Origin of the sequence: Bradyrhizobium xenonodulans, assembly GCF_027594865.1 — a bacterium.
Taxonomy (GTDB): Bacteria; Pseudomonadota; Alphaproteobacteria; order Rhizobiales; family Xanthobacteraceae; genus Bradyrhizobium; species Bradyrhizobium xenonodulans.
The window spans coordinates 4296913-4411171 of the sequence record NZ_CP089391.1; the positions used below are offsets into that span (position 1 = coordinate 4296913).

The window sequence follows — 114259 nt, forward strand, 5'->3', positions numbered from 1 at the left end:
GCGCCCGCTCAAGTGAGCGGATATTGGCGCGGGCCAGATGGCTATACGCCGGGATGTAACGGTTGGTCAGCTCGTCAAGGAGGACGCCGACCTGGCTCGACATCACCATCGACAGGATCGAGGTGATGAGCATCAGGACGATCAATCCGAGGGCGATGCCGACGATCTTGCGCCGGATCGACTGGTTGAAAAGCGGCATAGGTGCGGGGCAAAGGGCTGAAATGATGGCTCGGTGGAACTCAATACACCGAATTTGGCCGCGGGAACACGTGCAATTGGCCGTTCGCAGCGTCCTGAACCACGTGCAACCCTTGCGCGAGCCTCATTCGTTAACAAAGGCTGAAGATACTGCCGTTTCCGCCGTTTCGGAAGTTCCCCAGTTCCCATCCGTATTTTGCCGCATTGTTGAACGAGCGTGAGGAATGCGAAACGATGCCGTGGCATCGTTTGGTGTCGTCTTTGATTCTCAAGCCGCAGTCGTCGCGGACCTTGGTTTGTAGTGGTTTCGCAGGGGGGACCATCGAATGAACCAGTGCCTACGCTCGCTCGCGTGTGTCGTTGCCGTGGCCGCTTTGGCCTTGATCTCCACTGAGCTCGCAGCGAAGAGCAGTCACAAATCGTCGGCGTCGAAGAAGACGCATGAGGCGAAAGCCGGCAGCAAGGCCGGCAAGCAGCGACACGCCGCTGCGAAGTCGCGTCATGGCAAGCATGCCGATGCGAAGCGCAAATCAAAGACGGACGACGAGGCCTCGGACAAGCCGGCGCCGCCGCCGCTCACCGGCGACCTCGCCGCGCTGAAGGAAGCCATCGATCTCGCGCGCAAGGGCCGGAACGACGACGCGAGCGCGGCACGCGAGCGCATCACTGACCCCGCCGGACAGAAGCTCGCCGACTGGTTCATGTTGCGCCATTCCGAGAGCACCGCAAATTTCAAGCGCTATGCGGCCTTCGTCGCCGCCAATCCCGGCTGGCCGAGCAGCACCCTGCTCCGCCGCCGCGCCGAGGCGCGGCTGTGGCAGGAGAAGAGCGACGCGGCCACCGTGCACGCATTCACGATGGACCGGCCGATCAGCGCCAAGGGCAGGTTCGCACTGGCCCGCGTGCTGCTGAGCGAAGGCGACAGCGACCGGGCCACGCGTCTCGTCCGCGAGGCCTGGCGCAGGGAGGAATTGTCCGAGCGCAGCGAGGAGGATTCCTACGAGGCGTTCCGCGATCTCCTGACCGCCGAGGACCATCGCGCGCGCATGGACAAGCGCCTCGGCGCCAAGGACTACGCGGGTGCGCGGCGCACGGCCAAACGGCTCGGCAGCGAGGATGCGCTCGCGATCGTCAAGGCCTGCGCGGCGGTCACTGGCAAGGCCAGCAAGGCCAAGGATTATCTCGAGGACGTCTCGACCGAGGCGCGCCGCGACCTCGGCTATGTGCTGTGCCGCGCGCAATGGCACCTCCAGAACGACCGCATCGACGACGCCGCCGAAGTGATCCTCGCCGCCGCGCCGGACATGATGGCCGCGCAGGACACCGACGCCTGGTGGCGCGAGCGCCGTCTGCTGGCGCGAAAGCTGCTCGACCAGGGCAAGTTCAAGACGGCCTACGACGTGGTGCGCACGGCGGCCGTGCCGGCCATGGAGGTCTATCGCGTCGATTACCACTTCATGTGCGGCTGGATCGCGCTGCGCTATCTCGACGATCCCAGGACCGCGATGGTGCATTTCGCGGCGATCGACGAAGGCTCGGCCAATCCGATCGCGCTGTCGCGCGCCCATTACTGGCGCGGCCGCGCCGCCGAAGCCATGGGTGCGACCGCCGACGCACGCATGAGCTACAAGGCCGCAGCGCGCTATCCGACTGCCTATTACGGCCAGCTCGCGCGGGCAAAACTCGGCCTCGACCGCATTGAGCTGCGACCGCCCTCGCCCGTGCTGGCTGCGGCCGACACACCGGATGAGCGCGTGCGCGCTGCCGACATGCTCTACGGCATCGGCGAGCGCGACATGGTGTTCTACTACGCCGAGGATTTCGCCAAAGAGAGCACCGACGCCGCAGCGCTCGAAGCGCTCGGCGAGCTTGCCCGCCGGCGCAACGATGCGCGCGTGATGCTGGAGGTCGGCAAGTCGGCGCTGGCGCGCGGCCTCGCGCTCGACCACTACGCCTTCCCGACCATCGGCATCCCCGAGCACAAGCAGGTTGCGCCCGCGATCGAGACCAGCGTGATCTATTCGGTGGCACGCACCGAAAGCTCGTTCGACCAGCGCGACAAGTCGGCGGCGAATGCGGTCGGCCTGATGCAGGTGACGCCGGAAGCCGGCCGAGATACCGCCAAGCGCTTCGGCCTGACCTATGACTGGGACAAAATGGTCTCCGATCCCGTCTATAACACGCAGATGGGCGCGGCCGAGCTCAGCGCGCTGCTGTCGGAATATCGCGGCAACCAGATCATGACCTTCGCCGGCTACAATGCCGGCCGCGGCCGGGTACGCGAATGGGTGCAGGCGCGCGGCGACCCGCGTGACCCCAAGGTCGATCCGGTCGACTGGGTCGAGCGCATCCCGCTGTCGGAAACGCGCAACTACGTCCAGCGCGTGATGGAGAACGTGCTGGTCTACCGCGCAAGGTTCGAAGACAGCAGCGTGGTGGCAGGCAAGAGCGACGAGCGCGTCGTGACGCAAGGGGTCGGCGCAACCGCGCCCGTGGCAGCCGCAGCACCCGCTCCCTAGTCGACGCCGCCGGGGCTGGACGCGGCGCCTGCGAGGTTACGGTGCTGCGGCTTCCACGCGAGTGCAGTCGCGCAGCTAGGTGTCACCTCCTTCCATCGTGATCAGATCGCGACCGTCCAGATATGCGCTGGTCAAAGCTCTTGCGAAGGTCCAGACGTGTATCGTGCAGCTCCAGCACGAGACGGCACTCAGGACCGCCAACATCTCGATCATGTTGCGAGCGGCGACCTCGACGTTCCCGGCGGCCGCCTCGTTGCGCCCAGGCGTCGACCATTGCATCAACAGCGTCACGAATTCGCCTCGCCGGTAGCAATCGTAGTCACAGTAACAGCGCTGTGTCCGCACATGCCGGACATAGCCGGACCGGATTGACCGCGAGCATGTGCTGCACGTGGCCGCGCGCAACGGGGGCTCGTGATTGACCACCACGAATTTCATGAGGCCGCCTTGACGCGATCTGCCGCGAGTGCCTCGCAGAACAGCGCGTAGCACTGATAGTCGCAGTAAGGTAGACGCGTCGCGATCTCGCGGAGATAGCTGCCCCCGATCGACTCACAGCACTGCATGCACCAGGTCTGTCGGAACGGAGTCCGGCCGTTCACCAGCACGAACGCGAATCTCATGTGGCACCTCCCAAAGCGAAGCAGTAAACGCTGTCCAACGGTGACAGTGCCGGCGGTGGAGCGCAGAGATGATTTCGGCCGTCCGGATTATCCCTGTTTCGCTCCACTTTTTGCGGTGGGATTGGAATGTATCTGCCGTCCTCCCTGCGCCGTGCATAGATCTGGCCGTCGATGTACTTGATATCGGTCGGATAGCAGTCAGAGCTGTTGCAGCAACTGAGGCTCGGATTATCCGGCATGTGCCAGGTCGAATAGAATTTTTCGTGCAACTCCTGGTCCTGAGGTGGGTGCTGGCGATGAACGGCACCGTGTCCCGTCTCCTGCGCCTGGACCGTCGCAGCGGAGCCGAGGAGAACCATCGAGCACAAGAGCTTGCATGGGCGATTCAACGCACGGGCTCCCGGATCAGACTTCTGAACGATGTAGGCTCTTTAATTCAGCCTCATGCGACCTGAGCCCGGAACAACCACCGGCGGTCGCGTTCGCGTCGTGTCCGAAAGCGTTCAAGGCATCTCTTCGAGCAGAGTGCGGTGCGCCATGAATAGTAGCGGATCAGACCAAACTTGCCGCCACACACCGCACAGCCGTTGGCGGAAGAGCAACGTTCGGACTCGGATGGGCCACGCTCAGGAAGTACCGATGTATCGCACATTGTTATCTCCCTCGTTGTGTTGCTGCCGTTCCCGCTCGTTAGTTCCCTTTGAATTCACGCGGATCGTGGCTCGCCGCCATCGCTGCTGCGTGTCGAGAATTGCAGCGGCCTCGACCTTGGTCGTCTGCCTGTCTGTCGGTAAGAGCCCTCGGCCGTAAGCTCCAGGCCTGGTTCTCGTGCGCTCGTCGCGACTGGCTGGTCGACACTCCCGATTGGTCATGAGGCTAGTCCACCGGGTCCGAGGCACACAATTGTACGGAGGTAAATGGCCGACATGATTAGGAATGAAGGAGCTATACCTAGGTTTGTCCGTACTCACTCCCGGAGGCTCCCGCGCCGGCTCTTGTTCAACGAGACAGCGCACGACGCCCCGGCTGCACGGTCGCCGCGAAAATGTTGCCGGCGCGGCGCACTTGATGCGCTGCGATGGCGAGGGCCGCGAGCGTCATTCCAAAGGCGACGTCATGACCGCAATCCGACCTTGGGCGGAATTGCTCCTCGCGCAGCAACGTGCTCTACTCGGGTTCACGCAGAGAGTGCCGGGAGCGTCTGCGATGAAGCCTGGCCGGGCAGCGACGTTCGGGAAGTCAGCCGCGCAATTCCTCGTCGGCTGCGTCAGGCAGACTGTCACCGTTAAGCCGCACGCCGAGCCCGATCGCGGCTTGCTCGAGGCGGTCAAGCAGTGGCAGCAAGTCTTCGAGCACAATCCAGTCATGTACTTCATGGTCGATCCGGCCGGAACCGTGATCAACGTGAACACGTTCGGCGCCGCGCAACTGGGCTATACGGCCGCGGAGTTGATCGGCCGATCCGTGCTGGACGTCTTCTTCGAGGAAGATCGCGACTTCGTCCGCGCGTGTGTCGCGCTGTGCCTGGAGACCGTCGATCAGTCCCACACCTGGGAGATCCGGAAGGTGCGCAAGGACGGCTCGGTGCTATGGGTGCGCGAGAACGCCAAGACCATGCTGCGGGCCGACGGCGGGCCAATCGTGCTGGTCGCCTGCGAGAACATCACCGAGCGCAAGGAAGCGGAGAATGCCCTGCGACAGAGCGAAGCTTATCTCGCCCAGGCGCAGGAGCTGAGCCACACCGGGAGTTTCGGCTGGAGGGCCGCGACCGGCGAGATCACCTGGTCCAAGGAGACCTATCGCATCTTCCAATGCGATGAGGGAACCAAGCCGCAGATCCCGGTCATGCTCCAGCGGATCCATCCGGAGGACCGGCTCGCGGTGCAACGGACCACGGGGCGGGCGGCGCGCGAGGGAAGAGATTACGACCACGAATATCGGCTCCTGATGGCCGACGGCTCCATCAAGTACGTCCGGGCGGTGGCCCGGGCCATGCGAGATTCCGGCGGCCGCGTGGAGTTCGTGGGATCGGTGACCGACATCACGGCGACCAAGGAGGCAGAGCGCCGGCTGCGTGACAGCGAGCAGCGCTTTCGCGACTATGCAGAAACCGCGTCTGACTGGTTCTGGGAGACGGGGCCAGACCACCGCGTCACCTTGGTATCGCAACACTCCGATACCATCACCGTCCCCGCGGGCCTGATTGGCCTCACGCGTTGGGACATTGCTCCGGACGCCGATCTCGAGCCGGAAAAATGGCGACAACATCGAGCAGCGCTCGACGCCCACATCCCGTTCCGCGACCTGGTCTACCGCAGCAAGGACCGCAACGGGACGCCGATCTATGTCCGGACCAGCGGCAAGCCGTTCTTCGATGCCGACGGGAATTTTCTGGGCTACCGTGGCGTCTGCACCGACGTGACCGCAGCCATCCGGGCCGATCAGGCCGAAGATGCGTTGCGCAAGGCCCAAGCCGAACTCGCACATGTGACGCGCGTCACGACGCTGGGCGAGTTGACCGCTTCAATCGCCCATGAAATCAACCAGCCCCTCGCTGCAGTGATCGCAAACGCCGACGCCTGCCTTGCGTGGCTGCAGCGCAGTCCGCCCGATCTCAAGGCCGCGCGCCGCTCCGTGGAATGGATCATCGAGGACGGCAAGCGCGCCAGCGACGTGATCCGTCATGTTCGGGCGCTCGCCAAACGGACCGAAATCGAGATGGCCCCGCTCGACGCCAGCCTGGTGATCCGCGAGGCCGTCGCGCTCGTTCAGCGCGAGATGGCCAGCCACGCCGTGTCAGTGCGATTGGAGCTGTCGCCGGCCCTGCCCAAAATCTATGGCGATCGGATCCAATTGCAGCAGGTGCTGATCAACCTGATCATGAACGGGATCGAGGCCATGGATGGCGTCCATGACCGCCCGCGCGAGCTGACGATCCGCTCTGCAGATGACGGTGAGAGCGCGATCCTGGTGAGCGTCGCCGACTGCGGCGTCGGCATCAGTGAACAGGCGATAGACCGCCTGTTCACGCCGTTCTTTACCACCAAGTCCGCCGGCATGGGCATGGGGCTGTCGATCTGCCGCTCCATTATCGAGACCCATCGCGGACGACTTTCGGCCGCTCCGAACCAGTCGGGCGGCGCGACGTTTCATATCACCCTGCCCCTCCATCGAGAGGAAGCACCGTGACTGAGCGCGTGGAGCCTTCACCGCCACTGGAGAACGGCGACCAGCCGATCGTCTTCATCGTCGACGACGACGCCTCGATGCGCCGTGCGCTCACCAACCTCTTCGAGTCGGTCGGCCTCAGGGTCGAAGCGTTCGGCTCGGCGCTGCAGCTCCTCCAGGCCAAGCCGCCGCAAGTGCCCAGTTGCCTGGTGCTCGACATCCGCCTGCCCGGAGTGAGCGGCCTTGACCTGCAGAACGACCTTGCCAAGGCAAATATCCACACACCTGTCATCTTCATCACCGGTCACGGTGATATCCCCATGACCGTTCGAGCCATGAAAAGCGGCGCGATCGATTTCCTGACCAAGCCGGTTCGCGACCAGGACATCCTGGACGCGGTCCAGGCTGCGATCGAGCGAGACCGCAAGCGCCGCGACCTCAACAAGACCGTCTCGAACGTCAGATCACGCTTCGAGTCCCTCAGCGCGCGGGAGCGGGACGTATTAGCACTGGTGACGTCCGGACTGATGAACAAGCAAGTGGCCGCCCAACTGGGATTGGCGGAAATCACCGTCAAGATCTATCGCGGCCAGATCATGCGCAAAATGGGTGCGAAGTCCCTGGCCGACCTTGTGAGAATGAGTGAGGCGCTCGGGATTCCGCCCAGCCGGTCCGACGTACAAACCTAAGTATGAGTTTCCAATGGTGACTGGCGGGTCCACCTTGCGTGTTCGGCTTGGGCCGTGGCGATAGCAAGCGTAATCCCGGGCAAGGAGCGGACGTCTTGCCAGCCACTTCAGTCATTTCGGTGCTTGATGATGACCCCTACGTGCGGGCCGCCATCAACAATCTCCTGGAATCGCGCGGGTACATCGTCCACACATTCGCCTCCGCCGAAGAATTTTTGAGCTCGACCGATTCCAGCCACACCTCCTGCGTCGTCGCCGACGTGCAGATGCCGTTGAAGACCGGAATCGATCTGTTGACGCAGATGCGCGCGCAGGGTTCGGTTACGCCGTTCATCTTGATCACAGCTTTCCCGGATGAGAGCGTTCGTATGCGTGCGCTCGAAGCCGGGGCAATCTGTTTTCTCGGTAAACCGTTCGTCGCCTCGGATCTGATGCAATGCCTGGACCGGGCGCTAGCAGCAGGCGACAGAACCATGGAGTGATTGCCCAGCGGTCAGCGAACGCTCGCTTCAATCCACCTTGATGTTCGCGGCCTTGATGATCGGCCACCATTTTGCGATCTCGGCCTTCTGCCGCGTGCCGAGTGCTTCGGGGGTGAGCTGATCCTGCGGCGTCATCTCGAGGCCCTGGCCCTCGAGCTGCTTCTTCACGGCGGGATCGTTCAGCGCTTCCACGGCGGCCGCATTGAGCCTGGCGACGATCTCCTTCGGCGTGCCCTTCGGCACCCACATGCCCGACCACAGCGTCATGTTGAAGCCCTTCAGCCCCGCCTCCTCTGCGGTCGGAATATCGGGCGCCGAGGCCAGACGCTTGTCGTCGGTGACGGCATAGGCGCGGATGGTGCCGGCGCGGACCTGGTTGATGGAGTTGGAGGTCTGGTCGACGATGACGTCGATCTGGCCGGCGATGAGATCGTTCAACGCGGGCGCGGTGCCGCGATACGGCACGTATTGCAGCTTGATACCGGAAACGCTTTCGAAATAGACGCCGGCGATGTGGCTGCCGGAGCCTGCACCGGCAGTGCCGGCGGTCGGTGGCGACGGCCGCGACTTCAGCCATTCGATCAGCTCTTTCAGCGAGGTCGCGGGCACCGCGGTCTTGCTGACAACGATCATCGGGTTGCTGGGCAGGAGCACCACCGGCTCCAGATCGGCGACGAGGTCGTATTTGAGCTTGTAGACGGCGCCATTCGCAACGTGGGTGCCGAGATGGCCGAACGAGATGGTGTAGCCATCAGGCGGCGATTGCACCGCGCGGCCGACGCCGATCGAGCCGCCCGCGCCGGTGACGTTCTCGATCACGAGGGGCTGACCGAGCGCGGTCCGCATGCGCTCGGCGAGCACGCGCGCCATCGCATCCGACGGTCCGCCGGCCGCGAAGGGCACGATGATGATGATGGGGTGCGAGGGATAGTCGTCGGCGCGCGCGGCGCCGGCAATAGCGAGAACAGCAATCAGCGCAGCCCAGACGGCCTTCTTCATTGTCTTCTCCCCAACGATGTCATTGTTGTTTTTGTCTCTTCCCGCGTACGGGAAGAGGAATCGTTCGTGAAGAGACGAAATGACGCGCTAGAACTGCGTGTAGTCGATCGGCTTGTGGCGATCGAGCGTGCGGGCGACAGGCGGCAGCGGGTATTTCAGGCCGGTCGCGCAGTTGAACAGCATCACGCGGTCACCCTTCGAGACGCGGCCGTCGGCGAGGCTGTCCTTGTAGGCGGCGTAGGTCGCGGCACCCTCCGGGCACAGCAGCAGCCCCTCCTCGCGCGCGACCTCATTGAGTGCCGCCGAGATCTTGTCGTCGTCGACCGCAATCGCAAATCCCTTGCTCTCGCGCACAGCGCGTAGAATCAGAAAATCGCCGATCGCCTGCGGCACGCGGATGCCGGACGCGATGGTGTGGGCATCCTCCCAGCGCGTCGCGTGCTCGGTGCCGGCGTCATAGGCGCGCACCATCGGCGCGCAGCCGGAGGCCTGCACCGCGACCATGCGCGGGCGCTTCGAGCCGATGAAGCCGATCTTTTCCAGCTCGTCGAACGCCTTCCACATGCCGATCAGGCCGGTGCCACCGCCGGTCGGATAGAAGATCACATCGGGCACGTCCCAGCCTAGCTGCTCGGCAAGCTCGAGGCCCATCGTCTTCTTGCCTTCGATGCGGTACGGCTCCTTCAGCGTCGAGGTGTCGAACCAACCAACCTTGGCCTTGCCCTCGCCGACGATCTTGCCGCAATCATCGATATAACCGTTGACGCGGTAGACGGTCGCGCCTTGGAGCTCGATCTCGCTGACGTTCACCTCGGGCGTGTCGGCCGGGCAGAAGATCGTGGTCTTGATGCCGCACGACGTGGCATAGGCCGCGAGCGCCGCGCCGGCATTGCCGTTGGTCGGCATCGCCATGTGCTTGATGCCGAGCGCCTTGCCCATCGACACCGCCATCACGAGGCCACGCGCCTTGAACGAGCCGGTCGGCAGCCGTCCCTCGTCCTTGACGATGATCTCGCCGCCCCCGAGCTTCTTGCCGAGCTTCGGCAGCCGGATCAGCGGCGTCGTGACTTCGCCGAGCGAGACGATGTCCTGGCATTTGCGCACCGGCAGCAGCTCGCGATAGCGCCACATGTCGCCGGGGCGCTGGGCCAGCGCATCCTTGGTCAGCGCCTTCTTCACGCCGGCGAGGTCGTAGCGCACCAGCAGCGGCTTGCCGGCCTTGGAGAGGTTGTGGATCTGGTCGGCGGCGTAATGATCGCCCTCCATCGCGCATTCGAGATGGGTGACGAAAGTCGGGCGTTCGATGGTCAGGTTGTCGTTGTCGTGCATGGGTTGGTTTCCTTCTTGTTTTGCAAACGGCTTTCTCCGCTCGTCATTGCGAGCGCAGCGAAGCAATCCAGAGTCTTTCCGCAGAGGCAGTCTGGATTGCTTCGCTTCGCTCGCAATGACGGCGGCGGTTAGATATTCAACACCCTTCCATAGGCATCCAGCACGGCTTCCTTCATCATCTCCGACAGGGTCGGATGCGGGAAGACCGTGTGCATCAGCTCTTCTTCCGTCGTCTCCAGATTCATGGCGACGACGTAGCCCTGGATCAGTTCGGTGACCTCTGCGCCGACCATGTGAGCGCCGAGCAGCTGACCGGTCTTCTTGTCGAAGATCACCTTGACCAGGCCCTGGTCCTCGCCGAGCGCGATCGCCTTGCCGTTGCCGACGAAGGGGAAGCGGCCGACGCGGATCTCGCGGCCGCTCTCCTTGGCCTTGGCTTCGGTGAGGCCGACGGAGGCGACCTGCGGCTGGCAATAGGTGCAGCCCGGGATCAGGTTCTTGTCCATGGGATGCGGATGCAGGCCCTTGATCGCCTCGACGCAGATCACGCCTTCATGCTCGGCCTTGTGCGCCAACATGGGCGGGCCGGCGACGTCGCCGATGGCGTAGATGCCGGGAACGTTGGTCTTGCCGTAGCCATCGATCACGATGCAGCCGCGGTCGGTTTTGACCCCGAGCTTTTCGAGGCCGAGATTCTCGATGTTGCCGACGACGCCGACCGCCGAGATCACGCGCTCGAACTCGGTGGTGACGGGCTTGCCCTTGCCGTCGTCGATGGTGGCGACGACGCTATCGGCCTTCTTCTCCAGCTTCGTCACCTTGGTCGAGGACATGATCTTGATGCCCTGCTTCTCCAGCCGCTTCCGAGCGAGGCCGGCGATCTCCGCATCCTCGACGGGGAGGATCTGCGGCAGCACCTCGACCACGGTGACCTCGGAGCCCATGGTGTGGAAGAACGAGGCGAACTCGATGCCGATCGCGCCGGAGCCGACCACCAGCAGCGACTTCGGCATCCGCTCCGGCACCATCGCCTCGAAATAGGTCCAGATCAGCTTCTTGTCGGGCTCGAGCCCCGGCAGCACGCGCGGCCGCGCGCCGGTCGCGACGATGATGTGCTTGGCCTGGTAGCTCCCCTCGCCCAGCGTGCCCTTCGGCGCCTCGACGTCGGACTTCTTCACCGTGACCTTGCCGGGCGCGTCGATCGAGGCGGCGCCCCAGATCACGCTGACCTTGTTCTTCTTCATCAGGAAGCCGACGCCGTCATTCAAGCGCTTGGAAACACCGCGCGAGCGCTGCACCACCGCCTTCGGATCGAACGAGACCTTCTCGGCCGAGAGGCCGTAATCCTTGGCGTGCTGCATGTAATGGTAGATCTCGGCCGAGCGCAGCAGCGCCTTGGTCGGGATGCAGCCCCAGTTCAGGCAGATGCCGCCAAGATAGGATTTCTCGACGATCGCGACCTTGAAGCCGAGCTGGGCGGCGCGGATCGCGGTGACATAGCCGCCGGGACCGGAGCCGATGATGATGATGTCGAAGGATGTGTCGGCCATGGCGGCTCCCGTTCAACTCAAGGGGCGCCGCGGGCGCGGCGCTTGACCAGAAAAGACCTCACCAGCCATTCGAGCATCACCGCCAGGACCATGACGGCCAGCGCGGTGAGCACAATAGGCTGGGCGATGTTCCGTGCCAGCTGCTCACCGGCAAAGAACGCAGAGTGAAGAAAATCGAGCCCAATCGGATTGAGCGCGACGACGGCTCCAAGCAGCAGCGACATCCATGGCCAGCGGGTACGGACATGCAAGATCGCCCCCTCCGCCGCCGCGTCAGACCATCATCATCACAGGGTTTTCGATCAGCTGCTTGAAGGCGCCGATCAGCTCGGCGCCGAGCGCGCCGTCGATGGCGCGGTGATCGCAGGACAAGGTCACGCTCATCATGTTCGCGATCTCGATCTTGCCGCCGCGCACGACGGGCCGCTCCTCGCTGGTGCCGACCGCGAGGATGGTCGCATGCGGCGGGTTGATCACGGCGGTGAAGTGGCTGATGCCGAACATGCCGAGGTTCGAGACAGCCGTCGTGCCGCCCTGGTACTCTTCGGGCTTCAGCTTGCGCGAGCGAGCGCGTGTCGCAAAATCCTTCATCTCGTTGGAGATGGTCGAGAGCGTCTTGGTCTCGGCCTTGCGGATGATCGGCGTGATCAGCCCGCCGGGCATCGCCACGGCAACGCCGACGTCGGAATGATGGTGCTTGACCATGCCGGATTCGGTCCAGCTCACATTGCAGTTCGGGATCTTCTGGAGCGCCACCGCCATCGCCTTGATGACGAAGTCGTTGACCGAGATCTTGTAGAGCGGCTTCTTTTCCTTGTCCTTGGGCGCAGCGGCGTTGATCTCCTCGCGGGCAGCGAGCAGCTTGCCGATGTCGCAGTCGATGGTGAGGTAGAAGTGCGGGACGTTCTGGATCGACGCGGTCAGGCGCTGCGCAATGGTGCGGCGCATGCCGTCATGCGGGACGACCTCGTAGGAGCCTGGCTCGAACAGCGACAGGATCTGCTTGTCCGACATGGTCGGCGCGATCGAGGGTGCACCTGATGGCGCCGCGGCGGGCGCCTTGAGGCCCTTGCCGGACTTGGCCTGCTCGACGTCGCGCGCCACCACGCGGCCGTGCGGGCCGGTGCCTGTCACCATCGACACATCGATGCCGGCGTCCTTGGCCAGACGCCGCGCCAGCGGCGATGAGAACACGCGGCCAGCATGGCCGTTGCCTTGCGCGGCCGGAGCGGCGGCCTGCGGCGCAGGGGCCGCGGCGGGCGACGGGGCGGCCTTGGGCGCGGGCGCCGGTGCAGCAGCGGGAGCTTCAGCAGGCTTCTCGGCTTTCGGCGGTGCGGCCGAAGCGCTGGGCTTGGCGGCCCCCGCGGCCTTCACGTCCTCACCCTCGCCGGCCAGCACCGCGATCACGTCGTTGACCGGCACGTCCTGCGTGCCCTCGGGCACCAGGATCTTGGCGATCGTGCCCTCATCGATGGCCTCGACCTCCATGGTGGCCTTGTCGGTCTCGATCTCGGCGATGACGTCGCCGGATTTGACCTTGTCGCCTTCCTTCTTCAGCCACTTGGCGAGGTTGCCCTTCTCCATCGTTGGCGAAAGAGCGGGCATCAGGATGTTGATGGGCATGCTGACCTCACGAAGAACTTCTCAAAACGTCGTCCCCGGGAGCGAGGACGAACAGACCAGGTTTAGTTGCCGATGTCGCCCTGCCACAGGCGCTCATTGGCAGGATTGGAACGCCAGTTCTTCATCATGGTGATGGAGCGGTCGTCCGCAAGATCGATCCAGGGGATGCCGAACTTGTCGAGGATGTCCTTGGAGCCCTCGAAGGTGACGGATTCCCCGATCACCACGAGCTTGACCTTGAACAAACCGAGCGCGCCGGCACACATCGAGCATGGCGACAGCGTGGTGTACATGACTGTGTCGTGGAACGAGATCGCGCCGGCTTCGCGCAGGCAGCTCATCTCGCCGTGCAGGATCGGATTGTTCTCCTGCACGCGATTGTTGTGGCCGCGGGCGATGATCTTGTCGCCGCGCGTCAGCACCGCACCGATCGGCAGGCCGCCCTGCGCGATCGAGGCTTCGGCCTCGCGGATCGCCTCCAGCATGAAATCGAAATGGTGAGCTTCGACTGCCACGGTCAGTGCCCCTTGCCGCGCGGCGTCGTGGTGCCGGTGTCGGTCGGACGCTCGATCTCCGCCTGGAACATCTCCAGGATCCGATTCAAGGCGTCCTCCTCAGTATATTCGCTCTCGCGCGCATAGGCGCGTGCGGCGTGGCGGGCGAGATCGACCAGCAGCAGGCCCCACATGTCGGGCTCCTCGAAGGCCCGCTGGAACGCCATCGACAGCCCGCCATCCAGCACGAACACGCGCAGGATCTCGACCGCGTCGTCGCGGGTCATGACGTCGGGCGGCAGTGGCTGCTCCTTCGGGCCCGCCATGGTCTACCTGTAGCAGACGGCTTTGGCGGCCTCGACCACTTCAGCCGCCGAGGGCAGCGCGAGCTTCTCCAGGTTGGCGGCATAGGGCATCGGCACATCCTTGCCGGAGACGCGCGCAACCGGCGCGTCCAGATAGTCGAACGCATTCTCCATGATGCGCGCGGCGATCTCGGCGCCGACGCCGCTCTGGGCCCAGCCCTCTTCCACCGTGACGGCACGCCCCGTTTTCTTGACGGAGTTGATAATGGTCTCGGTGTCCATCGGGCGCAGCGTGCGCAGATCGATCACCTCGGCCTCGATGCCCTCCTTGGCGAGCTCGTCGGCCGCCTTCAGCGCATAGGTCATGCCGTTCGACCACGAGATGATGGTGACGTGGGAGCCCGCGCGCACGATGCGCGCCTTGCCGATCGGGATCACGAAATCGTCGAGCTTGGGCACTTGGCCGGTGTGACCGTAGAGCACCTCGTTCTCGAGGAAGATCACCGGATTGGGATCGCGGATCGCGGCCTTGAGCAGGCCCTTGTAATCGGCGGCCGAGAACGGCGCGACGACCTTGAGGCCCGGGACGTTGGAGTACCAGGCCGAATAGTCCTGGCTGTGCTGGGCGGCGACGCGCGCGGCGGCGCCGTTCGGGCCGCGGAATACGATCGAGCAGCCCATCTGGCCGCCGGACATGTAGAGCGTCTTGGCTGCGGAGTTGATGATCTGGTCGATCGCCTGCATGGCGAAGTTGAAGGTCATGAACTCGACGATCGGCTTCAATCCCGTCATCGCAGCGCCGACGCCGATGCCGGCAAAGCCGTGCTCGGTGATCGGGGTGTCGATGACGCGCTTGGCGCCGAATTCCTGCAGCAGGCCCTGGGTCACCTTGTAGGCGCCCTGATATTCGGCGACCTCTTCGCCCATCACGAAGACGTCGGCGTCGCGGCGCATCTCTTCGGCCATGGCGTCGCGCAGGGCCTCGCGGATGGTCTGCGTCACCATCTCGGTGCCGGCAGGTACTTCGGGATCCGGCTCAGCGACGGCCTGCGGTGCCGGCGCGGCCTTGGGCGCGGGTGCTTCAGCCTTTGCAGCGGCAGGCGGAGCGGACTCCGCGGCCTTCTCCTGCTTGGCGGGCGCAGGCACTTTAGCGAGATCAGCCGCGCTCTCGCCATCCGCCAAAATGGTCGCGATCGGCGTGTTCACCGCGACGTCGGCGGTGCCCTCCGGGATCAGGATCTTGCCGAGCGTCCCTTCATCGGTCGCCTCGACCTCCATCGTCGCCTTGTCGGTCTCGATCTCGGCGATGACGTCGCCGGACTTGATCGGCTCGCCCTCTTTTTTCAGCCATTTGGCGAGGTTGCCCTTTTCCATCGTGGGCGACAACGCGGGCATCAGCACTTGAATTGGCATATCGACTCCAAAGAAAGCTTGCGCGCGTTCAGCGGTAAACGTCAGTCCAGAGCTCGGCAGCATCCGGCTCGGGATCGTGCTGGGCAAAGTCGGCAGACGCGTTGACGATGTCGCGCACCTCGGCGTCGATCGCCTTGAGGTCCTGCTCGCTGACCTTGGCCGCGAGCAGGCGGTTGCGCACCTGCTCGATCGGGTCCTGGTCGTGGCGGACCTTCTCGACCTCCTCGCGCGTGCGATATTTTGCAGGGTCGGACATCGAGTGGCCACGATAGCGGTAGGTCTGCATTTCGAGAATGAAGGGGCCCTTGCCGGCGCGGCACCAGGCCGCCGCCTCCTCGGCCGCGGCCTTGACAGCGCGGACGTCCATGCCGTCGACCTGCTTGCCGGGGATGTTGAAGGACGCGCCGCGCTTGGAGAAATCCTGCTGGGCCGACGCGCGCGAGACCGAAGTGCCCATGGCGTAGCGGTTGTTCTCGATGACGAAGATCACCGGCAGCTTCCAGAGCTCCGCCATGTTGAAGCTCTCATAGACCTGGCCCTGGTTTGCCGCACCGTCGCCGAAATAGGTGACGCTGACATTGTCGTTGCCGCGATAGTGATTGGCGAAGGCCAGACCCGTGCCGAGCGAGACCTGGGCGCCGACGATGCCGTGACCGCCGTAAAAGTGCTTCTCCTTGCTGAACATGTGCATGGAGCCGCCCTTGCCCTTGGAATAGCCGCCGCGGCGGCCCGTGAGCTCGGCCATGACGCCGTTGGCGTCCATGCCGGTGGCAAGCATATGGCCGTGATCGCGATAGCCGGTGATGACCTGATCGCCCTCCTTGAGGGCCATCTGCATGCCGACCACCACGGCCTCCTGGCCGATATAGAGATGGCAGAAACCGCCGATCGCACCCATGCCGTAGAGCTGGCCGGCCTTTTCCTCAAACCGCCGGATCAGGAGCATCTCGCGGAGCGCCTTGAGCTCCTGCTCTTTGGTGAATTCCGGGGGCGAGCCGCCGTCGGTCTTGTCCTGTGCAGCGCCTGCGGCGGCTTTCTTGGGTGCGGCCATGGGAATTCCGGGTCAGAGAAAACTTCAGCCCTCTCTAACCCAAGTCAAACGCCGTTGGAAAGCACCGCGGCGGCATGGCACGACTTTCATTATGCCGCACTGCAACGTGGCCGAAACTTTGCAAAACCTTTGGGCTTGATCAGGCAACTTTAGCTCACGCCTCAGTGAAGGAGGCACGAGCAGCCGACGCAAGGAAATTCGGGCCGCTCATCCGCGGGTCCGAGCCCTCGCGCGTGCCCGATTCGCCGCGCCGCCTACCAGCCCAGCTCGCGCAAATACGCTGCACGGGCCGCAACGCCGGTATGCGTGAAATCGGTGAAGACCCCGTCGACGCCGAGACGGAAGAATTTGAGATATTCAAGGCCGGGATCGCCGCGATAATCGGCCGCGAGATATTTCTTCTCGTTGCGGAACGTGAAGACGTGCACGAACAGGCCGAGCTTGTGCGCGTCGGCGATCAGGCTGGTCGCCTCCTGCGTCGAAGCGTCCGGCGTCGATCCCTTGTAGGGTGTGCCGTCGGCGTTGCTGTCCTTCCACGGCGCAATCTTGAGCGGAACGATATAGGCCTTCCACGGACCGATACCGTCGGCATAGGTCTTGATCTCGGCAAGGCCCTCAGGCGTCAGCATCGCATCGTACAGACGCGCATCGCCCGCGGCCGTCCAGTCGAACGGACGCGAATTGGTGATGTTGTCGAGCAGCACCTTGCCGGTCTTGAAGTCGATGCCGTTACCGTCAATGAGCTGGACCTGCCGGGTCTGAAGCCCATGGCTGCGCATATATTTGAGGCTGCCGGGCTCGAAGCTCTGAACCAGGATCGGCGCGTCCTTGGTGTTGAGGCCGTTCTCCCCAATGATCTTGATCAGGGCATCCTCGAGCGGACGGCTGCCGGGCGCGCCGCAGCCGTTCGCGATCGCCTGAGCATTGTTCCAGGTCGGGTTCTTGGTCTCGGGATAGACGAGGATGGAACGTCCGGTCTCCTTGCTCCTGGCCTTGGCGATGTCGATGACGTCCTGGAAACTGATGACCGGGAATTTGCCGTTGAAGACTTTTGGCCGCTCGTTGGCCGCATCATAGGTGGTGCCGCCGATCCAGCTCTTCAGCTCGGCCATGGTGAAATCGGTGACCGACCAGTCATTGGTATGGTCTTCGCCATCCACGATCAGTGACTTCAGCACCGATTTGGGATCGGCCGGATCGGTGAGATCCGTGAGGTAGTCGGCAGGCGTGCCGGTCGCAGACGGGGCCTTGACGCGCACACCTGATACCGTGCGCTTGCGGGCCGCAACGGCCGCATTGGTCTTCGCCACCTCCGTAACATTGGTGTTGTCGCTCAGCCAGGGATTATGACGCACGACCAGAACGCAATCCTTGGTCAGGTGCAAATCCTCTTCGAGCGCGTCGGTTCCCAGCGCAGCGGCGAGGTCATACGAGGCCTCGGTCTCTTCAGCGACCAGTCCCGGCAGGCCGCGATGGCCGAGGATCAGTGGCGGCTTGCCGTCGACGGTCAGGAAGGGTTTTGCGCCTGATGGCGCCGGGCCGGACTGTGCGAAGGCCATCGACAGCGGCAGCAGGGCCACGCCGAACAGCATCGCTCCAATACGCATTGACCGTCCTGAACGACCGTCCCGCATCACCAAGCCTCCGTCTTTGCCTGGCATTGCCGCGAATGCCAGCAGCGCCGACCCCGAATGGGAGCGGCGCTGCCGTCTTGTCGCAAGACTCTGACAGTGGGATGACGGGGCCGGGCGGCGCAGATTTGCGCCGCCCTCTCCTGTCCGATCCTGCCCGATCAGAAGAAGCCGAGCTTCTTGGGGCTGTAGCTGACCAGCAGGTTCTTGGTCTGCTGGTAGTGATCGAGCATCATCTTGTGGGTCTCGCGACCGACGCCCGACTGCTTGTAGCCACCGAACGCAGCATGCGCGGGATAGGCATGGTAGCAGTTGGTCCAGACGCGGCCGGCCTGGATCTCCCGGCCGAAGCGGTAGCAGCGATTGGCATCGCGGCTCCAGACGCCGGCGCCGAGGCCGTAGAGCGTGTCGTTGGCGATCGCAAGCGCCTCCTCGTCGGTCTTGAAGGTCGTGACCGAGACGACGGGGCCGAAGATCTCCTCCTGGAAGATGCGCATCTTGTTGTGGCCCTCGAACACGGTCGGCTGGACGTAGAAGCCGCCGGCGAGATCGCCGGCGAGCTCGGCGCGTCCGCCGCCGGCCAGCACCTTGGCGCCCTCCTGCTTGCCGATGTCGATGTAGGAGAGAATTTTCGCAAGCTGCTCGCCGGAGGCCTGCGCACCGATCATGGTGGCGGCGTCGCGCGGGTCGCCCTGCTTGATCGCGGCGACGCGCTTCAGCGCCCGCTCCATGAAGCGGTCGTAGATGTCGGCGTGGACCAGCGCCCGGCTCGGACAGGTGCAGACCTCGCCCTGGTTCAGCGCGAACATGACGAAGCCTTCGATCGCCTTGTCGAAGAAATCATCGTCCTCGGCCGTGACGTCGTTGAAGAAGATGTTCGGCGACTTGCCGCCGAGCTCCAGCGTCACCGGGATCAGGTTCTGGCTGGCATATTGCATGATCAGCCGGCCCGTTGTGGTCTCGCCGGTGAAGGCGATTTTTGCAATCCGCGGGCTGGAGGCGAGCGGCTTGCCGGCTTCAAGGCCAAAGCCGTTGACGATGTTGAGGACGCCGGGCGGCAGCAGATCGCCGATGATCTCGGCCCAGACCATGATCGAGGCCGGGGTCTGCTCGGCGGGCTTGAGCACCACGCAATTGCCGGCGGCGAGCGCGGGCGCGAGCTTCCAGCACGCCATCAGCAGCGGGAAGTTCCAGGGAATGATCTGGCCGACCACGCCAAGTGGCTCGTGGAAATGATAGGCAATGGTGTCATGGTCGATCTCGCCGATCGAGCCTTCCTGGGCGCGCACCACGCCGGCGAAATAGCGGAAATGATCGATGGCGAGCGGGATGTCGGCGGCGCGGGTCTCGCGGATCGGCTTGCCGTTGTCCCAGGTCTCGGCGATCGCGAGGCGCTCGAGATTCTCTTCCATGCGGTCGGCGATCCGGTTCAGGATCGCGGCGCGCTCGGCGACGCTGGTGCGGCCCCAGGCGGCCTTCGCGGCGTGCGCCGCATCGAGGGCCGCCTCGATGTCCTGCGCGTCGGAGCGCGCAATCTTGCAGACGACCTGGCCGTTCACCGGCGAGGCGTTGTCGAAATACTTGCCGGAGATCGGCGCGACGAACTTGCCGCCGATGAAATTGTCGTAGCGTTCGGCGAAGGGAACTTTGGTGACGCTGAGGAATTCCACCTTGTTCATTGATCACTCCCGATGTTTGCTGTTTGCGCAATTCGTCGCGTGCTCGCGACTTGCGCCAACGATCTCGCGGGAGGTGTTTTCTGTCAGCCCGGGGGAAAGCGATGGTCGGGCGCACCTGTCGCAGTTCTGCGACAGTCGCTCGGGCTACACGCGCAGCTCGAACCGCTTCAGCTTCCGGTGCAGCGTGGCACGGCTGACGCCCAGGGCCTTGGCGGCCGCGGACACATTGCCGCCGGCGCGGAGCAGCGCGCGCTGCAGCACCGCGCGCTGGCCGCCGGCAAGGTGATCACGTGCCGTATCGCCGCCGAGCAGATCCGCCGCGGGGACCGGCCGCAACGCCCTGCCCGGCGCGATCCCAAGTCCCGCCCGGGCGGACCGTGTCGCACCGATCACGAGATCGTCCGCATCGACCGCGACGAGGCCGATGGACTGGCCGTCGGCGCCTTGCGTCAGCACGATGCGGGCATGGGCGAAGGCATGGCGAAACAGATCAGCCTCGATGCGCCTTGCCGCCTCGCCGGCCGCCAGCGCGATCAGGCTGGAGAACGCATCGGTACGGTCGGCACGGCAGGAAGAAACGTCGAGCACGCCGGCAAAGGCCGCCTCATGGTCGTAGATCGGAACGGCGGTGCAGCTCAGAAGCGTGTTGCGGGTGAAGAAATGCTGGTCGCGATCAATTGTCAGCGGCCGCTGCTCGACGACGCAGGTGCCGATGCCGTTGGTTCCTTCATGCTCCTCGCTCCAGAGCGCACCGGTCCACAGGCCCCAGGATTCGAACGTCGCATCGTCCGCCGCCGTGCCGCGGCGGTCGACTGGCACGCCCGCGCCGTCGGCGAGCAGCACGCAGCAGCCGCTCGCGCCGACTGCCTGATAGAGCCGGTCCATGGCGCCTCGCGCGGCAGCAAGCAGCGGCGCGACGCGCTCGCGCGCCTGCCGCAGCTCGGCATCGCTCAGCCGCATCGGCGTGCTGCGGCCGGCAGGATCGAGACGATGCAATCGGGACGAACGGCGCCACGAGGCCACGAGCGCGGAGCGAGCCGCCTGGCCTGACGCAATAGCGGCCTCGACACGGGCCGCGTGATGCCGGGACATTGGCCCATTCATCACTGTTTCCTCCGGGTGGCAGTCTAGAACGTACCGGCGAGGCCCGGTTGATCTGCGTCAAATTCCGGGCGACAGCGACACAAGCCATGAGCCCGCGCCGGCGCTGCCGTCAAGGCGGCCGCCCGGTTCCGCACCTACGACTTTCGGTAGAATTGATACAAGCCATGCCGGATTCCGGCAGCGGCTTTCGATGCCGGTTTCGGATGGAGCGGAAAGCGCTATTTCGCCGGGATCATCCGAACGAGATCGTGCGGATTGACGTAGTCGAGCTGGAAGCGCGCCCGCTCGTCCAGCATGTCGGGATCGATCCGCGACGTCCGCAGCAGCGAGACGCGCTGCTCGCTCCTGGCGCGCTCGCGCTTGAGCTGGGCGAGCTCGCTGGTCAGCGCGATGATCTCCTGGTCGAGTTCCTGGCGGGCGTTGAGGCCGTATTTGCCGGTATAGGCGTTGACGCCGAAATAGCCGACGATGGCGGCCGCCATCGCATAGAGGGCAAGGCCGGTCAGGATCGATTTCAGGCGCGCGCGGGAGACCATCCTGGGAAGATGGGGCAGCTTGGTTAAGGGAGTGCTAATTGCACCCACCAACAGCCGTCATGCCCCAACTTGTCCCGGGCATGACGGAGAGTGGTTGACCTCAGCCGTGGTGCTTCGCGACGTGCGCGGCAAAGGCGTCGATATAGGCCTGCAGCACCGGCTTCAGGGAGTCCTTGGTCAGGGTACCCTCCGCATCGAAGGCGTCGCCGACCGCGTTCAGATAGGCTTCCGGCTGCTGCATGATCGGGCCGGAAATGCCCGGCAGGATGTTCTGGAGCGTCTTGGCGGCGCTGACGCCACCGAGCGGGCCCGGCGAGTTCGAGATGATGCCGACCGGCTTGCCGTTGAACGAGCTCTTGCCGTAGGGCCGCGAGGCGACGTCGATGGCGTTCTTCAGCACGCCCGGGATGGCGCGGTTGTATTCGGGGGTCACGAAGATGACGCCGTCGGACTTCTGGAGCTTGTCGCGGAAGGCCAGCCAGTCCGCGGGCGGCGCGCCCTCGAGGTCCTGGTTGAAGAACGAGATGCCCGCCGGCGTGACGACATCGAGCTTGAGCGAGGCCGGCGCGAGCTTTGCCAGCGCATTGGCGATCTTCAGCGAGAAGCTGTCCTTGCGCAGGCTGCCGGCGATCGTGACGATGTTGTAGGCCATGGGTGTCCTCGAGGGGCTTGAGCGGGAGTGCCGGGCGGCACTTAAGCCATCCGGACTGATGGATGCAAGTGCATGAACCGGCGTGATTTGGAAACGCTGAGTTTCTGAAACCGGTGCCCAAAGCAATCAGGCCGCCAAGCGGCGGCCTGATCCTTCGTGCAAATCTGCAACCCCGATCAGATCGTCGGATTCCATGCCGACGGGATCAGGCGATATTTGGCACCGTCCTTCTCGACATGACCGACCGAGGGGAAGGTGAAATGGAAGCCGATCACGGTCGCCTTCTCGGCTGCGGCCATGTCGTAGAACTTGTGGCGCGTCTGCTGCGCCATCGCGGCATCCGTGTCGAACATGACGTGCCAGTCCGGGTTGCGCAGGAAGAATTCCGGAATGTTGGTGACGTCGGACTGGATCAGGACCTTCGCATCGCCCGAGGCGACCGCGAACGAGGTGTGACCCGGCGTATGGCCCGGGGTTGCGATCGAGGTGATGCCGGGCGCGACCTCCTTGCCCCACTCGTACTTCGTCACCTTGGACTCGAGACCGGCGAAGGTCTTCTTCACGTTGGCGAAGTAGTTCTTCATCATCGGATTGGACTCGGCCTTGGCCGTGTTGTCCTCGCTGGTCCAGAACTCCCAGTCCTTGCCCGGCACCATGATCTCCGCATTCGGGAAGGCGAGCGCGCCGTCGGCGAGACGGATGCCGTTGGTGTGATCGGGGTGCAGATGCGACAGCAGCACGACGTCGATGTTCTTGGGGTCGACGCCGGCGGCCTGGAGGTTTTGCAGCGTGCGGCCGACCGCACCCTTGCTCGCCTCGAAATTCGCAATGCCGTTGCCGGTGTCGATCAGCACCAGCTTGGAGCCGGTGTTGATGAGTTGCGGATTGAACGGCACCGTGACCATGCCCTTCGGCATGTAGGACGCCTCGCCCGCGGCCAGCGCCTCGTCCTTCGGCACGTTGGCGACGAACTTGTCGGGCATCGGGAAGGTGCGTGCCCCGTCATTGATCGACGTGCACTCGTAGCTGCCAACCTTGTAGCGGTAGAAGCCCGGCGCCTGCGTCCCGGCTTGCAGCACGGCAGCCTTGACGGCAGCCGGCCGAAGGCCGGTAGCAGCAGCCGCACCGACGGCAGCGACGCCTGCGAGCAAATGACGACGATTGAGATCGGTCATGGAGAGGTCCCCTTCTGAGCGCTTGCGGTTTTCCGCATTCAATGGCGGCGGAATAATCCCCCGCTTCGCTCAGAAGGCAAGACCTTCCTTCGGTGACCTGCCGCCCCGGATCACGATTATTTATTTGGGTTGATGAGGAATTTTTCGCCGATTGCATGTCTGCGCCAATATCGCCGTGGCGAATGGCCGTACACACGCTTGAAAGCATGCCCGAACGCGCTCTCCGAAGAGTACCCCACTTGCGCGGCGGTCGCCGAAACGGTCGCTCCACGTCGCAGCCAATCGCATGCAAGCCGCATGCGCCATCGAAGCAGGTAGTCGAGTGGCGCCAGCCCCACCAACAGCTTGAACCGCTTCGAAAACGCGGATCGCGACATGGCGGCTGCATCGGCCAATACATCCACGGTCCATGGATGCGCGGCGTCCTCGTGCATCAGCTTGATCGCCTTGCCGATCCTTGGATCGACCAATGCGCTGATCCAGCCAAAGCCTTCGCCGGCGCTCTGATCCAACGCCGCGCGGAGCACCTGGACGAGCAGGACGTCGGCGAGCCTGTCGGTAAGAACGCCCGCTCCGATTCCCGTTCCCCTGATCTCGGTATCGAGAATCTGCAATGTGGACTGAATGATGGATGCCGACGGACTGAGCGACGGTATGAGCAGAAAGCAGGGGAGCGCATCGAGCAGCAATTCGGCGTCTGACGCTTCGAACCCAAAACTGCCCGCAAGCAGAACGGTGTCGCGGCCCTCGTGACGCGCGACATCCGACTGCGTCCAATCGAACGAAGCTATCCCGTCTTCGGGCGCCAGGTCTTCGTCGTTGGCCAGAACATAACCTGGTGCATTCGCCATAAGAAAGCAGTCGCCGGCAGCGAGCCGGTGATGGGCGTCATCGCCGAAGTCGATCCAGCAATCGCCGCGGATGACCGCACCGAACTTCAGGAAGGGCTTTGCGGGGAACCGGTACGACCAATTGCCACCGGCCTCGAACCGCGTGCAACGCGCGGCGCGAACCTCCAGGAGCGAGAAGACTTGAGACAGAGGATCCTGCGCTGGGTCCAAGACTTGATCCGATCACTCGATCCAATCTCGACGATTTTCGAGCGTTTCGAGCATAGATCATCCGCGATCCCAATGCGAATTTCATCTCGTAACGCGCTGAAGGAACATCTATGACGGGTATCGCAGGCAAGGTCATCGCGATTACGGGCGCGAGCAGTGGAATCGGCGAAGCCGCCGCCAGGCTTCTCGCCGAACGAGGCGCTGTCGTGATCCTCGGCGCGAGGCGGTCCGACAGGCTGGAGACGCTGGCCGCGAGCATTGTATCAAAGGGCGGAGAGGCGTCACATCTCGTCACCGACGTTCGGCGGCGCGACAATGTCGTCGCGCTCGTCGATCTCGCAACAGACCGTTACGGAAAACTGGACGTCCTGATCAACAATGCAGGGATCGCTCCAATTTCGCTACTGGACGATCTGAGGGTCGACGACTGGGACGCCATGATCGACGTAAACGTGAAAGGCGTGCTCCACGGAATCGCGGCCGCCCTGCCCGTCTTTCGTCGTCAGGGATTTGGCCATTTCGTCAACACGCTGTCGACCGCGGGCCTCAAGATCGTTCCGACGATGGCTGTCTACGCCGGGTCAAAAAACGCCGTCAGGGCGATTTCCGAAGGGCTGCGCCAGGAATCCGGCTCGTCCTTGCGAGTGACGACCATCTCACCTGGTTATGTCGACACCGAGTTGCCATCCTCGATGACAGATTCCGCGCTACGGGAGCAAGGACAAGCAAGCATGAAGGCGATGGCCATTCCGGCAAGCGCCATCGCGGAAGCGATGGCCTTCGCGATAGCGCAGCCGAATAACGTGGATGTAGGCGAGATCGTTATCCGCCCCACGGCTCAGGCCTGATATCGATCAGGCCTGAGCCGTCGCACCACGTTTACTTATTCGGGTTGATGAGGAATTTTTCGCCGGTGGCGCGTTTGGCATACACCGCGATGTTGGCGGGATCGAGCACCTCGGGAAGCGACACCACCTTGGTGTAGTGGCTGGCGAAGGTGGTCTTCAATTCGTCGACCACGCGCTGGCGCAGCTTGGCCCCGTCGGCTTGCCCGATCTTCATCAGGAACGGAAACAGCAGCCAGCCGCCGACGCCCCAGGCCATGCCGAAGCCGCGCGGCAGCTCGATCGGACGGACATCGAGCCCGCCGTAGACATAGACCTGCTTGTGCACGTTGGACCCGTAGCGGCTGTACTCCTTGGCGGTCTTGTTGATCGCGACTTCCATGCAATTGAGGATGTCGCCGGCGAGCTTGCCGCCGCCGATGGCGTCGAAGGCGATGGTGGCACCGGTCGCGACCAGTGCATCGGTGAGATCGCCGAGAAAGCTCGGCGCGGTGGAGTCGACGACGTATTTAGCGCCGATCTTGTGCAGGATGTCGGCCTGCTCCTTGTTGCGCACGATGTTGACCAGCGGGATGCCGTCCTTGATGCAGATCTTATTCAGCATTTGGCCGAGATTGGACGCGGCCGCGGTGTGCACCAGTGCCTTGTGACCCTCGCGCCGCATCGTCTCGGTCATACCGAGCGCGGTCAGCGGATTGACGAAGCAGGAGGCGCCTTCGGCCGGCGTGGTGCCCTCAGGCAGCGGCAGGCACTCGCGGACTTTCAGTGTGCGGTACTGCGCATACATCGCGCCGCCGATCATCGCGACGGTCTTGCCCATCAGCGCCTTCGCGGCGTCGGACGAGCCGGTCCTGATGACGACGCCTGCGCCTTCGTTGCCGACCGGCATGGATTCGTCGAGCCGGCCTGCCATCGCCCGCATCGCGCCTTCCGGCACCTTCGCGGTGATGACCGGAGCCTCCTTCGTGCCGGATGCCTTCGCCGTGCTCATGTCGGCTGCGCCGATCAGGAGCCCGAGGTCGGACGGATTGATCGGCGCCGCCTCGACGCGAACAACGACCTCGTCCGCGGCGGGCTCGGGGGTCGGCACGTCGAGCAGCGAGATTTCCAGCTCGCCGCTCTTCCTGATCAGCGAACGCAGTTGCAGGCCGGTGTTGCCGTCGCTCATGTCGATCCTCCCGTGTCGTTGTTGAAGCGCTGGCTTATGCCAGCGCCTTCAGTGCCGCCTTGCCGCCGTACAGCGCCTGCTTGCCGAGCTGCTGCTCGATGCGCAGGAGCTGGTTGTATTTGGCGGTGCGATCGGAACGTGCAAGGGAGCCGGTCTTGATCTGACCGCAATTGGTGGCGACCGCGAGGTCGGCGATGGTGGAATCCTCGGTCTCGCCCGAGCGGTGCGACATCACCGAGGTGTAGCCGGCCTTGTGCGCCATCTCGACGGCGGCCAGCGTCTCGGTCAGCGTGCCGATCTGGTTGACCTTGATCAGGATCGAGTTGGCCCGGCCGGTCTTGATGCCGTCGGCAAGGCGCTTGACGTTGGTGACGAAGAGATCGTCGCCGACCAGCTGGCACTTCTTGCCGATGAGATCGGTAAGCTCCTTCCAGCCGTCCATGTCGTCTTCGGACATGCCGTCCTCGATGGTGACGATCGGATAGCGGCCGACGAGGTCGGCGAGATATTTGGCCTGCTCCGAGATCGAGCGGGTCTTGCCCTCGCCTTCATAGACGTACTTGCCGTCCTTGAAGAACTCGGTCGAGGCGCAGTCGAGGCCGATCACGATGTCAGTCCCGGCCTTGTAGCCGGCCTTGCCAATCGCGTTCATGACGAATTCGAGCGCGGCATCCGCCGACGGCAGGTTCGGGGCGAAGCCGCCCTCGTCGCCGACATTGGTGTTGTGGCCGGCCTTCTTCAGCTCCGACTTCAGCGTGTGGAACACCTCCGCGCCGTAGCGCAGGCCCTCGGCAAAGGACGCGGCGCCCACGGGGAGGATCATGAATTCCTGGAAGTCGATCGGATTGTCGGCATGCACGCCGCCATTGATGATGTTCATCATCGGCACCGGCAAGAGGCGCGCCGAGGTGCCGCCGACGTAGCGATAGAGCGGCATGTCGAGCGAGTTCGCGGCCGCCTTGGCGCAGGCCAGCGAGACGCCGAGAATGGCGTTGGCGCCGAGGCGGCTCTTGTTCGGCGTGCCGTCGAGATCGATCATGATCTGGTCGATCTGGGCCTGCTGCTCGACGTCGAGGCCGCTCAGGGCCTCGAAGATCTCGCCATTGACGGCGCCGACCGCCTTGGTGACGCCCTTGCCGAGATAGCGCGCCTTGTCGCCGTCACGCAGTTCCACGGCTTCATGGGCACCGGTCGAGGCGCCTGACGGCACGGCGGCGCGGCCGAGCGCGCCATCTTCCAGCACGACGTCGACCTCGACGGTGGGATTGCCCCGGCTATCGAGAATTTCGCGGCCGATGATGTCGATGATGGCGGTCATGATGTCACTTCCGTTCGTTAGGGCTGATCGGTGCCGCGGGTCTTACACGGGCCGCAAGCAAATGTGAACGCTTGGGCGCCCTGCTTCGACTGACGCGCGAAGGAGCTCGGACTATGCTCGACGTCGCCTGCTCGGCGCGTCCAACCTCAATCTGAAACAGTCGGGGTAACGCCATGAATCGCCGCCAGTTTCTTGCTTCGAGCGCCGCCCTCCTCGCCGTCCGCCCAGGTTTTGCGCAGGAGAACCCGTTCCGGACAAAATATTTCCCCATTAGCGCCGGCATCGGCCTGCACGATCTTGCCCCCGCCCCTGACGGCACGGTCTGGTTCACGGCCCAGGGCAAGGGTCTGCTCGGCAGGCTTGATCCCCGGGATGGCACCTTCAAGACCGTCAGCCTCGGCCAGGGCGCGGCCCCGCACGGCGTGACAATCGGCCCTGACGGCGCGCCCTGGATCACCGAAGGCGGGCAGAACGCGATCGCGCGGGTCGACCCCGGCGATCTCAAGGTCACGCTGTTCCGCCTGCCCGAAAAGTTCGCCTCCGCCAATCTCAATACCGGCGTGTTCGACAAGGCCGGCACCTACTGGTTCACCGGCCAGTCCGGCTATTACGGCCGGCTCGCGCCGAAGTCCGGCGAGCTGAACGTGTTCAAGGCGCCCAAAGGCGTCGGGCCCTACGGCATCACGGTCACGCCCAAAGGCGATATCTGGTACGCCTCGCTCGCCGGCAGCTACATCGCAAGGATTGATCTTGCGACCGGCAATGCCACGGTGGTCGAGCCACCGACCTCGAAGCAGGGATCGCGGCGTGTGTGGTCGGATTCGAAGAACCGGATCTGGGTCAGCGAGTGGAACAGCGGTCACGTCTCCGTGCACGATCCCGCTGGAGGCTCCTGGAAGACCTGGAAGCTGCCGGGCGAGCATCCCCGCCCCTACGCGGTCTATGTCGACGACAAGGACAAGGTCTGGCTGACCGATTTTTCCGCCAACGCCATCGTGCGTTTCGATCCGGCCACGGAAAAGTTCGACGTCTTCGCCAGCGACAAGGCCAATGCCAATGTCCGCCAGCTCGACGGCAGGCCGGGCGAGCTCTGGGGCTGCGAGTCCGGCAACGACCGCATTGTGCTGATCCAGGCAATCGCCGCCGGTTGACGGCAGCGGCTTTTGCGTCCATCCCGACGTCGCGAAAGGACGTTACGATGGCGAAGAAATCCCTCCAGCTCGGCCGCGCGGTCGAATGGCCGCACACAACGGAAAAAGCCCAGCTCGACCGCGTGCCCAATCCGCAAGGGGGCACGGACTATCTGGTGCGCTTCACCGTGCCGGAATTCACCTCACTCTGCCCCGTGACGGGCCAGCCTGATTTCGCGCATCTGATGATCGACTACGCGCCGGGTGCGTGGCTGCTGGAGTCGAAGTCACTCAAGCTCTACATCGCGAGCTTCCGCAATCACGGCGCCTTCCACGAGGACTGCACCGTGATGATCGGCAAGCGCATCGCGAGCGAGATCAAGCCGAAGTTCTTGCGCATCGGCGGCTACTGGTATCCGCGCGGCGGCATCCCGATCGACGTGTTCTGGCAGACCGGCCGCGTGCCGAAGGGCCTGTGGGTGCCGGAGCAAGGCGTCGCGCCGTATCGCGGGCGGGGCTAGCCGGAGACAATGCGAGCCCGCGCCTGGATCAATCCGCACGCGGTGGCCGCTTCTCCAGCAAGGGCTCGCTGACCCCCTCGACGCCGACCAGCCCGAGCACCGTGACGAGTGAGTTCTGCGCTCCCTTCCAGGCGCCGGTCACATCGATCCATTCCGTCAAGGCATGAAAGCCGCCGGTCTTGCCGCCGCCGCCGACGATGATCGCCGGGATTCCAAAGCCCATCGGCACGTTGGCGTCGGTGCTGGCGCCTGTCAGCAGCGTCTTGACGCCGAACGCGGTGTTCGACCGCGTCGCCGCCTGCACGATCACGGACTCCGCCGGCGTGTGCCCTCCCGGTCGATCACCGATCAACGTGACATTAGCCGTCAGACTGGTCACGCCCCAGCGCTTGTTCTCCTCAGCGACGGCTTCGTCGATGGCGTCCTTCACCTTCTTCTCGGTTGCCATCAGCGGCTCCATGGCCTCGGAGCGAATATCGATCGACATGCGTGCATCGGGGGAGATCGTGTTGACCGACGTGCCGCCGGCAACCGTACCGACCGTGAACGTCGTCTTCGGCGACTTGGGAGTCTGTATCTCGGCAATCTTAGCAATCGCCCGGCCGAGGGCGTGAATCGCGCTCGGGACCTGCCCGAACGCATTGTAGCTGTGGCCGCCGGGCCCCTTGAATTCAACGTCGAAACGATGGCTCGCCACGCCCAGCACGAGCACGATTCCGTCACCTGCGGGCTCAAGGCCGACCATGCCGTCGATGTCACGATGGTCGGCAAAAATCCGCTTCATGCCGCGCAGATTGCCCAGCCCCTCCTCGCCGACATTGCCGGCGATCAGAAGATCGCCGACGGTCTGGACATGATTGTCGTTCAGCGCCTTCACCCATTCCAGCAGCACCGAAAGGCCACGGGTGTCATCGGAAATGCCCGGCGCGAACAGCTTGCCATCGCGCTCTTTCACTTTCACGTCGGTGCCGGCGGGAAACACGGTGTCGAGATGCGCTGCAATCAACAGAGTCGGACCATGACCACTGCCCTTTCGACGCCCGACCACGTTGCCTTCGGCATCGATCGCTGCGTCGGTGACGCCGACCTCCTTCAGGCGGGTCAGGAACGCTTCGGCCTTCTTCTGCTCGTGAAACGGAGGCGCCTCGATCTCGGTGAGCATCCTCATGTCCGAGACGGTGCGATCGTGATCGGCCTTCACGGTATCGAGCAGCTTGACGACCACTGGTGCCGCCATGAGTGCAGCATAGGCCTTGTCGATGGCAGGTCTGATCTCGGTCGGAGTCGGCGCTACGGTTTCCTGTTCCTGGGCGCCTGCCGTTCCAGTCGCGGACGGCACGGCGACGAGCAAGGTGAGAGCCGAAACGAGAGCGAAACCACGAGAAAGCATGCTGCACGACCGATGTCAGTGAGATCGATGATCAATCGTATACGGGCTCCGCAGGGACGATCAAGTCAACCAAGCGCGTGACGCCCGTCCCGCGACTTCCGGCCCCCGGGGACCTCAATACGCGCTCAGCAGATCCACCTTTGCATTCGCCAGCACCAGCCGCCGCGCCAGGATGGCGGCAAGGTTGCGCATGATCTTCAGCGACGTCTCGGGATGGAGGCGGCGGTAGTCGGCAAAGCTGTCCAACGGCAGTTCGAGGCAGGTCACCGGCGTATCGGCGAAGACGTCGGCGCTGCGGCTTCCCTCCAGGATCGCCATCTCGCCGAACGCCATACCCGGACCGAGCGAAGCGAGACGCACGCCGCTGCATGCCGCTCTGAAGGAAGAACAGCGAATTGGCAGGCTCGCCGGCGGCGATGATGCGCTGACCGGCGGCGTAATGGCGCGTGGTGGACAGCTTGACGATCGCGGCGATCTCGTCCGCGTCGAGCTCGGACAGCAGCGCCTGCTCGGCGAGATGCGCGCTCTCCTTGACGTCGGTAAAGCCACCGAAACGGTAGATCACCTGGTCCTCGGCCCATTCGATGGCGTCGTCGAGCAGCGCGAAGCGGCGCAGCCGGCGCGGCTCCGCCGTTCGCGCGGAGATCGCCGCCCAGACGACGGATGTCTCCTCGAAGCCCGAGAGAACGGCAGTGACATCGGCATTGCCAAGCGCGGTCAGCGTCTCGCCGAGCAGCTCGGCGCCGGCGGCGGTGATGTCGGGGACGCGGCGGAAATCGACAATGAGCAGCGGCGCGTTCGGCGGCTCATCCGAGAGCCTTCGCGTGACGTAGTCGATGGTGCCGAAATTCATCGCGCCGACCAGCTCGAGCACGCGGATGTCGCGATGGCGCTCGTCGAGGATCTGCTGCTCGTGCGGCTGGCGGCTGCGGCGCGAGGAAATGCCGCGGATGTCGTAATCCGCCATGATGCTCGTGCGGACGTCGGCGTTGCGATTGAGCATGTGCAGGTCGAACCGTGCCGACAGCGCCTCGCACACTTTCAGGCCGCGCACGCTGTTGAAATGATTGTCCAGCAGCGGAGAGAAGGTCCCCAGTCCCAGCTGCGAGGGCAGCGCCGCAACGATGCCGCCGCCGACGCCGCTCTTTGCGGGGATGCCGACGCGATAAGTCCACTCGCCGGCATAGTCGTACATGCCCGAGCTCGTCATCACCGACAGCGTGCGCGCGACGATATGCGGCGTGATCACCTGTACGCCCGTGACCGGATTGATGCCGCGATTGGCAAGCGTTGCCGCCATCACCGCGAGGTCGCGCGCGGTGACGAGGATGGCGCATTGGCGGAAATAGACATCGAGCACGGCGTCGACATCGTCAGGCAGCACCGCGTAATTCCGGAGCAGCCAGGCAATGGCGCGGTTGCGGTTGCCGGTCGCGGTCTCCGAGGCGTGCACGGCCTCGTCGACGCCGAGCTCGCGGCCGGCGAACTGGCCGAGCTTGGCGCGGACACGCTCGAAAGCGCCCTTCCCGTCCACCGCGTAGATCAGGCCCGAGCAGGCGATCGCACCGGCATTGACCATCGGGTTGAAAGGACGATTGTCGTTGGTGAGCCGGATCGAGTTGAAGGCCTCGCCGCTCGGCTCGACCCCGATGGTGGCCGCGACGCGCTCTTCGCCAGCCATCTCAAGTGCCAGCGCGAAGACGAAGGCTTTCGAGACCGACTGGATCGTGAACGGCACGGCACTGTCGCCGACCTCGTAGAGGTGGCCGTCGATGGTGACGAGCGCGATGCCGAAATGATCGGGGTTGGCGCGCTTCAGCTCCGGAATGTAGTCGGCGAGCTCACCGGACTGATCGGCCCGGAATTCCTCGTGACAATCGGTCAGGAAACGCCGCAACGGCGGCTTGGTGGGATATCCGGTCGATCGGGGCGCGCTGGCTGCGCCGGGCAAACGGCTGATCTGGGCGTCCACGATCTCACACCTCGATTCGCTCAAAATCGAAGCAATCCTCGTGCCATGTATACTGAGGATGTGGCTCAGTGACGCGAAAAGCGCCCCGCCGCGGCTGGCTGCGACGGGCCCGCGAACTTGCCGCCTCTCCGGAAGGCCTACGCCACCGCCCTCACCTTGCTGATGAAGTCGTCCACCTCCGACGTCAGCGAGGTCGACTGGCTCGACAGGTTGGCCGCCGCCTTCAGCACGCCGGATGCCGCGCGGCCGGTCTCGCTCGCCGCTGACGACACGGTTGCGATGTTGCGGGTCACGGTCGAGGTCGCTTCCGCCGTGTGCTGCACGGTGTTGGCGATCTCGGCGGTGGCCTTGTTCTGCTCCTCGATCGCAGCGGCGATGACGCGGTTGATGCTCGAGACTTCCTCGATGGTCTTGACGATGCCGTCGATGGCGGAGACCGCCTTCTGTGTCGCGCCCTGGATCTCCGTGATCTGGGCGCTGATCTCCTCCGTGGCCTTCGCGGTCTGCGACGCCAGGTTCTTCACCTCGCTCGCCACGACCGCAAAGCCCCGACCGGATTCGCCGGCACGCGCCGCTTCGATGGTCGCGTTCAGCGCCAGCAGATTGGTCTGGCCGGCGATCGAGGTGATCAGACCGATGACCTCGCCGATGCGGTCGGCGCCGTCGGCGAGCGCACGCATGGTGCTATCGGTTTCCTTGACGGTGACGACCGCGTGCTCGGTGGCGCGGCTCGCCTGCTCGACCTGGCGGTTGATCTCGCGGATCGAGGCGTTGAGCTCCTCCGCCGCAGCCGCCACGGTCTGCACGCCGCCGCCAACCTGGTCGGCAAGCGTCGAGGCCGAGCCGGCCTGGGTCTGGGCTTCGGCGGCCGTGCCCGACATCGAGCGCGCCGTCGTCTCCAGTTCGCCCGAGGCGCCCGACAGCGTCTGCACCATCTGGCCGATCCGGCTTTCGAACTGCCGCACGAGGCCGGACAATTCGGACGCGCGCTTCTCCTTGTCGGCGCGCTCGGCGGCCTGGTCGCCCGACAGGCGCTCGGCGTTGATCATGGCCTCCTTGAACACTTGAAGAGCATCGGCCATGCGGCCGATCTCGTCATTGCGACCGAGGCCCGGCACGTCGCCAGCAAAATCATGCGCGGCGAAACGGGTCATGACACCGGTAATCGCAGTCAGCGGCTGCGTGACGCGGTTGCGCATCAGCATCAGCCCGCCCACCGTCAGCGCCAGCGAAGCCGGCACCAGCAGGCCGAACAGGATCAGGCTGATGCGGGCGCGCGAGGCGCCGTCCTCGGCCTGCGAGATCATGTTGGCAAGCGCGGTCTGCGTGACGATGACGACATTGTTGGCGCCGACAAGCTGGCGATCGCGGTAGTCGATGCCGGCGACGCCGGCGGGCTCGCCGGCCAGCAGCTTGGTCGCAATCGCATTGCGTTCGTCGCTGAGCGCGCCGGAGATTTCCGGCTCGGCGTTGCGGATCGCCTGCAACAATTCCGGCGAGGCCACATTCGGGCCGAGGTCGCGCACCACGCTCCAGGACTGCTGGATGCGGCCGCGCAGATCGGCGAACAGGACACCGTCGGCGGCGATCCAGGTCTTGTTGGCGAGGATCGAAGAGAACTGGACCAGAATGGTCTGGCCGGCATTGGCGCGGGCCTGCCAGGAGGCCTGCTTGGCGATCAGGAGGCGATCGATCACGGGATCGATCAGCGTCATCGCGTTGTCGACATGGGCGGTGACGTCGCCGATCGCGTCCATATAGGCGTCGCTGACCTTGGCCCAGCTCGGCGTCAGGCTGGCTTCGCGCGCACTTTTCTCCTGCTTCAGGGCCGTGATCGCGCGCGGCCGCAGCCCCTCGAGCTGCGCCCAGATGCCGCGGAGCTTGTCGAGCTTCTCGGCAAGACCGGGGGCTTCGACGGAGGCGAGGCTCTGCAAGGCCTGCGCGTAATTCTTCGTCACAGTGGCGCGCTGCCCGGCGAGGCTGCTCATGGTGCTGTCCGGCGCGGGAGCGGCCGACGCCAGATAGCTCAGCGTGTCACCGCGCTCCAGGCGAAAGATCACCAGCGTGTTGGTGAGGTCGCGGCTGGCGACCGCGAGCGAGACGATACGGTTGCTGTCCGAGTAGCGGGTGACCGCGAGCTTCAGTGCATAGGCACAGATGACGACGAGGACGAGACCGAGGGACCCGACCACCGCCCCGAGGATACGGGCGACCGAACGCTGCTTTTGCATCGACTGATCCACAGATGTTGCCGCCCATTCGCGGTTCGCGGGCAATCTACGGAGCGAACGGTGAGATTTGATTTAAGATCGAACGGATTTGGCTACCGTTTTGCCCCGGGAAACTACGGGAATCGGTAGCGCGATACGTCCGTCAGGCCCGCGCATCCGCCGGTGCCCGCGACTTGAGCCACAGGGCGCAGACGAGGCCCAGCGTCATCATGATCGCGGCGCTCGCGAGCAAGGTCGGCACCTTGCCGCCGTGCTGCAGGCAGAGGCCATAGGCGATGGGGCCGACCGTCTGCCCCATGAAGAAGAAGAACGAATGCAGCGACATCGCCGTTGCCCGCGCCCCGACCGAGAGCTCGCTGGCGAACACCTGCAGGCAGCCGTGGATCATGTAGAAGCCCCAGCCCATCGCCAGCATGCTGGCAAATTGCAGCTTCCATTGGGGACCGAAGGCGATCACGCCGAGCTGCAGGCCGACCAGACCCGCGCCCGCGATCATCATGCCCTTGACGCCGAGCCGCGGCAGGAAGCGCGAGACCGTGAAGGTGTAGAACAGTCCGCCGATCGCAAAACCGGCAATGACGATACCCGCGATCGACGGTGACGTTTCACCGAGATCGAACAACAGCGCGGCGATGAAGGGAAACAGGCCGAACACGCAGCAGCCTTCGACGAAGACCGCCGAGTAGCAGTAGCGCGTGTTGGGGTTGGCGAAGATGGTGCGATAGCCCTGCCGCAACGCCTTCAGATCGGTCTTCGGCGGCGCCGTCAGCGCGGCACCGCGAAAGCCCGCCGCCACCGCAACGGCAGCGATCAGGCCGAGCGCACCGAGGATCATCAGCACGCCGCGCCAGCCGATCAGTTCTCCGATGATGCCGGAGGCGGTCGCGCCAAGCAGATTGCCGGTCATCGAGCCCGCCAGCGTGCGCCCGATCGCAACCTGCCGCTTGGCGGGCGCAACGAGGTCGGCGGTGAGACCAAGGGCAACCGGAAACACCCCGCCGGAGGCGATGCCGGCCAGGATGCGGCTCGCGAACAGGCCCGAGAAGGTGGTTGCGACCGCACCGAGAATGCAGGCGACGCCGAGCAGCGCCAGGCACAGCGTCATGAGCCGCGCTTTGCCGAACATGTCGGCGGCCGCTCCGATCACGGGCTGGACCAGTGCGTAGATCAGCGCATAGCCGGCCGCGATGCTGGCCGCCGTCGTGATGCTGATCGAAAAGTCCTCGGCGACGTGCGGCAGGACGGGATCGAGCGCGCGCGTGGACAAGGCCGCCGAGAAGCTCGCGAGCGCGATGATGTTGATCGCGGGTGGAAACTTCTGGTCGGACGACGCCCCGGTCGCAGGCTGGGACATCAGCGCGTTGTGCTTTTCGCCACCGCGTCGAACGCCATCAGCGTGCGGATGAGGCCCTCAAACTCGCGCAGCGGCACCATGTTGGGCCCGTCCGACGGTGCATGGTCAGGGTCGGGATGGGTCTCGATGAAGACGCCGGCGACGCCAACCGCAACAGCCGCGCGTGCGAGCACAGGGACGAACTCGCGCTCGCCGCCCGAGGATGCCCCCTTCCCGCCCGGCTGCTGCACCGAATGGGTCGCATCGAAGATCACGGGCGCGCCGGTGGTGCGCGCGAGGATCGGCAGCGCGCGCATGTCGGAGACCAGCGTGTTGTAACCAAAGGACGCGCCGCGCTCGGTGACGAGCACGTTGGGATTGTTCGCACTCGTGATCTTGGTCACGACATTCGCCATGTCCCAGGGCGCGAGAAACTGCCCCTTCTTGACGTTGACGACCTTGCCGGTCGCGGCTGCCGCCAGCAGCAGATCGGTCTGCCGGCACAGGAAGGCCGGGATCTGCAACACGTCGACCGCCTGCGCCACCTCGGCGCATTGCGCGGCATCGTGCACGTCGGTCAGCACAGGCAGGCCAAGCGAGGCGCGGATCTCGGCGAAGATCGGCAGCGACTGTGCGAGTCCGAGACCGCGCGCTGCGGATGCGCTGGTGCGGTTGGCCTTGTCGAACGAGGTCTTGTAGACGAGACCGATCTTCAGCCGCGCCGCGATCTCCTTCAGCGCGGAGGCCACCTCCAGCGCGTGCTGGCGGCTTTCGAGCTGGCAGGGTCCTGCAATGATAGAGATCGGCAGATCATTGCCGAACTTGACGCTGCCAATGGTGACGACCGGCGCCGCTGATGTCGAAGAGCTCAAGGTAAATCCCTCGTTTCGGCGCGACCATAGCCGCGATGAGGGTCCGATCAACCCTCTTCCGACCAGGCCGCTCGAATATCAGGGTTGCGCCAGGGTTCCCCGTCGCGCCGGAGATCGCTATTTGACCGCTGAGAAGGCGGTCGGCGTCAGGATCTGGCTGACGATGTTGCCGACGATCTGGCCATCGGCTTCGCTCTCGGCACGCGCCTTCATCCAGTCCGGGTCGGTCATGAACGCGCCCCACTTCTTCTCGCGTTCGGCGAGCGAGTCCCAGGCCAGGAAATAGGTCAGTTCCTGGTTGGATTCACCGATCAGCGTGGTGAAGAACCCGGCTTGCTTGATGCCGTGCTTCTCCCAGATCTTCAGCGTGGCGGTCTCGAACCGCTTCAAGAGCGCCGGCAGTCGACCCGGCACGCAACGATAGATGCGCATTTCGTAGATCATTGTTGTTTTCCTCCCTGAGGTCGGGCGGTTATAGCGATCGGCCATGACGCTGTCTTGAGCCCTTCCCGGCCGCCCCTGTGGCGTTTTGCGCATGGCTGGGCGGGCTTCGGAAACGCGCCGCGTCCGGCTCCCGCAATGCTGCCGCAATGATCGGGCCGCTAGAAGGGCTCAGCTGCGGTTCAGGTGCCCGATCATGCGGATTTTACTCGTCGAGGATGAGGCGGAGATGGCGGGGGCGCTGGCCTCGGCGCTGAAGCGCTACGACATGGTGGTGGACCATGCCCCTACTCTTGCCGAGGCGGAGGAGGCCATTTCCGCCGATGTCCATGCCGCCGTCCTGCTCGACCGCCAGCTCCCGGACGGTGACGGCCTCGCTTTGATCCCAAAGCTTCGCGCGCGCGCCGACGGCGTGCCGATCATCGTTCTGACCGCGCGCGGCGAACTCGCCGACCGCATCGCCGGGCTCGACAGCGGCGCCGATGATTATCTGGCCAAGCCGTTCGCAGTCGAGGAGTTGCTCGCGCGTCTGCGTGCGGTGCTGCGACGGCCCGCCGGCTTGTCGCCGGAAATCGTCCGTGCCGGCCGCCTCGCCTTCGACGTCGGTCATCGCGAGGCCAGCATCGACAGCCAGCCGTTCGAGCTGCCGCGGCGCGAGTTGCTGGTGCTCGAAGCCCTGATCCGCCGCATGGGCCGCACCGTGCTGCGCTCGGCGCTGGAAGAGGCCGTCTACAATTTCGACGACGAGATCCAGTCGAACGCGCTCGACACGCACGTCTCGCGGCTGCGCCGCAAGCTCGCCGAGGCGGATGCCGGCGTGGAGATCCACGGCATCCGCGGCGTTGGCTATCTCCTGAAAAAACTACCATGAGCGCGCATAACGATCCCTATTGCCTGCGCTCGCGGCTGAGCTGGCGCCTGCTCTCGCTTCAGGCCGCAATTCTCGTCGCGCTGATTGCGGTCGTCCTCGCCGGGCTCTGCGCATTCGGTTTCACGCTCGCCGAGCGGGACGAGGATCGCGTGATCGAAATCGTGCAGCGCGTGCTCGGGCGGGACGCGCAAGGTGAATTGACATTGCGGCCAACGTCCGAGCTGAAGCAGTTGCGCAGCGAGACACCCGACCTCTGGTTCCTGGTGCGCGACCGACAGGGGCGTTCGCTCAGCGAAGGCACGGTGCCGGCGGAATTCGCCGCGATCGGCGGCGGCCTCGACCAGATCAGCCAGGCGCGGCTCGGCTGGCAGATGTTCGAGGACGATCCGCGCAAGCCGGCGGCGCGGCTGAAGCGGGTCGACACCGACGCCGGCAATGTGCAAATCATCACGGCGACGCAGGGACGATTGACCGGCGCCAAGGCGCTGTTCATGACGTCACTTGCCTTCCTCGGCATCGCCCTGCCCGGCCTGCTGCTGATGGGCACGGCGACCTTCATCGCGACACCGATGATCGTGCAGCGCGCGTTCAGGGGTCTCGACACCACGGCGGACGAGGCGCGCCGCATCGACATCCATCAACGCGGCGCGCGCCTGTCAGTGACGCAGATTCCGCTCGAAGTCGTGCCGCTCGTGACCGCAATCAACGACGCGCTGGCGCGGCTCGACCAGGGCTATGCCCGCCACAAGCGCTTCGTTGCCGACGCCGCACACGAGTTGCGGACGCCGATCGCCATCCTGAACACGCGACTGGAATCGCTTGCCCCGGGTCCGGACAAGACTCGCCTGCTGGAAGATGCAGCACGGCTCGCAACACTGGCCGAGCAATTGCTCGATATCCAGCGGCTCGACCGCTGCGGCCATCCCTTCACGAAGGTCGATCTCGTCGCGGTTGCGCAAGGTGTCGCCGCCGACCTCGCACCGCTGGCGATTGCCGCCGGCTACGAGCTCGCGCTCGATGCGCCGGAGACACCGATCGAGACGATCGGCGATGCGGCGGCCCTGGAACGCGCACTGACCAATCTCGTGCAGAATGCGATCCAGCATGGCCCTCGCCGCGGCACGATCGGCATTCGCGTCAGCAGACCCACGAGCATCGAGGTCACCGATGAAGGCGCCGGCATTCCGGCCGATCAGCGCGAACAGATCTTCGAGCCGTTCTACCGGTTGACGCCGCTCGATCGCGGGGCCGGCCTCGGCCTCAACATGGTGCGTGAGATCGTGCTGCTGCATGGCGGCCAGGTCTCGGTGGCAGACGGGCTGGATGGCGGGGCCTGCTTCAGGATGACGCTGCCGCCGATGCGACAGAGTTGATTCAATCTGCATCCGCCTCTGGCAGCGCAATGCTGTCGCAATGCGCTCCCGCGACACTGCATCCGTCTCACCTCTGAAATTGCGAGGTGCAAACCAAGATGCCGGAGTGCGCATGCCCAACGATTTTCTTTCGTTCTTCCTGTCCTGGATGTCGTCCCCGCGCCAGGTCGGCGCAATCGCCCCATCGGGTGCGGCGCTCGCCGATCTGATCACGCGTGAGATCAGCGCAGCGACAGGTCCGGTCCTCGAGCTCGGTCCCGGTACCGGCGCGTTCACCTACAAGCTCCTCAAACGCGGCGTCCGGCCGCGGGATCTCACGCTGATCGAATACGGCTCCGACTTCATGAAGCTGCTGCAAATGCGATTTCCCGGCGCGCGCGTGCTGTGGATGGATGCGGCGCGGCTGGCGGCCGAGCGTCTCTACGACGGCGCGCCCGTCGGCGCCGTGGTGAGCGGCCTGCCGCTGCTCAACATGTCGACGCGCAAGGTGATCTCGATCGTCGGCGGCGCCTTCAGCCACGTCCGCCCGGGCGGCGCCTTCTACCAATTCACGTATGGGATGAGCTGCCCGGTGCCGCGCCCCGTGCTCGACCGGCTGGGCCTGCGTGCAAAGCTCGTGGACCGCGCCCTGCTGAACGTGCCGCCCGCGGCCGTCTACAAGCTGACGCGGCGGCCGCAGATGAAGCTCATCGCGGGATCGGTTGCGCGGGAGGCTTCAACACCGGTCGCCGCGTAAGCGGATTGCTACACCAGCCGCGATTGCACCATCGCCGCCTGGATGAACGAGGCGAACAGCGGATGCGGCTCGAAGGGCCGCGACTTCAGCTCGGGGTGGAACTGGACGCCGATGAACCAGGGGTGATCCTCGTACTCGACGATCTCCGGCAGCACGCCGTCGGGCGACAGGCCGGAGAATTTCAGCCCGTGCTGCTCGAGGCGGTCCTTGTAGGCGGTGTTGACCTCGTAGCGGTGGCGGTGGCGCTCGGAAATCTCGGTGGCGCCGCCATAGACCTGCGAGACGCGGCTGCCGCGATTGAGCGCCGCGGGATAGGCGCCGAGACGCATCGTGCCGCCGAGGTCGCCGGCCTTGGAGCGCTTCTCGAGCTCGTTGCCGCGCAGCCATTCCGTCATCAAGCCGACCAGCGGCTCCTTGGTCGGGCCGAACTCGGTGGAATTGGCGTCCTCGATGCCGACGAGGTTTCGCGCCGCCTCGATCACCGCCATCTGCATGCCGAAGCAGATGCCGAAATACGGCACGTCGCGCTCGCGCGCGAACTGCGCCGCGCGGATCTTGCCCTCGGCGCCGCGCTGGCCGAAGCCGCCGGGCACCAGGATGCCGTTGACGTGTTCGAGGAACGGCGCCGGATCTTCCTTCTCGAAGATCTCGCTCTCGATCCAGTCGAGATTGACCTTCACCTTGTTGGCGATGCCGCCATGCGAGAGCGCCTCGATCAGCGACTTATACGCATCCTTCATGCCGGTGTACTTGCCGACGATGGCGATGGTGACGTTGCCTTCGGGATTGCGAATGCGCTCGTTGATCTGCTGCCAGCTGCGCAGCTCCGGCGGAATCCGCGCCCCGATGCCGAAGGCGGCGAGCACTTCATCGTCGAGGCCCGCATTGTGATAGGCCTCAGGGACGGCGTAGATGCTGTCGGCGTCGCGCGCCTCGATCACGGCACTTTCGCGCACGTTGCAGAACAGGCCGAGCTTGCGCCGCTCCTCCTTCGGAATCTCGCGATCGGTGCGGCAGAGCAGGATGTCCGGCTGGATGCCGATCGAGCGCAGCTCCTTGACCGAGTGCTGCGTCGGCTTGGTCTTCAATTCGCCGGCGCTCGGAATGTAAGGCAGCAGCGTCAGGTGGATGTAGATGGCGTGATCGCGCGGCAGCTCGTTCTTGAGCTGGCGGATCGCCTCGAAGAACGGCAGGCCCTCGATGTCGCCGACGGTGCCGCCGATCTCGACCAGCACGAAGTCGTAATCGTCATTGCCGTCGAGGACGAATTCCTTGATGGCATTGGTGACGTGCGGAACCACCTGGATGGTCGCGCCGAGATAATCGCCGCGGCGCTCCTTGGAGATGATGTCCTGGTAGATGCGTCCCGTCGTGATGTTGTCGGCCTTGGTCGCTGGCCGGCCCGTGAAGCGCTCATAGTGACCGAGATCGAGATCGGTCTCCGCGCCGTCATCGGTCACGAACACTTCGCCGTGCTGATACGGCGACATCGTTCCGGGATCGAGGTTGAGATAGGGGTCGAGCTTGCGGAGGCGGACCTTGTAGCCCCGGGATTGCAACAGGGCACCCAGTGCCGCTGAAGCCAGACCCTTGCCGAGCGAAGAAACCACGCCGCCGGTGATGAATATGTACCGCGCCATGGGACCTAACCTCTAATCCCTCGAATTCGATTCGCCAAAGCGATTCGTATTCCGCCCCAAAGATTCTGCGGGCCTGTGGGTGAGCCAAAACTAAGAGTGGTGACAGTGCCTTGATGGGGATTGTTGATGCGGGGCGCTAGGAGCCGCCCTGCATGGCCCCCCTGCTTTATTGCGAGCGAGGCACTTGCGGGCCGCTCGGTGCCGGCGCCTGCTGCTGCTCGTCGGCCTTCTTCAGCGAATCCAGGATGCCGCCCGAGGTCGGCGGCGCGATCGGCGATCCGCCAGCCGGCTGGCCCTGCGAGGCTGGCTGTCCAATGATCGACGAGGGCGCGCGGCTGTAGCCGGCGTGCCAGGACAGGAACAGGCTGGTCAGGAAGAACCCGGCGGCGAGGATCGCGGTCGTCCGCGTCAAAAGGTTCGCGGTGCCGCGGCTCGACATGAAGCCCGCGCCTCCGCCCATGCCGAGGCCGCCGCCTTCCGACTTCTGGAGCAGGACGGCGCCGATCATGACGGCGACGATCATGAGGTGGATGACGATGACAACGGTCTGCATAGTGCCCTTCCGTCACAAGCGGGCGGCGCCTGACGGCGGCCGATCGCGCTTCGCGGGTTTTCCTGAAGTTGCGCGGTGTTACACGATCGGACCGGCCATTGCCACCCCCGATCGGCTCCAGACCAACGGTTTGGATTAGCTAGGGACAGCCCTTCGCAATCGCAAGGAAATCGGCCGCCTTCAGGCTGGCGCCACCGACCAGCGCGCCGTTGACGTTCTTGACCGCCATCAGCTCGGCCGCATTCGAGGGCTTGACCGAGCCGCCGTACAGGATGCGCATCCTGGCGCCGTCCGCCTTGAACCGGGAGGTCAAAAGCTCGCGGATAAAGCCATGAATTTGCTCGACATCCTGGGCCGTGGGGGTCAGGCCCGTGCCGATCGCCCAGACCGGCTCATAGGCCACGATCAGGTTGGCGGCGGTCGAGGCGTCCGGGAGCGAGCCGTCGAGCTGGCCACGCAGGATGTCCAGGGTCTGGCCGGCATCGCGCTGGCCTTGCGTCTCACCGATGCAGACGATCGCGATGACCCCGGCGCGCCAGGCGGCCTCGGCCTTCTGCCGGATCAGGGCATCGCCCTCGCCGTGGTCGGCGCGACGCTCGGAATGGCCGACGATGATGGCGGTCGCGCCCGCATCTGCCAGCATTTCGGCGGCGATATCGCCGGTATGGGCGCCGGAGGCCTTGGGATGGCAGTCCTGCGCCCCCACCGCGACCTTCTTGGCGCGCGCCTTGTCCGCAAAGGCCGCGATCAGCGTCGCCGGCGGGCAGACCAGCAGGTCGGCCTTTCCGGCCACATCTGCCGCACCATTGAGCATGGCGTCGAATTCGGCAGTCGAGCCCTTCAGCCCGTTCATTTTCCAATTGCCGGCGATCAGCGGTCGGATGGCGTCGGTCATGTCAATTTCCAGCAAAATGAGGTTTGTGCATGCGCTAGCAGAGCTGTCGCGGCAGTTCCAGAGGGGCTTTTAACCGCAGCCGCGAGCGCCTGCGTGACCTGAGGTTGCGGGGGGAAAGCCGCCACTTTATGATGATTGATCAATTTGGTGACGCGCTTTTGCGGAATCTGCATTAAGACGCGCTCCCGATCCCCTCCTGACCAAACAAGTTGGACCAAATGCTTCGAGGAATGCGCAAGGCCTCATCAAACTGGCTCGGCAAGACCATCATGGCCATCGTGATGGGCGTGTTGATCATCAGTTTCGGCATTTGGGGCATCGCCGACATCTTCAAGGGCTTTGGGCAGTCCACGGTCGCCAAGGTCGGCGGCACCGAGATTTCGCTGAACGAGTTCCGCCAGATCTACACCGACCGCCTCCAGCAGATCGGCCGCCAGTTCGGCCGGCCGCTGACGCCCGACCAGGCCCGTGCCTTCGGTCTCGACCGCCAGGTGCTGCAGCAGACGATCGCGGAGGCCGCGCTCGACGAAGAGGCACGCCGGCTCGGGCTCGGGCAGTCCGACGAACAGATCCGCCAGTTCATCATGAGCGACCCCAACTTCAAGGGTGTCGGCGGCAGCTTCGATGCGAACCGCTTCCAGTCCGTGATCCGCAATTTCGGCTACACCGAGCAGCGCTACGTCTCCGAGCAGCGCAAGGTGTCGCTGCGCCGGCAGATCACCGGCACGATCGGCGCCGGCCTGGAGCCGCCAAAGGCGATGATCGACGTGCTGACGCGCTTTCAGAACGAGCAGCGCGCGCTCGAATTCGTCAAGCTCGACGCCGCGCAGGCAGGCCAGATCGACGCTCCCTCGCCCGAAGCGCTCGCCGCCTATTTCGAGGATCACAAGGTCCAGTTCCGCGCGCCCGAATATCGCAAGATCTCCTTCGTCGTGGTCTCGCCGGAAGAGATCGGCAAATGGTCCGAGGTCTCGGACGAGGACGCCAGGAAGGCGTTCGATCAGCGCAAGGACCGGCTCGGCACCCCGGAGAAGCGACAGATCCGGCAACTCGTGTTTCCCAACGCCACCGAGGCGCAGGCCGCGCGCGAGCGTCTTGCCGGCGGAATGTCGTTCGAGGACCTCGGCAAGGAGCGCGGGCTGAGCGCGTCCGACGTCGACCTCGGGCTCGTGACCAAATCCTCGCTCGATGCCGCGGTCGGAACTGCCGCCTTCGCGCTGCCCGCGGGCGAGATCAGCCAGCCGATCCAGGGCGCTCTCGGCACCTCGATCGTCAAGGTCGACAAGATCGAGCCGGGCAAGGAAGCTGAATACGCCAGCCTTGCCGGCGACATCAAGCGCGAGATCGCCACCGAGCGCGCGCGCGTCAAGGTCGCCGATCTCCGCGACAAGATGGAAGACGAGCGCGGCGGCGGCGCCAGCGTGATCGACGCGGCACAGAAGCTCGGCCTCGCTGCCGTGACCATCGACGCCGTCGACCGCTCCGGCCGCGCTCCGAACGGCCAGCCCGTCTCCAGCGTCCCGCAGGGCCTCGACGTCGTGTCGCAGGCCTTCAACACCGATGTCGGCGTCGACAACGACTCGATCTCGTTCAAGGGCGGCTACGTCTGGTACGACGTGCTCGCCATCACGCCCTCGCGCGACCGCAATCTCGACGAGGTCCGCGACCAAGTCGAGGCGCGCTGGCGCCAGGATCAGATCGCGGCCAAGCTGAAGACCAAGGCGACCGAGATGGTGCAGAAGCTCGAAGCAGGCGGCAAGCTCGCTGACGAGGCCGCCGCGATCAACGCCAAGGTCGAGACCGCGAGCGGCTTCAAGCGCGACGACTCACCCGCCGGCGTGCCCGCCAACGTCGTCTCGGCCACCTTCCGCACCGCCAAGGACGGGGTCGGACAGACCGCCGTCAACGGCGGCAGCGAGGTGATCGTGTTCCGCGTCACCGACATCGTCGAGCCCGCGGCCGACGCCGCGTCCGACGCGGTGAAGAAGCTGAAGGACAGCCTCGACCGCGCGCTGACCGACGAGCAGGTCGCCTCCTATGTCAGCAAGCTTCAAACCGACATCGGGACCACCATTAATCAGGCCGCCTTCGCGCAGGTGACCGGCGCGAACCAGTGAGTTGAAAGCACGCGATGGACGACCTGAAATCGATCATTGGAAAAGTGGCGACCGGCGCCAGCCTGTCGCGTGAGGAAGCTGCTTCCGCCTTCGACGCCATGATGTCCGGCGAGGCCACGCCCTCGCAGATGGGCGGCCTCCTGATGGCGCTGCGGGTCCGCGGCGAGACCGTCGACGAGATCACCGGCGCGGTTGCGGCGATGCGCTCCAAAATGCTCACAGTCGAGGCGCCCGCGGACGCCGTCGACATCGTCGGCACCGGCGGGGACGGCTCCGGCTCGGTTAACGTCTCGACCTGCGCCGCCTTCATCGTTGCAGGCACCGGCCTGCCGGTCGCCAAGCATGGCAACCGCGCGCTGTCGTCGCGCTCGGGCGCGGCCGACGTGCTGGCCTCGCTCGGCGTGAAGATCGATCTGAGGCCCGAGCAGGTCGGCCGCTGCGTGCTCGAATGCGGCATCGGCTTCATGTTCGCCCCTGCGCATCATCCCGCCATGAAGAACGTCGGCCCGACCCGGGTCGAGCTCGCCACGCGCACGATCTTCAACTTGCTCGGCCCCCTGTCCAACCCGGCCGGCGTGAAGCGGCAAATGGTCGGCGTGTTCTCGCGGCAATGGGTGCAGCCGCTGGCGCAGGTGCTGAAGAACCTCGGCTCCGAATCCGCCTGGGTCGTCCACGGCTCCGACGGCCTCGACGAGATCACCCTCACCGGCCCGACCTTCGTCTCGGCACTCCATAATGGCGAGATCCGGAATTTCGAGATCACGCCGGAGGACGCGGGCCTCTCCCGCTGCGAGCCCGGCGCGCTGAAGGGCGGTGACGCCGACGCCAATGCGGTCGCGCTGCAGAGCGTGCTCGGCGGCAAGCCGAGCCCCTATCGCGACGTCGCGCTGATCAATGCCGCCGCCGCGCTGGTCGTGGCCGGACGCGCCAAGGATCTCAAGGAAGGTGTGGCGATCGGCGCAAAATCGCTCGACAGCGGCGCGGCAAGCGCGCGGCTGAAGCACCTGATCGCGGTCTCGAACGGCTGAGCCTGACATGTCGGATATCCTGACCAAGATCGAAGCCTACAAGCGCGAAGAGATCGCCGCCGCGAGGCGCGCGCAGCCGCTGTCGGACGTCGAGGCCAAGGCCAAGGCACAAGCCGCACCGCGCGGCTTCGCGCGCGCGATCAAGACTAAGCACGCCAAGGGCGACTACGCGCTGATCGCCGAGGTCAAGAAAGCCTCGCCGTCGAAAGGGCTGATCCGCGCCGATTTCGATCCGCCGCTGCTCGCCAAGGCCTATGAGGCCGGCGGCGCGGCCTGCCTGTCGGTGCTGACCGACACGCCGTCGTTCCAGGGCCATCTCGACTTCATGGTGGCGGCACGCGCGGCAACCTCGCTGCCGGTGCTGCGCAAGGACTTCATGTTCGACACCTATCAGGTGACCGAAGCGCGCGCGCATGGCGCCGACTGCATCCTGATCATCATGGCCGCGCTCGACGATGCCACCGCCAAAGACCTCGAAGACGCCGCCCTTGCCTACGGCATGGACGTGCTGATCGAGATCCACGACCGCGCCGAGCTCGACCGGGCGCTGAAGCTGCGTTCACCGATGATCGGCGTCAACAACCGCAACTTACGCACCTTCGAGACCACGCTCGCGACCAGCGAGACGCTGGCGCCGCTGATCCCCGCGGACCGGCTGATGGTCGGCGAGAGCGGCATCTTCACGCCCGCCGATCTCGCCCGGCTCGAGCGTGTCGGCATGTCGACCTTTCTGGTCGGCGAGAGCCTGATGCGGCAGGCCGATATTACCGCCGCCACGCGCACCTTGCTCACGCGCGAACCAACGGCCCGCGCCGCGGGCACGCGCTGACATGGCGCGCAAGTCGACGACGCCAAAGCCATCGAAAAAGGCCGGCCCCGCCCTCACCCATATCGGCGCCTCCGGCGAGGCGCGCATGGTCGACGTATCGGAGAAGCCCGCCACCGAACGGCTTGCGGTCGCCGAAGGCCGTGTCATCATGACCAAAGCGACGCTTGATCTGATCGTCTCGGGCAACGCCAAGAAGGGCGACGTGCTCGGCACCGCACGCATCGCCGGCATCATGGCCGCCAAGCGCACCTCGGAGCTGATCCCGCTCTGTCATCCGCTCGCACTGTCGAAGGTCACGGTCGACATCGCGCCCGACGCAAAGCTGCCGGGCTGCCTCGTTCGCGCCAGCGTGAAGGTGACGGGGCCGACCGGCGTCGAAATGGAGGCGCTCACGGCCGTCTCGGTCGCCTGTCTCACCATCTACGACATGATCAAGGCGGTGGAACGCGGCGTGCGCATCGAGGGCATCCATCTCGTCGAGAAACTCGGCGGCAAGTCCGGCCACTATCGGGCCTGAGCGCGCCTCACTTCAGCGAAGAGCTGATCGACCCGAATTTCGCACTGAGCTTGCTGCCCATGCCGTTCACGACGGTGATGATCGCAAGCGCGATGCCCGCTGCGATCAGCCCGTATTCGATTGCGGTTGCGCCGGACTCGTCGGCGAGGAAATTCTTCAAAGCGTTCTTCATGACCAGCGTCCTTTCTGCGTCGTTGCGGAGACGCTCGCAATCCGTGTGCCAATGCGGCTTTGAGGATCACCAACACCTTAGATGGTTAAGCTCTGGTTGATCATCGCGATGGCCGGCAGGAATTGACCGGCATCGCGGCAGCCTGCGGCAATTCCTGCATGCCGCCCGTCCCGGGCGTCGATCGCTTTTGATCATTGGCGTTCATGTTGCATTAACTGCGCTTCCTAACTTTGCTTCCACACCGCTCCCGTAAACCAACGGATGCTTTCGGGGCCAGGAATTGACCCTGACGTGTGTCCGGCAATGAACCAGCATGACGATGAAATTCGGCAGTCGCCTCTTTGACCAGGCCTTCGTGCGCAGCGGACCGGTCCGCTGGCTGGTGGCGGGCGGCACGCTGCTGATCGCCGCGATCGCCATCGGCTCGGTCCTGATGGCGCAGAATTTCCGGGAGCGCGCGCTGCGCAACAGCGGACGCGAGCTGGAAAACACCGTGCTGCTGCTCGCCCATCATTTCGACCAGCAATTGCAGGATTTCGCGGTCATCCAGAAGGATTTCGTCGACTACGCGCGTTCGTCCGGCGTAGCCAGCGCGGAGGATTTCCGCAGGCGCCTCTCCGGCCAGGACATCCACCGGATGCTGCGTTCGAAGATCGAGGCTCTGCCTTACATCGGCGGCGTCAATGTCATCGACGCCGACGGCAATCTGATCAATTCGTCGACGGCCTGGCCTGCGCCGAAAGTGAACGTGGCCGACCGCGCCTATTTTCGCACCTTCAAATACGACCCCTACTCACCAGACGTGCTGATCGAGCCGCTGCACAGCCGGATCTCCGGCGAGTGGACGATCCTGATCGTGCGCAGGATCGTCGGACCGAACGGCGAATTCATGGGCGTGGTCGGACGCGGCATCGAGCCGGCCAATTTCGAGAAATTCTTCGAGACCGTCGTGCTCGGCGAAGGCGCAACGATCTCCATGCTGCATCGCGACGGCACCCTGCTCGCCCGCTATCCCCATTCCAGCGAATTGATGGGCAGGAATTTCAAGACCGGCCCGTTCGCGCATCAGAGGGTCTTCGGGCTCGACCATTTCGCCGGGCGCTTCATCAGTCCGCTCGACGGCGACGACCGGCTGATCTCCTCGCGCGCGCTGCCCCACTTCCCGATCCTGATGATGGCCACTACGACGCGCGCGGCCGCCCTGACCGACTGGCGCGAGCAGATCGGCATGCTGATCTCGGTCGCCGGCGCCTCCGCGCTCGCCATCGCGGGCGTGCTGATCGCGATCGTGCGCAAGCTGCTGGAGCAGCACCGCGCCTCCCGCGAACGGCTGACGCTGGAGAAGCTGCGCCTCGACCGCGCCGTCAACAACATGACGCAAGGCCTTTTGCTGTTCGACGCCGAGCAGCGGCTCGTGGTCTGCAACCAGCGCTACATCGAGATCTACGGACTGTCGGCCGAGGTCGTGAAGCCCGGCTCCAGCTTCCACGACATCATCGCCCATCGCAAGGCGACGGGCTCGTTCACCGGCGACGTCGACAATTACGTGACGCGCGTACTGCACGACATCCATGTGCGCAACTCCATGGTGGTCAGCACCTCTGACGGCCGTTCGATCCAGATTCTCAACGAACCGCTCGCCGACGGCGGCTGGGTTGCGACCCACGAAGACATCACCGAGCGCCGGCGCATCGAGGAGCGCATCACCCATCTCGCCCATTTCGATGCTCTGACCGACCTGCCCAACCGCGCCCTGTTCCACGAGCATCTGCGCGACGCGCTGGCCGCCATCGCCCCCGGGCAGGAGCTCGCGGTGCACTACATCGACATCGACGAATTCAAGGGCGTCAACGACGCGCTCGGCCATCTCGTCGGTGACGAGCTGTTGAAATCGGTAGCGCAGACTCTGCGCCATTGCGCGGGTCCGGCGGACTTCGTGGCGCGGCTCGGCGGCGACGAATTCGCCATCGTGCAGGGCGCGGTGACGTCGCTGGAGCAGGTCAGCGACCTCGTCGCACGGGTGTTCGAGGCCATCCGCACACCGTTCGACTGCATGGGCCATCATCTCACCACCGACGCCAGCATCGGCATTGCGCTGGCGCCGGAACACGGCACGGCGCTCGACCAGATCCTGAAGAACGCGGACATGGCGATGTACGCCGCCAAGGCCGCCGGACGCCGGACCTATCGCTTCTTCGAGCCGGAGATGGATGCCAAGGTGCACGAGCGCAGGCAGCTCGAGATCGACCTGCGCCACGCCATCGCCCATGGTGGGCTCGAAGTCTATTACCAGCCCTGCCTCAGTCTGAAGGACGACCGCATCACCGGCTGCGAGGCGCTGGTGCGCTGGCGCCATTCCGAGCGCGGCATGGTCTCGCCGGCCGAATTCATCCCGATCGCCGAGGACACCGGCCTGATCAACGAGATCGGCGAATGGGTGCTGGCGACCGCCTGCCGGGACGCAGCGAGCTGGCCCGACGACATCCGCCTCGCGGTCAACGTCTCGCCGGTGCAGTTCAAGAGCGGCACGCTGGCACTGAAGATCATGGCCGCGCTCGCCGCATCCAACTTGCCGGCAAGCCGGCTCGAGCTCGAGATCACCGAAGCCGTGCTGATCCGCGACGACGACACGGCATTGGCGATCCTGCACCAGCTCCGCGCCATCGGCGTGCGCATCGCGCTCGACGATTTCGGCACCGGCTACTCGTCGCTGAGCTATCTGCACCGCTTCCCGTTCGACAAGATCAAGATCGACCGCTGCTTCGTCAACGACATCGCTGGCCCCGACGGCTCCGCCAGCATCGTCCAGGCCGTGGTCAATCTGGCAACGGCCCGCCGCATGACCACCACGGCCGAGGGCGTCGAAACCGAGGAGCAGCAGCGCCTGCTCCGCGCGCTCGGCTGCTCCGAGATGCAGGGCTATCTGTTCAGCGCAGCGAAGCCCGCCGACAAGATGCTGGAGCTGTTCGCGCTGCATCGCAGCCGTCTGGCCCGGCGCGAAGGCGCGGAGAGCCTCCGCCGCGAGGCAGGCTAGCTCTTACGGACGGGCCGATCCTTCCGGCTTGACGATAACGACCGGCCCGGATATTTCGATGCTTGCAGCTCCCGAAGCGGCGCTGCCGTAGGCGTTACCGTCATCCAACGCGTCCTTTGTCGAGAGGATCCCGGCTGGGAGTTCTCGATTCACGAGACGCCACGGTCATGCCCTCACTCTCCCTGTTTGCGACTGCTCATCCGTTCAAGACGTCACCTCCGGCGAAGCTGACGCGCGCCGGAATGTTTGCCGTCTTCCCCGGGTTGCCCGCCGCTGGGGTTTCCAAGGTTGCTGTGGCCTCAACTCCATTGAGAGGCGACCATGAAGATGACTGGCAACACGATCCTCGTCACCGGCGCGACCAGCGGCATCGGCCGCGCGCTGGCCGAGGCTTTCCACGATCGCGGCAATCGCGTCATTGTCACGGGGCGGCGGCAGGCCCTGCTCGACCAGATCATTGCTGAACGCCCCGGCCTGATCGGCCTGCCGCTCGACCTCGACGATCCCTTCAGCCTGCTGCGCCTGTCAGCCGAGGTCCGCGCGCGCTTCCGGGGCTCAACGTGCTGGTCGCCAACGCCGGCATCTCGCGTCCGGAGGACATGACCGCGGACGGCTGGGATGCGTCGGATGCAGAAGCCACCGTCGAGACCAATATTCTCGGCGTGCTACGCATGACGGCGGCGTTTCTGCCGGTCCTGAAAGGGCAGCCGAACGCGACGATCATGGCGACCAGCTCGAACCTCGCCTTCGTGCCCCGCGCCGACTTCCCGGCCTACTGTGCCAGCAAGGCGTTCCTGCACTCCTGGCTCCAGGCGCTGCGGCACCAGCTCCGCAAGATCCCCGGTCGAGGTGCTGGAGCTCGCACCGCCCTATGTGCAGACCGCGCTCACCGGCGCACAGCAGGCCAACGACGCGCGCGCCATGCCGCTTGCTGCCTACATCGCGGAGGTCATGCAATTGCTGGAGCTGCGGGTTCATCCCCGCGACGAAGTGCTGGTCGAACGCGACCGCGCCCGGCGCTGGGCCGAGCGCGACGGCCGCTATGAGGCGACGTTCGCGGCGATGAACCCGAGCTGAGACGGCGTCCCAAAACGAAATCGCCCGGGAGCGACGATGCACTCCCGGGCGATCGATATCTCGAAGTCCCAAGGCCCCGAAGTCCCAAGGCTTAGTTCGGCACCGCGGCCTTCGGCGCGGGCTTTGCAGCCACGGCGTTCCCAGTCTGGCCGTGCAGGAAGTCGTAGGCCGTATGCAGGGCCTTGTCGTCCTTCTCTTCGGGCGGAACGTAGGACTGCGATCCGGTCTGCTCGGTGCCGTCGGCGGCCTGCAGATGCCCGCGCATCTGGGATTCCGCCATGGTGTCCATCCGGCCCTTCAGCTCCGGCGGAATGTCCTGGAGGATCTCGATGTCGGGCGCGATGCCCTGGGCCTGGATCGAGCGGCCCGACGGCGTGTAGTAGCGCGCCGTGGTGAGCGCCAGCGCGCCGTTGCCGGCGCCGAGCGGAATGATGGTCTGCACCGAGCCCTTGCCGAACGAGCGCGTACCGATGATGGTCGCGCGCTTGTGGTCGTGCAGTGCGCCGGCCACGATCTCGGAGGCTGAAGCCGACCCGCCGTTGACCAGAACCACCAACGGCTTGCCCTTGGTGAGGTCGCCGCCACGCGCGGTGAAACGCTGGGTCTCTTCCGGATTGCGGCCGCGGGTCGAGACGACCTCGCCGCGCGGAAGGAATGCGCTCGACACGGACACGGCCTGGTCGAGCAGTCCGCCCGGATTGTTGCGCAGGTCCACCACATAGCCGGCGAGCTTCTCCGGCGGAACGTCCTTCGAGATCGAGGCGATCGCCTTCTTCAGGCCGTCGGTGGTCTGCTCGTTGAACGAGGTGACACGGATGTAGCCGATGTCGCCGTTCTCGACGTGGAAGCGCACCGGACGCACATGGATGATCTCGCGCTTGATCGCGACATCGAGCGGGGCGTCGGCGCCCTTGCGCACGATGGTGAGCTTGGTCTGGGTGTCGACCGGGCCCTTCATCTTGTTGACGGCCTGCTCGAGCGTCATGCCCTGCACGGCCTCGCCGTCGATCTTGCTGATGAGGTCGCCGGACATGAGGCCCGCCTTCGAGGCCGGCGTGTCGTCGATCGGCGAGACGACCTTGACCAGGCCCTCCTCCATCGTGACCTCGATGCCGAGGCCGCCGAACTCGCCGGAGGTGGTCTCCTGCATCTCGGTCCAGGCCTTGTCGTTCATGTAGCGCGAATGCGGATCGAGCGAGGTCACCATGCCGGTGATCGCGCCCTCGATCAGCTTGGAATTGTCGGGCTTCTCGACATAGCTCGCCTTCACCCGCTCGAACACTTCGCCGAACAGATTGAGCTTGGAATAGGCATCATCCGCGCTCGCCGCCGCCCGTGCCGCCCAGACTCCGCCGTGCGGACTGGCTACCAGAAGGGTCAGACACGCTCCCGTGAGCGCGCCCAGGGGGAACAGCAGGGTTTTCCGCATGGATAGGCTGGCCTTCTTGCTCGGAGCTTGGCTTTGGGCTTGGGAGGCGCCATGCAAATGGCGATCCAGCCCGCTGTTCACAATACCATTCGGGTTTCTTCAAGGCCGGGACGTCACGCTGGCGGGTTCACCGTAAAAATCCCTTCGTCCGGGCCTAAACTTTTGGCAACGTTCCGAAACCGTTTCGCGCAAAGCGGGAATCGGTCGGCCCGCCCCCTGCCTTGCAGCTATGCGATTTTATGATGGTTTTGGAGGTCCGGACGCGATAGGCGATGGCAATAAGGCTTCAAATTCTCGGGAGGACAACAATGAACGAAGCGCCCCGCATCCAGCCGGAAAGGAACGTTGAACTCGGCGCCAGCACCGAGCCGTTCCAGAATCTGCACGAATTCATCCGGAAAGCGCGCGCCAACCTCAACCAGAACGCCTGGGATTACATTGTCGGTGCCGCCGAGACCGAGACCACGATGCGCCGCAACCGCATGGCGCTGGACGAGATCGCCTTCCGCCCGCGCGTGCTGCGCGACGTCCGCAAGGTCGACGGCTCGGTCGAGCAGTTCGGCCGCAAGATGCGCCTTCCCGTGGTGCTCGCCCCCGTCGGCGCGCTCGAGATCTTCGATCCGGACGGCGCGGCAAGCGTCGCGCGCGCCGCCGGCACCTTCGGTGCGGCGCACATGCTGAGCTCGGTGTCGGAGCCTGGTCTCGAAAAGACCGCCGAGGCCGCCCCCGATGCCATGCGCTTCTACCAGCTCTACGTCCGCGGTGACGACGCCTTCGTCGCCGACGTCGTCGCCAGGAGCGAGAAGAACGCCTATGCCGCGTTCTGCCTGACCGTCGACACCGCCCATTACAGCCGTCGCGAACGTGACATCGCCAAGCGCTACGTTCGCGAAAGCCGCCTGCGCGCCACCGGCGGCGACTACCAGAAGGGCCTGGAGTGGCGGACCGTGCAAATGGTCAAGGACAGGTTCAAGATCCCGCTGATCATCAAGGGCATCGCCACCGCCGAGGACGCGCAGATTGCGATCGATCACGGCGTCGAGTGGATCTATGTCTCCAACCATGGCGGTCGCCAGCTCGATCACGGCCGCGGCGCCATGCACGTGCTGCCCGAGATCGTCGATGCCGTGAAGGGCCGCGCAAAAATCATGGTCGATGGCGGCTTCTGCCGCGGCACCGACATCGTCAAGGCGATCGCCGCGGGCGCGGACATGGTCGGCATCGGCCGGCTGCAATGCTGGGCCCTGGCGGCGGCCGGCGAAGCCGGTGTGACGCGGATGCTGGAGCTGCTCGAGGACGAGGTGCTGCGCTGCCTCGGCCTGTTGGGCGCGACCTCCTTCGCCGAGGTCAACAAGTCCTGCCTGCACCCCGCGACCGCGACCAATGCGCCGAGCGTCTTCAGCGCGTTCCCGCTGTTCGACCACGAGCCATATCGATACTGAGTGAAAGGATGCAGGTGACCTCGCTCTCTCCCGGCAGCGCGGACGCGCTTCTGTTCGATCTCGGGCGCGTGGTGCTCGATATCGATTTCTCCAAGGCGATCGCCTGCTGGGCGGGACATGCCGGCTGCGAACCCGAATCCATCGTCGCGCGCTACGTGCGTGACAGCGAGGCCTATCGGCTGCACGAGGTCGGCAAGCTCAGCGACGAGGATTATTTCGCCTCACTGCGCGCCTCGCTCGGGATCGGTATTTCGGACGCACAGTTCCTGGAGGGCTGGAACGCGATCTTCACGGGCGAGATGCCCGACATCGCCGAGCTGTTGCCGCGCGCGGCAAAGCAGATGCCGCTCTATGCCTTCTCCAACACCAACGGGCCGCATGTGGACTATTTCTCGAAGCAATATGCCGGCCTGCTCGACCATTTCAGCGAGCTGTATCTGTCGTCCAGCATCGGCCTGCGCAAACCCGATGCGGAGGCATTCGACCATGTCGTGGCCGCGATCGGCGTGCCGGCAAACCGCATCGTGTTCTTCGACGATCTCGCCGAGAACGTCGAAGGAGCGCGGTCGCGCGGCCTGACCGCGGTGCACGTGACCTCAGCCCGCGACGTCGGGAACGCCCTGAAGGCGCTCGGAATCTGATCCCTGGCCGGCGATCTGCCAGGCTGCCGGCCGACGACGTCCGGAACTATTTCCCCCGGGGGGAAGCGAGGAACCAAAACCCTCTGTGCATTTTTATAGAAAGTTCCGGGAACGAATGCCCGCCCCAGGACTCATGAGTCCGTTGGGAATTCTACATCGGACTTATCATCGTGTTGGGCAAAACCTACCTCACCAAGCAGGCCTCCCTGCTGATGAAATTCGCCAGAACCACCTCGGATTCTGAGCTTTCTGCCAAGCTGATCAGCAAGGCCGCCGACCTGAAATCCCAGGCCGATCCTATGCCTGACAGGGATCAAGGCCCCGCAGCGCCGGACGTCAGTCCGTACAAGCAGCCGGAGACCTGATCGATGCTGGCCGTGGCTCTCGTCTTTCTCGTCCTCGCCATGGCCATCCTCATACCGGTCTGTCTCGCCTTCCGGATCATGCCGCGGACTTGATGCCCTTCAAGCGTCCGAATGCTCCCAGTCCCGCGCGGGATGCTGGATCGTAAGAATGACGACTTCGCCGGCTTCCTCGTCCATCGTGTAATAGACCAGATAAGGGTATCGCCGCGTCACCAGCTTGCGTACGCCCTCGACCTTCTGCGGTCTCCCAAGCCGTGGGAAGCGAACGAGATTCTGAAGGGATTCAAGGATCGCGGCGCGCACGCGCAATGCGCCTTGCGGGCTGTGCTCTCGAACATAGCCGGCAATACTGATCAGATCTTGCGTCGCGCGCGGTGTGAACCGGAGCTTCATCGCTCGAAGCGGCGGAACGCGGCTTCGACCTCGGCATCGGATGAAAACTGCCGGAGATTAGCTTGCGCGAGCCCCTCAAGGACCGCCGGAAGATGATCGGGATCGATCTCCTCAGGCTCCCCTGCGTTGCCGGTCAAAGCCAGCATCGCGCGCGCGACCTCGTCCTGTCCATCCGCAGGAAGCTGCCGCACGGCTTGCAGAGCTTTTTCGAGCAGTTTTGTCATCGAGGCAAAGATAAGCTCAACGGGTGCCAAAGGGAAGTGTAGCGCGGTAAGCGATTCCCGCCCCGTTTTGCTTCGGCTCCTCCACTCGGCTAGAACTCAACCACGACACCTTCGATTTGTGGGAGTTTCACCCGTGGCCCTCATGCCGGTTTCCGACGCGCTCGCCGCGGTGCTCGCCGGCGCGGAGCCGCTGCCTGAAGAGATGGTAGCTCTCGACCAGGCCTTCCATCGCGTGCTCGCGCGCGACGTCGCGGCGCGGCGCACGCAGCCGCCGCAGGCGATGTCGGCGATGGACGGCTATGCGGTGCGCGCGGCCGACGCTGCAAAGATCGATTCCCAGCTCAACGTGATCGGCGAAGTCGCGGCGGGCCGGCCGTTCGCCGGATCGGTCGGCACCGGCGAAGCGGTGCGGATCTTCACTGGCGGCGTCGTTCCCGATGGCGCCGACGCGGTCGTGATCCAGGAGGACACGGTTGTCGACGCCAAGCGCATCACGATCAAGGAAGCCGCGGTGCCAGGACGGCACATCCGGCCCGCCGGCGTCGACTTCCGCGAGGGCGACGTGCTCCTGCGCAAGGGCAGCCGTCTCACCGAGCGCGACCTCGCCCTCGCCGCGGGCATGAACCACCCGCACCTCGCCGTCCACCGCCTTCCCAAGGTCGCGATCCTCGCCACCGGTGACGAGCTGGTGATGCCGGGCTCGACGCCCGGTCACGGCCAGATCGTCTATTCCAACGGCTACGCCCTGCACGCGCTCGCCCGCAGCGAGGGCGCGGATACCGTCGACCTCGGTATTGCCGCCGACACGCTGGAGGCCACCACGGCCGGCATCCGCCGCGCCCGCGAAAGCGGCGCCGACATCCTGATCACGACCGGCGGCGCCTCGGTCGGCGACCACGATCTGGTGCAGCAGGCGCTGAGGGACGAAGGTATCTCGATGGCGTTCTGGAAGATCGCGATGCGGCCGGGCAAGCCGATGATGAACGGGCAGCTCGGGGCGATGCGCGTGATCGGCCTGCCCGGCAATCCGGTGTCGTCCTACGTGTGCAGTTTCCTGTTTCTCGTCCCGCTGATTCGTGCGCTGTCGGGTCGCTCAGTGATTCATCATCGCCGCGAGCGCGCCGTGCTCGGCCGCGACGTCGGCGCCAATGATCAGCGCGAGGATTATCTGCGGGCGCGCCTGGAGATGCGCGACGACGGCGCGCTGATTGCTGTTCCGGTCAATCACCAGGATTCCTCGCTGCTTGCAAATCTCGCTGCGGCACAGGCACTTCTCGTGCGCGCACCATTCGCACCGAAAGCCGAGGCCGGCACGCCTTGCGAGGTGTTGCGACTGCCCGTCTGAACGCTTCGTTCGCGTGCGTTCCGCGAACTTTGTCGCGTTCACGGTAAATTAAGCAGTTGCGGAACATGTATCGAACATATAGTGTCCGTTCATGATTTGTTTCGAGGATGTAGCGGCTTATCGCTGAATTCATCGTCTCGGAATCGAACGACATCAACCGGGGGATTTTGGTCGAGATGTTAACGCGCAAACAATACGAGCTCCTGCGGTTCATCAGCGAACGGCTGAAGGAAAGCGGCGTGCCGCCCTCCTTCGACGAGATGAAGGACGCGCTCGACCTGCGCTCGAAGTCGGGCATCCATCGCCTGATCACCGCGCTCGAGGAGCGCGGCTTCATTCGCCGCCTGCCCAACCGCGCCCGCGCCATCGAGGTGATCAAGCTGCCCGAGCTTCAGGCGGCCGCCGGCAACCGTCGCGGCTTCACGCCGAGCGTCATCGAGGGCAATCTCGGCAAGGTGCGGACGACCTCCAGCCCGCCCGCCGACGAGGGCGAGCGCCCTGTCGCGGTGCCCGTCATGGGCCGGATTGCGGCCGGCACGCCGATCGAGGCCTTGCAGACCCGCAGCCACACCATCAGCGTCCCGCCCGACATGCTCGGCTCGGGCGAGCATTACGCGCTCGAAGTGCGCGGCGATTCCATGGTGGAGGCCGGCATCCTCGACGGCGACATGGCGCTGATCCAGCGCAACGAGAGCGCCGACACCGGCGACATCGTGGTGGCGCTGATCGACGACGAGGAAGCGACCCTGAAGCGCTTCCGCCGCCGCGGCGCCTCGATCGCGCTCGAGCCCGCCAATGCAGCCTATGAGGTCCGCATCCTGCCGCCCAACCGGGTGAAGATCCAGGGCAAGCTGATCGGGCTGTACCGGAAGTACTGATGGCGAGGGTACCTCGTATTGGAGGTACTTGGTTATCGCAGGTACTTGGTATCGAAGGTACTTGGTATCGAAGGTACTTGGTATCGAAGGTATTTGGTATCGAAGGTATTTGGCGCGATCGACGATCGCCCTCAACGATTGGAGCGGATGATTGTCCGCTCCCGCTGGATAGTCTTTCTGGTTTCGCGCAGATTATCCGGCCGCTCCTCCGGCGCTAGATCCTCGGCACGCCGCACGAAGCAAGCGTTGCTTCGCGGCCTTGACTGACCGAGGAGACGACCATGCGCAACATCATCGTGGGTACAGTCGCGGCGGCGCTGATGGCAGCATCAGCGTCGCAAGCCTTCGCCGCACCATCGCGTCACCATGTCCGCAAGGAGATGGCAGCCAGCGCGGAGGTCCGCAGCGCGCGTCATGCGATCGAGCAACCGTCGCAGCCGGGCTGGCAATACTCCGGTTGGTCGGCACCGGCAGGGCGTTGACACGCGCCACCGAAATGCACGGGCGCAGGCTTTGTTCCTAACGGATTCGGGAAAGATAATGTGATCGCGGCCTGCCGCGGCGAGCCGCAGATTTGCCTACAACCGGGCAGAGCCTTCATACTTTCACTCTGATGGAGGCTTGCGCCTCGGGAAGAGACGCGGGTCGCCATCTCTGCATGAGGAGCACCCGATGTGTGACTACAGCCTGCATGCCGTCGCGTCGCGTCCCGCCGAAGTCGGCGAGACGGTCGTCACGACAACCTTCCGCGGCACCTCGACGCGCGGCTTTGCCTCCGCGGCCGATCCGACCGTCGCGGTCTGTCTGCTGCCGGGAACGGAGCTCGCCTTCGCCGACAACGTCCGCTACGACAATCGCTGGATCTGGACGCGCACCGTCAACTCGCGCGTCGGCAAGTTCGGCAAGATCGATCCCCACATTCCCGATCGCCATCATGACGCGATCGAATTCCCCGACGGCAAATACGTGCTGGTGACGCAGCTCGTTGAAGGCCAGCGCGCGACCGTCCTGCAACTGCCCGTGACTCAGCCGGTTGGCGAGCGCGAGCACAAGCCGGAGATCATCGCCGACAGCCGGCCGACCATCACCCGCCTGCCGATCGGGTGACGCGGCCTTCCCCGCCGCCAGGCTGGGGCCAGGATTGAAATCGCCATCGCCGGCCGAGGCCGGCGAGATGGTTTGGTTGCGTTTCAAAAATCCGATCCGGCGGGTCAACTCGCCATACCTTCCACCGCACGAAGTTTGCGCTGTCCTGCCTGAATTTTGAACGTCCGTTCCACAGCCAGATGGCCGATGCTGTTCCCGGCTTGAGGCGGCGGACACGTTCGATGAAAACCTTCATTCGCGTCGTTGAACTCTGGGTACCCGACCGGACGCGGATGCGGCTGGAATTCGGCGGCGGCCTCTACGGCGACGAGGGCCTCTCCGCCTTCAGGTCCGTCAGCGAAACCTTGCGCTTCGGATATGACGAAGGCCTTCCCGGCAAGGCCTGGGCCAGCGGCCATCCCGTGATCCTCACAAAATTCGCCAACTCCTATTTCAAGCGAACCGACCAGGCCCTCGCGGCCGGCCTGACCTGCGGCGTGGCGGTGCCGGTGTTTGCAGGCGAATTCCTCCAAGCCGTCATGGTGCTGTTCTGCGGTGACGACGAGGCGCATGTCGGCGCGATCGAGCTCTGGCACAACGATGCCGACATCTCCCACGAGATGGGGCTCGTCGACGGTTATTACGGCACTGCCGACATGTTCGAATTCAACTCCCGCCACACCAGATTTCCGCGCGGCTTTGGCCTGCCCGGACGCACCTGGAAGGCCGGCATGCCGCTCATTATCAAGGATTTGCACGACGCCAGGAGCTTCCTGCGCTGGGAGGACGCCGCCAAGGTCGGGATCAATCTCGGCGTCGGCGTGCCCTATCGGACCGGCACCAACCAGACCTTTGTCCTCACATTCCTCTCGGCGCAGGCAACCCCGATTGCGCGACGCTTCGAGATCTGGGTCCCGAACGAGGCCCGTTCGGCATTGATCTTTCGCGCCGGCGATTGCAGCGCGCAGACCGACCTCGCTGCGCTCTACGCAACGAAATCCATCGCCAAAGGCGAAGGCAGCATCGGCGGCGCCTGGGCGACCGGCATGCCCGCGCTCAACGAGGATCTCGCGCATGACGGCTCGATCGCGGGCGCCGAGGCCCGCGCAGCCGGCTTCCGCCGGATGGTGGCCTTGCCGGTCATCGGCAGCACGGCACTCGACGCCATGCTGGTCTGGTATCTGTAGCGCCGCTCAATCCTCGGCTTGCAGGTCCGCCTCGGACGGCGTCGCGTCCCGATTGCGGGACGCGGCCGCCGGCGGCGCAAGGCTCGCCCCGAAATCACTCTCGCGCGCGATGGCCGGCGACCACGGGCGGTCGGTGCCCCTCGGCTTCACCGCCTGCACCGCAAAGCCGTCGCCGCGCTGCGTCAGCGCCAGTGCGCCCTGCCCTGCAAGGCGCTGACGATCGACCACCATCGCCGCGCAATCCGGCGGCGCGGGCCGCGCCGTCACCACCAGCGCGGCCCGGCTGCAATCATCTGCCAATGAATCGATGCGCAACGCCAGCGCGACCAGGCGGCCGTCGGCGAGCGGCGTCACACAGCCGGACTCGTCGCAGGACACACCAGCGCCAAGCGAGGGACTGCCGGCATCGCGCGGATCGGCGTCGGCAGCCAGCCACTCCCTAAGCAGAAAGCTGTCCTTGCCGGCCCTGATCAGATGTAGTTGGCCGTCCCTGCCTCGCACCGCGACGCTCTGGCCGTCACCGGCGATCAGAATGTCGGGCTGACGCGCCGCCAGTCCCCAGAGGATCCCGGCCAGCAGCACCAGCGCGCCGGTCCAGCGCAGCGGCGTGCGCAACAGGCCCATCACGATGATCCCCAGGCTTGCCACGACCAGCGGCGCGATGCCGAAAGCCGGGATGCGGCCGACCGCACCCGGCAGCGATGCCACCCAGCGCGAGACCAGGACCATCCAGTCGATGCCGATCCCCATCAGCCACCAGAACACGCCGTCGAGCCCGAACAGCGCCGCAAGCAATCCCAGCAGCCCGGCCGGCATCACCAGCGCCGAGACCACCGGCATCGCGCCGAGATTGGCAAGCACGCCGTACGGCGTGACGCGGTGGAAGTGGAAGGCGGCATAGGGCGTGGTCGCAAGCCCCGCGATCAGCGAGGCCAGGAACAGCATGGCGATCTCGCGGCCGCCCCACATCGCAATGCGAGCGGTCGCGGAATGGTCGGGCGAGGCGAACAGGTTCGGCATGCCGACCTGCACCAGCGCGACCAGCCCCAGCGTTGCCGCGAACGACATCTGGAAGCTCGGGTGCACCAGCGCTTCCGGCGCGACCGCCAGCACGATCAGCGCCGCCACCGCCAGCGTGCGGAACGTGATGGCGCGGCGATCGACCATCACGGCGATCAGCACCACGGCCGTCATGAAGAACGATCTTTGCGTCGCGACCTCGGCGCCCGACAGCAGCAGGTAGAACGCAGCCGCGACCAGCGCGGCAGCCGCCGACCATTTCTTGATGGCAAAGCCCACCGCCAGTCCCGGGATCAGCGCAAGCAGCGCGCGCACCGCGAAGAAGACGACGCCGGCGACGACGGCCATGTGATAGCCGGAGATCGACAGCACGTGGCCGAGCCCCGAAATGAACATCGCATCGTTGACGGGCGTGGTGATCGCGTCACGCCGGCCGGTCAGCAGCGCGGTTGCGATCGCACGGTTGTCGCCGTCGAGCGTGGCGCGGATGCGCGCATCGATCGCATCGCGCAGGCCCTGCATGAAAGCGGCGTAGCGCAGCCTGATGCCGCCGGTCTCGGGCGGCGCCGACACCGTGATCGCGCCCATTGCGAAACCGGAGGCGCCGATACTCTGGAAGAACATATCACGCGAAAAATCGTAGCTGCCGGGACGGACCGGCGAGATCGGCGGCATCAGCCGCGCCTTCAGCTGCACGAAGCTGCCGACCTCGGGCGCGGTCCCCTTGCGCACCGAGAGGCGCACGCGCTCGAGCTTGACGTCGCTGCGCTGGGCCTCCATCGCGGTGACGCGCAGCACGAAACGGTCGGTGCGCTCGCGGATATCCCGCGCCTCGACGAAACCCGACAGCGACACCGAATAAAGCGGTTTTGCCAAAACGGCGTGCGCGATGCGCGCGGTCTTCCAGGTCGCCACGGCAAAGCCGGCCGCGATCGCCGCGATCATGATGGCCGGCGCAAACAATCGGCTCCGCCGCAACAAGACGGCGCCAAGCATGAGCACGACGGCCGTCGCTGCAACAACCCACAGCACCGGCTCATGATCGGCAGCAAAATAGAGCGCGATGCCGCAGCCAAAGGCGACAGGCACCCACGGCAGCAAACGCCCGGCGCCAGCCTCGGCGCGCAGCCACGCGCGCAGTGTCTCGGCCAGCGATGTCCAGAGGTCGAAGCCGACGGGGACCAGGCCACCCGCGGACGCGGCGCGGCCCACGGGCCAGGTGCCCGCTATCCCCTGGGACCGTACTGGCCGGCCCGGCTCCGCCATTCCCTGCACCCGATGATACGCAACGGATGCCGAAGCTACCGGAACGTGCGGGCGGACGAATAGCGGTACGGATCAGGAACGGAGCGGCGCGCCCCCTACTTTTCCTCTTCCATCGTCACCGCGACATCCGCCTTGGCCGAGAGCCGGACCTTGTTGCCCTCAACATCGGCGACGAGGCCCTTGTCGATGAAGTGGTGGTGCCCCTTGTGGCGGCCCTCGCCGCTGTCCTTCTTGGTCAGCTTGATGCGGTGACCTTCGACCTTGTCGACGGTGCCGATATGGACGCCGTCGGCGCCGATGACTTCCATGTGTTCTGCGATGTTCTGCATGGTGGATCCTCGTTTGGGATCCACGTCAACGCGCCTGCAACCCGTTCGTTTCGCAGCGCCGCTTTAGCGTCTATCGCTCAATCTGACAGACGGGATGAACGGCACACTGCTGGCGGCACCGCCTGAGCATCATCTCTCGCCGCGGGCAGGTGCCGGAACCACCAAATAAACAGGCATGCGGCGGGCAGCTATTTTCGCACGGATTAACATCGAGACACCCCTGTTGGCATTCCTGGAGTGTGCAAGGGAGTGAAGTCCGAGGCATAGCAGTTCCAGCAGGGCTTGATGAGCTCATGGGTCGAGTTGAAACGGGTGCATCGGCAGCGTGACCGACTCCCGACAACGCGAGAAGCAAACAGGCAATCAACAGTGCAATCGCGCGACCGGTCAATATCCTAGGCATGCTCGTGCCTCCGCCCTTGCGTGCTGCAATCCATGGCGGCTCGTGGGGCCGACCGGATACGATCATGCCGCAAACGAACTCGGATGTATGTGAAGAAATTCACAATCTGCAGGTGCGGACGGCGAAGCCCCCACAACACCAGCTCGTCAGATCAGCGGCGCCTTCGCCGAGGCGTGGTGATTGACGATCTTCCACTCGCCGTCCTCGCGGATGATGACCCAGCTCATCTTGACGATGAGATCGGGGCGCTCGCCGGCGAGGTCGAACGAGATGGTGGCGCCCATGTTGATCAGGTCAGGACCTGCCCGCGCCGCGCTCACCTCGGAAAACACTGCGCTCGGCTTGCGCCAGCGCGGCAGGCCGTTGAAATAGTCGGCGACGCCGTCCCTGCCCCGATAGAGTTTTGGGTTGGAGCCGAAGAAGAACGCGTTCTTCGCATAGAGTGACGACAGCGCGGCCGCATCGAGCGTCGCGAAGCCGGCGCACCATTTCGCGATGATGGCGGAAACGATGTCGTCGGCCTCACTGCTCATGCCTGATCCTCAGCCCTTGGCGACTTCCTTCGCGAACGTATCGCGCAGTCCGATGGTGCGCGAAAACACCGGCTTGCCCGGCGTCGAGTCCTTGTCGCGGACGAAATAGCCCTGGCGCTCGAACTGCATCGGCTCGGTCGCATTGCTCTGGGCCACCGACGCCTCGATCCGCGCGTCGGCCAGAATCTCCAGCGAGTTCGGATTGAGATCAGCCGCGAAGTTCGAGGCGTCCGGGCTCGGATTGGCGAACAGCTGGTTGTAGATGCGGATCTCCGCCGGCACAGACGTCGCCGCCGGCAGCCAGTGCATGGTGGCCTTGACCTTGCGGCCGTCGGGCGCGTTGCCGCCCTTGGTTGCGGGGTCGTAGGTGCAGCGCAGCTCCACCACTTCGCCGGCGTCGTTCTTGATCACGCCGGTGCACTTGACGAAATAGGCATAGCGCAGCCGCACCTCGTTGCCCGGCGACAGGCGGAAGAACTTCTTCGGCGGGTTCTCCATGAAGTCGTCCTGCTCGATATAGAGCTCACGGCCGAACGTAATCTTGCGCGTACCGGCGCCGGGATCGTCGGGATGGTTGATGGCCTCGAGCTCCTCGGTCTGGCCTTCCGGGTAGTTCTCGATCACCACCTTCAGCGGCCGCAGCACGCCCATGCGCCGCTGCGACGTACGGTTCAGCTCCTCACGGATGCAGAACTCGAGCATGCCGACATCGACCACGCTGTTGGCCTTGGCAACACCGATGCGCTTGACGAACTCGCGAAGCGCAGCCGGCGGCACGCCGCGGCGGCGCATGCCCGCCATGGTCGGCATGCGCGGATCGTCCCAGCCGGCGACATGCCCCTCGCGCACGAGCTGGGTCAGCACGCGCTTGGACAGCAGCGTGTAGGTCAGGTTCAGCCGCGCGAACTCGTACTGGTGCGGCTTGGACGGCACCGGCAGCTTCTCGATGAACCAGTCGTAGAGCGGCCGGTGGTCCTCGAACTCCAGCGTGCAGATCGAGTGCGTGATGCCTTCAATGGCGTCCGACTGGCCGTGGGCATAATCGTAGCTCGGATAGATGTGCCACTTGGTGCCGGTGCGCGGATGGTGCGCGTGCAGGATGCGGTACAGCACGGGGTCGCGCAGATTGATGTTGCCCGCGCTCATGTCGATCTTGGCCCGCAGCACGCGCGCGCCGTTCGGGAATTCGCCCGCCTTCATCCGGCGGAACAGGTCGAGATTCTCGTCCACCGAGCGGTCGCGGAACGGCGAGTTCTTGCCGGGCTCGGTCAGCGTGCCGCGCGACGTGCGGATCTCCTCCTGGGTCTGGTCGTCGACATAGGCGAGCCCGTCGCGGATCAGCTGCTCCGCCCATTCGTACAGCCGGTCGAAATAGTCCGAGGCGAAGAACAGGTTCTTGCCCCAGTCGAAGCCGAGCCAGCGCACGTCGGCCTGGATGGAATCGATATATTCCTGCTCTTCCTTGACCGGGTTGGTGTCGTCGAAACGCAGATGGCAGCGGCCCGGAAACTCCTGGGCGATCCCGAAATTGAGCGCGATCGACTTGGCGTGACCGATATGCAAATAGCCGTTCGGCTCCGGCGGGAACCGGGTCACGATCTCCTTGTACCTGGCCTGATCGAGGTCGGCCTGGATGATGTCACGAATGAAATCGCGCCCAACCTCAGCAGCCACCGGTTCTGTCATTACGAAAATCCTGTAGGGAAATCAGCGGTCCTTCTGCCAAATTCGGGAGGCTGAGCCAAGCCCGGTTTCACGCCAGTCATAAGCTGTTCAGCAACTATTATAGGTAGATTATCTCGAATTTCGCACTCCGTAGATGGCATATTGGCACATCGCAGGATGCTCCGAGGTTTTCCTTCATGACGATCGTCGCTCGCACCGCCACCCTTCTGGCAATGGCACTCGTCGTGTTTGCATGTGGCCGTGCCAATCCGACCCTCGCTGGGGAGGCCAAGGCGGCCGCCGGCGGCGCGGCCGTCGAGAGTCCCGGCCGGGGTGAACTGACGGGCTTCGTCGCGACGCCGCAAGCCGCGGCTGGCGGCAACCAAGCCTTCCTGATCGCACCCAACGGCTCGTGGTTCCTCGCTACCTCGCCCCGGGCTTCCGGTGCGCGGCTGATCGACATCAGCAATGGCATCACGCTGCGATTTCTCACCAGTCCAGGCTTGCACATAGCCGCCCTGTCAATCTCGCCCGACAGCAAAACTGTCTTCGCGCGGGACTACGACGGGCACGACGTTGCCTGGGACGCCGCGACGGGAGAACCGGCCCCGAGCATACCGACGGCGGATTTTCGCGACATCACAAAGCTTTGGTTTTCCTACGAGGGCAACGATGCCGAGCGTCGCGCTCCGGTCGAACTGCTGACGCGCTATCACCTTCAGGTCCACTTCCCTCAACTGAAACGATTTGACAAGATTACGCTCAATCCAACGAAGGAATACGCGATTGTCGGATACGTCGGCGACGCCGATTGGAAGAGCTTCCAGATTTGGGATCTGAAGAACGAAAAAACCGCGGTGTTCTTCCGGCTTGCGAGCGATCCTTGCGGCTTTGATCCTAGCGCTTTCGACTACGATGGCAGGCATCTCATCTTTGGCAATAGCAGGGGCGAAAGTGAGTCCAACCAGCTGGATTTTGCGATCTTTGAGATCGCCTATTCCGGCCCGGACGAGGGGCCCAAGACGGCCCACGCAACCCAAATCCTGGGCAACAAGTGCAGCGTCCCTCCGAGTTTCGACGGCGGCTCTGAGCAGGAGTTCTCAATTTCGCCGGCAGGCGGATTGATGCTGAGGGGTGGAGGCCTGCCGGGCAGCCCCGAGTGGGCCGCATGGGACCTTCGCAACGGCAAGAAGGTCGCCTCCATTCATCCCGATGGTGAGGGTGTTGTTTCGTCCGACGGCAGCACAATTGTCGTCTTGCACAACCCGAAAGGCTTTGACTCTCACTCAAGTCGAATAACGGTGCAGCGCTACGGAAGGCGGAAGACTTTCAATATCCCACGAAGCCTGCAATCAGATGGATTGCAGGTTGGCATATCGCCGAACGGCCGTTGGATCGCATTGCATCTGGCGGAGACCATCGTTGTTTGGTCCGCAAGAGACGGGAAGGTTGCAAAGAAATATCAGGTGAGCCGTGACCATCCGGCCATTGTCCTGCAGATCACCGACAGGGGTGACGTGTTGCTAGTTGACGAAAGGGATGGCGCTGTTTTCGTGAATGGTCGATGGCGAGCCGTGCGTACGGTGGAGCATGGCCTGATCGTGCCACTCACACCAAATTTCCACGCGCAATGCGGAGTCATGTTCTGCGATCGGGTAATGGCCGACCTTGGGGTGGTCGAGCGCCAGCCTCGCGACGCCCGCGCTCGCGACGTGGCTCGCGCTGACCTGTCGCCGGACGGACGCTACATGATCGTTCGCGCGCGAGACAAAGAGGATAGTCTCACCCACGACGTCATCGACATCGCGGACGGTCATGTCGTCCTCCCCGGAAAGACCGGAAACTTTGTCTCGAACGGTAGATCCCTTATCGTCAGGGAAATCGACGCAGATCGCGTCAATTTCATCAAGTATGACCTGCCAACGGGCAAGCCAGTATGGACTGTAACTCCAAACCGCGCACAAGACGGCTTCTACATGACCTTCCCGGACGGCCGCGTCCGCTTCAGCGCGGGCGCGCACTACGGCGATCTGGTTCTCGTACGCGGATTTGAAGTCAGGCACTTCGGCATCGAGGAGACGAAGCAGTTCGTCGCCCCACCCGATGCGGTCCGGGACCGATGATGCGCCTAGCGGAACAGAAGAGAGCGGCGAACGCTTGAGTATTTCAAGCTTTCGCCACTGGCCGTTCCTGCTATACACCACCGCTTCCAATGCATAGGCCCTGCCAAGAATGACCGATTCCGTCGTCACCCGCTTTGCCCCCTCTCCGACCGGCTTCCTCCATATCGGCGGCGCCCGCACGGCGCTGTTCAACTGGCTCTATGCGAAGAAGCACGGCGGCAAGATGCTGCTCCGGATCGAGGACACCGACCGTGAGCGCTCCACCGAGGCCGCCATCGGCGCCATCCTCGACGGGCTGAAATGGCTGGAGCTCGGCTGGGACGGCGAGGTCATCTACCAGTTCAGCCGCGCCGCCCGCCACCGCGAGGTCGCCGAGCAACTGCTCGCCGACGGCAAGGCCTACCGCTGCTACGCCACCGCCGAGGAGCTCACCGCGATGCGCGAGAAGGCGCGCGCCGAGGGCCGCACTCGTCTCTATGACGGGATGTGGCGCGACCGCGATCCGTCGACAGCGCCCTCCGACGTCAAGCCCACCATCCGGCTCCGCGCGCCGCAGACCGGCGAGACCGTGATCGAGGACCAGGTCCAGGGCCGCGTGGTCTGGCAGAACGAGAACCTCGACGACCTCGTACTTTTGCGCGGCGATGGCAACCCGACCTACATGCTCGCGGTGGTCGTGGACGACCACGACATGGGCGTCACCCATGTCATCCGCGGCGACGACCATTTGATCAACGCCGCGCGCCAGAAGCAGATCTACGATGCGATGGGCTGGGCGCTGCCAAGCATGTCCCACATTCCCCTGATCCACGGCCCGGACGGCTCGAAGCTGTCCAAGCGGCATGGTGCGCTCGGCGTCGATGCCTACCGCGCCATGGGATACCTGCCGGCCGCGCTCCGCAACTACCTCGTCCGCCTCGGCTGGAGCCATGGCGATCAGGAGATTTTTTCGACCGAGGAGATGATCGCGGCGTTCGACCTCGCCAATGTCGGCCGCGCCGCCGCCCGCTTCGATTTCGCCAAGCTGGAAAACCTCAACGGCCACTACATCCGCCACGCCGACGATCAATCACTCGTGAAGATGTTCGAGGACGTGCTGGATCATTTGGTCCCGAGTCGGGACGAGCTTAAGGCCAAGTTGAACGACACCACGCGTGCCCAGCTCCTCAAGGCCATGCCGGCCCTGAAGGAGCGCGCCAAGACGCTGATCGAGCTGATCGACAGCGCCTATTTCATCTTCGCCGACCGGCCGCTGGAGCTCGATCCCAAGGCGCAGGCGCTGCTGACGGGCGAGAACCGCAAGCTGATCGGTCAGCTTCATTCCGCGCTGGAGAAAGTCGAGACGTGGAGCGGCGCCAACACCGAGGCCGCGCTGCGCGCTTTTGCCGAGGAAAATAGTCTCAAGCTCGGCGCGGTCGCCCAGCCTTTACGGGCCGCGCTGACCGGACGGACCACCTCGCCTGGTATATTTGAGGTTTTGGACGTGCTGGGACGCCAGGAAAGTCTGGGCCGTCTCCAGGATCAGGCTACGACGTAAGTCGAGCATGCGCGGCGCCATCTTGCAGCGCACACAGCAATAATATACCCATCTCCCCCGTACCTTCTGGAACATCCGGCCTGCCCCGCGATCTCGTCGGGGCCTTCCGGGTCCGGCCCGTTTCACCATACATCGGGGACCTACGATGGACGCACAAGCAAGCAACAAGACCGCCACTCTGACGGTCGGAAACAAGAATTACGATCTTCCGATCCACAGCGGCAGCGTCGGACCTGATGTCATCGATATCGGCAAGCTCTACGGCCAGTCCGGCCTGTTCACCTACGATCCCGGCTTCACCTCGACCGCGAGCTGCCAGTCCAAGATCACCTATATCGACGGCGACGCCGGCGTGCTGGAATACCGCGGCTATCCGATCGAGCAGCTCGCCGAGAACGGCGACTTCCTCGAGACCTGCTATCTCCTGCTCTACGGGAACCTGCCGACCGCCGTCCAGAAGAAGGATTTCGACGACCGCGTGATCCATCACACGATGGTCCACGAGCAGATGGCCCGCTTCTTCCAGGGCTTCCGCCGCGACGCCCATCCGATGGCGGTGATGGTGGCCTCGGTCGGCGCGCTCGCCGCGTTCTACCACGACTCGACCGACATCAACGATCCGAAGCAGCGCATGATCGCTTCCATGCGCATGATCGCGAAGATCCCGACGTTGGCGGCGATGGCCTACAAGTACACGGTCGGCCAGCCCTTCGTGTATCCGAAGAACTCGCTCTCCTTCGCCGAGAACTTCCTCAACATGTGCTTCGCCGTGCCGTGCGAGGAGTACAAGATCAACCCGGTGCTCGCTGACGCGCTGGACAAGATCTTCATCCTGCACGCCGACCACGAGCAGAACGCCTCGACCTCGACGGTGCGTATCGCCGGCTCCTCCGGCGCCAACCCGTTCGCCTGCATCGCCGCCGGCATCGCCTGCCTGTGGGGCCCGGCGCATGGCGGCGCCAACGAAGCCGCGCTCGCGATGCTCGCCGAGATCGGTTCGGTCGACAAGATTCCGGAATTCATCGCCAAGGTGAAGGACAAGAACAGCGAAGTCCGCCTGATGGGCTTCGGTCACCGTGTCTACAAGAACTACGATCCGCGCGCCAAGATCATGCAGAAGATGTGTCACGCCGTGCTCAAGGAGACCGGCCATGGCGACGATCCGATGCTGAAGGTGGCGCTCGAGCTCGAGAAGATCGCGCTCAGCGACCAGTACTTCATCGACCGCAAACTCTACCCGAACGTCGACTTCTATTCGGGCATCACGCTGAAGGCGATGGGCTTCCCGGTCTCGATGTTCACCGTGCTGTTCGCGGTCGCCCGCACCGTCGGCTGGATCAGCCAGTGGAGCGAGATGATCGAGGATCCGCAGCAGAAGATCGGCCGCCCGCGCCAGCTCTACACCGGCGTTCCCCGCCGCGATTACGTCGCGATCAAGGATCGCAAGTAAGATCGACGGAAGTGTCCAACGGAACGGCGCCATCGCAAGATGGCGCCGTTTTTGTTTGGGCGATGACCTCGACCGCACCCTCTCTTGCTGCCGCGCACAACAACAAGTCGATGCGTCACGCCGGCGACCGCTTGACAGCCGAAATGCTCCGCGCGCATTCTTACTCTAAGTAAGAATGACGACAGGGATGGAAATGCCGGAGCAGCCGAGAAGTCGGCGGCAGACGCGTGCTGCCATTTTGACTCATTTGCTCCAGTCGGGCGGCTCGTTTCGGCCGCCGCTGGCCAAGGCCGTGCGCCTGTCGGAAGCAAGCCTGTCGCGCATCCTGTTTGACTTGAAGGCCGAAGGCCTGATCGAGGAAGTGAGGCGCCCTGCCCCCTATGTGGGCGGCCCGACAGGCCTCGTGTCACTTGATGGCTCGGTGGCGCTCGCGGCGCTCGAGCTGAACAGTCAGTGGCTGACCGTCGGCGTTGGCAGCCTGTCGGGCGAACTGCATTACACCGAGCGCGTGCCGCTGCCGAGAAAGCCGACGATCGAGACAGTCGGCCGCGCGTTTCGCGAGGCGCTGACCTTGCTGCGCGACTGGACGCGCCGCCGTCGCATCGCGCCGGCGCAGATCGGCATCACGATTCCGGGCCTCGGCCGCCTCAGCGTATCAGGCAATCCGATCATTCCCTGCGATCTCGGACATATCAGCGGCATGCTCGGCGAAATGTTTGCGAACGTCCCGGTCGAGTTCACCAATTCGGTAGTGGCGCACGCCACCTTTCACCGCTGCCGCACGGAAAACTATCCGTTCAGCGGTGCGCATCTGTTCGTGTTCGTCGGCCAGGGCGTCGCGGGCACGTGGATGGACGATCCGATCGAGGAAGACACGCTCCAGCCGGTCGAGCTTGGCCACATGGTGTTCGGCACCGACGGACCACGCTGCCGCTGCGGTCATCATGGCTGCGTCGAAGCCTATACGTCGCTTCCGGCCCTTGCCGAGCTCCTCGGCGTGTCCGAAGCCGAGCTGCTCCAGCTCGGCAACGAATGGGTGAGCACGATTCCGATCCCAGCGCGTGTTCGCCAGGAGCTGCGCCGCCGGCTATTCCGGCTTGGCCTTGCGATCGGCAACACGCTGAACGTGAAGCCGTGCAACGGCGTCGCGATCAGCGGCTGGCCGTCGCTGCTCGCGGAAGACGATCGCAAGGCCGTGGTCGAGGGGATCGACGCCTGTCTGCTGGGCGGACGGAAACTGGCGCAGCTGTCCCTCGCCTTCGTGCCGCCCTCGAGCGGCAACGATCCGCAGGCCGCCCTCGCCTTCGCCGCCTTTTGTCTCGCCAGTCGCGGCGGAATGCCCGCGGCGTCGACGGAGGCCGCCTGACATGCCCTGAGCCGCGGCTCAAACGCGCCACGAAAGTTCACACCGGGAGGAACTTGCCATGCCGATCACCACAACAAGGCGTCGTCTGCTCGCTGGATCCGCTGCCGCGCTCGCACTGCCGGCCTTTGCCCGCGCGCAAGGCGCGGTCAAGCCGCGCCTGACGGCGATCTCGCAATGGTCCGCGGGCAGCGACGGTGCCGCCATCACCGCGCTCGGCAAGAAGTTCGAGGAGAAAGGCGGCGTCTGGCAGCACTCGCCCGTCCCCGGATTCACCACGGACATGATGAATAAACTGCGCGCGCAGATCATCGCCGGCGATCCGCCGGCCTGCTCGCAGCTCAAGGGCCCCGAGATTGCTGCCTGGTCGAAGATTGCTCCGACCGTCGATCTCGACGCCGTGGTCGCGGCTGCCGGGTATGAAAAGGTCGTCGCGCCGGACCTTGCAAAATTGCACAAGCCGGCGGGCAAGTGGATCGCACTGCCGCTGCAGATCTACAGCACAAATATGCTGTTTCTCTCCAAGCGCGGAATGGACAAGGCCAAGGCTGACAAGGTCCCCGTCACCTGGGCTGACTTCAATGACCTTGCCGGAAAAATGAAGTCGGCCGGAATGGCGTACCCCATCGCCAACGGCGGCACCCGCGCCGACGACGGGCAGAAATTCGAGGCGTCCCTGGCCGGCATCAGCCCGACGGCATACCGCGCCGCCCTCATGAATCTCGACAAGAAGGCCCTGGAAGGCCCCGAGATCAAGGCAGCTTTCGCACAGACGCGCAAGATCTCCGACTGGTGTGATCCCAATGTCGGCGCCCAACCCTATGCAAACAATTTGAAGCGCTTCGTCGACGGCGACATGGGCATGCTGATCATGGGCGGCTGGGCGCAGGGCGTATTGAAAAACGCCGGCTTCAAGTTTGACGACTACGTCATCGTTCCCGGCCCCAGTGATAACAGCAAGCCGGTGTTCCTGTTGAATGCCGACGCTTTCATCTTCTGGCAGCGCAAGGAGGCCGACCTTCAGGCCGGCCAGATGCTGATGGCGCAGCTCGTGATGGATCCGGCGATCCAGACCATGTACTCGCAAATCACGGGGTCGATCCCCGTGCGCACCGACGTCGATCTGTCCGGTGAAGGCTGGTCGGACGGCCAGCGGCGCACCGCCGCAGCGCTGAAAGACGCTGTCGCCAGCAACCAGGCGGTCCTCAGCCTTGCGCACAACATGGCGCAGGAAAACGGCCTGACCGCAGCGATGATCGACGTCATCACCGAATATGTGAAGAACAAGACGATCAAGCCGGATGAGGCCGTCAGCCGCCTCGCCGACGCCGTCGAGGGCGCACGTTGACCGACGCCGCTTCCACAGCCACGCGGCCCGGCCGACCGGCAATCTCCGGCGTGGTCGGCCGGCTGCCCGAAGTTCTGATGATCTGGGTGCCGCTGCTGTTGTCAGCAGCGCACCTCGTCTCGTTTTCGATCTGGACGATCTGGATTTCGTTTACGCCCTCCACCCTTGTCCCTGTTACGGGCTGGGTGGGCTTGCGCAACTACAATGCTGTCCTCGCGTCGCGGAACTGGCAAATTGCCTTCGACAATCTGCTGCTGTTCGGCGTTGCTTTCGTACTGCTCAGCTTGATCACCGGTCTCCTGCTTGCGATTCTGCTCGATCAGCGCATTCGCGGCGAGAACGTGCTGCGATCCATCTTCCTCTACCCCCTGGCGGTGTCGTTCGTCGTCACCGGCACGGTGTGGAGCTGGCTGCTCAATCCCGGCATCGGGATCGAGAAGCTCGTCCACGATCTCGGCTGGACCTCGTTCAAGTTCGACTGGCTGGTCGATCGCGACATGGCGATCTGGACGATCGTGATCGCCGCGATCTGGCAATCCTCGGGATTTGCCATGGCGCTGTTCCTGGCCGGCCTTCGCTCCGTCGATTCCGAGATCATCAAGGCGGCACAGATCGATGGTGCCGGGCCGATCAGAATCTATCGGCGCGTCATTCTGCCGACGCTTTGGCCGATTACCATCACTGTCGTCGTTGTCCAGTTGCAGTTCGCGATCTCGGCCTTCGACCTCGTCCGCGCACTCACCAATGGCGGGCCGGGAATCGCGACTCAGCTGCCGGCGCTTGTTGTCTATGATTTGATGTTCCAGCGCAGCCAGCTCGGCCGTGGTGCGGCGGCGGCGGTGCTGATGTTGCTCATCCTTCTCGCGGTGCTGCTGCCCTATGCAGCGTGGCGTTACGTCCAGCGACGGCAGGCCGGCCATGCGTGACCGAACCTTCGTACCCGGCCGCGCTCTGATCTACCTCGTCGTGACGTTGTTCGCGGTGGCTTACCTCGCACCGCTGGTCGTCGTCGTCTTGAACTCGCTCCGCTCAAACGAGGAGATCGCACAAGGGTCGATGGTCGGCTGGCCGCAACACTGGGCCTGGGGCAACTACGCCCTGGCCTGGAGCGGTTTCTGCGTCGCCGAGACTTGCGCCGGCATCCGACCCTATATGCTGAACTCCGCGCTCGTCACGATCCCTGCGACGATCTTCTCGACCCTGCTCGGTGCTGTTGCAGGTTACGCCGTGTCACTCTGGCGCTTTCGGGGGGATAACTGGATCTACGGCATCGTCACCCTTGGCCTCTTCCTGCCCCAGCAGATGCGCCTCTTGCCCTGGACCATCGTGCTGCGGGACATCGGGCTCATCAACACTCTGTGGGGCCTCGTGCTGATCCACACGATCCAGGGGCTCTCCTTCACAGTGCTGTTCTGCCGAAACTATTATGCCGCCATTCCCCATGAGCTGATCAGGGCCGCGCGCATCGATGGTGCCGGGTTCTTCCGCATTTTCTGGCGCATCATCCTGCCGCTCTCCTCGCCGATCCTGATCGTCACCGTGATCTGGCAGTTCACCCATATATGGAATGAGTTCCTCTATGGCGTAACATTCACGACCGGCCAACAGCAGCCGGTCACGGCCGCGCTCATCGCGCTGTCTGCCCCGGTCGCAGATATCCCCAAACATGGTGTGCAGAGCGCCGCGGTGATCATCGCAGCCCTGCCCACCTTGCTGATCTACTTCTTCGGCGGCAGGTACTTTGTTCGCGGCCTGACCGCCGGCGCAGTGAAATGATGGATGTGTCATGACAGCACTGAGCATTCGCGCCCTGTCGAAGCGCTACGCCAATCTGGAGGTGCTGAAGGAGATCGATCTCGACATCGAGAGCGGCGAGTTCACCGTGCTGGTCGGTCCGTCCGGCTGCGGCAAGTCCACGCTGCTCAACATCGTCGCCGGGCTCGATCGCGCCAGTGCTGGCACGGTGGAAATCGGCGGGCGCGTCGTCAACGACGTCCCGCCCAAGGACCGCGACATCGCCATGGTGTTCCAGTCCTATGCGCTCTACCCGTCGATGACGGTGCGCCAGAACATCACCTTCGGCATGGAATGCCGCCACGTGCCGAAAGCGGAGCAGGACAAGGCCGTCGCGAATGTGGCGAGGCTGCTCCAGATCGAGCCGCTGCTCGGCCGCAAGCCGTCGCAACTCTCCGGCGGCCAGCGCCAGCGCGTCGCGATGGGCCGTGCCCTCGTCCGCGATCCCCTGCTCTTCCTGTTCGACGAGCCGCTCTCCAATCTGGACGCCAAGCTGCGCGTCGAGATGCGGATGGAGATCAAGCGGCTGCATCAGCGCATCGGCGCCACCATCATTTATGTCACCCACGACCAGATCGAGGCGATGACGATGGCGACCCGGATCGCCGTGATGCATCGCGGCGTGGTGCAGCAATTTGCCGATCCCGACACCGTGTACCGCTATCCCGCCAATCTGTTCGTCGCCCGCTTCATGGGCTCGCCGCCGATGAACACGATGCCGGCGCGGCTGGAGGCCGATGCCGGTGGGCCGTTGGTCGTGATCGGCGCCGGGCGACCGGACGAGGTTCGTCTGCGCCTCCAGGGATATGACGCAGCGGCTGCCTATGTCGGCCGCGAAGTGGTGTTCGGCATCAGGCCGGAATGCATCGCCGAGGGCAGCCGCGCGTTCTCGGGCGAAGCGCCTATCGTCATCGACGCACCGGTGGAGATGGTGGAGCCCACCGGGGCCGAGACCATCGTGCTGCTGCGGCTCGGCGGCGAGTCCGCGCTGGCCCGCATCACGCCGGATATCCGCCCTGCGCCCGGGTCGACCGCCTCCTTCGCGCTCGACACCCGGCGCATTTGCCTGTTCGACCCCGAGACGGAGCGGCTGATCGCATGACGCAGACGACCTATTCCAGCCTGACCGGCCGCGTGGTGTTGATCACCGGTGGCGCCAGCGGCATCGGAGCTGCCTTCGTGCGCGCCTTTGCGGCACAGGGCGCCCGTGTCGCCTTCCTCGATATCGATGCGCAGGCCGGCGAAGCGCTGGCGCGGGAAGCAGCCGGAACGTCCGGTCCTGCGCCGCTGTTCGTGCCCTGCGATCTCCTGGATATTGACGCTCTGCGCGCTGCGATCGCGCAGGTTCGTCAGGCGCTCGGCGATGCCGCGGTCCTCCTCAACAACGCGGCCAATGACCAGCGCCAGGTGCTGGCCGAGGTGACGCCGGCCGAGTTCGATTGGGCGATCGGCGTCAATCTCAAGCATGTCTTCTTCGCAGCCCAGGCGGTGGTCCCGCAGATGCAGGCGCGCGGCGGCGGCTCGATCATCAACATGTCGTCGGTGGCGTGGATGCGCGGCGCGCCGGCACTGCCGGTCTACGCCGCGGCCAAGGCGGCGATCGTCGGCTTCACCAACTCGCTCGCCCGGTCGGTCGGCCCCGACCGCATCCGCGTCAACGCGATCGCTCCGGGCATGGTGATCACCGAGCGGCAGCGCCGGCTGTGGTATCCGGACGAGCAGATCATCGCCGAGATTCGCCGCACGCGCCAAGCCGTCCCCGACGCGGTGACGCCGGATGACATCGCGAACATGGCGCTGTTCCTCGCGTCCGACGAGAGCCAGCGGATCACCAGCCAGTGCCTCCGGGTCGATGGCGGCTTGGGTTAATGCCGTAGGGTGGGCAAAGCGCAGCGTGCCCACGTCTTCCCGCGACTGAAAAGAAATGGTGGGCACGCTTGCGCTTTGCCCACCCTACGAGACTGTCTCTTATCGCTTGCCCTTGCGCATCGTCGTCAGCACGATGTCGGCGGCGAGCACGCTCGGCGGCTTGTTGCCGGTCGACATGATGCTGTCGAGCCGCGCGAACGCCTCGACCTGCCGCTTGCGCAGCGGCGTGTCCATGAGAACGTTCGTCAGTGCCGGCGCCAGCTTCTCCGGCGTGCAGTCCTCCTGCAAATACTCCGGGACGACATCCTCGCCGATCACGAGATTGGCGAGGATCACCGAGGAGACGCGGATCGCGCGGCGCAGGATGAAGGCTTCGATCGCGCCGACGCGATACGCCGTCACCATTGGAATGCCCGACAGCGCGAGCTCCAATGTCACCGTGCCGGATTTTGCCAGCGCCGCACGCGCGATCCGGAACGCGGCGCGCCTTTCGTTTTCGTCGATCACGATCTGCGGCTTGACCGGCCAGCTCGCGATGCCCTGGCGGATGGTGGCTTCGAGATGCGGCATGGTCGGCAGCATCAATTCGAACGCGCGCCCCTCCGCCTGGAGCCGACCGAGCGTCGCGCCGAACACCTCGAGATGATGCCTGATCTCGCTGCGGCGGCTGCCGGGCAGCACCAGCAGAACCGGCGGCTCGGCATCGCGGCGTGCCTGCTCCTCCGGATTTGGCCGCAGCGAGCCCAATTGCTCGACCAGGGGATGGCCGACATAGCTGCATGGCGGCCCGCCGAGCTTGCGGTATTCCTCCGGCTCGAACGGCAACAGGCCGAGCACATGATCGACATAGCCGAGCATGGTCCGCGCCCGGCCCGGCCGCCAGGCCCAGAGCTGCGGCGAGACATAATCGACGACCGGAATCGCGGGATTCTTCGCACGCACGCGGCGGGCCACGCGATGGGTGAAGTCGGGACTGTCGATGATCACGAGCGCGTCGGGCGCGGCCTCGGCCACCGCATCGGCCGTCTCGCGGATCAGCCGCAGGATCTTCGGCAATTGCTGCACCACCGCCGCAAAACCGACGATCGACAGCTCCTCGATCGGAAACAGCGTCTCCAGCCCCTCGCGCGCCATGGTGCGGCCGCCGACGCCGACGAACTGCACGCCGTCGCCGAGCCGCTGACGCAGCACCTTCATCAAGGCGCTGCCGAGCCGGTCGCCGGATTCCTCCGTCGCGACCAGGAAAATCTTGCGCTTGGGATCGCGGGTCTGCATCACGCCGGCAGACCAATGACGAAGAGATACTTTGCGTCGGCAAACGCGATCATCGCCTGCGGCTCGGCGGCGATGGTGTTGCCGGCGATGACGGCGATGCCGGCAAGGCCGGCCTTCGCGACACCTTCGAGGGTGCGCGGGCCGATCGTCGGCAGATCGAATCGCAGATCCTGGCCGCTCTTCGGCGCCTTCACCAGCACGCCGCGCCCGGTGGCGGCACGGATGCGGCCCTCTTCGCGCAGGCGCGCCACGCGTGCGAGCAGCGCATCGGTGCCCTCGATGTCCTCCACCGCCACCACATGGCCGTCGATCACGACCGCCGCCTGGCCGATGTCGAACGGACCGAGCGCAGCCAACACCGCCCGGCCGCGCTCGATGTCGGTCTTGCTGTTGTCGTTCGGCCAGGCGCGGCTGATGCAGCCCTCGGGCATCAGCAGGTCAGGCGCGACATCCTTGATGCCGACCATGCGGAAGCCGTCCTGCTCGAGGATGCGGCCGACGCCGGACAAAAGATGATCGTCGCCGCCGCGAAAGGCGCGGATGACGTTGCCGAGCAGGCGCAACGTCTTGACGTCGAACCGGATCTCGGACAGCGAGGGCCGCACCAATGTGCCGATGAAGATCAGGTCGCGGCAGCCCTCCTCCCGGAACAGCCGCATGGCGCGGCCGAGCTGGCCAACCGAGATCCAGCGATGGCGGAATTTCTCCACCCGCGCCGGATCGCAGGCCCCGCGCAGCGGGAACAGCACCGGCGTGATGCCGCGCGCAACGAGCGAGTCGGCGACCGCGAACGGCATCGCGCCGCCGCCGGCGACCACGCCGACCGGTGATGAAATCTCCGCAGCCGCCGATGTCATGCCCGCGGCCATCCCGACATCACTTCGCGATGGCGGGAAGACAGAGCGGGCGGTGCTTGCCCTTGCCGATGAAGTCGAGGATTTCGGCGATCGCGGGATCTTCGCCCGCAAGCGGCTGGGCTGCAGCGAGCCGCTCGGCGAACATGCCGGGGCCATGGAACAGCTTTTGGTAGAACCCGCGCACGGTCGCGAGCCGTTGCTTGGTGAACTTGCGCCGCTTCATGCCGATGATGTTGAGGCCCTCGAGCACGGCGTATTGGCCGTTGACGAGACCGAACGGAATGATGTCGTCGCGCACGCCGCAGACGCCGCCGACCATCACCTGCGGGCCGATGCGGGTAAACTGGTGCACCGCGGACAGACCGCCGATGAAGACGAAGTCGCCGATCTCCGCGTGACCGCCGAGCGTCGCCGACGTCGCGAAGATCACGTCGCTGCCGACATGGCAGTCATGGCCGACATGGCTGCAGTTCATGAAATAACCGCGGTCGCCGACCGTGGTGATGCCGCCGCCGGCGACGGTCCCGGCATTCATGGTCACGGATTCGCGGATGGTGCAGCCCGAGCCGATCGTGAGCTTCGTCAGCTCACCGCGGTAGCTGAGCGACTGCGGCGGCGTGCCCAGCGAGGCGAAGGGATAGATGGTGCAATTGTCGCCGATCGTGGTCTGCGCCGTGACGTGCACATGTCCGATCAGCTTGCAGTTCGCGCCGATCACGACATGCGGGCCGATGATGCAAAAGGGTCCGATCTCGGTGCCCTCGCCGATCACGGCGCCGTCCTCGACCCGTGCGGTGGGATCAATCTTACTCATCAAGCAATCTGACTCATCAAGAAGGTCTGATTAGGTGTTGAAGTCGCTCGGTTTTCCGCTGGTTAGCGCGACTATGCCCAATCTGTCCAGTGACGTATCATCTCGGCGTGTTTCAGGTGCCGGATAAGCCGGCCTTCCCAACGCGTCAACGCGTTCATGTGGAGCTTGAGGTCATCATGGTCAGGGCCCTGGCAATCCTGCTCGCACAGCTCGCGACCACACCAATCGTGTCCGAGACGGTCGAGACCGGCGAACGTGGCTTGGTCGATCTTCGGACATTCGAATGCCGCGACATCACCCGCAGCACCGTGCTTCAGCGGGTCTGCTACGACCCTGCGCAGCAACACCTCATCGTCGCGGTGAACGGCGCGTATGACCGCTATTGCGGCGTGACGGCGGACACGGTCGAGCGGCTGCTGGGCGCACCGTCGATGGGCCAGTTCTTCAACCAGAACATCAAGCGCGATCTCACAGCCGGCCGTTACGCGTGCCCTACCCGCGTGCTGAGAAGCTGACTTGGCTTAGTCCCGACTTGGCTCAGTCCTTCAGCATGGCGCCGACGTCGGCTTCCGCAACGATCTGGCCGTTGACCTTGGCATCGCCGTGAAACCACCACATCGCCTTGCGGCGTCCGATCGAACGCATGTGATATTCGATGGTATCGCCGGGCAGCACGGGCTTGCGGAACTTGCACTTGTCGATGGTGAGGAAATACACCGCCCGCGGCTTCTCGGTGCCCTCGACCGAGGTGATGCCGATCACGCCTGCGGTCTGCGCCATCGCTTCGATCATCATGACGCCGGGATAGACCGGGCGCTCCGGGAAATGCCCCTGGAAGGCCGGCTCGTTGAAGGTGACGTTCTTGATGCCGATGCCGCTGTAGTCGGCGCGGATGTTGATCACGCGGTCGATCAGTAGCATCGGAAAACGGTGCGGCAGCGTCCGGAGGATCGCATTGATATCGACCAGCTCGAACTTGATTGGTGATTCCGCCGTCATTCCCGTCCCTCGTTCTTCGGATCGGCCTTGCTGTCGCGTACCAGGCGCTCCACCGCGATAATTTCCTTGAACCACTGCTTGGTCGGCTTGGCAAAGAAGCCGCCCCAGCGTCCGTTCGGCGGGATGTCGTCCTTGACGCCGCTCATCGCGGTGACCTGGGCCCCGTCGCCGATCTTGAGATGATTGTTGATGCCAACCTTAGCTCCCAGCGCCACGTTGTCGCCGATCGTCAGGCTGCCCGCGAGCCCGATCTGGGCCGCCAGAAGGCAGTTCCGGCCGATGGTTACATTGTGGCCGATCTGGACCTGATTGTCGATTTTGGTACCCTCCCCGATCACGGTGTCGCGCAGAGATCCGCGATCGATGGTGGTGCCGGCGCCGACTTCCACATTGTTCTGGATCAGCACGCGACCGGTCTGGGGCACCTTCAGATGGCCCTCGGGGCCGAAGAAGATGAAGCCGTAGCCGTCCTGGCCGATCGAGCAGCCGGGATGGATCAGCACGTTGTTGCCGATCAGCGAGCACTGGATTGCCGTGCGGGCGCCGACATTGCAGTCCCGGCCGATCTTGACCCCGGGACCGATGACCGCGCCGGCCCCGATCACGGTGCCGCTGCCGATCTCGACGTCCGGACCGATGACGGTCAGCGGCTCGACGACGACGTCGTCCTCGAGCCGGGCCGAGGAATCGATGATCGCCGACGGCGCAATGCCGTCATTTCCGAACCAGGACTGCGGGCGCAACGCATCGGCGTGCCATTCCCGCGCGAGCCCGACGAAGGCGCGGAACGGCTGCGCCACCCGCAGCACGGCCACATGCGCAGGCACCTGGGCCTCGAAGCGCGGGCTCACCAAGCAGGCCCCCGCCTTGGTCGCCTTGAGCTCGTCGGCATATTTGAGGTTGTCGAAGAACGCCAGATGCATCGGGCCGGCTTCGTCGAGCGAAGCAAGGCCCGTGATGATGTGGCCGCCCCTGGCGGGGTCGACGAGCTGCGCCTTGGTCTGCGCGGCAATGTCCGCCAGCGCCGAGGCTGGCGGCTTTTTGAAGAAGGTCGGCTGCGCCATTCCACCCCGTCGCGGTCCGGCTTCGGCATGAAGCGATCGGGCCGCATCATGCCTCATCTCACGATTGAGCACGATCTTTTTGGAAGAACCGGCCCCAGGGAACTCCCAGGCGGCCGGATCATGCCCTGCTGATCGAATTAGAACGAGGTGCCGCCGCCGAACCGGAATTCCTGCGTGCGGTCATACTTGCCCTTGCTGAGCGGCACGGCGTAGTCGAAGCGCAGCGGACCGAACGGCGACTGCCAGATCAGGCCGACACCGACCGACGAGCGGATCACCTTGCTGTCGTCATAGACGAGACCCGTACAGGTTCCCGTGGATGACGGATTGATGGTCGATGGGATACAGCCCGGCGCGTTGACTTCGTTGGTCACCGTCCAGCTCGTCGGCCCCTTATAGTCATACAGGCCGCCAGCATCGGCATAGACCGCGCCCTTCAGGCCCACTTCCTTCGGCAGGAACCAGAACGGCATCTGCAGTTCGAACGAGGCGCCCCAATACTTGGTGCCGCCGAGCGCGTCCTGCGTACCGAAGGGGTTCAAGTCGCGCGGGCCGATGCCGTTCGGGGCAAAGCCGCGGACGAGGTTCGGGCCCATCTGGAACTGGTCGAGCATCCGCAGGTCCTTGTTGACCTTGGTCAGGATGCCGCCCTGGAGATGGACGAGGCCGACGATGTCGGACACCAGCGGGGCGTAGTACTTTCCGTCCGCCACGGTCTTCAGATAGGAGACGTCGCCGCCGACGCCGGCGAAATCCTGACGGAAGTCGACGAGCAGACCGTCGGTCGGGTTCTTGTTGTTGTCCAGCGTGTTGTAGGTCAGCGTGTAGCCGAGCGCCGAGGTCAGGGTCTTGCCGTTCGCCAGCTCCTTGCGCACCGGCAGCGAGGCTTCGCCATCGTTGTAGCAGCCCAAACCGTTGGTCGAAGCGGCAAGGGGGGTACCAGTTGCGTTGGAGAAGGCCGGGCTCGGGTTGAACGCCGAGGAGAGCGGGTCATTGTTACAGTTCGCCAGGTAGCTCGGCAGCGTGATTTCCTGCTGGTAGACCGAGTAACGCAGCTGGAGCGACAGATCTTCGCGCAAGGAGAAGCCGAGACGCGGCGAGAAGCCGAGCGTCTTGGTGCCGTAGGAGATGTAGCTGTTGGAGAGCTGCTGGCGCTGATAGAGGTCGAGGCCGAGCGCCACGCGGTAGTCGAGCAGATACGGCTCGACGAACGACAGCGAATAGCCGCGCGCATACTGGCCGTAGGTCACCGACGCCTTGGCGAACAGGCCGCGGCCGAGCAGGTTGCGCTCGGAGATCGAGACTTCGGCGAGCGCGCCGTCGGTCGTCGAGTAACCGCCCGAGACCGAGAAGTCGCCGGTCGATTTCTCGTCGAGATCGACGATCAGGACCACGCGGTCGCTGGAGGAGCCCGGCTCCGTCGTGATCTTCACGGTCTTGAAGTAGTCGAGGTTCTTGAGGCGGCGCTCGGCACGGTCAACCAGCGCGCGGTTGTACGCATCACCCTCGGAGATGTCGAACTCGCGCCGGATCACGTAGTCGCGCGTGCGGCTGTTGCCGCGGATATTGATGCGCTCGATATAGGTGCGCGGGCCTTCGTCGATGTTGAACACGACGGAGACGGTGTGCGCCTCGAAGTTGCGATCGCCACCGGGGCGGACCACGGCGAAGGCATAACCGCGGCGCGATGCCTCGATCTGCATTTCCTCGACCGACTTCTCGACCGATTCGACATTATAGAGCGAGCCGACATTGATGCGCGAATAGGCACGCATCGTGGTCGGATCGAAGTTCGGAATGGACGAGCGGAAGTCGACGGTGCTGACGCGGTACTGCGACCCTTCCTCGATCTTGAAGGTGACGTTGAAGCCCTTCTTCTCCGGATCGTATTCGGTGAGCGCCGCGACAACCTGGACGTCGGCAAAGCCGTTCTTGAGGTAGAAGCGGCGGATCAGATCGCGGTCGGCCTCGACGCGGTCGGGATCGTAGATGTCGCCGCTGCCAAGGAAGCTCAGCAGGTTCGATTCGCGCGTCTTGATGACGTCCCGCAGGCGGTAGGACGAGAACGCCACGTTGCCGACGAACTCGATCGACTTGACGCCGGTCTTGGCGCCCTCCTCGACCGTGAAGATGAGGTCAACGCGGTTGTTCGGCTGCTCGATGACTTCAGGCGTGACACGCACGTCGTAGCGGCCGGAGCGGCGGTAGATTTCGGCGATTCGCAGCGTGTCGGACTGCACCATGGCGCGGGAGAAGGTGCCGCGCGCCTTGGACTGGACTTCAGCGGTGAGCTGCTCGTCCTTGATCTTCTTGTTGCCCTCGAAGGCAATGCGACCAATCACCGGGTTTTCCACCACGGAGACGACGATCTGGCCGCCGGCGCCGCGATTGATTCGCACGTCCTGGAACAGGCCGGTCTCGATCAGCGCCTTGAGGCCGTCATCGATGGCGCCCTGATCCAGGCGGCCACCCGGGCCCGGCTTGAAATAGGAGCGGATCGTCTCCACCTCGACGCGGCGATTCCCTTCGACGGAAATCGACTGAACGGTCTGAGCAAGCGCAGACGAAGAGACAAAAACAGCCCCAACCGGGGCAACCACCGGCGCGCCGAACATGATCAGGGTTGCGAGCAAGCCCCCCCGGAGTCGCAGTCCAAACTTCATTGCGCAACGCGCCCTTATCAGTACCAGACCCAACCCCAAAGCCGGTCTGGGAGATTCCCCAAGTTCGAAGCCGCTTGTAGCCAATTTCATCGGTGCCGCAAACGGCAGCAGACACCGTAATTTCAATTTCATTCCAAGACGTTGCTCAACAGCAACGCCACAAAAAAGCCCCTATCAGGAAGCGGCCATCCGCAGGATGTCGTTGTAGGTGGCAAACACCATCAGCATCAGCACCAATCCGAGCCCGATTCGGAACCCCATCTCCTGGGTCCGTTCCGACAAGGGCCGGCCACGGACCACCTCGGCCGCGTAGAACATAAGGTGGCCGCCATCGAGCAGCGGGATCGGGAACAGGTTCAGCAGGCCGATCGACACCGACAGCACCGCACACAGATTGATCACGAACTGGAACCCGGCGCTGGCCGCCTGCCCCGACATCTTCGCGATGCCGAGAACGCCGCTGACCTCGTTGGGATTGCCGTTTCCGACGAACAGCGAGCCCAGGAACTTGAAGGTGCTGGTGATGATGAACCAGACCTGCTCGACCCCGATCTTGAGCGCTTCGCCGACGCCGACCGGCGCAGTCGAGGCCTCACCCGCCGGCGATTTGTGCTCGACCCCGAGCACACCGAGGCGATGGCTATTGCCGAACGGATCCTTGCGCTCCAGCAGCGCCGGCGTTGCGGTCAGGGAGACGATGGCTCCGTCGCGCTTGACCTGGAAGGCAAGCGCCGAACCCGCGTTCATCGCAACGATTCGCTGCATGTCGGCAAAACTCTCGATCGGCTTGCCGTCGATCTGCACGACCACGTCGCCGATCTTGAAGCCGGCCGCGGCCGCAGCGCCGTCGGCGACGACACCGTCGACACGCGCGATCGTGCTCGGCTTGCCGTAATACAGCGCCATGCCGGCGAAGATCAGCGCGCCCAGGATGAAATTGGCGATCGGGCCGGCCGCGACGATGGCGGCGCGCGGGCCGACCTTCTTGTGGTGGAAGCTGCCGGCACGTTCCTCGGCGGTCATGGCCGCCAGCGCCTCTGCCGACGGGGTCGAGGCCTCGCTCTCGTCGCCGAAGAACTTGACGTAGCCGCCGAGCGGAATCGCCGAGATCTTCCAGCGGGTGCCATGACGGTCGTTGAAACCGACCAGCTCAGGTCCGAAGCCGAGGGAAAAGGTTAAGACGCGAACGCCTGCCCAGCGTGCGACCAGAAAATGGCCGAGCTCATGGAAGAACACGACGATCGTCAGGACGAACAGGAAGGGAACCGCATAACCGAGGAGCCCATGGCTCAACGTATTGAAACTATGGACGAAAAAGTCGATCATCGAATTCCCTCATCCAGCGCCGCAAGGCCCTGGCCCGAACCATCTAGGATGCCTTTAAGGCAATTTGAGGCAATAGGGCGGCAGCCCTATTTCGCGCAACATGGTCAACAGAGATTGCATCGTCGGCTGACGTCAGCGGAGCCTGGTTCCCGGTGCGGATCCAGTCGTCCAGCGTCGCCTCGACCAGCCGGGCGATCGCGCCGAACCGGATCTTGCCGGCGATGAAGGCGGCGACCGCGACCTCATTAGCGGCGTTGTAGACGGTGGTCGCCCCCTTCCCGGTCCGGAGCGCATCGAAAGCCAGCCGAAGTCCGGGGAAGCGCTCGAAATCCGGCGCCTCGAAGGTGAGCTGGCCGATCTTGGCGAGATCCAGCTTGGCCGCCGGCCCCTTGATGCGATCGGGCCAGCCGAGGCAGTGCGCGATCGGCGTGCGCATGTCGGGGGCGCCGAGCTGGGCCACCACCGAGCAGTCCGAGAACTCGACCATGCCGTGGATGATCGACTGCGGATGCACCAGGACGTCGATCTCGTCGGGCGCAAGCGCAAACAGATAGGACGCCTCGATCACCTCGAGGCCCTTGTTCATCATCGAGGCGGAATCGATCGTGATCTTCTGGCCCATGCTCCAGTTCGGATGCTTCAGGGCTTGTTCGAGCGTGGCCTGCTCGATGTCGGCCGGCTTCCATGTCCGGAACGGGCCGCCCGAGGCGGTGATGATGACGCGGACGAGCTCGTCGCGATTGCCCGATGCCAGCGCCTGAAACAGCGCGTTGTGCTCGGAATCGGCCGGCAAAATACAGGCGCCCGCCTTCGCCGCGCGCTGCATGAAGAAATCGCCGGCGCAGACGAGACATTCCTTGTTGGCCAGCGCGACATGTGCGCCGCGATCGACGGCCGCCAATGCCGGCTTCAGTCCGGCGGCGCCGCTCACGGCGGCCATCACCCAATCGGCCGGACGCGCGCCGGCTTCGATCACCGCGCTTTCGCCGGCGCCGCATTCGGTGCTCGTGCCCGCCAGAGCGGCCTTGAGCTCGGCAAGCTTGGATGTGTCGGCGATCGCGACGAAGCGCGCGGAAAATTCCTTGGCGAGCTTGGCCAGCGCTTCGACATTGCCGTTCGCCGTCAGGGCCTCGACGCGGTAGCGCTCGGGCGAGGCGCGCAGCAGATCCATCGTGCTGTCGCCGATCGAGCCGGTGGCGCCGAGAACCGTGACGCTGCGGACGGTCGACGCCGCAGCCTTGTTGTTACGCAATGGAACCGCGCTCATGTCCTCACCAAACCATAAGACCGCTTCCGGCGCTATGCACACCATGGCGGAGAAAGCCGATAATCCATGCCATCAGGATGGCCGCGACAAAACCGTCCAGACGGTCCAGTAGCCCGCCATGGCCGGGAATTAAGTGACTGGAATCCTTGACACCGAAGCGCCGCTTCACCGCGGATTCGAAGAGATCCCCGAGTTGCGACACCACCGACAGGATCGCGCTGACGAGCAGAAGTGGAACCGCCTTCCCGATTCCGCAAGCGGCAAAGCCCGCGGCCACTACAAGGCTTGCCGCAAAACCGCCGAGCGCTCCGGACCAGGTCTTCTTCGGGCTCACGCGCGGCCACAGCTTCGGTCCGCCGATGCTGCGTCCGGCAAAATAGCCGCCGATATCGGTCGCCCATACCACCAGCAGCACGAACATCAGGGCGGAGAAACCGTTGACGAGATCCTTCCGCACCAGGATCGAGGCCAGCAGCGCCGCCGACGCATAGGCAAAGCCGGTTGCTGCCCAGACGAACTTGCCGCGCGCGATCACCGTCACGATCGCGCCGCCGATGAGGCCGGTGACGACGGAGGTCTTGAGTGCGCCGAAAGCGACGGAGGCGCCCATCGCGGCGATGACGACCGTCCCTGCCCCGGCCAGCGCGGCCGAGCCTGCGCCCACCACCATCAGCCATTCCGCGAACAGCCCGATCGACACCAGGGTGACGAGAAGCGCCCACAGCCAGCCGCCGGCGTAAGCGATCGCAATGGTCAGCGGCGCCAGCACCAGCGCTGCGAGGACTCGCATCACCAGATTGCTCGGGGCTGGCTTGGTGCCCGCCGATGTGGCGTCGGGTTCGCTCACGAGGCGGTTTTCGCGACCAGGCCGCCGAAACGGCGCTCGCGCCTGGCAAATTCGGCGATCGCGCCTTCCAGCGCCGCCTTGTCGAAATCGGGCCAGTGGATCGGCACGAAGACGAGCTCGCTATAGGCGGCCTGCCACATCAGGAAGTTGGAGAGCCGCTGCTCGCCGCTGGTGCGGATGATGAGATCGGGATCTGGAATGTCGGGCGCATCGAGATGCGCGCCGAGCGTCTCGGCATCGATCGTATCAGGATCGCGCTTGCCGTCGGCGACTTCCCGCGCGAGCTTCTGCGCGGCTTTCGCGATCTCCTGCCGCGATCCGTAATTGAAGGCGACCACCAGCGTCAGGCGCGTGTTGTCGCGCGTCAGTTCCTCGGCCTCGTTGAGGAGCGCGCAGATGTCGCCCTCGAGCCCGTCGCGCTTGCCGATGATGCGAACCTTGACGCCGTCGCGATGCAGGCTCGCCAGATCGTTGCGGATGAAGCGGCGGAGCAGACCGAAGAGATCGCCGATCTCGCTCGCCGGGCGCGACCAATTCTCCGAAGAGAAGGAGAAGATGGTGAGATAGCGGATGCCGAGCTCGTGCGAGGCACGCACCACGCGGCGCAAGGCTTCGACGCCGCGGCGATGCCCCTCCGCACGCGGCAGACCGCGCGCGGCCGCCCAGCGCCCGTTGCCATCCATGATGATGGCGACATGCGCAGGCGCGTCGGACCGATCGGGTCCTTCCGTTGCTGGCGCGGCTGCGTTGGACATGAAGGCGATGCCTTAAACGGTGAGGATTTCTTTTTCCTTGGCGGCCAGCAACTGGTCGATCTCGGAGATGGTGCCGTCGGTCGCCTTCTGCACCTCGTCGGCGTGACGCTTCTGATCGTCCTCCGACATCTCGTGATTCTTCTCGAGCTTCTTGAGAACGTCGAGGCCGTCGCGGCGGACGTGGCGCGCAGCGACCTTGGCGGCTTCGGCGTATTTGTGCGCGACCTTCACCAGCTCCTTGCGGCGCTCCTCGTTGAGCTCGGGAATGCGAAGGCGCAGCACCTGGCCTTCGGTCGCGGGCGACAGGCCGAGATTGGAATCGACGATCGCCTTCTCCACCGCCTTGACCATCGACTTGTCCCATACCTGCACCGAGATCAGGCGCGGCTCCGGCACGCTGACGGTGGCGAGCTGGTTGAGCGGCATGTGGCTGCCGTAAGCTTCGACCTGCACCGGGTCGAGCATCGAGGCCGAGGCGCGGCCGGTGCGCAGGCCGCCAAGCTCGTGCTTGAGCGAGGCGACGGCGCCCTGCATGCGGCGCTTGACTTCGTTGAGGTCGAAATTACCCGTGGACATCACGTTTCTCCTTCAAAATCCCGGCGACCTCTCCGCGCCCCTCCGTCGGGGCACGCCAGATGAGCCGTCAGCCGGCGACGATGGTTCCGTGGCCGACGCCGCGCAGCATGGCGCCGATCGACCCCGGCTCCGCGATCGAGAATACGATGATAGGCAGCGACGTCTCGCGGGCAAGCGCGAAGGCGGTCGCATCCATCACCTTGTAGCCGCCCTCGATCGCTTGGGAATGCGTCAGGCGGTCGAACCGCGTGGCGGTCGGATCCTTCTTCGGGTCGGCCGAGTAGACGCCGTCGACATTGGTCGCCTTCAGCACGACCTGGGCGCCGATCTCGGCGGCGCGTAGCACTGCGGTCGTGTCGGTGGTGAAGAACGGATTGCCGGTTCCGCCGCCGAGCAGCACGATCCGGCCTTCGGCGAGGTATTTGTGCGCCGCGGTACGGGTGAACAGCTCGGAAATCTCAGGCATGACGAAGGCCGACAGCGTGCGCGCCGGCGTGCCCTTGCGCTCGATCGCCGATTCGAGCGCGAGGCAGTTCATCATGGTGGCAAGCATGCCCATGGTGTCGCCGGTCGTGCGGGAGACGCCGCGCGAGGACACCTCGACGCCGCGCACCATGTTGCCGCCGCCGATCACGACCGCCACCTCGCATCCGAGCTGGCGAGCCGCGATCAGATCGTCCGCAACCCGGTCGACGGTCGGCTGGTCGATGCCAAATCCCTGCTGTCCCGCGAGATATTCGCCTGACAGCTTGATCACGACGCGACGATAGACCGGATCAGTCATGAGCACCTTCCTTGTCCGGGCGCCGCTTCCGGCGGCACGCCGGAAGGAACGTTCCGGCGCTTACTTCTTGCCGCTGGCCGCTGCGACCTCGGCCGCGAAGTCGCTTTCCTGCTTCTCGATTCCCTCACCGAGAGCATAGCGCACGAAGCCCGCGATCTTCACCGCGCCGCCGACCTTGCCTTCGGCTTCCTTCACCGCCTGCGCCACCGACTTGCCGGTATCGTGGATGAAGGCCTGCTCGAGCAGGCAGACTTCCTTGTAGTAGGTCTTGAGGCCGGACTCGACGATCTTTTCGATCACGTTCTCGGGCTTGCCCTGCTGGCGATATTTGTCGGCGAGCACGTCCTTCTCGCGCTTGACCACCGCCGGATCGAGGCCGGACGGATCGAGCGCGAGCGGGTTGGCGGCCGCGACATGCATCGCGATCTGGCGGCCGAGGGTCGCGAGTTCGTCGGCCTTGCCCGGCGATTCCAGCGCGACGATCACGCCCATCTTGCCGGCACCCTCGACGACGGCGCCGTGGACGTAGCTCGACACCACGCCCTGGCTCACTTCGAGCGAAGCTGCGCGGCGCAGCGTCATGTTCTCGCCGATGGTGGCGATCGCATCATTGATTGCGGCTTCGACCGTGACGTCGCCGACCTTGGCGGCCTTGATCTTCTCGACATCGGCGCCGACGTCGAATGCGACCTGGGCGACCATCTTGACGAGGCCCTGGAACTGGCCGTTGCGCGCGACGAAGTCGGTCTCGGAGTTGACCTCGACCACGACGCCCTTGGTGCCCTTGGTGAGCGCGCCGATCAGGCCTTCCGCGGCGACGCGGCCGGACTTCTTGGCGGCCTTCGACAGGCCCTTCTTGCGCAGCCAGTCCTGCGCCGCTTCCATGTCGCCGCCGGTCTCGGTGAGCGCGGCCTTGCAGTCCATCATGCCCGCGCCGGTCGACTCGCGCAGGTCCTTGACCATCGCAGCTGTGATCGTTGCCATCGTTGAAAATCCTTCTTGCCTGCCGGTTCGCCGCGGCGTGGCATCACATAGCCCTCGCCGCGGTCCATCTCAGGAATTTCGCGTCAACTGAAATGGTGGCCGGACTTATATCCGGCCAACCCATCGCTCTTTTTGACTATTCCGCTTCCGCGGTCAGCGCCTTGGCCTTGGCCACCCAGGCATCCGCGCGGCTGGGCAGACCGACTTCTTCGCCGATCGTGTGCGCGGTGTCGTGGTCGAGCTCGGCGAGCTGCCAGAAGTGGAAGATGCCGAGGTCGTTGAACTTCTTCTCGATCGCACCCGACACGCCCGGGAGCTTCTTGAGGTCGTCGGCGGTGCCGCGGGGACCTGCAAGGCCCTGGAAGCCGCTCGAGGACGCCGCCGGCAGTTCTTCGGCGAGCGGACGAGCCGAGGCGCCGACGTCGATGCCGGAATCGCCCTGGGCGCGCGAGATGCCATCGATCGCCGCACGCGCGATCAAGTCGCAATACAGCGCGATCGCGCGGCCGGCGTCGTCATTGCCCGGGACCACATAGGTGATGCCCTTCGGATCCGAATTGGTGTCGACGATCGCGGCAACCGGGATGTTGAGCCGCTGGGCTTCCTGGATCGCGATGTCTTCCTTGTTGGTGTCGATCACGAAGATCAGGTCGGGCAGACCGCCCATGTCCTTGATGCCGCCGAGCGAACGGTCGAGCTTGTCGCGCTCGCGCTGCAGCGTCAGGCGCTCCTTCTTGGTGTAGGAGCTGGCGTCGCCGCCGGAGAGCACGTCGTCGAGATGGCGCAGGCGCTTGATCGAAGCCGAGATCGTCTTCCAGTTGGTCAGCGTGCCGCCGAGCCAGCGCGAGTTGACGAAGTACTGCGCACAGCGCTTGGCAGCGTCCGCGACGCCGTCCTGCGCCTGGCGCTTGGTGCCGACGAACAGGATGCGGCCGCCCTTGGCGACGGTGTCGCTGACCGCCTGCAACGCGTTGTGCAGCAGCGGCACGGTCTGGGCGAGATCGACGATGTGGATGTTGTTGCGGGCGCCGAAAATGAACGGAGCCATTTTCGGATTCCAGCGGTGAGACTGGTGACCAAAGTGCACGCCAGCTTCGAGCAGCTGACGCATAGTGAAATCGGGCAGTGCCATCGTTCTAATTCTCCGGTTGGTTCCTCCGGAAGCGTGTGAGCAAAACGGAGCGTTGTCGCCCCGGCTGCCACCGGACGGCCTTGAGAGCCATGCTTCCGTGTGAGATGGCGCGGTGTATAGCGCGATTTCGGCCAGAAGCAAGGAAATAAGGGCCTTTCGGGGGCGGTTTTCGCCCGCGCGAGGCCCCTTTCCGTAAAGACCCCGCTACGTCCCTAGCATCTCGGCTGGTTCGGTGGGCACTTCTTGGCCGCCGGCGGTGGCGCCGCAGGGCGCGGCGGCGGTGCCGCCGGACGCGGCGGGGGCGGTGGTGCAACCGCCATCCTGGGCGGCGGTGGGGGCGCCGGCCGGGCGACCGGCGGCGGCGCGGGCCGCGCCATCGGCGGAGGTGCCGGCCGCGCCATCGGCGGGGCCGGCCGCGCGACGGCAACCGGAGGAGCCGCGCGGACCGGCGGAGGCGCGGCATGCGGCGGCGGTGCTGGCGTGCGACGGCCGCGGGCGGCGGAGGCGTCGGCCTCGCCACGGCCTGGGGCCGTGTCGGCGGCGGTGCCGACGGCCGGCCGACCTGCGTCGGGGCGGCCGAAGGCGCATTCTGCGGCCTGACCGGCTCGCGCGCGGCCGAGGGCGGCGGCGTAACCGGCCGTCCCGCGACGCCGGGAGGCGCTCCGGGCGCGCCCGCAGCAGGCGGCGAGCTGGCCGGCTCGCGGGTTGCGGACTTGGCGCGATCGGAAGGTCCGGCCCCGGGCGGGGTCTGAGCCACCGGCGGCTTCGGCGGTTGGCCGGGCACCGCAGCCGGATTTGTCGCGGTCGGCGCGGCGGTCGCCGGAGCGGCAGCCGTTGGCGCGCCGGGACGACCGGGCAGTGTTGTGCCAGGAGCAGCGGTGGTCGGCGTCCCCGGATGCGTCGGCGGGGTCGCGCCGGGTGCAGTTGCCGTCGGTGGCAAAGGCCTGCCGCCCGGCAGAGTCCCCGCCCCGGCTGGCGGCGTCGGCGGGCCGCCATGGGCGCCGGGAACCGGCAGTGTATTGGCCTGGGGCAGCCGGGCCGTTGGCGCAGCGGATGGCGCGGCGGTCGGCGCGACATTGGCGGGCGTCCCCGGCGGCACGCCGGGCCTCGCCGTCGGCTGAATCGTCGCGCTCGGCGGCATCGGCGCCTTGCCCTGCTGGATCAGGGCGGCGCGCTGCGCGACCGCCTGCGGCACGGCGGGGCCCACCTGATTGGCACGGCCGGACACTGCCGGGGCGAGATTACCAGGTCCAGCTCCCGGCCCTGCGGGCCCTGCCCCCGCCGGCGGCGGGGCCGGCGGGCGGTTGATCACGGTGTTGATGACCGTGGTGTTGTGGATGTTCTGGTAGATGATGTTGTTCGGCGGCGGGGCGACATAGACCGGCGGCCTGACGAACACCGGGATCGGCACGAACACCGGCTGCGGCAGCACGAACAGGCCGACCACGGGCAGCGGCGGCGGCAGCACGACGAAGTCGGGCGGCGGCGGCGGCAGATAATAGACCGGCGGCGGCGGTGGCGGCGCGAAGCCAAAATCAGGGTCGCTGAAATACAGCACGGGACGGTCGACATAGACCACCTCCTCCGGCGGCGGCGGCGGCACGTCGTAGTCGATCATCGCAAAGCTCGGCGGCGGCTCGGCCGGCGCGGTGAGGATGGCGAGACGACGGCGCGCATCGCCCGCGTGCGGGCCGCGCGGATAACGCCGCAGATACGACCAGTAGGCTTCCGGCGTGTCGTTGCGATAAGTCCGCCGCCAGGTGATCGCTTCGCGGCGCGCCGCGACGATCGCCATCACGCGCTTGGAGAGCGGATCACCGGGATAAGCGGCGAGAAATTCCTCGTAGGCCGGCAGCGTGTCGCGTTCGAGCGCAGCCGCATAGGCGTCCTGCACGCCGAGATCGCGGATCGGCTTGTTGCGGATCGCGGCAACCTGGTCGGGTGCGGACTCCGGCGGCGGCGCATCGGGGCCGCGCTCGAAGAATGAGAATGGCGCCGATATCTTCTGCTCGTTCCAGGGCACCTGCGCGCCCTTCGAGGCCTCGTTGACGCGCAGGCGAACGCGGTCGAACACCTCGGGCAGCGGCAGGCCGCCGGTGCGGATCATCTCGGCCAGCGACTGCGCGTAGATGCCGTACGGCCCCGGCTCTTCCGGCGCCACCGTGCCCGGCGCGGCGTTGAAGGCGATCAGCATGTTCGGGTCGGGCTCGACCAGCGCCAGTCCGCTCGCGATCGGCTGGCCACCCTCGATGAAGGGCTGCGCGCGGGCCGCGTCGAGCACCACGATGTTGGCCTTGAGCGGAATGGACGCGAGCTGGCGGACGTAGTCGCTGATGCGCAGGCCTTCGGTCGGAATGTCGGTGTCGCGGGTGATGTTGGAATCGACCGGGATGAAATAGTTCTCGCCGGCAAGCTGCACGCCGTAGCCGGCAAGATAGATCATCGCGACGGTGCCGGGCCCCGAGGCCTGCGCCTTCTGGATGAAATCGCGAAAGCTCTTGCGCAGCGTGTCGCCGTCGAGATCGCGCGCGCCGACGACGTCGAAGCCCGCCGCCTGCAGCGTCTGTGCGATCAGACCGGCATCGTTCGCAGTCGTCGCCAGCGGCGACTTGGCGTAGGCGCCGTTGCCGACCACGAGCGCGATGCGCTTTTCCTGCTGCTGGGCGCGCGCGGCATCCGGCGCGCCCGCGGCAAGGAGTAGGAAGGGCAGGAGAAAACAGAGGAAGGCCTTGTTGGTCCCACGCATGGCTTGCTTGCTTGCTCTTGTTGTTGAGGTGCTGGCGCGCATCAGACGCGCGGCCAGCTGAATGGCGATTGAACGAAACACTTTGTCACGAAAGGCTCGGATTGAGGCGGCGGCGTGGCGCCCCCGCCTCATATCAGACCTCTGCGTCAGGCCCGCGTAAGCCTTACGACCGCACTGCGGCGCGCGCCCCTCGGCTCATTCAGCCCTGCGCGATCAGATCGACCGTTCCCGTGGTGAGCCGGTAGATGCCGCCGACGACCTTCAGCTTGCCCTGCTCCACGGCCGCATTGAGGATCGGCGCGGCCGTTTTCAGCTTGGCGATGTTGTCGACCACGTTCTGCCGGATCGCCTTGTTGAGCACGTCCCCACCCTGCTGCATCGCAGCCTTGGCGGCGGGTGCGATCGCATCGACCAGCGAAGGGATATGTCCCGGCGGCGGCTTGTCGTCCTTGATCGCCTTCAGCGTCGCATCGACCGCGCCGCACGCATCATGGCCGAGCACGAGGATCAGCGGCGCACCGAGCACCGCGACCGCATATTCCATGCTGGCGATGGTCTCGGTGCCGGCGAAATTTCCGGCGACGCGGCAGACGAAGAGATCACCGCGGCCGGTGTCGAAGGCATATTCCGGTGCGATGCGTGAATCGGCGCAGCTCAGTACGGCCGCGAACGGGTTCTGCCCGCCGGCCAGCGCCTCGCGCTCATGCTTGAAATCATGACGCCGCGACACGCCCGAGACGTAGCGCGAATTGCCCTCCATCAATCGCTTCAACGACGCGTCGGGCGACAGCACGTTCTGCGGCTTCGGCGGCGGCTTGGTTTCCTTTGCCAAGGCACCATTGGCGAAAGCACCGCCGGCGAAGGCCATGCCAAGAGCGGCGGCGCCAAAAAGCATCGCGGACCGTCGCGACGGCGCGATGTCTTGATGCAGAGATTCATGATGCAGAGATTCAGAGCACTTGTCGCACATGTGACGTTTCCCCAGGTTACAGCGGACGAATGGAATCGCCGCAATGATAGGTGCGCCGACATGAAGAAATCACGAATATGATCGATGCAACTGAAGATTGCCGCAACGCGAACCATGCTGCAAGCCGAAGCGACCGCTCACCTCGCGCGCAACGACGACATGGAGCTGCGTCCATCTGCATATATTCGAGATCGGCTGCTAGAGCCCGACCGGAAAAAAGGGCAGCAATTCTGTCTCACGACAAACGCGGCAGGCGATTGCGCGGAAATCATGCTCCAACAACGATCCCGAGCGCGATGACGATTCTTCCAGATATCATCGCGCCTTAGATCTGCTGCACGTCCACCACGCCCGCCACCGCCTTGATGGCGCCGGCGATCTGCGGCGAGACCTTGAACCGGCCGGGCAGCTTCATCTCGACCTCGGTCTCGAGGTCGAGCATCATCACCAGCGAGACCTCGCCGTCGCCGTTCGAGCGCGGCGCGATGGCGGGACTGCCGACTTTGAGCGCGGCGCCGTTCGACGTCGCCATGTCGGGGCCGGCCAGCCGCTTGGCGATCGAGTCCAGCGGCTTGGTATCGCGCACGAAGATGCGCAGGCCCTTCTGCGTCTTGGCGGCGGCGTCATCGAGCGGCTCGGCATGCAGCACGCGGGCGCGGACGTCCTCGCCCTGCAATTCCGCGCCTAACTGGAGCAGCACCGCGGCGCCCGGCTCGAGCACGTCGCGATATTGCGCAAGGCCCTCGGAGAACAGTACCGCCTCGAAGTGGCCCGTGGGATCGGAAAGTCCCATGATGCCCATCTTGTTGCCAGTCTTGGTGCGCCGCTCCATGCGCGAGACCACGGTCGCTGCGACCTTGCCGGCGGTCGCCCCGGTCTTCACCGCGCGGGAGAATTCCGCCCAGCTCTGCACCCGCAGGCGCTTCAGCACGGTGGCGTAATCGTCGAGCGGATGGCCCGACAGGAAGAAGCCGATCGCGTCATATTCGCGGCGCAGCCGCTCGGCCGGCAGCCACGGCTCGATCTGCGGCAGCATGATGCTGGGCGCGTCCGCCGAGCCGCCGAACATGTCGTTCTGGCCGATGGTCTCGGCCTGATGCGCGCGCTGGCAGGAGGCGAGGATCGCATCCGCGCCGGCGAAGACGCGGGCGCGGTTGGATTCCAGCGTGTCGAAGGCGCCGGCGGCGGCGAGACTTTCGATGATGCGCTTGTTGATCGCGCGCGGATTGACCCGTGCGGCGAAGTCGGCAAGCGAGGTGAACAGGCCCCGCTTGGTGCGCTCCTCGATGATCTGCTCGATCGCCTGGATGCCGACGCCCTTGAGCGCTGCGAGCGCGTAGTAGATCGTGTTGTCGCCGACCTCGAAGGTCGCCCCCGAACGGTTGATGTTCGGCGGCTCGACCTTGATGCCGAGTCGCTGCGCCTCGGAGCGGAATTCGGAGAGCTTGTCGGTGTTGTTCAGATCGAGCGTCATCGACGCCGCGATGAACTCCACCGGATAATGCGCCTTCATGTAGGCGGTATGGTAGGACACCAGCGCGTAGGCCGCCGCATGGCTCTTGTTGAAGCCGTAGTCGGCGAACTTCGCCAGCAGTTCGAAGATGGTTTCGGCCTGCCCCTTCGGCACGCCGTTCTTGACCGCGCCCGCGACGAAGATGTCGCGCTGCTTGTCCATCTCGGCGCGGATCTTCTTGCCCATGGCGCGGCGCAGCAAGTCGGCGTCGCCGAGCGAATAGCCCGACATCACCTGCGCGATCTGCATCACCTGTTCCTGGTAGATGATGACGCCGAACGTCTCCTTCAGGATCGGCTCCAGCACCGGATGCAGATATTCCGGCTCCTCGTCGCCGTGCTTGCGCGCGCAATAAGTCGGGATGTTCGCCATCGGACCGGGGCGATACAGCGCCACCAGCGCGATGATGTCCTCGAAACGGTCGGGGCGCATGTCGACCAGCGCGCGGCGCATGCCCTGGCTTTCAACCTGGAACACGCCGACCACCTCGCCGCGCGCCAGCATCTGGTAGCTCGCGGTATCGTCGATGGGGAGCGTCGCCAGGTCGATGTCGATGTTGCGCGGCTTGAGCAGTTTCACGGCGACGTCGAGCACGGTCAGCGTCTTCAGGCCGAGGAAGTCGAACTTCACGAGGCCCGCCGGCTCGACCCATTTCATGTTGAACTGGGTTACCGGCATATCGGATTTGGGATCGCGGTACATCGGCACGAGCTCGCTCAAGGGGCGATCGCCGATCACGATGCCGGCTGCGTGCGTCGAGGCGTGGCGCGTCAGGCCCTCAAGGCGCTGGGCGATGTCGAACGCGCGCGCCACGACCGGGTCTTCATCGCGGAAGGCCTGAAGCTTCGGCTCGCTCTCGATCGCCGCCGCCAGCGTCACCGGCGCGGCCGGATTCTGCGGCACGAGCTTGGTGAGCTTGTCGACCTGGCCGTAGGGCATCTGCAGAACGCGGCCGACGTCGCGCAGCACGCCGCGGGCCTGCAGCGTACCGAAGGTGATGATCTGCGCGACCTGGTCGCGACCGTAGCGCTCCTGGACGTACTTGATCACCTCGCCGCGGCGGTCCTGGCAGAAGTCGATGTCGAAGTCCGGCATCGAGACGCGTTCCGGATTGAGGAAGCGCTCGAACAGCAGGCCGAACTTGATCGGATCGAGGTCGGTGATGGTCAGTGCCCACGCGACCAGCGAGCCTGCGCCGGAGCCGCGGCCCGGCCCGACCGGAATGCCCTGACCTTTGGCCCATTTGATGAAGTCGGACACGATCAGGAAGTAGCCCGCGTACTTCATGCGCATGATGACGTCGAGCTCGAACGCCAGACGCTTGTTGTAGTCCTCTTCCGTGGTGCCCTGCGACAGCCCGTGCACGCGCAGGCGGTTGGCGAGCCCCTCCTCCGCCTGCCGCTTCAACTCGGCCGCCTCGACCGACGCGGCATCAGAACTGGCTGCGGCACCCACGGTGAAGAACGGCAGGATCGGCTTGCGCGTCATCGGGCGGAACGAGCAGCGCTCGGCGATCTCCACCGTCGAGGCCAGCGCCTCCGGAATGTCGGCGAACAGCACTGCCATCTCGGCGCGGGTCTTGAAGCGGTGATCGGGCGTGAGCTGCACGCGATCGGTCTCGGCGACCAGCCGGCCGCCGGCGATGCAGAGCAGCGCGTCATGCGCCTCGTAGTCGTCGGTCGTGGCGAAATACGGCTCGTTGGTCGCGACCAGCGGCAGGCCCTTGGCGTAGGCCATGTCGATCAGCCCGCTCTCGATGCGCCGTTCCTTGTCGATGCCGTGGCGCTGCAATTCGACATAGAGACGGTCGCCGAACAGGCTGGCCAGACGTTCGCAGCGCAAGGCCGCAATCTCGGCCTGGCCTGCGGCCAGCGCCAGCGAGATCGGGCCGTCGGGGCCGCCGGTGAGCACGATCAGGCCTTCGGTCTCGCCTTCGAGCCAGTCGAACTTGATATGGGAGGCATGGGTGTCGGGGGTTTCCAGGAACGCGCGCGAGTTCAGCCGCATCAGGCTGCGATAGCCGCGCTCCTGCGCCGCCAGCAGCACCACGCGCGACGGCGGCAGCGCGCTGCGCGCATTCGGATCCTGGTCGCCGAAATCGATCGCCAGCTCACAGCCGACGATCGGCTGGATGCCGGAGCCCGCCATCTTGTCGGAGAACTCCAGCGCACCGAACATGTTGTCGGTGTCGGTCAAGGCCAGCGCGGGCTGGTGGTCCTTCTTGGCGAGCTCGGCGAGCTTGGCGATCTTGATCGAGCCCTTGAGCAGCGAATAGGCCGAGTGAACGTGAAGGTGGACAAATCCGGCGCTCGGCATGGTCGCGTGACGGCCTCTTGCAGATGAGATGGAGCGGTCGCCGGCTCCAGGGGATTGTCAGGGCATCCTGCACCCGCCATCCACCTGCCTTCGCCGACTCGCCTCACAATGGTGGGGCGTCACCGCTTCAGAGTCCACGCCGGAGCGGCCGCTTCGCCGCGTCGTCCCGCTTTTCCCCAAGGAGGCTTGAGCGGGGTTTCCAAGCATCGGTTTCCAAAACCGCAGGTCTAAAGCTGCGGAATCACCTGGGCCCAGATTGCGACCATCCCGACGAACAGCGCGATCGAGGCGAGTGCGGCGGCTTCTTCGACGAAAATCCTGAACATGGCCTGCTCCATCACCAGAACGTATGAAGAACATTGTTCTCATTTCGTTCTCGGGAGTCAAGCACTCTCAGCCATCCCGAAACAGGATGGTTAACTCGATGAATTCAAACAACAAAAAAGCCCCGGCGCGAGGCCGGGGCTTTTCGACGACCGCTCCTTGTAGAGCGATCAGTCTCAGTACCTGCCGATCATCGGGCCGCCGAACTTGTAGTTCAGGCGGACGAGACCCATGTCGACGTCCTGCTTGATGTGGTCGACGGCGCCACTGGCGAAGGTGACGTCCTTGCCGCCCAGGAAGATGTGGTTGTACTCGACGCCAACCGACCAGTTCGGCGCGAAGCCGACTTCGAGGCCGGCACCGACCGTGCCGCCCCAACGGGTCGCACTCGCCGAGTCGACGTTCGCGCCAGCGCCGTTGAAGACGTCATACTTGCTGCCGACAACTGCCGCGCCGCCCTTCACATAAGCGAGCACGTTGTTCCAGGTGTAGCCGACCTGGCCGGTGAGCAGACCGAACGAGTCGATCTTGGTGCGGTTGCTGAAGCCCGTCACAGCGCTGACGTTGTCGCCCGAGAAGTCGGCCCAGTTGCCCTGGCCTTCCACGCCGAACACCCACTGGCCGGACTGGAAGCGATAACCGACCTGACCACCGACGGTGCCGCCGGTTGCATCGTGTGAACCTTCCGGACCGAAGCCGACGAGGTCCCAGCTCGCGTGCGACGAAGCGCCGCCGCCGTTGATACCGATGTAGAAGCCGCTCCAATCGTAGACCGCGGCGATCGCCGCCGGCGGCGCCTTGGTGTAGGGCCGCGCCGCGAGGTCAGCAGCCACAGCCGGCGCAGCCGCACTGAGCGCGACGAAGCTCACAGCAGCAAGCAACAAATTCTTGTTCATTTGATTCCCGTTCCAGTTTCGTCGTTAGGCCCCCGAGCCATGCGTGTCGTCATAACAGTGCTCGACGGAATTGCTGTAACCTCGACGCAACAGTCGCAGCGAAAGGCCGCTGCTGCGTTAATGGATGTTTAGCAGCGCGTGCGGGAAACCCTTTGAAACAAGTGGTTTCATGAGTTCCAATGTCGACTACACGACATATACTGCAGCGCCCGCGTAACAACGACGCGCGCACATTCGCGTGAGTGGCGATCAGAGATGCGCGGACATTTGCTTCCCAATTGTCGCCACACTTTCGCTCGTAATCGCCACATTCACACTCACACTCGGCGGGCACGCCGGCACGCGCATTCGGCACGCATCATTCGCTCTGCCTCACTGGCGATGAATGGCCGAGGCTGAGCAATGCACCTTCGACACTTATGCCCAGTGTCAGGCGAGTTCGTCGCCATCGGCCTGCTCTTACGATCCCAGCTATCCCGTCTGCATGCAGATCTACGGTCCCGCCGGACGCTCTGCGGGCTGCGTCTCGAACCCGTACTTTGCTCCGAAAAAAACCGCGCGCCGGTCGACGCGCGTCGGCTAGATTGGCACGTGCCAATCGGGACGCTGGTATGCGGTCTGCCCTGCCTTGAGACCCCGCTGTTGACGCGGGCTGATCCGCGTTTAAGTACGAGAGAGAAATCTTGCAGGGGTGGCGACGTTCACTGGGCTGGTTCCCGTTGACGCCACCAATGCAGGACACATGACGACCTCGCCCCAAGCGACCTCGCCGAGCGCAAACTCGGCCTCCGCGCCCCCTCGCCTCGCCATCGTCCTGTTCTCGCTCGCGATGGGCGGCTTTGCGATCGGAACCACCGAATTCGCATCGATGAGTCTGCTGCCGTTCTTCGCCGCCGACCTCGGGATCAACGAGCCGACCGCGGGGCACGCGATCAGTGCCTATGCGCTCGGCGTCGTGCTGGGCGCGCCGCTGATCGCCGTGCTCGGCGCGCGGTTCGCGCGGCGCACGCAGCTCCTGGTCCTGATGGCCGTGTTCGCGCTCGGCAACGCCCTCACCGCGCTTGCGCCTGGCTTTGGCTGGATGATCGCGGCCCGTTTCCTGGCGGGATTGCCGCACGGCGCCTATTTCGGCATCGCCGCGCTGGTCGCGGCCTCGCTCGTTCCGCATCACCGCCGTTCGCGGGCGATCGGCCAGGTGATGCTCGGCTTGACCGGCGCCACGATCGTCGGTGTGCCGCTGGCCAACCTGATCGGCCAGGCGGTCGGCTGGCGCGCGAGCTTTGGCCTCGTGTCGGTGCTGGCATTGCTCACGGTGCTTTTGTGCGCCCTGTTCGCGCCGCGCGACAAGGCTGGCCGATCCGATCCGTTGCGCGAGCTCGGAGCGCTCCGAAGCGGCCGCGTTTGGATCACGCTCGCAATCGGCGCCATCGGCTTCGGCGGCATGTTCGCCGTCTACACTTATCTGGCGACGACGCTGATCGAGGTCACCAGGGTCAACCCCGCGGCCATTCCGTTCTTCCTCGCCGTGTTCGGCGTCGGCGCCACGCTCGGCAATCTGTTCGTGCCGCGCTTTGCCGACCGCGCCTTGATGCCGACGGCAGGCATCATCCTGCTGTTTGCTGCGGTGGCGCTGCTGGTGTTTCCGCTCGTCGCCGACAATCCCTGGCTGCTCGCGGTCGACATCTTCGCCATCGGCGCAAGCGTCTCGCTCGGCGCCATTCTCCAGACCCGGCTGATGGACGTCGCCGGCGAAGCACAGGCGCTCGCCGCCGCGCTGAACCACTCGGCCTTCAACACCGCCAACGCGCTCGGCCCGTTCCTGGGTGGCATCGCCATTCGCGAAGGGCTGGGCTGGACCTCCACCGGTCCCGTCGGGGCCGCGCTGGCGCTGCTCGGCTTCCTGATCTGGATTGTTGCCTGGCGCGACGCCGGATCTGCTCCGGTCGAGATCGCCTCGAGCGGCGACGCGGGTTCGCTGGAGAACGCGCCCGCAAGACCGGCGCCGCCGCTGGCGCCGGATCATCGAAGCCGCGCGAATTCCGCCAGGGATCCGGTGACATGACGACCTGGACGAGCCGGAGGACGAGGCGGCGCCGCCATGCCACCGAAAGTTGAGGCCGGGCCGGACATCGTATAAATTGGGCACCTGTCCTCACACGCGTGCCCCAATCATTTCATGCTCGTCCGTCTCCTGTTTCTGATAGCCTTGCTGTCGATGTCCGGCGCATTGCATGCCGGAGAAAAGTCCGCCGAGAAGGCCGGATTTGCCTCGAAGCTGACGATCTATCTCGCCAAGGGCGCCCCCGATGCGTGCGGGCCGGGCTGCGACCGCTGGATCGCCATCGAGGGCGAGATTGATGGGGACGCCAGCCAGCGCATTCGCCGCTTCCTGGCCGGTGTCAAGGACACGCAGCGTCCGATCTACCTTCACTCGCCCGGTGGCAACGTGGAGCAGTCCTACGTCATCGGCCGGCTGCTGCGCAGCCGCAAGGCGGTCGCGCGGGTCGGCCGGACGATTGCGACCGCGTGCGCGGCCGGCACCCAGGTCGACGCCGCATGCCTGAAGACGAAAGCCGCCAGCGGCGAGGTCGAAGCCGAGCTCACCACTTATCATGCGATGTGCAACTCGGCCTGCGGCTATCTGTTTCTCGGGGCGACATCACGCGAGGTGGCGCCCGACGCTGCGCTGGCGGTCCATAATTCCAGGCTGATTCTCGCCTTTCACGGGCATCCGGCCGCGGAGGCGGTCGCAGAATACAGACGGCGCCGGATCGCGAACGCCGACCGCGACCGCGCCGGATTCATTGCGGCGATGGGGATCAGCCGCGAGCTTGACGGGCTGATCCGGACCGTGAAGTTCGAAAACCTGCACATGCTGACGCGATCCGAGCTCTATCGTTTCGGCATCGACACGCGCCCGTTTGCCGAGGCGATGTGGCGGCTGGAGACGGGAGCGCGGCCATCCCTCAGCAAGCTCGCGGTGATGAAAAAGGAGAACGCCTCCTCGTTCCGGACGATGGAGTGGCGCATGTTTTGCGAAACCAGGAATCGCGTGCCGCTGATGTTCGCGGGCGAAATCGACGAGGCGAGCGTCGGCAAGAGCAATATCCTGATGACGGCGGACGCCGACGCGGACAAGGAAGCCGGAGGGTCTCCGCTACGGGCCGCGAAGTACGAGATGTGGAGCGGCAGCATCGACCCTGACATGGTCAAGGCGATCATGGCATCCCGCTCCCTGCATGTCCGGCAGACAATTTCGATGCCGGACGAAAAGGTGGACGTCACGAAGTTCGACATCGACCTGACGGGACTGGCATCGATGCGGACGCAGCTTGCGACGGCATGCGCATCGGTGCCGGCCAAGCCGAAGAATCCCTGGCCGGCCGTTCCGTTCCCGAACGTCAGCTCAAGGCCTCCGGCCGTGCCGGCGCCGTGACGCAAGGGACGCAACGAGCAGCCCCGTGGATCAACCCTCAGAAACTGAGTCCCCGCGCTACACCGGCGTGTAGATCACCAGCTTCAGCGCGGGGTCGTCATTGGCCTGAAAGCTCGTGTGCTCGAAATTCAGCACGCCCAGGGTCGGATGCGACATCGTCTTGCGGCCCGAGATGGTGCCGCGGACATCGTGCGCTTCCCACCATTTGACGAACTCCGGACTGCCCTGGCGCAGCCGCGCCAGCAATTCCGCGAAGGCGGGATCGCCGGCCCAGACGTCATGGGTCGCGCGAAACATCGCCACCATGCCCTTGGCGATGTCGGTCCAGCCTGCACCGTAAAGCTTTCGCCGCTGCTTGTCGGTCATGACTAGGAGCAACGTGTTGCGATCCCGCTCCGGCAATTGCCCGAATGCGAACACCTCCTCGGCCGCGTCGTTCCAGGCCAGCACGTCCCAGCGCCGCCCGGTGATGTAGGCCGGCTGGTTCAGGCTCTCGATCATCCGCCGGATGGAGGGAGGCACGATCTCGCGTGTGAACGCGCGTCTGTCGCCGTCGCGCGCCAGCGCCTTCAGATGCGCATGCTCGGTCTTGCTGAGGCGCAGCGCGCGGGCCAGCGCATCGACGGTGGTGACCGACGGGCTGACAGTGCGGCCCTGCTCGAGGCGGATGTACCAGTCGACCCCGATGCCGGCGAGCTGCGCGACCTCCTCGCGGCGGAGCCCCGCGGTGCGGCGCCGGCTGCCCGCGGGCAGCCCGACACTCTTCGGCGTCAGCTTTTCGCGGCGGGAGCGGAGGAAATCGCCGAATTCGACGCGGCGTGGATCGGCCATGATGTCGCTTCCCCGATGGAGGGCCTTGGCAATACTAGGATAATACCAGGCCTTCCTGGCTCTTCCAAGGCGGCGCATATGGGCTTCACCCGAGTTCGAGGTGCAGGAAGGACGAAGCCATGAAAGCTGCCGTGCTCAAATCCTTTGGATCGCGGCTCGCGATCGAGAATGTCCCGGACCCGGTGCTCGGCACCGGCGAGGTCATCGTGGACGTCGTCGCGACGCGCGTGCTGTCCTACATGAACGAGGTCTTCGACGGGACGCGCAATTATGCGCTCGACCTGCCGATCATCCCGGGCCCCGGCGGCATCGGCCGGGTGCGCGCGATCGGCCCGGACGCAACCAAGCTCATGATCGGCGACTGGGTGTTCTGTGATCCGACGGTGCGTTCGCGGGACGACGCCATTGCGCCCGATATCGCCCTGCAAGGACTGACTGCCGCCGGTCCCGGCGGCATGCGCCTGCAAAACCATTTTCGCCACGGCTCTTTTGCCGAGCAGATGCGGGTGCCGACCGAGAACGTCACACGCCTCGGCGCGATCACGTCGGAAGAGGCCACGCAATGGTGCGCGCTGGGCACGCTGCTGGTGCCCTATGGCGGTTTCCTCGCGGCCAACCTTCAACCCGGCGAGACTGTGCTCGTGAGCGGCGCCACCGGCAATTTTGGCAGCGCGGCGGTGTCGGTTGCACTCGCGATGGGCGCGGCCTGCGTGGTCGCGCCCGGCCGCAACGCGACGATTCTGGCCGACCTCGTCCGCCGCTTCGGCGAACGGGTGAAACCGGTCAAGCTCACCGGCAACGAGAGCGAGGACTGCGAAGCCATGAAGCGTGCGGCACCCGGTTCGATCGACTGCGTGTTCGACATCATGCCGCCCTCGGTCAGCCCGAATGTGGTGCGCGCGGCGGTCATGACGGTGCGCGCTTACGGACGGGTGGTGTTGATGGGCGGCGTCGGCATGGCGGGCGGTGCCAGCCTCGAGCTGCCCTACCCCTGGATCATGCGCAACTGCATCAGCATCCACGGCGTCTGGATGTACCCACCGGACGCAGCGAGCCGCCTCATCGCGCTGGTGCGCGCGGGCCTGCTGCGGCTCGACGAATATGAGACCGCGGCGTTCGACCTCGATCACGCCAACGCGGCGGTGGACCACGCCGCGGCCCATGGCGGACCGTTCAGATTGACGGTGATCAGGCCGTAAAGCCCCAAGGCGGCGGCGATGCGCCGTCGTCGATTTTTTCGGCAGTCCCGCCAGGCACTTGGCTACTGTGCATGGGGTTGTTTTCGCAGTTTTTGTTATTCGAGCTCGACGACCTGACCGTTCGACAGCGACACGCGCCGGTCCATGCGGCCGGCCAGCTCCATGTTGTGGGTCGCGATCAGCATCGACACCTGGGTCGCCTTGACGAGCTGCATCAGGGCCTGGAACACGTGATCGGCGGTGTGCGGATCGAGATTGCCGGTCGGCTCGTCCGCAAACAGCACCTTCGGCGCATTGGCCACCGCGCGCGCAATCGCGACGCGCTGCTGCTCGCCGCCCGACAGCTCGGCCGGGCGATGGGTGATGCGGTCGCCGAGGCCGAGATAGCCGAGAATCTCCTTGGCGCGCTTGACGCTCTCGGACTTCTTCAGGCCGCGGATCATTTGCGGCATCATGACGTTCTCGAGCGCCGAGAACTCCGGCAGCAGCCGGTGCGACTGGTAGACGAAGCCGATGTCGGTGCGGCGAAGCTGGGTGCGCTCGATGTCGGGCAGTTGCGAGGTCGGTGCGCCCGAGACATAGACCTCGCCGGAATCGGGCGCTTCCAAAAGCCCCGCGATGTGCAGCAGCGTCGATTTGCCGGAGCCCGACGGCGCCACCAGCGCAACCGACTGGCCCGCCCACAGCGCGAGCTTGGCGCCGTCGAGGATCGTCAGCGGCACCTCGCCCTGCAAGTACTGCCGCTTTATCTCGTGGAGATAAATGACCGGTACATCCTCAGCCCCCTGCTGCTGCTCCATCAGCCCCTCACTCGTACCGCAGCGCTTCGACGGGATCGAGGCGCGCGGCGCGCCACGACGGGTACAGCGTCGCCAGGAACGACAGCGTCAGCGCCATGATGACGACCGCCGAGGTCTCGCCGATATCGATCTCGGCCGGCAGCTTCGACAGGAAATAGAGCTCCGGCGAGAACAGCTCCGTGCTGGTCAGCCAGGACAGGAATTGCCGGATCGACTCGATGTTGAGGCAGATCACGAGGCCGACGAAGAAGCCGACCATCGTGCCGACCACGCCGATCGAGGCGCCCGTGATCAGGAAGATCCGCATGATCGCGCCTTGCGAGGCCCCCATCGTGCGCAGGATCGCGATGTCGCTGCCCTTGTCCTTCACCAGCATGATCAGGCCGGAGACGATGTTGAGGGCGGCGACCAGCACGATCATGGTCAGGATCAGGAACATCACGTTGCGCTCGACCTGAAGCGCGTTGAAGAAGGTCGAGTTGCGCTGCCGCCAGTCGACCAGGAACACCGGCCGCCCCGCCGCCTCCGTCACCGCCTTGCGGAAGGCGTCGATCTTGTCGGGGTTGGTGGTGAACACCTCGATCGAGGTGACGTCGTTGCTGCGGTTGAAATAGGCCTGCGCTTCCGCCAGCGGCATGAACACGAAGCCGAGATCGTATTCGGACATGCCGATCTCGAACACGGCGACGATCTTGTACGGCTTGATGCGCGGCGTCGTGCCCATCGGGGTGACCGCGCCTTTCGGCGCCACCAGCGTCACACTGTCCCCCGCATGCAGCGAGAGCTGGTCGGCGAGCCGCCGGCCGATCGCGACGCCCTGCCCGTCGTCGAAGCCCTCGAGCGAGCCCTGCTTGATGTTCTTGGCGATCGAGGTGAGGTTGTTGAGGTCGTCGGAGCGGATGCCGCGCACCAGCACGCCCGAGGCGTTCCACGGCGACGACGCCAGTGCCTGACCGTCGACCACGGGGGCAGCAAGCCGGATGCCCTGGACCTGGCTGAGGCGGTCGGCGACGTCCTTCCAGTCGGTCAGCGGCGATTCCAGCGGCTGCACCAGGATATGACCGTTCAGCCCTAAGATCTTGTCGAGCAGCTCTTTCCGGAAGCCGTTCATGACGGCCATGACGATGATCAGCGTCGCCACGCCCAGCATGATGCCAAGGAACGAGAACCCGGCAATGACCGAGATGAATCCCTCCTTGCGGCGCGCCCGCAAATAGCGCGCCGACAGCATCCACTCGAAGGGCGCAAAAGGCGCGGTTGGCTTGGTCTCGGTCATGGTTTCATCCATCGCTCGATAATCCCATGATTCGGGGTCAAATGTGGCCGGATTACCGACCCACTATCGCGCGATGAACACTATTCAACCGACCAGCCTTATCAGCCCACAAGTCTTGCGACTGCGTCCGCAGGCGACATGGTCTCGCGTGAGCCGTCACTGCGCTTCTTGATCTCGACCTTGCCCTCGGCCAGTCCCTTCGGCCCGATCATGATCTGCCAGGGAATGCCGATCAGGTCGGCGGCGGCGAATTTGGCCCCGGCGCGCTGGTCGGTGTCGTCATAGAGCACGTCGACGCCCTTGGCGGTGAGCTCGGCATAGAGCTTCTCGCAGGCCGCATCGACCGCGGCATCGCCCTGCTTGAGGTTGAGGATCGACACGCGGAACGGCGCCACCGCCTCCGGCCATTTGATGCCGGCATCGTCATGACAGGCTTCGATGATGGCGCCTAGCAGGCGCGAGACGCCGACACCATAGGAGCCGCCATGGATCGGCACGTCGACGCCGTCGGGCCCAGCCACCAGCGCCTTCATGGCGTCGGAATACTTCGTGCCGAAATAGAATATCTGGCCGACCTCGATGCCGCGGGTATTCACCCGCTTGTCCGCCGGCACTTCCTGCTCGAAGCGTGCGGCGTCGTGGACGTCTTCCGTCGCGGCGTAGACCGAGGTCCACTGCTTGATGATCGGCGTCAGGTCGCTGTCATAATCGACGTCCTCGCCCGGCACCGGCAGGTCCAGCACGTCGCGATTGATGAAAACGCCGGATTCGCCGGTCTCGGCCAGCACGATGAACTCGTGGCTGAGATCGCCGCCGATCGGGCCGGTCTCGGCACGCATCGGGATCGCCTTCAGCCCCATCCGCGCGAAGGTGCGCAAATACGCGACGAACATCTTGTTGTAGGCGACGCGTGCCGCAGCCTCGTTGAGGTCGAACGAGTAAGCGTCCTTCATCAGGAACTCGCGGCCGCGCATCACACCGAAACGCGGACGCTGCTCGTCGCGGAATTTCCATTGAATATGATAGAGATTGAGCGGCAGGTTCTTGTACGACTTGACGTAGGCGCGGAAGATCTCGGTGATCATTTCCTCGTTGGTCGGCCCGTACAGCAGCTCGCGCTTGTGGCGGTCGGCGATGCGCAGCATCTCCGGACCGTAGGCGTCGTAGCGGCCGCTCTCGCGCCAGAGGTCGGCGAGCTGGAGCGTCGGCATCAACAGCTCCAGCGCGCCGGAGCGGTCTTGCTCCTCGCGCACGATCTGCTCGATCTTCTTCAAGACGCGGAAGCCCAGCGGCAGCCAGGCATAGATGCCCGCCGCCTCCTGCCGGATCATCCCGGCGCGGAGCATCAGCCGGTGCGAGACGATCTCCGCCTCTTTCGGATTTTCCTTCAGGATGGGCAGAAAGAACCGCGACAACCGCATGGCAATACTCTGGGAATCAGTGGTGGGTTGCAGTGAAACCGGATTGAGAGCGAAAACACAAGACCGGGAATGAGGAAAAGCCGCTAACGCGGCGGAATTCCTGTCATTTTTCCGTCGACTTCAGATTCAGCTTGAGGTGCCCGGCCGCCAACTACGGTTGCGCCACGTCGAGCTCATCCTCCAGCGCGATCGTCTCGAAATCGGTCACCAGCGCGTCGACCCGCACATGCCAGCGGCCGGCGAAGGGAAGCTCGACCTTGCGCACATGCCAGTAGCCGTCCGGCCCGATCTCCGCGGCGCGTTCCATCGGCTCGATGCCGCGTTCGGGCAGGCTCAGGGTCAGCGTGACCTCCTTGGCCGTGAGCGGCGTCGCATCGCCTGTCATGAGTTGGAGCACGAAATCATCGATACCCGCCTTCCCCGGCGAGACCAGCACCTGGAACATCGCCTTGTCGGTGTGGATATGAATGGCCAGCGGCGTCTCCGGAACGATGGTCCGCGGCGGCGGCGTGAACCGCCAGCCGGCGACGGCGGCGAAGATGGCGAGTGCGATGGCGCACTCAAGCAGGATCGAGCGCCTGAGCGCGGCCGCCGCTTTCTCGTCTCGCGCCAAGCCTGGCGTCAGCCGGAACCGATTGAGCGCGGCAAGCGCCAGCAGCAGGGTGACCAGCGCGAGCTTGATCGCGAGAATGAGCCCGTAACGCGTCTCGACCAGCGCGGACAGCTTTTCGAGCTGGACGATCGCGAGCCCGAGCCCGGTCAATGCCAGCAAGCCAACCGCCGGCGCAGCAATGCGCGAGAAGCGGTTCACGACGGGCAGTGCTGCCGCCGCTTGTTTCGACACCAGCACGGCGAGCGGCACGAGGGCCCCGATCCACAAGGCGACGCCGAGGCCGTGAAGGAAGATCGCAGGTCGCGTCAACATCTCAGGCGGTGCCGTCGCGGCGTGCCCGGTCATCGCGAGCGACAGGCCGACGCCGACGAAGGCGATGACCGCAAGAGCGCGTGCGTACCACGCGCTGCGCAACGCGATCAACGCGAGCAGCATCGCAGCGATGGCAACCAGCAGCGCGGGGCCGGTGCTGGTCGCGAATGCGACCTTCCATGGAGATGCCCTCGCGAGAGCCGCAAGCGGCAGGCCGAGGAGATCGAGACCCAGCGCACCAAGGGACGCCACCGCGCTCGGAAGGCCGATCACGAGCGCTATGCGCGGCACGGTCATACCGGTCATCGACCGCGCCACCCAGCGCGCAAAGAACACGCCGCCGACGCCGACAAACAGCCCGAGATAGAGGCCGACCCGCGCCAGCCAGATCAGCACGTTCAATCCGCCGTCCACATTGGCCGGAGGCTGCGTCCCCGTCGGCATGCCGATCGAGAAAATCACGGATCCCGCGACGGGATGACCATCCTGCGAGATCACGCGATAGCTCACCACCACTGTACCCTGCGGCAGGTCCGGCGGCATCGCGACCGAGATCGTCTCGCCCGATGCGCTGACGCGCGCATCGTCCCGCGCCCTGCCCGCGCCGTCGATCAGCCGGATCGCGCCCGGTGCCACCGCTTCGTTGAAGCGCAGCTCGACCGCCTTCGGCGCGGTCGCAAGCCTGCTGCCGCTCGCCGGCTCGACCGCGACGAGCGCGGCGTGCGCCGACGCCCCGGTCGCGAAGCCGATCACGAGAAGCAGCGTCGCGAGCGCGGCGAGCAGGCGCATCAGGGCTTTGGCAGCAGCTTCACGCCCGGCGCCGGCGACTTGCCTTCGTGCGAATGCCCTGCCCCTTCCGCCGGAATTTCGATCCAGCGGCTGACGCCGGTCTCGCATTCCTGGACGACCGGGAAATACAGCGTCGTGTTCGGCTTCAGGCCGCTGGTGAGGAAGCTGCTGATGACGAACTCGTCGTAATTGTGATCCGGCAGCTTGCCGCCGGACCAGGCCACCTCCTTGACGCCGGAGGAGAGCTTGTTGCCGTGATAGTCGTATTCACCGGCATATTTGCCCTCGACGACGTCGACGCTCCAGCCCGCCTTCGGCATCGGCTTCACCGCGATCACGCCTTCCGGAATCTGCACCCTGATCTTCACCGTGGGCGAGCCGTTGCAGCCGTGCGGCACGGCGAAGACGGCCTTGTAGGAGGAGCCGACGGTCGCCTGCTTGGTCTCGAGCGTGATATGCGCTGCGGCGGGTGACGCAGTGAGCGCGGCAATCAGGAACAGGCAGGATCGCTTCGACATGTTCGGCCCCTTCGACATCGTCACTTGATCAGGATCGGCGATTCAATGCTGACATGATCGGCCTCGGAGATCGAGATCCCGAGACCCAGCATCCAGCGTCCGGACGTCAACTGCGCGACCTTCACATGCCAGCTGTCCTCGCCGTCGCGCGCGGCCTCGACCGGCGCCAGCTTCCTGCCGGTTTGCGTATCCACGAGCGTCACCGACACGGCCTTGGCCGTGAGCGGCGCCTCGTCCGTGGTTTCGAGCTGGATCGCAATCTCGACCGGACCGGCGCGGCCCGGCGAAACGGTGACATTGGCCATCGCCTTCTCGGTGTGCAGATGCGTGAAGAAGCTGTCGTCGTCGGTCGCCGCTGCAAGGGGAGTAGCGCCAACCGACAGCAGCGCGGCCATCGCGAGCGCAAGGCTCGCAAGATTTCGACGCGAGGTCATGGCAGACTTGATCTGTTTCATCACATCTTCATTCCCGAATGATCCGGCATTTTCTTCATCATGTGCCCGCCATCGCCGGGCGCCTGCGCGCCGACGCCCTGCACATCGAGAGCAATCGCGACCTTGCCGGCCTTCTCGAACTGAAGCGTCACCGGCACCTTGTCGCCCTGCTTGAACGCGCCCTTCAGTTCCTGCAGCATCAGATGATAGCCACCGGGCGCGAGCTTCACCGTCTTGCCGGGATCGATCACGAGCCCCTTGTCGAGCGGGCGCATCTTCATCACGCCATTATCCATCGCCATCTCGTGGACCTCGGCCTTGCCAGCGATATCGGCGGACACGCTGATCAGCTTGTCGGCCGTCGTTCCCTTGTTCTCGATGGTGAGATAGCCGCCGGCGACTTTGGCGCCGCCCGGCGTTGCCCGGCTCCAGGCCTGCGAGACGACGAGATCGCCGGCCTTGACGTCCTCTGCCGCCGCTGGTGCCGC

General features: G+C 65.0%; 100 protein-coding genes and 3 pseudogenes (2 of these 103 running past the window's edge). 39 read left to right on the forward strand and 64 right to left on the reverse strand.

Features of this window, described 5'->3' with window-relative positions; all coding sequences use genetic code 11:
• On the reverse strand, positions 1-199 hold the start of the coding sequence (locus I3J27_RS20215; RefSeq protein ID WP_270160208.1) for an adenylate/guanylate cyclase domain-containing protein. It extends 1538 nt beyond the left edge of the window; only the first 199 of its 1737 coding nucleotides appear in the window; the start codon lies at positions 197-199; the stop codon falls past the left edge of the window.
• A gap of 325 nt (positions 200-524) precedes the next feature.
• On the opposite strand from I3J27_RS20215, the gene I3J27_RS20220 reads away from it, so the two are divergent.
• Positions 525-2717 (forward strand): lytic transglycosylase domain-containing protein, encoded by a 2193-nt coding sequence (locus tag I3J27_RS20220; RefSeq protein WP_270160209.1) that lies wholly within the window; start codon positions 525-527, stop codon positions 2715-2717.
• Between the two features lie 75 nt (positions 2718-2792).
• Here the strand turns inward: I3J27_RS20220 and I3J27_RS20225 are convergent, their stop codons facing one another.
• On the reverse strand, positions 2793-3008 hold the full coding sequence (locus I3J27_RS20225; RefSeq protein WP_270160210.1) for a hypothetical protein: 216 nt from the start codon (positions 3006-3008) through the stop codon (positions 2793-2795).
• A 143-nt stretch (positions 3009-3151) separates the two neighbouring features.
• Positions 3152-3340, reverse strand: a complete 189-nt coding sequence (locus tag I3J27_RS20230) for a hypothetical protein (protein ID WP_270160211.1) — start codon at positions 3338-3340, stop codon at positions 3152-3154.
• Between the two features lie 1206 nt (positions 3341-4546).
• Here I3J27_RS20230 and I3J27_RS20235 point away from each other — a divergent pair.
• The 3 genes from I3J27_RS20235 to I3J27_RS20245 all read left to right on the forward strand — a co-directional run bounded on the left by I3J27_RS20235 (position 4547) and on the right by I3J27_RS20245 (position 7679).
• A complete protein-coding gene (locus tag I3J27_RS20235) occupies positions 4547-6529 on the forward strand; it encodes a PAS domain S-box protein (protein WP_270160212.1) in 1983 nt (660 codons plus the stop codon).
• A complete protein-coding gene (locus I3J27_RS20240; protein ID WP_270160213.1) occupies positions 6526-7197 on the forward strand; it encodes a response regulator transcription factor in 672 nt (223 codons plus the stop codon). Before I3J27_RS20235 ends, I3J27_RS20240 begins: the two co-directional genes overlap by 4 nt.
• A 95-nt stretch (positions 7198-7292) precedes the next feature.
• On the forward strand, positions 7293-7679 hold the full coding sequence (locus tag I3J27_RS20245) for a response regulator transcription factor (protein WP_270160214.1): 387 nt from the start codon (positions 7293-7295) through the stop codon (positions 7677-7679).
• A 27-nt stretch (positions 7680-7706) separates the two neighbouring features.
• On the opposite strand, the gene I3J27_RS20250 is transcribed toward I3J27_RS20245, so the two are convergent.
• The 16 genes from I3J27_RS20250 to I3J27_RS20325 form a co-directional block, all read right to left on the reverse strand.
• Positions 7707-8678 (reverse strand): tripartite tricarboxylate transporter substrate binding protein BugD, encoded by a 972-nt coding sequence (locus tag I3J27_RS20250; protein WP_270160215.1) that lies wholly within the window; start codon positions 8676-8678, stop codon positions 7707-7709.
• An 87-nt stretch (positions 8679-8765) separates the two neighbouring features.
• On the reverse strand, positions 8766-10007 hold the full coding sequence (locus I3J27_RS20255) for a threonine synthase (RefSeq protein WP_270160216.1): 1242 nt from the start codon (positions 10005-10007) through the stop codon (positions 8766-8768).
• Positions 10008-10135: 128 nt separating this feature from the next.
• Entirely contained in the window at positions 10136-11557 is a 1422-nt protein-coding gene (gene lpdA, locus I3J27_RS20260) for a dihydrolipoyl dehydrogenase (RefSeq protein ID WP_270160217.1), read from the reverse strand.
• Between the two features lie 17 nt (positions 11558-11574).
• Positions 11575-11781, reverse strand: coding sequence for a hypothetical protein (locus I3J27_RS20265; protein ID WP_270172848.1), 207 nt, complete (start codon positions 11779-11781; stop codon positions 11575-11577).
• Positions 11782-11830: 49 nt separating this feature from the next.
• A complete protein-coding gene (locus I3J27_RS20270; protein WP_270160218.1) occupies positions 11831-13180 on the reverse strand; it encodes a pyruvate dehydrogenase complex dihydrolipoamide acetyltransferase in 1350 nt (449 codons plus the stop codon).
• 62 nt (positions 13181-13242) lie between these two features.
• Positions 13243-13695, reverse strand: coding sequence for a nucleoside deaminase (locus tag I3J27_RS20275; protein WP_270160219.1), 453 nt, complete (start codon positions 13693-13695; stop codon positions 13243-13245).
• 2 nt (positions 13696-13697) lie between these two features.
• On the reverse strand, positions 13698-14000 hold the full coding sequence (locus tag I3J27_RS20280) for a DUF5076 domain-containing protein (protein WP_018320291.1): 303 nt from the start codon (positions 13998-14000) through the stop codon (positions 13698-13700).
• Between the two features lie 3 nt (positions 14001-14003).
• Positions 14004-15392: a pyruvate dehydrogenase complex E1 component subunit beta gene (locus I3J27_RS20285; protein WP_270160220.1), complete on the reverse strand. Its 1389-nt coding sequence runs from the start codon at positions 15390-15392 to the stop codon at positions 14004-14006.
• 28 nt (positions 15393-15420) lie between these two features.
• Positions 15421-16443 (reverse strand): pyruvate dehydrogenase (acetyl-transferring) E1 component subunit alpha, encoded by a 1023-nt coding sequence (gene pdhA / locus I3J27_RS20290; RefSeq protein ID WP_270160221.1) that lies wholly within the window; start codon positions 16441-16443, stop codon positions 15421-15423.
• 254 nt (positions 16444-16697) lie between these two features.
• The gene (locus I3J27_RS20295) at positions 16698-18050 is read right to left on the reverse strand and encodes a glycerophosphodiester phosphodiesterase family protein (RefSeq protein WP_270160222.1); all 1353 of its coding nucleotides are present in this window, start codon (positions 18048-18050) and stop codon (positions 16698-16700) included.
• 185 nt (positions 18051-18235) lie between these two features.
• On the reverse strand, positions 18236-19753 hold the full coding sequence (gene adh / locus I3J27_RS20300; RefSeq protein WP_270160223.1) for an aldehyde dehydrogenase: 1518 nt from the start codon (positions 19751-19753) through the stop codon (positions 18236-18238).
• Positions 19754-19897: 144 nt separating this feature from the next.
• Complete coding sequence (locus tag I3J27_RS20305; RefSeq protein ID WP_270160224.1) at positions 19898-20857, reverse strand: helix-turn-helix domain-containing protein; 960 nt, start codon at positions 20855-20857, stop codon at positions 19898-19900.
• Positions 20858-21075: 218 nt separating this feature from the next.
• Positions 21076-21393, reverse strand: coding sequence for an FtsB family cell division protein (locus I3J27_RS20310; RefSeq protein WP_211387139.1), 318 nt, complete (start codon positions 21391-21393; stop codon positions 21076-21078).
• A gap of 100 nt (positions 21394-21493) precedes the next feature.
• Entirely contained in the window at positions 21494-22045 is a 552-nt protein-coding gene (locus tag I3J27_RS20315; RefSeq protein WP_270160225.1) for an NADPH-dependent FMN reductase, read from the reverse strand.
• Between the two features lie 176 nt (positions 22046-22221).
• Entirely contained in the window at positions 22222-23220 is a 999-nt protein-coding gene (locus tag I3J27_RS20320) for an MBL fold metallo-hydrolase (RefSeq protein WP_270160226.1), read from the reverse strand.
• Between the two features lie 116 nt (positions 23221-23336).
• Complete coding sequence (locus tag I3J27_RS20325; RefSeq protein ID WP_270160227.1) at positions 23337-24281, reverse strand: AraC family transcriptional regulator; 945 nt, start codon at positions 24279-24281, stop codon at positions 23337-23339.
• Positions 24282-24391: 110 nt separating this feature from the next.
• Here I3J27_RS20325 and I3J27_RS20330 point away from each other — a divergent pair, with 110 nt between their 5' ends.
• Positions 24392-25129 (forward strand): SDR family oxidoreductase, encoded by a 738-nt coding sequence (locus I3J27_RS20330; protein ID WP_270160228.1) that lies wholly within the window; start codon positions 24392-24394, stop codon positions 25127-25129.
• Between the two features lie 31 nt (positions 25130-25160).
• On the opposite strand, the gene I3J27_RS20335 is transcribed toward I3J27_RS20330, so the two are convergent.
• Both I3J27_RS20335 and eno read right to left on the reverse strand, forming a co-directional pair.
• Entirely contained in the window at positions 25161-26294 is a 1134-nt protein-coding gene (locus I3J27_RS20335) for a zinc-binding dehydrogenase (protein ID WP_270160229.1), read from the reverse strand.
• Positions 26295-26328: 34 nt separating this feature from the next.
• Positions 26329-27612 carry a phosphopyruvate hydratase gene (gene eno / locus I3J27_RS20340; RefSeq protein WP_270160230.1) on the reverse strand — a complete coding sequence of 428 codons (1284 nt, stop codon included), beginning with the start codon at positions 27610-27612 and terminating at the stop codon, positions 26329-26331.
• A gap of 173 nt (positions 27613-27785) precedes the next feature.
• Here eno and I3J27_RS20345 point away from each other — a divergent pair, with 173 nt between their 5' ends.
• Positions 27786-28763, forward strand: coding sequence for a Vgb family protein (locus tag I3J27_RS20345; protein ID WP_270160231.1), 978 nt, complete (start codon positions 27786-27788; stop codon positions 28761-28763).
• A 47-nt stretch (positions 28764-28810) separates the two neighbouring features.
• A complete protein-coding gene (queF, locus tag I3J27_RS20350) occupies positions 28811-29263 on the forward strand; it encodes a preQ(1) synthase (protein ID WP_270160232.1) in 453 nt (150 codons plus the stop codon).
• A 28-nt stretch (positions 29264-29291) separates the two neighbouring features.
• Here queF and I3J27_RS20355 read toward each other — a convergent pair whose 3' ends face one another.
• The 6 genes and pseudogenes from I3J27_RS20355 to I3J27_RS20380 all read right to left on the reverse strand — a co-directional run bounded on the left by I3J27_RS20355 (position 29292) and on the right by I3J27_RS20380 (position 37505).
• Positions 29292-30653 (reverse strand): M20/M25/M40 family metallo-hydrolase, encoded by a 1362-nt coding sequence (locus tag I3J27_RS20355; protein WP_270160233.1) that lies wholly within the window; start codon positions 30651-30653, stop codon positions 29292-29294.
• Between the two features lie 114 nt (positions 30654-30767).
• Positions 30768-32625, reverse strand: a pseudogene (glsA, locus tag I3J27_RS20360) (glutaminase A).
• 137 nt (positions 32626-32762) lie between these two features.
• On the reverse strand, positions 32763-34856 hold the full coding sequence (locus I3J27_RS20365; protein ID WP_270160234.1) for a methyl-accepting chemotaxis protein: 2094 nt from the start codon (positions 34854-34856) through the stop codon (positions 32763-32765).
• A gap of 142 nt (positions 34857-34998) precedes the next feature.
• Positions 34999-36210 carry an MFS transporter gene (locus I3J27_RS20370; protein ID WP_270160235.1) on the reverse strand — a complete coding sequence of 404 codons (1212 nt, stop codon included), beginning with the start codon at positions 36208-36210 and terminating at the stop codon, positions 34999-35001.
• Entirely contained in the window at positions 36210-37061 is an 852-nt protein-coding gene (gene kdsA, locus I3J27_RS20375; protein WP_270160236.1) for a 3-deoxy-8-phosphooctulonate synthase, read from the reverse strand. Before kdsA ends, I3J27_RS20370 begins: the two co-directional genes overlap by 1 nt.
• A gap of 117 nt (positions 37062-37178) precedes the next feature.
• Positions 37179-37505 carry an NIPSNAP family protein gene (locus I3J27_RS20380; protein ID WP_247558227.1) on the reverse strand — a complete coding sequence of 109 codons (327 nt, stop codon included), beginning with the start codon at positions 37503-37505 and terminating at the stop codon, positions 37179-37181.
• Positions 37506-37698: 193 nt separating this feature from the next.
• On the opposite strand from I3J27_RS20380, the gene I3J27_RS20385 reads away from it, so the two are divergent.
• The 3 genes from I3J27_RS20385 (at position 37699) to I3J27_RS20395 (ending at position 40482) form a co-directional block, all read left to right on the forward strand.
• Positions 37699-38373 (forward strand): response regulator, encoded by a 675-nt coding sequence (locus I3J27_RS20385; protein ID WP_270160237.1) that lies wholly within the window; start codon positions 37699-37701, stop codon positions 38371-38373.
• Positions 38370-39746 carry a sensor histidine kinase gene (locus I3J27_RS20390; protein WP_270160238.1) on the forward strand — a complete coding sequence of 459 codons (1377 nt, stop codon included), beginning with the start codon at positions 38370-38372 and terminating at the stop codon, positions 39744-39746. Before I3J27_RS20385 ends, I3J27_RS20390 begins: the two co-directional genes overlap by 4 nt.
• A 112-nt stretch (positions 39747-39858) precedes the next feature.
• Complete coding sequence (locus I3J27_RS20395) at positions 39859-40482, forward strand: class I SAM-dependent methyltransferase (RefSeq protein WP_270160239.1); 624 nt, start codon at positions 39859-39861, stop codon at positions 40480-40482.
• Positions 40483-40490: 8 nt separating this feature from the next.
• Here I3J27_RS20395 and pyrG read toward each other — a convergent pair whose 3' ends face one another.
• The 3 genes from pyrG to tpiA all read right to left on the reverse strand — a co-directional run bounded on the left by pyrG (position 40491) and on the right by tpiA (position 43570).
• Entirely contained in the window at positions 40491-42122 is a 1632-nt protein-coding gene (pyrG, locus tag I3J27_RS20400) for a CTP synthase (protein ID WP_270160240.1), read from the reverse strand.
• Positions 42123-42288: 166 nt separating this feature from the next.
• Entirely contained in the window at positions 42289-42675 is a 387-nt protein-coding gene (gene secG, locus I3J27_RS20405; protein ID WP_270160241.1) for a preprotein translocase subunit SecG, read from the reverse strand.
• Between the two features lie 139 nt (positions 42676-42814).
• Positions 42815-43570: a triose-phosphate isomerase gene (tpiA, locus tag I3J27_RS20410; RefSeq protein WP_270160242.1), complete on the reverse strand. Its 756-nt coding sequence runs from the start codon at positions 43568-43570 to the stop codon at positions 42815-42817.
• Between the two features lie 218 nt (positions 43571-43788).
• Here tpiA and I3J27_RS20415 point away from each other — a divergent pair, with 218 nt between their 5' ends.
• From I3J27_RS20415 to moaC, 4 genes are read left to right on the forward strand one after another with little or no spacing between them, the layout of a single operon-like run.
• On the forward strand, positions 43789-45687 hold the full coding sequence (locus I3J27_RS20415) for a SurA N-terminal domain-containing protein (protein ID WP_270160243.1): 1899 nt from the start codon (positions 43789-43791) through the stop codon (positions 45685-45687).
• A 14-nt stretch (positions 45688-45701) separates the two neighbouring features.
• The gene (gene trpD, locus I3J27_RS20420) at positions 45702-46715 is read left to right on the forward strand and encodes an anthranilate phosphoribosyltransferase (RefSeq protein ID WP_270160244.1); all 1014 of its coding nucleotides are present in this window, start codon (positions 45702-45704) and stop codon (positions 46713-46715) included.
• Positions 46716-46722: 7 nt separating this feature from the next.
• Entirely contained in the window at positions 46723-47544 is an 822-nt protein-coding gene (gene trpC / locus I3J27_RS20425) for an indole-3-glycerol phosphate synthase TrpC (RefSeq protein WP_270160245.1), read from the forward strand.
• Position 47545: 1 nt separating this feature from the next.
• The gene (gene moaC / locus I3J27_RS20430; RefSeq protein ID WP_270160246.1) at positions 47546-48061 is read left to right on the forward strand and encodes a cyclic pyranopterin monophosphate synthase MoaC; all 516 of its coding nucleotides are present in this window, start codon (positions 47546-47548) and stop codon (positions 48059-48061) included.
• 7 nt (positions 48062-48068) lie between these two features.
• Here the strand turns inward: moaC and I3J27_RS20435 are convergent, their stop codons facing one another.
• On the reverse strand, positions 48069-48233 hold the full coding sequence (locus I3J27_RS20435; RefSeq protein ID WP_270160247.1) for a Flp family type IVb pilin: 165 nt from the start codon (positions 48231-48233) through the stop codon (positions 48069-48071).
• A gap of 313 nt (positions 48234-48546) precedes the next feature.
• Between I3J27_RS20435 and I3J27_RS20440 the strand changes: the two genes are divergently transcribed.
• From I3J27_RS20440 to I3J27_RS20450, 3 genes and pseudogenes are all read left to right on the forward strand, one after another.
• Positions 48547-51267, forward strand: coding sequence for a bifunctional diguanylate cyclase/phosphodiesterase (locus I3J27_RS20440; RefSeq protein ID WP_270160248.1), 2721 nt, complete (start codon positions 48547-48549; stop codon positions 51265-51267).
• Positions 51268-51594: 327 nt separating this feature from the next.
• Positions 51595-52043, forward strand: a pseudogene (locus I3J27_RS20445) (SDR family NAD(P)-dependent oxidoreductase); the annotation flags it as partial.
• 73 nt (positions 52044-52116) lie between these two features.
• Positions 52117-52344 (forward strand): hypothetical protein, encoded by a 228-nt coding sequence (locus I3J27_RS20450; RefSeq protein ID WP_270173035.1) that lies wholly within the window; start codon positions 52117-52119, stop codon positions 52342-52344.
• 91 nt (positions 52345-52435) lie between these two features.
• Here the strand turns inward: I3J27_RS20450 and I3J27_RS20455 are convergent, their stop codons facing one another.
• Positions 52436-53773: a S41 family peptidase gene (locus I3J27_RS20455; RefSeq protein ID WP_270160249.1), complete on the reverse strand. Its 1338-nt coding sequence runs from the start codon at positions 53771-53773 to the stop codon at positions 52436-52438.
• Between the two features lie 308 nt (positions 53774-54081).
• On the opposite strand from I3J27_RS20455, the gene I3J27_RS20460 reads away from it, so the two are divergent.
• The 3 genes from I3J27_RS20460 to I3J27_RS20470 all read left to right on the forward strand — a co-directional run bounded on the left by I3J27_RS20460 (position 54082) and on the right by I3J27_RS20470 (position 56221).
• A complete protein-coding gene (locus I3J27_RS20460) occupies positions 54082-55215 on the forward strand; it encodes an alpha-hydroxy acid oxidase (RefSeq protein WP_270160250.1) in 1134 nt (377 codons plus the stop codon).
• Between the two features lie 8 nt (positions 55216-55223).
• Positions 55224-55856, forward strand: a complete 633-nt coding sequence (locus I3J27_RS20465; RefSeq protein ID WP_270160251.1) for an HAD family hydrolase — start codon at positions 55224-55226, stop codon at positions 55854-55856.
• Between the two features lie 170 nt (positions 55857-56026).
• On the forward strand, positions 56027-56221 hold the full coding sequence (locus I3J27_RS20470; RefSeq protein WP_270160252.1) for a hypothetical protein: 195 nt from the start codon (positions 56027-56029) through the stop codon (positions 56219-56221).
• Positions 56222-56320: 99 nt separating this feature from the next.
• On the opposite strand, the gene I3J27_RS20475 is transcribed toward I3J27_RS20470, so the two are convergent.
• Positions 56321-56614 (reverse strand): type II toxin-antitoxin system RelE/ParE family toxin, encoded by a 294-nt coding sequence (locus I3J27_RS20475; RefSeq protein ID WP_270160253.1) that lies wholly within the window; start codon positions 56612-56614, stop codon positions 56321-56323.
• Positions 56611-56838 (reverse strand): hypothetical protein, encoded by a 228-nt coding sequence (locus tag I3J27_RS20480; protein ID WP_270160254.1) that lies wholly within the window; start codon positions 56836-56838, stop codon positions 56611-56613. The genes I3J27_RS20475 and I3J27_RS20480 overlap by 4 nt, the downstream gene beginning before the upstream one ends.
• 133 nt (positions 56839-56971) lie before the next feature.
• Here I3J27_RS20480 and I3J27_RS20485 point away from each other — a divergent pair, with 133 nt between their 5' ends.
• The 5 genes from I3J27_RS20485 (at position 56972) to I3J27_RS20505 (ending at position 61334) form a co-directional block, all read left to right on the forward strand.
• Positions 56972-58183 (forward strand): molybdopterin molybdotransferase MoeA, encoded by a 1212-nt coding sequence (locus tag I3J27_RS20485; RefSeq protein WP_270160255.1) that lies wholly within the window; start codon positions 56972-56974, stop codon positions 58181-58183.
• Between the two features lie 176 nt (positions 58184-58359).
• Positions 58360-59061, forward strand: a complete 702-nt coding sequence (gene lexA, locus I3J27_RS20490) for a transcriptional repressor LexA (RefSeq protein WP_027559402.1) — start codon at positions 58360-58362, stop codon at positions 59059-59061.
• 281 nt (positions 59062-59342) lie between these two features.
• Positions 59343-59543 (forward strand): hypothetical protein, encoded by a 201-nt coding sequence (locus I3J27_RS20495; RefSeq protein ID WP_270160256.1) that lies wholly within the window; start codon positions 59343-59345, stop codon positions 59541-59543.
• Between the two features lie 190 nt (positions 59544-59733).
• Positions 59734-60168 carry a hypothetical protein gene (locus I3J27_RS20500; protein WP_270160257.1) on the forward strand — a complete coding sequence of 145 codons (435 nt, stop codon included), beginning with the start codon at positions 59734-59736 and terminating at the stop codon, positions 60166-60168.
• 221 nt (positions 60169-60389) lie between these two features.
• Entirely contained in the window at positions 60390-61334 is a 945-nt protein-coding gene (locus I3J27_RS20505; protein ID WP_270160258.1) for a GAF domain-containing protein, read from the forward strand.
• Between the two features lie 6 nt (positions 61335-61340).
• Here the strand turns inward: I3J27_RS20505 and I3J27_RS20510 are convergent, their stop codons facing one another.
• From I3J27_RS20510 to I3J27_RS20525, 4 genes are all read right to left on the reverse strand, one after another.
• Positions 61341-63620 (reverse strand): ComEC/Rec2 family competence protein, encoded by a 2280-nt coding sequence (locus I3J27_RS20510; RefSeq protein WP_270160259.1) that lies wholly within the window; start codon positions 63618-63620, stop codon positions 61341-61343.
• A gap of 95 nt (positions 63621-63715) precedes the next feature.
• A complete protein-coding gene (locus I3J27_RS20515) occupies positions 63716-63949 on the reverse strand; it encodes a DUF2171 domain-containing protein (RefSeq protein ID WP_270160260.1) in 234 nt (77 codons plus the stop codon).
• Between the two features lie 549 nt (positions 63950-64498).
• Complete coding sequence (locus I3J27_RS20520; protein ID WP_270160261.1) at positions 64499-64885, reverse strand: SgcJ/EcaC family oxidoreductase; 387 nt, start codon at positions 64883-64885, stop codon at positions 64499-64501.
• A gap of 9 nt (positions 64886-64894) precedes the next feature.
• The gene (locus tag I3J27_RS20525) at positions 64895-66571 is read right to left on the reverse strand and encodes a glutamine--tRNA ligase/YqeY domain fusion protein (RefSeq protein ID WP_270160262.1); all 1677 of its coding nucleotides are present in this window, start codon (positions 66569-66571) and stop codon (positions 64895-64897) included.
• Between the two features lie 176 nt (positions 66572-66747).
• Here I3J27_RS20525 and I3J27_RS20530 point away from each other — a divergent pair, with 176 nt between their 5' ends.
• The 9 genes from I3J27_RS20530 (at position 66748) to I3J27_RS20570 (ending at position 78034) form a co-directional block, all read left to right on the forward strand.
• A complete protein-coding gene (locus tag I3J27_RS20530; RefSeq protein WP_270160263.1) occupies positions 66748-68673 on the forward strand; it encodes a WD40 repeat domain-containing protein in 1926 nt (641 codons plus the stop codon).
• A gap of 109 nt (positions 68674-68782) precedes the next feature.
• Positions 68783-70210: a glutamate--tRNA ligase gene (gltX, locus tag I3J27_RS20535; RefSeq protein WP_270160264.1), complete on the forward strand. Its 1428-nt coding sequence runs from the start codon at positions 68783-68785 to the stop codon at positions 70208-70210.
• 145 nt (positions 70211-70355) lie between these two features.
• Positions 70356-71660, forward strand: coding sequence for a citrate synthase (gene gltA / locus I3J27_RS20540; RefSeq protein ID WP_270160265.1), 1305 nt, complete (start codon positions 70356-70358; stop codon positions 71658-71660).
• 187 nt (positions 71661-71847) lie between these two features.
• Positions 71848-73026: an ROK family transcriptional regulator gene (locus I3J27_RS20545; protein ID WP_270160266.1), complete on the forward strand. Its 1179-nt coding sequence runs from the start codon at positions 71848-71850 to the stop codon at positions 73024-73026.
• A 58-nt stretch (positions 73027-73084) separates the two neighbouring features.
• Positions 73085-74371: an ABC transporter substrate-binding protein gene (locus I3J27_RS20550; protein ID WP_270160267.1), complete on the forward strand. Its 1287-nt coding sequence runs from the start codon at positions 73085-73087 to the stop codon at positions 74369-74371.
• Positions 74368-75297 carry a carbohydrate ABC transporter permease gene (locus tag I3J27_RS20555; RefSeq protein ID WP_270160268.1) on the forward strand — a complete coding sequence of 310 codons (930 nt, stop codon included), beginning with the start codon at positions 74368-74370 and terminating at the stop codon, positions 75295-75297. Before I3J27_RS20550 ends, I3J27_RS20555 begins: the two co-directional genes overlap by 4 nt.
• A complete protein-coding gene (locus I3J27_RS20560) occupies positions 75290-76147 on the forward strand; it encodes a carbohydrate ABC transporter permease (protein WP_270160269.1) in 858 nt (285 codons plus the stop codon). Before I3J27_RS20555 ends, I3J27_RS20560 begins: the two co-directional genes overlap by 8 nt.
• Positions 76148-76157: 10 nt before the next feature.
• The gene (locus I3J27_RS20565; RefSeq protein WP_270160270.1) at positions 76158-77267 is read left to right on the forward strand and encodes an ABC transporter ATP-binding protein; all 1110 of its coding nucleotides are present in this window, start codon (positions 76158-76160) and stop codon (positions 77265-77267) included.
• Positions 77264-78034 (forward strand): SDR family NAD(P)-dependent oxidoreductase, encoded by a 771-nt coding sequence (locus I3J27_RS20570; RefSeq protein ID WP_270160271.1) that lies wholly within the window; start codon positions 77264-77266, stop codon positions 78032-78034. The genes I3J27_RS20565 and I3J27_RS20570 overlap by 4 nt, the downstream gene beginning before the upstream one ends.
• A 99-nt stretch (positions 78035-78133) precedes the next feature.
• Here I3J27_RS20570 and lpxB read toward each other — a convergent pair whose 3' ends face one another.
• Genes lpxB through lpxA form a run of 3 tightly spaced genes read right to left on the reverse strand, consistent with a single transcriptional unit; the run spans position 78134 to position 80980 of the window.
• Positions 78134-79312 (reverse strand): lipid-A-disaccharide synthase, encoded by a 1179-nt coding sequence (gene lpxB / locus I3J27_RS20575; protein ID WP_270160272.1) that lies wholly within the window; start codon positions 79310-79312, stop codon positions 78134-78136.
• Positions 79309-80166: an LpxI family protein gene (locus I3J27_RS20580; RefSeq protein ID WP_270160273.1), complete on the reverse strand. Its 858-nt coding sequence runs from the start codon at positions 80164-80166 to the stop codon at positions 79309-79311. Before I3J27_RS20580 ends, lpxB begins: the two co-directional genes overlap by 4 nt.
• Before the next feature lie 19 nt (positions 80167-80185).
• Positions 80186-80980 (reverse strand): acyl-ACP--UDP-N-acetylglucosamine O-acyltransferase, encoded by a 795-nt coding sequence (gene lpxA, locus I3J27_RS20585; RefSeq protein WP_270160274.1) that lies wholly within the window; start codon positions 80978-80980, stop codon positions 80186-80188.
• 176 nt (positions 80981-81156) lie between these two features.
• On the opposite strand from lpxA, the gene I3J27_RS20590 reads away from it, so the two are divergent.
• Entirely contained in the window at positions 81157-81495 is a 339-nt protein-coding gene (locus I3J27_RS20590) for a KTSC domain-containing protein (protein WP_270172849.1), read from the forward strand.
• Positions 81496-81517: 22 nt separating this feature from the next.
• On the opposite strand, the gene fabZ is transcribed toward I3J27_RS20590, so the two are convergent.
• From fabZ to I3J27_RS20655, 13 genes and pseudogenes are all read right to left on the reverse strand, one after another.
• Positions 81518-81979 carry a 3-hydroxyacyl-ACP dehydratase FabZ gene (fabZ, locus tag I3J27_RS20595; RefSeq protein ID WP_270160275.1) on the reverse strand — a complete coding sequence of 154 codons (462 nt, stop codon included), beginning with the start codon at positions 81977-81979 and terminating at the stop codon, positions 81518-81520.
• Entirely contained in the window at positions 81976-83043 is a 1068-nt protein-coding gene (lpxD, locus tag I3J27_RS20600) for a UDP-3-O-(3-hydroxymyristoyl)glucosamine N-acyltransferase (protein WP_270160276.1), read from the reverse strand. Before lpxD ends, fabZ begins: the two co-directional genes overlap by 4 nt.
• A 137-nt stretch (positions 83044-83180) precedes the next feature.
• Positions 83181-85706, reverse strand: a complete 2526-nt coding sequence (bamA, locus tag I3J27_RS20605; RefSeq protein WP_270160277.1) for an outer membrane protein assembly factor BamA — start codon at positions 85704-85706, stop codon at positions 83181-83183.
• 174 nt (positions 85707-85880) lie between these two features.
• Positions 85881-87032 (reverse strand): RIP metalloprotease RseP, encoded by a 1152-nt coding sequence (gene rseP / locus I3J27_RS20610; protein WP_270160278.1) that lies wholly within the window; start codon positions 87030-87032, stop codon positions 85881-85883.
• A gap of 43 nt (positions 87033-87075) precedes the next feature.
• Positions 87076-88299, reverse strand: coding sequence for a 1-deoxy-D-xylulose-5-phosphate reductoisomerase (gene dxr / locus I3J27_RS20615; RefSeq protein ID WP_270160279.1), 1224 nt, complete (start codon positions 88297-88299; stop codon positions 87076-87078).
• Positions 88300-88303: 4 nt separating this feature from the next.
• Entirely contained in the window at positions 88304-89146 is an 843-nt protein-coding gene (locus I3J27_RS20620; RefSeq protein ID WP_270160280.1) for a phosphatidate cytidylyltransferase, read from the reverse strand.
• Positions 89143-89901 carry an isoprenyl transferase gene (locus tag I3J27_RS20625; protein ID WP_270160281.1) on the reverse strand — a complete coding sequence of 253 codons (759 nt, stop codon included), beginning with the start codon at positions 89899-89901 and terminating at the stop codon, positions 89143-89145. The genes I3J27_RS20620 and I3J27_RS20625 overlap by 4 nt, the downstream gene beginning before the upstream one ends.
• Before the next feature lie 12 nt (positions 89902-89913).
• Positions 89914-90477, reverse strand: a complete 564-nt coding sequence (gene frr / locus I3J27_RS20630; RefSeq protein ID WP_270160282.1) for a ribosome recycling factor — start codon at positions 90475-90477, stop codon at positions 89914-89916.
• 67 nt (positions 90478-90544) lie between these two features.
• A complete protein-coding gene (pyrH, locus tag I3J27_RS20635) occupies positions 90545-91261 on the reverse strand; it encodes a UMP kinase (protein ID WP_270160283.1) in 717 nt (238 codons plus the stop codon).
• Positions 91262-91321: 60 nt separating this feature from the next.
• Positions 91322-92245 (reverse strand): translation elongation factor Ts, encoded by a 924-nt coding sequence (gene tsf, locus I3J27_RS20640; protein ID WP_270160284.1) that lies wholly within the window; start codon positions 92243-92245, stop codon positions 91322-91324.
• A gap of 136 nt (positions 92246-92381) precedes the next feature.
• On the reverse strand, positions 92382-93377 hold the full coding sequence (locus tag I3J27_RS20645) for a 30S ribosomal protein S2 (RefSeq protein ID WP_270160285.1): 996 nt from the start codon (positions 93375-93377) through the stop codon (positions 92382-92384).
• 212 nt (positions 93378-93589) lie between these two features.
• Positions 93590-96123: pseudogene (locus tag I3J27_RS20650) on the reverse strand (caspase family protein).
• A gap of 199 nt (positions 96124-96322) precedes the next feature.
• Positions 96323-97093 (reverse strand): carbonic anhydrase, encoded by a 771-nt coding sequence (locus I3J27_RS20655; protein WP_270160286.1) that lies wholly within the window; start codon positions 97091-97093, stop codon positions 96323-96325.
• Positions 97094-97177: 84 nt separating this feature from the next.
• Between I3J27_RS20655 and I3J27_RS20660 the strand changes: the two genes are divergently transcribed.
• Complete coding sequence (locus tag I3J27_RS20660; protein WP_270160287.1) at positions 97178-97393, forward strand: hypothetical protein; 216 nt, start codon at positions 97178-97180, stop codon at positions 97391-97393.
• A 25-nt stretch (positions 97394-97418) separates the two neighbouring features.
• On the opposite strand, the gene dnaE is transcribed toward I3J27_RS20660, so the two are convergent.
• Positions 97419-100922 carry a DNA polymerase III subunit alpha gene (dnaE, locus tag I3J27_RS20665; RefSeq protein ID WP_270160288.1) on the reverse strand — a complete coding sequence of 1168 codons (3504 nt, stop codon included), beginning with the start codon at positions 100920-100922 and terminating at the stop codon, positions 97419-97421.
• A 500-nt stretch (positions 100923-101422) separates the two neighbouring features.
• Positions 101423-102142 carry an outer membrane protein gene (locus I3J27_RS20670; RefSeq protein WP_270160289.1) on the reverse strand — a complete coding sequence of 240 codons (720 nt, stop codon included), beginning with the start codon at positions 102140-102142 and terminating at the stop codon, positions 101423-101425.
• A 742-nt stretch (positions 102143-102884) separates the two neighbouring features.
• On the opposite strand from I3J27_RS20670, the gene I3J27_RS20680 reads away from it, so the two are divergent.
• Together I3J27_RS20680 and I3J27_RS20685 are read left to right on the forward strand one after the other, a co-directional pair.
• Entirely contained in the window at positions 102885-104204 is a 1320-nt protein-coding gene (locus tag I3J27_RS20680; protein ID WP_270160290.1) for an MFS transporter, read from the forward strand.
• 114 nt (positions 104205-104318) lie between these two features.
• A complete protein-coding gene (locus I3J27_RS20685) occupies positions 104319-105578 on the forward strand; it encodes a hypothetical protein (protein ID WP_270160291.1) in 1260 nt (419 codons plus the stop codon).
• A gap of 57 nt (positions 105579-105635) precedes the next feature.
• Here the strand turns inward: I3J27_RS20685 and I3J27_RS20690 are convergent, their stop codons facing one another.
• Entirely contained in the window at positions 105636-106409 is a 774-nt protein-coding gene (locus I3J27_RS20690) for a helix-turn-helix transcriptional regulator (RefSeq protein ID WP_270160292.1), read from the reverse strand.
• A 119-nt stretch (positions 106410-106528) separates the two neighbouring features.
• On the opposite strand from I3J27_RS20690, the gene I3J27_RS20695 reads away from it, so the two are divergent.
• On the forward strand, positions 106529-107608 hold the full coding sequence (locus I3J27_RS20695) for an alcohol dehydrogenase catalytic domain-containing protein (protein WP_270160293.1): 1080 nt from the start codon (positions 106529-106531) through the stop codon (positions 107606-107608).
• A gap of 95 nt (positions 107609-107703) precedes the next feature.
• On the opposite strand, the gene I3J27_RS20700 is transcribed toward I3J27_RS20695, so the two are convergent.
• The 7 genes from I3J27_RS20700 to I3J27_RS20730 form a co-directional block, all read right to left on the reverse strand.
• Positions 107704-108408 carry an ABC transporter ATP-binding protein gene (locus tag I3J27_RS20700; RefSeq protein ID WP_270160294.1) on the reverse strand — a complete coding sequence of 235 codons (705 nt, stop codon included), beginning with the start codon at positions 108406-108408 and terminating at the stop codon, positions 107704-107706.
• 7 nt (positions 108409-108415) lie between these two features.
• Positions 108416-109696, reverse strand: a complete 1281-nt coding sequence (locus I3J27_RS20705; protein WP_270160295.1) for a lipoprotein-releasing ABC transporter permease subunit — start codon at positions 109694-109696, stop codon at positions 108416-108418.
• Positions 109697-109785: 89 nt separating this feature from the next.
• Positions 109786-111105 carry a proline--tRNA ligase gene (gene proS, locus I3J27_RS20710; protein WP_028153959.1) on the reverse strand — a complete coding sequence of 440 codons (1320 nt, stop codon included), beginning with the start codon at positions 111103-111105 and terminating at the stop codon, positions 109786-109788.
• A gap of 151 nt (positions 111106-111256) precedes the next feature.
• A complete protein-coding gene (locus I3J27_RS20715) occupies positions 111257-112819 on the reverse strand; it encodes a copper resistance CopC/CopD family protein (protein WP_270160296.1) in 1563 nt (520 codons plus the stop codon).
• Positions 112819-113337, reverse strand: coding sequence for a YcnI family copper-binding membrane protein (locus tag I3J27_RS20720; RefSeq protein ID WP_270160297.1), 519 nt, complete (start codon positions 113335-113337; stop codon positions 112819-112821). Before I3J27_RS20720 ends, I3J27_RS20715 begins: the two co-directional genes overlap by 1 nt.
• A 20-nt stretch (positions 113338-113357) precedes the next feature.
• Entirely contained in the window at positions 113358-113792 is a 435-nt protein-coding gene (locus I3J27_RS20725; protein WP_270160298.1) for a hypothetical protein, read from the reverse strand.
• Positions 113792-114259, reverse strand: the 3' portion of a protein-coding gene (locus I3J27_RS20730; RefSeq protein WP_270160299.1) for a copper chaperone PCu(A)C. The gene runs 54 nt beyond the window's last position; the window shows 468 of its 522 coding nt (coding positions 55-522); the start codon falls outside the window, past its right edge; the stop codon is at positions 113792-113794. The genes I3J27_RS20725 and I3J27_RS20730 overlap by 1 nt, the downstream gene beginning before the upstream one ends.

Bases quoted from the DNA above. Each gene is read 5' to 3' on its own strand.
- I3J27_RS20220 (WP_270160209.1), top strand. From the start codon at position 525: ATGAACCAGTGCCTACGCTCGCTCGCGTGTGTCGTTGCCGTGGCCGCT.
- I3J27_RS20230 (WP_270160211.1), bottom strand. From the start codon at position 3,340: ATGAGATTCGCGTTCGTGCTGGTGAACGGCCGGACTCCGTTCCGACAG.
- I3J27_RS20235 (WP_270160212.1), top strand. From the start codon at position 4,547: ATGAAGCCTGGCCGGGCAGCGACGTTCGGGAAGTCAGCCGCGCAATTC.
- I3J27_RS20250 (WP_270160215.1), bottom strand. From the start codon at position 8,678: ATGAAGAAGGCCGTCTGGGCTGCGCTGATTGCTGTTCTCGCTATTGCC.
- I3J27_RS20255 (WP_270160216.1), bottom strand. From the start codon at position 10,007: ATGCACGACAACGACAACCTGACCATCGAACGCCCGACTTTCGTCACC.
- lpdA (WP_270160217.1), bottom strand. From the start codon at position 11,557: ATGGCCGACACATCCTTCGACATCATCATCATCGGCTCCGGTCCCGGC.
- I3J27_RS20265 (WP_270172848.1), bottom strand. From the start codon at position 11,781: ATGTCGCTGCTGCTTGGAGCCGTCGTCGCGCTCAATCCGATTGGGCTC.
- I3J27_RS20270 (WP_270160218.1), bottom strand. From the start codon at position 13,180: ATGCCCATCAACATCCTGATGCCCGCTCTTTCGCCAACGATGGAGAAG.
- I3J27_RS20280 (WP_018320291.1), bottom strand. From the start codon at position 14,000: ATGGCGGGCCCGAAGGAGCAGCCACTGCCGCCCGACGTCATGACCCGC.
- I3J27_RS20285 (WP_270160220.1), bottom strand. From the start codon at position 15,392: ATGCCAATTCAAGTGCTGATGCCCGCGTTGTCGCCCACGATGGAAAAG.
- pdhA (WP_270160221.1), bottom strand. From the start codon at position 16,443: ATGGCCGCACCCAAGAAAGCCGCCGCAGGCGCTGCACAGGACAAGACC.
- I3J27_RS20295 (WP_270160222.1), bottom strand. From the start codon at position 18,050: ATGCGTATTGGAGCGATGCTGTTCGGCGTGGCCCTGCTGCCGCTGTCG.
- adh (WP_270160223.1), bottom strand. From the start codon at position 19,753: ATGAACAAGGTGGAATTCCTCAGCGTCACCAAAGTTCCCTTCGCCGAA.
- I3J27_RS20305 (WP_270160224.1), bottom strand. From the start codon at position 20,857: ATGAATGGGCCAATGTCCCGGCATCACGCGGCCCGTGTCGAGGCCGCT.
- I3J27_RS20310 (WP_211387139.1), bottom strand. From the start codon at position 21,393: ATGGTCTCCCGCGCGCGCCTGAAATCGATCCTGACCGGCCTTGCCCTC.
- I3J27_RS20315 (WP_270160225.1), bottom strand. From the start codon at position 22,045: ATGGCCTACAACATCGTCACGATCGCCGGCAGCCTGCGCAAGGACAGC.
- I3J27_RS20320 (WP_270160226.1), bottom strand. From the start codon at position 23,220: ATGACCGATCTCAATCGTCGTCATTTGCTCGCAGGCGTCGCTGCCGTC.
- I3J27_RS20330 (WP_270160228.1), top strand. From the start codon at position 24,392: ATGACGGGTATCGCAGGCAAGGTCATCGCGATTACGGGCGCGAGCAGT.
- I3J27_RS20335 (WP_270160229.1), bottom strand. From the start codon at position 26,294: ATGAGCGACGGCAACACCGGCCTGCAACTGCGTTCGCTGATCAGGAAG.
- eno (WP_270160230.1), bottom strand. From the start codon at position 27,612: ATGACCGCCATCATCGACATCATCGGCCGCGAAATTCTCGATAGCCGG.
- I3J27_RS20345 (WP_270160231.1), top strand. From the start codon at position 27,786: ATGAATCGCCGCCAGTTTCTTGCTTCGAGCGCCGCCCTCCTCGCCGTC.
- queF (WP_270160232.1), top strand. From the start codon at position 28,811: ATGGCGAAGAAATCCCTCCAGCTCGGCCGCGCGGTCGAATGGCCGCAC.
- I3J27_RS20355 (WP_270160233.1), bottom strand. From the start codon at position 30,653: ATGCTTTCTCGTGGTTTCGCTCTCGTTTCGGCTCTCACCTTGCTCGTC.
- I3J27_RS20365 (WP_270160234.1), bottom strand. From the start codon at position 34,856: ATGCAAAAGCAGCGTTCGGTCGCCCGTATCCTCGGGGCGGTGGTCGGG.
- I3J27_RS20370 (WP_270160235.1), bottom strand. From the start codon at position 36,210: ATGTCCCAGCCTGCGACCGGGGCGTCGTCCGACCAGAAGTTTCCACCC.
- I3J27_RS20380 (WP_247558227.1), bottom strand. From the start codon at position 37,505: ATGATCTACGAAATGCGCATCTATCGTTGCGTGCCGGGTCGACTGCCG.
- I3J27_RS20385 (WP_270160237.1), top strand. From the start codon at position 37,699: ATGCGGATTTTACTCGTCGAGGATGAGGCGGAGATGGCGGGGGCGCTG.
- I3J27_RS20390 (WP_270160238.1), top strand. From the start codon at position 38,370: ATGAGCGCGCATAACGATCCCTATTGCCTGCGCTCGCGGCTGAGCTGG.
- I3J27_RS20395 (WP_270160239.1), top strand. From the start codon at position 39,859: ATGCCCAACGATTTTCTTTCGTTCTTCCTGTCCTGGATGTCGTCCCCG.
- pyrG (WP_270160240.1), bottom strand. From the start codon at position 42,122: ATGGCGCGGTACATATTCATCACCGGCGGCGTGGTTTCTTCGCTCGGC.
- secG (WP_270160241.1), bottom strand. From the start codon at position 42,675: ATGCAGACCGTTGTCATCGTCATCCACCTCATGATCGTCGCCGTCATG.
- tpiA (WP_270160242.1), bottom strand. From the start codon at position 43,570: ATGACCGACGCCATCCGACCGCTGATCGCCGGCAATTGGAAAATGAAC.
- I3J27_RS20415 (WP_270160243.1), top strand. From the start codon at position 43,789: ATGCTTCGAGGAATGCGCAAGGCCTCATCAAACTGGCTCGGCAAGACC.
- trpD (WP_270160244.1), top strand. From the start codon at position 45,702: ATGGACGACCTGAAATCGATCATTGGAAAAGTGGCGACCGGCGCCAGC.
- trpC (WP_270160245.1), top strand. From the start codon at position 46,723: ATGTCGGATATCCTGACCAAGATCGAAGCCTACAAGCGCGAAGAGATC.
- moaC (WP_270160246.1), top strand. From the start codon at position 47,546: ATGGCGCGCAAGTCGACGACGCCAAAGCCATCGAAAAAGGCCGGCCCC.
- I3J27_RS20435 (WP_270160247.1), bottom strand. From the start codon at position 48,233: ATGAAGAACGCTTTGAAGAATTTCCTCGCCGACGAGTCCGGCGCAACC.
- I3J27_RS20440 (WP_270160248.1), top strand. From the start codon at position 48,547: ATGACGATGAAATTCGGCAGTCGCCTCTTTGACCAGGCCTTCGTGCGC.
- I3J27_RS20455 (WP_270160249.1), bottom strand. From the start codon at position 53,773: ATGCGGAAAACCCTGCTGTTCCCCCTGGGCGCGCTCACGGGAGCGTGT.
- I3J27_RS20460 (WP_270160250.1), top strand. From the start codon at position 54,082: ATGAACGAAGCGCCCCGCATCCAGCCGGAAAGGAACGTTGAACTCGGC.
- I3J27_RS20465 (WP_270160251.1), top strand. From the start codon at position 55,224: ATGCAGGTGACCTCGCTCTCTCCCGGCAGCGCGGACGCGCTTCTGTTC.
- I3J27_RS20475 (WP_270160253.1), bottom strand. From the start codon at position 56,614: ATGAAGCTCCGGTTCACACCGCGCGCGACGCAAGATCTGATCAGTATT.
- I3J27_RS20480 (WP_270160254.1), bottom strand. From the start codon at position 56,838: ATGACAAAACTGCTCGAAAAAGCTCTGCAAGCCGTGCGGCAGCTTCCT.
- lexA (WP_027559402.1), top strand. From the start codon at position 58,360: ATGTTAACGCGCAAACAATACGAGCTCCTGCGGTTCATCAGCGAACGG.
- I3J27_RS20495 (WP_270160256.1), top strand. From the start codon at position 59,343: ATGCGCAACATCATCGTGGGTACAGTCGCGGCGGCGCTGATGGCAGCA.
- I3J27_RS20500 (WP_270160257.1), top strand. From the start codon at position 59,734: ATGTGTGACTACAGCCTGCATGCCGTCGCGTCGCGTCCCGCCGAAGTC.
- I3J27_RS20505 (WP_270160258.1), top strand. From the start codon at position 60,390: ATGAAAACCTTCATTCGCGTCGTTGAACTCTGGGTACCCGACCGGACG.
- I3J27_RS20510 (WP_270160259.1), bottom strand. From the start codon at position 63,620: ATGGCGGAGCCGGGCCGGCCAGTACGGTCCCAGGGGATAGCGGGCACC.
- I3J27_RS20515 (WP_270160260.1), bottom strand. From the start codon at position 63,949: ATGCAGAACATCGCAGAACACATGGAAGTCATCGGCGCCGACGGCGTC.
- I3J27_RS20520 (WP_270160261.1), bottom strand. From the start codon at position 64,885: ATGAGCAGTGAGGCCGACGACATCGTTTCCGCCATCATCGCGAAATGG.
- I3J27_RS20525 (WP_270160262.1), bottom strand. From the start codon at position 66,571: ATGACAGAACCGGTGGCTGCTGAGGTTGGGCGCGATTTCATTCGTGAC.
- I3J27_RS20530 (WP_270160263.1), top strand. From the start codon at position 66,748: ATGACGATCGTCGCTCGCACCGCCACCCTTCTGGCAATGGCACTCGTC.
- gltX (WP_270160264.1), top strand. From the start codon at position 68,783: ATGACCGATTCCGTCGTCACCCGCTTTGCCCCCTCTCCGACCGGCTTC.
- gltA (WP_270160265.1), top strand. From the start codon at position 70,356: ATGGACGCACAAGCAAGCAACAAGACCGCCACTCTGACGGTCGGAAAC.
- I3J27_RS20545 (WP_270160266.1), top strand. From the start codon at position 71,848: ATGGAAATGCCGGAGCAGCCGAGAAGTCGGCGGCAGACGCGTGCTGCC.
- I3J27_RS20550 (WP_270160267.1), top strand. From the start codon at position 73,085: ATGCCGATCACCACAACAAGGCGTCGTCTGCTCGCTGGATCCGCTGCC.
- I3J27_RS20560 (WP_270160269.1), top strand. From the start codon at position 75,290: ATGCGTGACCGAACCTTCGTACCCGGCCGCGCTCTGATCTACCTCGTC.
- I3J27_RS20565 (WP_270160270.1), top strand. From the start codon at position 76,158: ATGACAGCACTGAGCATTCGCGCCCTGTCGAAGCGCTACGCCAATCTG.
- I3J27_RS20570 (WP_270160271.1), top strand. From the start codon at position 77,264: ATGACGCAGACGACCTATTCCAGCCTGACCGGCCGCGTGGTGTTGATC.
- I3J27_RS20580 (WP_270160273.1), bottom strand. From the start codon at position 80,166: ATGACATCGGCGGCTGCGGAGATTTCATCACCGGTCGGCGTGGTCGCC.
- lpxA (WP_270160274.1), bottom strand. From the start codon at position 80,980: ATGAGTAAGATTGATCCCACCGCACGGGTCGAGGACGGCGCCGTGATC.
- I3J27_RS20590 (WP_270172849.1), top strand. From the start codon at position 81,157: ATGGTCAGGGCCCTGGCAATCCTGCTCGCACAGCTCGCGACCACACCA.
- fabZ (WP_270160275.1), bottom strand. From the start codon at position 81,979: ATGACGGCGGAATCACCAATCAAGTTCGAGCTGGTCGATATCAATGCG.
- lpxD (WP_270160276.1), bottom strand. From the start codon at position 83,043: ATGGCGCAGCCGACCTTCTTCAAAAAGCCGCCAGCCTCGGCGCTGGCG.
- bamA (WP_270160277.1), bottom strand. From the start codon at position 85,706: ATGAAGTTTGGACTGCGACTCCGGGGGGGCTTGCTCGCAACCCTGATC.
- rseP (WP_270160278.1), bottom strand. From the start codon at position 87,032: ATGATCGACTTTTTCGTCCATAGTTTCAATACGTTGAGCCATGGGCTC.
- dxr (WP_270160279.1), bottom strand. From the start codon at position 88,299: ATGAGCGCGGTTCCATTGCGTAACAACAAGGCTGCGGCGTCGACCGTC.
- I3J27_RS20625 (WP_270160281.1), bottom strand. From the start codon at position 89,901: ATGTCCAACGCAGCCGCGCCAGCAACGGAAGGACCCGATCGGTCCGAC.
- frr (WP_270160282.1), bottom strand. From the start codon at position 90,477: ATGTCCACGGGTAATTTCGACCTCAACGAAGTCAAGCGCCGCATGCAG.
- pyrH (WP_270160283.1), bottom strand. From the start codon at position 91,261: ATGACTGATCCGGTCTATCGTCGCGTCGTGATCAAGCTGTCAGGCGAA.
- tsf (WP_270160284.1), bottom strand. From the start codon at position 92,245: ATGGCAACGATCACAGCTGCGATGGTCAAGGACCTGCGCGAGTCGACC.
- I3J27_RS20645 (WP_270160285.1), bottom strand. From the start codon at position 93,377: ATGGCACTGCCCGATTTCACTATGCGTCAGCTGCTCGAAGCTGGCGTG.
- I3J27_RS20655 (WP_270160286.1), bottom strand. From the start codon at position 97,093: ATGTGCGACAAGTGCTCTGAATCTCTGCATCATGAATCTCTGCATCAA.
- I3J27_RS20660 (WP_270160287.1), top strand. From the start codon at position 97,178: ATGCAACTGAAGATTGCCGCAACGCGAACCATGCTGCAAGCCGAAGCG.
- dnaE (WP_270160288.1), bottom strand. From the start codon at position 100,922: ATGCCGAGCGCCGGATTTGTCCACCTTCACGTTCACTCGGCCTATTCG.
- I3J27_RS20670 (WP_270160289.1), bottom strand. From the start codon at position 102,142: ATGAACAAGAATTTGTTGCTTGCTGCTGTGAGCTTCGTCGCGCTCAGT.
- I3J27_RS20680 (WP_270160290.1), top strand. From the start codon at position 102,885: ATGACGACCTCGCCCCAAGCGACCTCGCCGAGCGCAAACTCGGCCTCC.
- I3J27_RS20685 (WP_270160291.1), top strand. From the start codon at position 104,319: ATGCTCGTCCGTCTCCTGTTTCTGATAGCCTTGCTGTCGATGTCCGGC.
- I3J27_RS20690 (WP_270160292.1), bottom strand. From the start codon at position 106,409: ATGGCCGATCCACGCCGCGTCGAATTCGGCGATTTCCTCCGCTCCCGC.
- I3J27_RS20695 (WP_270160293.1), top strand. From the start codon at position 106,529: ATGAAAGCTGCCGTGCTCAAATCCTTTGGATCGCGGCTCGCGATCGAG.
- I3J27_RS20700 (WP_270160294.1), bottom strand. From the start codon at position 108,408: ATGGAGCAGCAGCAGGGGGCTGAGGATGTACCGGTCATTTATCTCCAC.
- I3J27_RS20705 (WP_270160295.1), bottom strand. From the start codon at position 109,696: ATGGATGAAACCATGACCGAGACCAAGCCAACCGCGCCTTTTGCGCCC.
- proS (WP_028153959.1), bottom strand. From the start codon at position 111,105: ATGCGGTTGTCGCGGTTCTTTCTGCCCATCCTGAAGGAAAATCCGAAA.
- I3J27_RS20715 (WP_270160296.1), bottom strand. From the start codon at position 112,819: ATGCGCCTGCTCGCCGCGCTCGCGACGCTGCTTCTCGTGATCGGCTTC.
- I3J27_RS20720 (WP_270160297.1), bottom strand. From the start codon at position 113,337: ATGTCGAAGCGATCCTGCCTGTTCCTGATTGCCGCGCTCACTGCGTCA.
- I3J27_RS20725 (WP_270160298.1), bottom strand. From the start codon at position 113,792: ATGAAACAGATCAAGTCTGCCATGACCTCGCGTCGAAATCTTGCGAGC.